The 89126-nt window shown below is 60.2% G+C and carries 81 protein-coding genes (1 of these 81 running past the window's edge); 55 read left to right on the top strand and 26 right to left on the bottom strand.

All coding sequences use genetic code 11. From position 1 onward, the window contains the following. The 9 genes from CW354_RS20085 to CW354_RS20125 all read right to left on the bottom strand — a co-directional run. Positions 1–430: the 5' portion of a DUF6927 domain-containing protein gene (locus CW354_RS20085; protein WP_104831894.1), read on the bottom strand. Its footprint begins 140 nt before the window's first position; the window shows 430 of its 570 coding nt (coding positions 1–430); its start codon is at positions 428–430; its stop codon lies beyond the left edge, outside the window. Between the two features lie 89 nt (positions 431–519). Further along, positions 520–921 carry a hypothetical protein gene (locus CW354_RS20090; RefSeq protein WP_104831895.1) on the bottom strand — a complete coding sequence of 134 codons (402 nt, stop codon included), beginning with the start codon at positions 919–921 and terminating at the stop codon, positions 520–522. Between the two features lie 32 nt (positions 922–953). Next, positions 954–1370 (bottom strand): antirestriction protein, encoded by a 417-nt coding sequence (locus CW354_RS20095; protein ID WP_104831896.1) that lies wholly within the window; start codon positions 1368–1370, stop codon positions 954–956. 221 nt (positions 1371–1591) lie between these two features. Beyond that, positions 1592–1894 carry a hypothetical protein gene (locus CW354_RS23575; protein ID WP_104831897.1) on the bottom strand — a complete coding sequence of 101 codons (303 nt, stop codon included), beginning with the start codon at positions 1892–1894 and terminating at the stop codon, positions 1592–1594. A 44-nt stretch (positions 1895–1938) separates the two neighbouring features. Then, complete coding sequence (locus tag CW354_RS20105; RefSeq protein ID WP_104831898.1) at positions 1939–2874, bottom strand: hypothetical protein; 936 nt, start codon at positions 2872–2874, stop codon at positions 1939–1941. 723 nt (positions 2875–3597) lie between these two features. Next, a complete protein-coding gene (locus tag CW354_RS20110; RefSeq protein ID WP_104831899.1) occupies positions 3598–4215 on the bottom strand; it encodes a hypothetical protein in 618 nt (205 codons plus the stop codon). A gap of 167 nt (positions 4216–4382) precedes the next feature. Further along, a complete protein-coding gene (locus tag CW354_RS20115) occupies positions 4383–4583 on the bottom strand; it encodes a hypothetical protein (protein WP_104831900.1) in 201 nt (66 codons plus the stop codon). Positions 4584–5033: 450 nt separating this feature from the next. Continuing rightward, entirely contained in the window at positions 5034–5594 is a 561-nt protein-coding gene (locus CW354_RS20120) for a hypothetical protein (protein ID WP_104831901.1), read from the bottom strand. Beyond that, positions 5591–5875 carry a hypothetical protein gene (locus CW354_RS20125; RefSeq protein ID WP_104831902.1) on the bottom strand — a complete coding sequence of 95 codons (285 nt, stop codon included), beginning with the start codon at positions 5873–5875 and terminating at the stop codon, positions 5591–5593. The genes CW354_RS20120 and CW354_RS20125 overlap by 4 nt, the downstream gene beginning before the upstream one ends. Before the next feature lie 186 nt (positions 5876–6061). Between CW354_RS20125 and CW354_RS24165 the strand changes: the two genes are divergently transcribed. The 10 genes from CW354_RS24165 to CW354_RS20180 all read left to right on the top strand — a co-directional run bounded on the left by CW354_RS24165 (position 6062) and on the right by CW354_RS20180 (position 16330). Beyond that, entirely contained in the window at positions 6062–6322 is a 261-nt protein-coding gene (locus CW354_RS24165; protein WP_207764936.1) for a helix-turn-helix domain-containing protein, read from the top strand. Positions 6323–6619: 297 nt separating this feature from the next. Next, a complete protein-coding gene (gene pilL2 / locus CW354_RS20135) occupies positions 6620–7075 on the top strand; it encodes a PFGI-1 class ICE element type IV pilus protein PilL2 (RefSeq protein WP_104831904.1) in 456 nt (151 codons plus the stop codon). Positions 7076–7106: 31 nt separating this feature from the next. After that, positions 7107–8231, top strand: a complete 1125-nt coding sequence (locus tag CW354_RS20140) for a peptidase associated/transthyretin-like domain-containing protein (protein WP_104831905.1) — start codon at positions 7107–7109, stop codon at positions 8229–8231. Further along, positions 8228–9067, top strand: coding sequence for a TIGR03759 family integrating conjugative element protein (locus CW354_RS20145; RefSeq protein ID WP_104831906.1), 840 nt, complete (start codon positions 8228–8230; stop codon positions 9065–9067). Before CW354_RS20140 ends, CW354_RS20145 begins: the two co-directional genes overlap by 4 nt. Then, the gene (locus CW354_RS20150) at positions 9057–9623 is read left to right on the top strand and encodes a transglycosylase SLT domain-containing protein (protein WP_165793861.1); all 567 of its coding nucleotides are present in this window, start codon (positions 9057–9059) and stop codon (positions 9621–9623) included. The genes CW354_RS20145 and CW354_RS20150 overlap by 11 nt, the downstream gene beginning before the upstream one ends. Beyond that, complete coding sequence (locus CW354_RS20155; protein WP_104831908.1) at positions 9620–10150, top strand: integrating conjugative element protein; 531 nt, start codon at positions 9620–9622, stop codon at positions 10148–10150. The genes CW354_RS20150 and CW354_RS20155 overlap by 4 nt, the downstream gene beginning before the upstream one ends. Before the next feature lie 20 nt (positions 10151–10170). Continuing rightward, positions 10171–12396: a type IV conjugative transfer system coupling protein TraD gene (gene traD / locus CW354_RS20160; protein ID WP_104831969.1), complete on the top strand. Its 2226-nt coding sequence runs from the start codon at positions 10171–10173 to the stop codon at positions 12394–12396. Positions 12397–12400: 4 nt separating this feature from the next. Next, positions 12401–13075: a TIGR03747 family integrating conjugative element membrane protein gene (locus CW354_RS20165; protein WP_104831909.1), complete on the top strand. Its 675-nt coding sequence runs from the start codon at positions 12401–12403 to the stop codon at positions 13073–13075. Between the two features lie 661 nt (positions 13076–13736). Next, entirely contained in the window at positions 13737–15131 is a 1395-nt protein-coding gene (chrA, locus tag CW354_RS20175; RefSeq protein ID WP_104831911.1) for a chromate efflux transporter, read from the top strand. Then, a complete protein-coding gene (locus CW354_RS20180; RefSeq protein WP_243396495.1) occupies positions 15113–16330 on the top strand; it encodes an MFS transporter in 1218 nt (405 codons plus the stop codon). The genes chrA and CW354_RS20180 overlap by 19 nt, the downstream gene beginning before the upstream one ends. A gap of 65 nt (positions 16331–16395) precedes the next feature. Here CW354_RS20180 and CW354_RS20185 read toward each other — a convergent pair whose 3' ends face one another. From CW354_RS20185 to CW354_RS20195, 3 genes are read right to left on the bottom strand one after another with little or no spacing between them, the layout of a single operon-like run. Next, positions 16396–17298, bottom strand: coding sequence for a DUF1259 domain-containing protein (locus CW354_RS20185; RefSeq protein ID WP_165793862.1), 903 nt, complete (start codon positions 17296–17298; stop codon positions 16396–16398). A gap of 30 nt (positions 17299–17328) precedes the next feature. Then, entirely contained in the window at positions 17329–18702 is a 1374-nt protein-coding gene (locus CW354_RS20190; protein WP_104831912.1) for an ATP-binding protein, read from the bottom strand. Next, on the bottom strand, positions 18699–19376 hold the full coding sequence (locus CW354_RS20195; protein ID WP_104831913.1) for a response regulator: 678 nt from the start codon (positions 19374–19376) through the stop codon (positions 18699–18701). The genes CW354_RS20190 and CW354_RS20195 overlap by 4 nt, the downstream gene beginning before the upstream one ends. Before the next feature lie 174 nt (positions 19377–19550). Between CW354_RS20195 and CW354_RS20200 the strand changes: the two genes are divergently transcribed. The 19 genes from CW354_RS20200 (at position 19551) to CW354_RS20280 (ending at position 37510) form a co-directional block, all read left to right on the top strand. Next, a complete protein-coding gene (locus CW354_RS20200) occupies positions 19551–20168 on the top strand; it encodes a hypothetical protein (protein ID WP_165793863.1) in 618 nt (205 codons plus the stop codon). Positions 20169–20229: 61 nt separating this feature from the next. Further along, on the top strand, positions 20230–21264 hold the full coding sequence (locus tag CW354_RS20205) for an extracellular solute-binding protein (protein WP_104831914.1): 1035 nt from the start codon (positions 20230–20232) through the stop codon (positions 21262–21264). Between the two features lie 79 nt (positions 21265–21343). Then, positions 21344–22933: an ABC transporter permease family protein gene (locus CW354_RS23580; protein WP_165793864.1), complete on the top strand. Its 1590-nt coding sequence runs from the start codon at positions 21344–21346 to the stop codon at positions 22931–22933. After that, complete coding sequence (locus tag CW354_RS23585; RefSeq protein WP_165793865.1) at positions 22930–23688, top strand: ABC transporter ATP-binding protein; 759 nt, start codon at positions 22930–22932, stop codon at positions 23686–23688. The genes CW354_RS23580 and CW354_RS23585 overlap by 4 nt, the downstream gene beginning before the upstream one ends. Further along, positions 23685–24434 carry a hypothetical protein gene (locus CW354_RS20215; protein WP_104831915.1) on the top strand — a complete coding sequence of 250 codons (750 nt, stop codon included), beginning with the start codon at positions 23685–23687 and terminating at the stop codon, positions 24432–24434. Before CW354_RS23585 ends, CW354_RS20215 begins: the two co-directional genes overlap by 4 nt. A gap of 532 nt (positions 24435–24966) precedes the next feature. Continuing rightward, positions 24967–25320: an integrative conjugative element protein, RAQPRD family gene (locus CW354_RS20220; RefSeq protein WP_104831916.1), complete on the top strand. Its 354-nt coding sequence runs from the start codon at positions 24967–24969 to the stop codon at positions 25318–25320. Further along, the gene (locus CW354_RS20225) at positions 25295–25618 is read left to right on the top strand and encodes a DUF3262 family protein (RefSeq protein ID WP_104831917.1); all 324 of its coding nucleotides are present in this window, start codon (positions 25295–25297) and stop codon (positions 25616–25618) included. Before CW354_RS20220 ends, CW354_RS20225 begins: the two co-directional genes overlap by 26 nt. A gap of 37 nt (positions 25619–25655) precedes the next feature. Beyond that, positions 25656–26033, top strand: coding sequence for a DUF2976 domain-containing protein (locus tag CW354_RS22825; RefSeq protein WP_108723967.1), 378 nt, complete (start codon positions 25656–25658; stop codon positions 26031–26033). 32 nt (positions 26034–26065) lie between these two features. Beyond that, positions 26066–26431, top strand: a complete 366-nt coding sequence (locus tag CW354_RS20230; RefSeq protein WP_165793866.1) for a TIGR03750 family conjugal transfer protein — start codon at positions 26066–26068, stop codon at positions 26429–26431. Continuing rightward, entirely contained in the window at positions 26428–27105 is a 678-nt protein-coding gene (locus CW354_RS20235) for a PFL_4703 family integrating conjugative element protein (protein WP_104831919.1), read from the top strand. Before CW354_RS20230 ends, CW354_RS20235 begins: the two co-directional genes overlap by 4 nt. Next, positions 27102–27920, top strand: coding sequence for a TIGR03749 family integrating conjugative element protein (locus CW354_RS20240; RefSeq protein ID WP_104831920.1), 819 nt, complete (start codon positions 27102–27104; stop codon positions 27918–27920). Before CW354_RS20235 ends, CW354_RS20240 begins: the two co-directional genes overlap by 4 nt. Then, positions 27908–29341 carry a TIGR03752 family integrating conjugative element protein gene (locus CW354_RS20245; RefSeq protein ID WP_104831921.1) on the top strand — a complete coding sequence of 478 codons (1434 nt, stop codon included), beginning with the start codon at positions 27908–27910 and terminating at the stop codon, positions 29339–29341. Before CW354_RS20240 ends, CW354_RS20245 begins: the two co-directional genes overlap by 13 nt. Next, on the top strand, positions 29301–29828 hold the full coding sequence (locus CW354_RS20250) for a TIGR03751 family conjugal transfer lipoprotein (RefSeq protein ID WP_165793867.1): 528 nt from the start codon (positions 29301–29303) through the stop codon (positions 29826–29828). The genes CW354_RS20245 and CW354_RS20250 overlap by 41 nt, the downstream gene beginning before the upstream one ends. Before the next feature lie 4 nt (positions 29829–29832). After that, a complete protein-coding gene (locus tag CW354_RS20255; RefSeq protein WP_104831922.1) occupies positions 29833–32592 on the top strand; it encodes a conjugative transfer ATPase in 2760 nt (919 codons plus the stop codon). Further along, positions 32589–33047 (top strand): TIGR03757 family integrating conjugative element protein, encoded by a 459-nt coding sequence (locus CW354_RS20260; RefSeq protein WP_104831923.1) that lies wholly within the window; start codon positions 32589–32591, stop codon positions 33045–33047. Before CW354_RS20255 ends, CW354_RS20260 begins: the two co-directional genes overlap by 4 nt. Then, positions 33040–34083: a TIGR03756 family integrating conjugative element protein gene (locus tag CW354_RS20265; RefSeq protein ID WP_165793868.1), complete on the top strand. Its 1044-nt coding sequence runs from the start codon at positions 33040–33042 to the stop codon at positions 34081–34083. Before CW354_RS20260 ends, CW354_RS20265 begins: the two co-directional genes overlap by 8 nt. An 11-nt stretch (positions 34084–34094) precedes the next feature. After that, positions 34095–35441 carry an integrating conjugative element protein gene (locus tag CW354_RS20270; protein WP_104831925.1) on the top strand — a complete coding sequence of 449 codons (1347 nt, stop codon included), beginning with the start codon at positions 34095–34097 and terminating at the stop codon, positions 35439–35441. Then, positions 35442–35876: a hypothetical protein gene (locus CW354_RS20275; RefSeq protein ID WP_104831926.1), complete on the top strand. Its 435-nt coding sequence runs from the start codon at positions 35442–35444 to the stop codon at positions 35874–35876. It begins immediately after the preceding gene. Further along, entirely contained in the window at positions 35873–37510 is a 1638-nt protein-coding gene (locus CW354_RS20280) for a conjugal transfer protein TraG N-terminal domain-containing protein (protein WP_104831927.1), read from the top strand. Before CW354_RS20275 ends, CW354_RS20280 begins: the two co-directional genes overlap by 4 nt. An 8-nt stretch (positions 37511–37518) precedes the next feature. Here the strand turns inward: CW354_RS20280 and CW354_RS20285 are convergent, their stop codons facing one another. After that, positions 37519–37749: a hypothetical protein gene (locus CW354_RS20285; RefSeq protein WP_133162398.1), complete on the bottom strand. Its 231-nt coding sequence runs from the start codon at positions 37747–37749 to the stop codon at positions 37519–37521. Positions 37750–38261: 512 nt separating this feature from the next. Here CW354_RS20285 and CW354_RS20290 point away from each other — a divergent pair. The 11 genes from CW354_RS20290 (at position 38262) to CW354_RS20335 (ending at position 51271) form a co-directional block, all read left to right on the top strand. After that, positions 38262–38849 (top strand): DUF6088 family protein, encoded by a 588-nt coding sequence (locus CW354_RS20290; protein WP_104831974.1) that lies wholly within the window; start codon positions 38262–38264, stop codon positions 38847–38849. After that, complete coding sequence (locus CW354_RS20295; protein ID WP_243396496.1) at positions 38839–39885, top strand: nucleotidyl transferase AbiEii/AbiGii toxin family protein; 1047 nt, start codon at positions 38839–38841, stop codon at positions 39883–39885. The genes CW354_RS20290 and CW354_RS20295 overlap by 11 nt, the downstream gene beginning before the upstream one ends. After that, complete coding sequence (locus tag CW354_RS20300) at positions 39882–40703, top strand: RNA polymerase sigma factor (protein ID WP_104831929.1); 822 nt, start codon at positions 39882–39884, stop codon at positions 40701–40703. Before CW354_RS20295 ends, CW354_RS20300 begins: the two co-directional genes overlap by 4 nt. Then, the gene (locus CW354_RS20305; protein ID WP_104831930.1) at positions 40693–41259 is read left to right on the top strand and encodes a hypothetical protein; all 567 of its coding nucleotides are present in this window, start codon (positions 40693–40695) and stop codon (positions 41257–41259) included. The genes CW354_RS20300 and CW354_RS20305 overlap by 11 nt, the downstream gene beginning before the upstream one ends. Further along, on the top strand, positions 41246–44623 hold the full coding sequence (locus CW354_RS20310; protein WP_104831931.1) for an ATP-dependent helicase: 3378 nt from the start codon (positions 41246–41248) through the stop codon (positions 44621–44623). Before CW354_RS20305 ends, CW354_RS20310 begins: the two co-directional genes overlap by 14 nt. An 85-nt stretch (positions 44624–44708) precedes the next feature. Continuing rightward, complete coding sequence (locus tag CW354_RS20315; RefSeq protein ID WP_207764937.1) at positions 44709–45623, top strand: multiubiquitin domain-containing protein; 915 nt, start codon at positions 44709–44711, stop codon at positions 45621–45623. After that, positions 45623–47020: a ThiF family adenylyltransferase gene (locus tag CW354_RS20320; protein WP_104831932.1), complete on the top strand. Its 1398-nt coding sequence runs from the start codon at positions 45623–45625 to the stop codon at positions 47018–47020. Before CW354_RS20315 ends, CW354_RS20320 begins: the two co-directional genes overlap by 1 nt. Before the next feature lies 1 nt (position 47021). Continuing rightward, positions 47022–47396, top strand: coding sequence for a ubiquitination-like system serine protease family protein (locus CW354_RS24170; RefSeq protein ID WP_104831933.1), 375 nt, complete (start codon positions 47022–47024; stop codon positions 47394–47396). Between the two features lie 118 nt (positions 47397–47514). Beyond that, positions 47515–48207 (top strand): metallophosphoesterase family protein, encoded by a 693-nt coding sequence (locus tag CW354_RS23750; protein WP_207764938.1) that lies wholly within the window; start codon positions 47515–47517, stop codon positions 48205–48207. 2 nt (positions 48208–48209) lie between these two features. Continuing rightward, positions 48210–48656 (top strand): hypothetical protein, encoded by a 447-nt coding sequence (locus tag CW354_RS23755; protein WP_207764939.1) that lies wholly within the window; start codon positions 48210–48212, stop codon positions 48654–48656. Next, positions 48653–51271 carry an AAA family ATPase gene (locus tag CW354_RS20335; protein ID WP_104831934.1) on the top strand — a complete coding sequence of 873 codons (2619 nt, stop codon included), beginning with the start codon at positions 48653–48655 and terminating at the stop codon, positions 51269–51271. The genes CW354_RS23755 and CW354_RS20335 overlap by 4 nt, the downstream gene beginning before the upstream one ends. Before the next feature lie 235 nt (positions 51272–51506). Here CW354_RS20335 and CW354_RS20340 read toward each other — a convergent pair whose 3' ends face one another. The 3 genes from CW354_RS20340 to mobH all read right to left on the bottom strand — a co-directional run bounded on the left by CW354_RS20340 (position 51507) and on the right by mobH (position 59709). Then, positions 51507–57017, bottom strand: coding sequence for a DUF4011 domain-containing protein (locus tag CW354_RS20340; protein ID WP_165793869.1), 5511 nt, complete (start codon positions 57015–57017; stop codon positions 51507–51509). A 546-nt stretch (positions 57018–57563) separates the two neighbouring features. Then, positions 57564–57740, bottom strand: coding sequence for a hypothetical protein (locus CW354_RS20345; protein ID WP_207764940.1), 177 nt, complete (start codon positions 57738–57740; stop codon positions 57564–57566). A gap of 133 nt (positions 57741–57873) precedes the next feature. Next, a complete protein-coding gene (gene mobH, locus CW354_RS20350; protein WP_104831936.1) occupies positions 57874–59709 on the bottom strand; it encodes a MobH family relaxase in 1836 nt (611 codons plus the stop codon). Between the two features lie 517 nt (positions 59710–60226). Here mobH and CW354_RS23590 point away from each other — a divergent pair. From CW354_RS23590 to CW354_RS20390, 8 genes are all read left to right on the top strand, one after another. Beyond that, on the top strand, positions 60227–61804 hold the full coding sequence (locus CW354_RS23590) for a hypothetical protein (RefSeq protein WP_165793871.1): 1578 nt from the start codon (positions 60227–60229) through the stop codon (positions 61802–61804). Between the two features lie 23 nt (positions 61805–61827). Then, positions 61828–62403 carry an STY4526/YPO1902 family pathogenicity island replication protein gene (locus tag CW354_RS20355; RefSeq protein ID WP_165793872.1) on the top strand — a complete coding sequence of 192 codons (576 nt, stop codon included), beginning with the start codon at positions 61828–61830 and terminating at the stop codon, positions 62401–62403. Between the two features lie 99 nt (positions 62404–62502). After that, the gene (locus CW354_RS20360; protein WP_104831937.1) at positions 62503–63330 is read left to right on the top strand and encodes a PFL_4669 family integrating conjugative element protein; all 828 of its coding nucleotides are present in this window, start codon (positions 62503–62505) and stop codon (positions 63328–63330) included. Positions 63331–64085: 755 nt separating this feature from the next. Then, positions 64086–64487 carry a single-stranded DNA-binding protein gene (locus CW354_RS20370; RefSeq protein WP_104831939.1) on the top strand — a complete coding sequence of 134 codons (402 nt, stop codon included), beginning with the start codon at positions 64086–64088 and terminating at the stop codon, positions 64485–64487. A 653-nt stretch (positions 64488–65140) separates the two neighbouring features. Continuing rightward, positions 65141–65662 (top strand): DUF3577 domain-containing protein, encoded by a 522-nt coding sequence (locus CW354_RS20375; protein WP_104831940.1) that lies wholly within the window; start codon positions 65141–65143, stop codon positions 65660–65662. 77 nt (positions 65663–65739) lie between these two features. Beyond that, positions 65740–66357, top strand: a complete 618-nt coding sequence (locus CW354_RS20380; protein WP_104831941.1) for a DUF3275 family protein — start codon at positions 65740–65742, stop codon at positions 66355–66357. A 486-nt stretch (positions 66358–66843) separates the two neighbouring features. Beyond that, entirely contained in the window at positions 66844–67323 is a 480-nt protein-coding gene (locus CW354_RS20385; RefSeq protein ID WP_104831942.1) for a hypothetical protein, read from the top strand. A gap of 172 nt (positions 67324–67495) precedes the next feature. Continuing rightward, positions 67496–69790 carry an SNF2-related protein gene (locus tag CW354_RS20390; protein ID WP_104831943.1) on the top strand — a complete coding sequence of 765 codons (2295 nt, stop codon included), beginning with the start codon at positions 67496–67498 and terminating at the stop codon, positions 69788–69790. A gap of 104 nt (positions 69791–69894) precedes the next feature. Here CW354_RS20390 and CW354_RS20395 read toward each other — a convergent pair whose 3' ends face one another. Then, the gene (locus CW354_RS20395; RefSeq protein WP_133162399.1) at positions 69895–70899 is read right to left on the bottom strand and encodes a hypothetical protein; all 1005 of its coding nucleotides are present in this window, start codon (positions 70897–70899) and stop codon (positions 69895–69897) included. 180 nt (positions 70900–71079) lie between these two features. Here CW354_RS20395 and CW354_RS20400 point away from each other — a divergent pair, with 180 nt between their 5' ends. From CW354_RS20400 to CW354_RS20415, 4 genes are read left to right on the top strand one after another with little or no spacing between them, the layout of a single operon-like run. Continuing rightward, positions 71080–71475 (top strand): helix-turn-helix domain-containing protein, encoded by a 396-nt coding sequence (locus CW354_RS20400; RefSeq protein ID WP_165793873.1) that lies wholly within the window; start codon positions 71080–71082, stop codon positions 71473–71475. An 8-nt stretch (positions 71476–71483) separates the two neighbouring features. Then, the gene (locus tag CW354_RS20405) at positions 71484–72425 is read left to right on the top strand and encodes a response regulator (RefSeq protein ID WP_165793874.1); all 942 of its coding nucleotides are present in this window, start codon (positions 71484–71486) and stop codon (positions 72423–72425) included. 24 nt (positions 72426–72449) lie between these two features. Further along, the gene (locus CW354_RS20410) at positions 72450–74534 is read left to right on the top strand and encodes a TonB-dependent receptor plug domain-containing protein (RefSeq protein WP_104831947.1); all 2085 of its coding nucleotides are present in this window, start codon (positions 72450–72452) and stop codon (positions 74532–74534) included. Positions 74535–74551: 17 nt separating this feature from the next. Continuing rightward, positions 74552–75865, top strand: a complete 1314-nt coding sequence (locus CW354_RS20415) for a cytochrome P450 (RefSeq protein ID WP_104831948.1) — start codon at positions 74552–74554, stop codon at positions 75863–75865. On the opposite strand, the gene CW354_RS20420 is transcribed toward CW354_RS20415, so the two are convergent. From CW354_RS20420 to CW354_RS20430, 3 genes are all read right to left on the bottom strand, one after another. Further along, the gene (locus CW354_RS20420; RefSeq protein ID WP_165793875.1) at positions 75862–77406 is read right to left on the bottom strand and encodes a sensor histidine kinase; all 1545 of its coding nucleotides are present in this window, start codon (positions 77404–77406) and stop codon (positions 75862–75864) included. The two genes, CW354_RS20415 and CW354_RS20420, sit on opposite strands and share 4 nt — an antisense overlap. A 73-nt stretch (positions 77407–77479) precedes the next feature. Next, on the bottom strand, positions 77480–78316 hold the full coding sequence (locus tag CW354_RS20425; RefSeq protein ID WP_133162400.1) for a type 1 periplasmic-binding domain-containing protein: 837 nt from the start codon (positions 78314–78316) through the stop codon (positions 77480–77482). A 265-nt stretch (positions 78317–78581) separates the two neighbouring features. Next, the gene (locus CW354_RS20430; protein ID WP_133162401.1) at positions 78582–79016 is read right to left on the bottom strand and encodes a hypothetical protein; all 435 of its coding nucleotides are present in this window, start codon (positions 79014–79016) and stop codon (positions 78582–78584) included. A gap of 92 nt (positions 79017–79108) precedes the next feature. Here CW354_RS20430 and CW354_RS20435 point away from each other — a divergent pair, with 92 nt between their 5' ends. Continuing rightward, positions 79109–79714, top strand: coding sequence for a TetR/AcrR family transcriptional regulator (locus tag CW354_RS20435; protein WP_104831952.1), 606 nt, complete (start codon positions 79109–79111; stop codon positions 79712–79714). A 57-nt stretch (positions 79715–79771) separates the two neighbouring features. On the opposite strand, the gene CW354_RS20440 is transcribed toward CW354_RS20435, so the two are convergent. The 6 genes from CW354_RS20440 to CW354_RS20465 form a co-directional block, all read right to left on the bottom strand. Further along, complete coding sequence (locus tag CW354_RS20440; protein ID WP_104831953.1) at positions 79772–80149, bottom strand: carboxymuconolactone decarboxylase family protein; 378 nt, start codon at positions 80147–80149, stop codon at positions 79772–79774. Positions 80150–80163: 14 nt separating this feature from the next. After that, positions 80164–81036, bottom strand: coding sequence for a fumarylacetoacetate hydrolase family protein (locus tag CW354_RS20445; RefSeq protein ID WP_165793876.1), 873 nt, complete (start codon positions 81034–81036; stop codon positions 80164–80166). A gap of 96 nt (positions 81037–81132) precedes the next feature. Continuing rightward, positions 81133–81660 (bottom strand): VOC family protein, encoded by a 528-nt coding sequence (locus CW354_RS20450; RefSeq protein WP_165793877.1) that lies wholly within the window; start codon positions 81658–81660, stop codon positions 81133–81135. Positions 81661–81704: 44 nt separating this feature from the next. Continuing rightward, positions 81705–83999, bottom strand: a complete 2295-nt coding sequence (locus CW354_RS20455; protein WP_104831956.1) for a TonB-dependent receptor — start codon at positions 83997–83999, stop codon at positions 81705–81707. A 63-nt stretch (positions 84000–84062) separates the two neighbouring features. Next, entirely contained in the window at positions 84063–84923 is an 861-nt protein-coding gene (locus tag CW354_RS20460) for an SMP-30/gluconolactonase/LRE family protein (RefSeq protein ID WP_104831957.1), read from the bottom strand. A 6-nt stretch (positions 84924–84929) separates the two neighbouring features. Beyond that, positions 84930–86105: an acyl-CoA dehydrogenase family protein gene (locus CW354_RS20465; protein WP_104831958.1), complete on the bottom strand. Its 1176-nt coding sequence runs from the start codon at positions 86103–86105 to the stop codon at positions 84930–84932. Between the two features lie 443 nt (positions 86106–86548). Here CW354_RS20465 and CW354_RS23880 point away from each other — a divergent pair, with 443 nt between their 5' ends. Both CW354_RS23880 and CW354_RS20475 read left to right on the top strand, forming a co-directional pair. Further along, on the top strand, positions 86549–86953 hold the full coding sequence (locus CW354_RS23880; RefSeq protein ID WP_243396498.1) for a flavin reductase family protein: 405 nt from the start codon (positions 86549–86551) through the stop codon (positions 86951–86953). Beyond that, positions 86907–88781, top strand: coding sequence for an arylsulfatase (locus CW354_RS20475; protein WP_133162402.1), 1875 nt, complete (start codon positions 86907–86909; stop codon positions 88779–88781). The genes CW354_RS23880 and CW354_RS20475 overlap by 47 nt, the downstream gene beginning before the upstream one ends. The last annotated feature ends 345 nt before the right edge of the window (positions 88782–89126 follow it).

Here is an 89126-nt window from a genome sequence, read left to right on the forward strand (position 1 = left end):
ATTCGATCGGCTCGGAGAAAACGAGGACGTCGCCGGGCCGCGGCCGCGGCGGTTTGTTTGCGTGATAGGCGCTGCATTGCGCCCGCCAAGCCGCCGCATTGTCATTAGGCGGCGGATCGGTGAGCAGGTTTAAAATCCCCAGCGGACAATTCTCGACGTGAGGCCCCATGGTCTCATCCATGGTTTTCCAGCCGAGAGTCATGCCGTCCGCGGCTTTGGGATTGTATTTGACGAGCGCGACCAGCGCCCGGACATGCGACTTGCCTGTCGATTTCGAAGTCGTGCGCATGGCTGCGAAATATCGAGACATGGCGACAAGCGCCGACTTGACGATTTCGTGCGTGTGCGCGTCGTCTTCGTGTGTGAGTTGGCGGTCGAGATAGGCGCGTACGCCGCCGCCCTGGTAATCGTTTGTGAACAGCCATCCCATGACGGCCTCCCTTGTTTCCGGCGAGGAGGCGCTATTCGCCCCCGAATGCGGGGCGGAATGCGCCCCCTCGGGGTTGGATGAAGTTGCTCTTAATATGAGCAGTGGCTGATGGCGTCGGGCTCGACGTCGAATTCGAGCGACGCCAATTCGTAGATGTCTTCGATCGAGACCTTGGTCGTCCGGCCCGACGAATGAATGGCGATTGAAAAGCCGACGAAATAACGCAACCTTTCAAAGCCGATTTCCTGAATGACGAGCACTTCGCCGTCTGCAAGAAGATCGGCGAGGTCTTTTGCGCGATCCTCCAGCGTCTCGCGCTCGTCGTCGTTCGTCCAACGGGACGCCAGGCCGCCCTCTTCCGCGTAAAAACAGACCTGATCATCACGCTCCGCGATGCAAATGTCATCGAATGTGCGAAGGAATTCAATCAGTGCGGCCTTGTCTTTCGAACGCACGTAGTTGCTCCGGCATAAGCCGACATAATCCGCCATAGCGGTTCTCCTATTTCGTTTGTGTTTCGCGTTCAGTCGATGAAGCGGGCGATCAACGCCGCTTCGTCGCGCTGGAAAGCGTAGTCGCGCAACTTGTCGAACAGCCCGCTCAGATGCGCGGCGGACGTTTGCGTCAGATCTTCCGACCATTGCAGACGGTTGATGGCGATGAGATTGACCCCGATGCTCGCCGCTTCGGGACTCATTCGATCGTCGAACCCGTTCATCGAATTGATGATCCGCAAACGATGATCCATTGCGACGGACATGAAGAATCCGCCATTGTCGAGACTGTAAAAGTCCCAGTAACCGCCCGCATAATCGGGGCAGAAATTGTCCATAAGCGTATAGACGCACATTTCGAATTGCGTGGCGCGCGCGCCGAAATATCGCGTCAGCGCGCCTTGCCGCGACGCGCCCGTAATGGGCGACTTCGCAATCGCTGTCATTATAGTCTCCCTGGATTTGGGACGGCGCGCTGGAAGCCCCGGGCGGGCGTCCTGAAACGCCCCGTCGGGGTTGAAGAGAAGTGAACGGACAAGGCTGGCGCCTTGCGGACCTCCTGCCCCGTTCAAGCCAGGTCCTTGTCATGGCGCCGGACGAGAGCCGGCCTCCAATCTTCAAACGGCCGCCGCAAGCTCGATAGCGCCGCCGCCTCGCACATCACGCGTTAAGAGGACGTGTCCATTGGAGATCCGCCCTCCCGCGCGTCTTTCCTGTCACGCCCGTATGTGCGGCGCCATCGCTTTATCCGACGCTCCAGGCGCAACATCTCGCAGACGACCGCGCCAAGCTCGATGGCTGCGACCAGGCTGGCCGAAGCCCGCGCCTTCAGGAGTTGACGGTATCGCCGCTCCAGAGTCGCATGCGCCGCCTCGAGGGCGGCGCAAGTTTCTTCGAAAGGCAGCGCGCCCGAACCTCGACAGGGCGCGCCGTCTTTATAATGGCGAACGATGACGCCGGATTTATTCACCTCCTTTTGACGGCTGCAGAATTGACATCGGCCTCGGGTCCAGCTCACGCCGGCGCCTTTTTTGACTCAAACGCAGTAAAGTCAGGCGTTCGGCCTTCCTTGTGGGCGAGCCCTAATTCCCAGGCGATGCGGATGAAGTTTTCATCGAGCGTCAGGCCTGGGACGCTCATGTCAACGCGAAGGGCCGCCTTCAAAAAGGTCGGCATCCAGTCATAGTCGTAAGCCCGATCCCAGGTTCCGTCCGCGGCTTCTTCCGTCACGACGAAGGAACGGTGCAGCGCTTCGGACGTCGCGCGGATGTCGTGGCGCAGCTGCATTGGGCCGACCTCTTCGAGATAGGCTAAGAGGCTGTCCGTCAGTTCGTCGTCGAACTGACGGTCGAAAAGGAGTTCGGTGAAAATCATCGCTGCTTCGGCGAAAAGATCGCGATTGGCGTTTGCCTGCGTATACGCATGCCTTTGCGTCGCGGCGAGACAGGCGTCCCGTTCCCGGTCCAGCTTCTCCCGCCGCAATCGTTCGAGGAGGATTTGATGCTCCTCGAAGAACACCGATTCTTCGAGCGTCGTGGATACCGTTACCCGCGAGAGGCGTTCCCGCACCCGTTCAGACAGCTCATTGAACGCGCCGGCATCCAGCAGCCGCGCGACTTCGGCGAGTTCTATGCTCTCCTGGGATTCGTCCCATTCGAGAATGTCGACAGCGAGTTCGCCATTTTCCACTCTCCGGATGCGCACTTTCTTGGTTCCGGGCTCGTAACCGCCGCCGCGGCTCCACTCCTTGTCGTAGGGAATGGCGTTTTCTTCGAGCAGTTGCTCCAGCCAGTCGATATTACCGTAGTTCGCCTCTTCATCGGCATAGACGACGATCGACTCGTCGCTGTTTTCCTTTACCACCGCATCGCCTTCGACTTCGTTCCAGAGATCGACGATCTCTTCGAACGCTTTCGGTATGGCGATGCTCGCATATGTTCTGTCGCCCATGATGGCCTCCTGTTAATGACATGGGCGCATGTCCCCTCCGGGGACGCATGCGCCCCGTGGGGTTGAAAGAGCTTCCGGGCGCGATCCTCGAACGGATGCGCCCGGATTTCAGTTTGAACGGCGTTGATGGTACGCCGGGTCCTCGAGCCCATGGGCTCAATCGCTGCCGGCATCGAACACCGGCAGCGCTTTTGGACAGGTCTGGCCCTTATGGGCCGGTTTGAACGAGGCCCAGAGGCCTGCAAGCCCGGTTGATTATCCGTATGGGAATATACAACGCCGAGCCTTTCGAGTGATGGGGGAATCCAGTCCCGTGCGCCGGGGTCCGCGGGCGATCGGCGTGAGTCATCGTCACGCCTGCGTTGCTTTCGCTAGCGGCAAGCCGTCCGTACCAGGAATCCGGTCCGGGCGCCGAGCTTATGGCGCGGTGGAGCGCTGGCGCATGCGCGTCGGCCACCGGGTCGCGACACCATGACCGCGTAAAGTCGCGCACACGGATCAGACACGCACAGGTCTGGACCAAGCGCGGGAGAGGCTGAGTTCACGGCGGGCCGGGACGACCTGCCGTGAACGGACTACTTCATTCGTCCGCCAACGCTTTGCATTCGCCGTCTCCCGCGAGGAAGGCCGGCAGCGTCTCCGCCGTGACGGCGGTAATCGCCGCCGCCGGCGCGCCTTTCATGAACCATGAAAACAGCGCAAAGTTTGAAAGCCCGCCGGATGTCAGGCTGCGCGCCGTTCGGCGCGTGGCGGAACAGTGAGCACGCCGGATTTCAGTTGCTCGCTGATCCAGCGCTCCAGCGCCGCATCGGCTAGATTGAGCATGACGCCGTCGACGCCGAAGCCGGGGATCGGATAGAGCCAGCCTTCTTCGCGAAAAGCGGCCATCATCGGCTCCCGCCAGTCGTCCAGCAGCGGGATCGCCGCAACATCGTTGATCAGGCGCCAGAGACGATCATCGAGATCCGTCACGGACGCATCCGCACGCCGAATGGCGATCGCCTTGCGATTGACTTTATCGACCGAGCCTACGAGCCGGTCGAACACCATCACATGCGCCATGCGATCGCCGAATAACGCCGTCGCCGGCATGCGGCCCTGCTCCTTGTCGAGCTTGGCGTCGGCCGCGAGGTTCGCGGGCAGAACCGTGCCGTCCGGTCGTTCGAACGTCAAAACGCCGCCGAGGAAGCCGTCTTCCGAGTCCGGCAGCGAGAGTTTGGCCGTCAATTCCTGGGCGCGGCTTTCCGCCGCCCAGCAGGACATGAACAACAAACGATTTTCGTCCGTCAGGAGACCGTCGACAAAAACGTCGTCGATCTGCTTCAGTCGCAGGAACTTCATTTTGTTTGCTCCATTGGTGGACGGTGCAGTGCGGAGACGCCTTTGCATCCGTCGAAATTGAAACATAGCGTCACCCTCGCGGGGGCGAGCCGTTGAGGCCAGCTCCCGGAGGATGATCGCCGGTGTCAGGGATTGCCCGTCTGAGCGGCGAGCGCATGTCGATATCGTCAGCACACGCCTCGAATGCGAAGCATGTCTGCGCGGGCGTCGTAGCCGGGGGCCCGTCGGGCCATGTCGACCAGATATTCGAGGCCCTCGATGTCGTCGTCTTCGAGGCCGGCGTTCGAAACGCAGCCCAAGAATGTATTGGGGTCTTCCGTCGCCATGGCGACGAGAATGCCCCTGGTTGTCGTGAATTCACGATCCATGACGCACTCCATTTGTATTGAAAGAGGTGCGTCTTCATCCCCGCCAGCGGGTGTTCGACACACCCTTGGCGGTTTCAAGATGAGCAGACGGCGTTGAAAACCGCGAACCTTCTACCCTGCTCGAGCCAGGTTCTTTATGCCGACCATCAGGCCGACCACAGCGATAAATCGCCTTCAACGGCGCACCATTAGCAGCCTGGATGCGTCCGGTAAAGCGCGAAGGGCCGCCGGCGCCTGCCAAGTTGAATTTCGCAGCGGGTGGAAAGCGGCCGCTCATGGCGTGACTCCGCAACTTCTTCTATGCGGACGAATTCGGCTCGCCGAACGTAGATGCAATCCGGAAAAAGATGGGTGAATCCTGTGCGCCCATACCCGTTAGCGGCGGCATGATTGCCGCCAGACGCCTCTCCAGGCGTACAATTCACTGTTCCGATAAGTCAGGATCGTCGATCAATCGCCTTCACCGTCTTCGTCGAAGTCATCATCGTCCTCATCGTCGTGACCATGGTGAAACGCCTGATCGTCCCATACGATGGCAAGCGCCTTGTCGTCAGCCTTGGGCGTCAGCGAGGCGCAGCCCGTCAGGGACAGCAGATCGCGATACGCGGCGAATGCGAGCATGTCGAAGGGATTGTCGAAGCCCCCGGCATCGAAGTCGGTGAGCCGCCACAAGACGAGCTTGAGCATAACCTCGTCGATAGAGGCGGCCCGCGTGCGCGCTCCGAGCTGGATGAGCTTCTTTTCGGCGTCATACCAAGCGCGCTCATTCTGTTCGACGACTGCAAGTTCAGGGCAGTCACGGAATTTTCTATTTCGGGATGAGGCGTCGGCTTCGATCCGGTTGCGGGCGGCGAAAAGACCGTCGAGCTGCGCGAGCATGCAGCGGTATTCGCCGACGAGCACGCCGAAGGGCGACCGGGTCGCCGGCAAAACAGGAGGATTGCCGAGGTCGAAGTCGGCGGGCGCGATCAGAGAGGCGGCGCCCTGCAGAATGGTCCGGCGGGTCGTCATGATTCGGTCTCCTTGGGACTTGGCGGCGTCCACGGGTGGATGATGTCTTTAAGGCTTTTGATCTCGTCGATCTGGCGGTGAAGGATCGTCCGCAGGCCGCTTTCTTTCGGGTCGTCCAACTCGCTCCCGGCGATCGCGTCGGACACAACGAAAAGCTCGGCCATGACGTCGTAAAGCCGGTCGGAGAGATCGGCGGTGTTGAACGCACGCCCCTCCCCCTCGGCCTTTCGCGCTGACCGGCGGCGTTTTCGCGACGAGGCGGATTTCCGGCGTGCCGCCATATTAAGGCTCCATCGCTTCCTGCGCGTTCGGCTTGCGCCGCCGCGCGAACCGGCGGAATTTCGGCAACAGAAGACCTTTCAGGCGCGCGGCCATGCCCGCTCCTTTCCTTGAATGGCGAAGTACACATATAGTCTGCAACCTTTCAGAATTAATGTCAACATAAAATCGGCAACATTGCGTAAATTATGATAACAAAAGAACAATGCCGAGCCGCCAGAGCGCTTATAGGATGGTCGCGCTCCGATCTCGCATCGGCGGCCAAAGTCTCTGAACGCACGATTACGGATTTTGAGCGGGGCGCACGGTCGCCGATTCATGCAAGCTTGGCGGCGATAGCGCAGGCACTTGAGAGCGGCGGCGTCGAATTCATCCCCGAAAACGGCGGCGGACCGGGCGTCCGACTGGCCAAGCCTCAAGAAAACGATAGTTGGAACGAAGCAGAGTGACGGGAAGATAGACGCACTCTCAATTGTCTTCTCTTTCTCGATGCGTCCTCGCCTGTGCCTGACCTTGGGATCGGCGATCGGGGCGGAAGCGGAACGACAAAGACACTGCTGAACCGCCGGCGAGGGCGATCGGAAAGTCGAACGGGCCGCGAAGGACTTTCTTCGCGCGCAGCCGAGACTTAAGCCGCGCCGCCAGCCCTTATTGTCGACAAGCTTCGGCGGACATCTCTCTGGTCATCGTGACCGTCCCCATTGGAAGCTCCACCGCGAGTTCATCGCAAACTGGAGCCGTGACCCATGAGATCTTCCGTTTACGTCGCCGCCCTCGCCGCGGCATTGTCGAGCGGCGCAGCGTCCGCAGACGAAGTTAAAGTATTCGAAGGCGGCCGCTATGTACGCGTCGTCGCCGTTCCCGCCCAGGAGCAGATCAAGCCGCTGCAGACGATTGTGTCGGTCACTTTCCCGCGGCGGGAGATCGCGACTGTTGGCGACGCAGCAAAATATCTCCTGCGCCGCACTGGTTACGCGATGCTTGCGGTCGACGCCGAAGCTTTTCCGGACCACGCCAGGGTTGCGAGCTTTCCCTTGCCGGAAATCCATCGCCGCTTCGACGGGGTGACCATCGCGTCGGCGCTGGAGGCGCTCGCCGGCGGCGCCTACCGGCCGGTGATCGATGACGCCGAACGGACGGTCGTTTTCGAACTCAAGGAAGACGTCGATCGAGACGGCATACGCCGCAAGCGCGGGATTTGAGGAATCGAACGAAGAGCAAAGGAAAACCCTCATGTCCGGCGCCGCTTCCATTTCCGATGACAAGGAGCCTCGCTCGAATGTCACGCGGCTCGCGCGCTCAGGCGACGCGCTGCGAAGCGACGAAGAAGAGCAAAATCAGACGGCGGCCGATGACACTGCCGCTACAGAGGACGAAATATCGCCGGCCGCGTTGGAGGCCGACAATGAGCGCTCGCATGCGAATGCTGCAAAACGTCGCCGCTGGATAGCAGGCGGGCTGATAATCATCGCGGCCGCAAGCATTGTCGCGCTAGCCGCATCTTACGGCCCCTGGACGGCGGATGAAGACCGGTTCGCCGAACGCATGACCGCGGAGCTTGACGATGTCAGGGAACGGATCGACGCCCTCGAAGCGAGCGATCGCGAAGCCGCGGTCGCCCGAACGGACCTCGCCGCCGGCGCGGACGCCGTTAAGCGCGCCCTGCGCGGGCTGACCGCCGATCTCGCCACGCTTGAAGCGCGCCTCGACACCGCGGAATCTCGCGACGCTGACTCTTCAGAGGCCATTGCAACGGTTCGTCAAAAACTGGCGGAAACGCAAACTTCGCTGGACGCATTCAGCGCGCGCCTTGAGAAGCTGCCAGCGCCGCAATCGGCGGCACGGACTTCTGTCATCACGCTGTCGCCGTCGGCCCCTGCGCCGGAGGGCGAAACAGATGACTCCCTGGACTTGCCGTTCACGCCGGTCGCCATCGACCTGTGGGCGGGCGCGCCGCAACTCGCGATCCGGAGCAAGGAGGGACTCGCTCACCTCGTGGCCGGCGAGACGCGTCAAGAATGGACACTTGTAAGCGCCGACCGCGACGCAGGCGCGGTCATTCTTCAGTCGGCGGACGGCGTCCCGCGCCGCTATGTGTTGGGCGAAGGCTTCGCAGACCCGCTGCGCGCACATCCGGCGGAGGCGACGCTCACGGTAAACGCAACGCCGGCCGACGCGCGCATTCGCGTTATGAACATCAAGCCGATCTACGCGCCGCAAATGCCGCTCGCGCCCGGTCTTTACGATATCGAAGTGACGGCGCCGGGCTTTAGGCCCCACCGGCAATGGATCAGGATCGGCGACGACGCGCATAACTATAAAGTGACGCTTGAGAAATCACCGGAGCGCCCGTCATGACGCTCGCTCGGGCTATGCGCTGCGCGCAGCGGTTGCGAGGCTACGAAATCCTCATCGCCGCCTTCGCGATTGTGGTGCTCGGTTCGCCTTCGGCCGATGCCCAGACCCCCGTTCCGATCGAGCGCGCCGAGACGGAGCTGTCTGCGACGAAGTCGATGCCGCTGAAAGAGGCGGCGGATCGTTGGAGGCTCACCGAGGCTGAATATCGCCGCTATCAGAATTTGATGACCGGCCCGCGCGGCCGCCTCAGTGATCCCGCCATCACGCCGATCGAAGTGCTTGGTATTGAAGCGCGATCCATGGCCGAGCGCGAAAAATACGCCGAACTCTATGTGGAGATGATGGCGCGCGAGGCCGACAAGGCGCTCGCGTTCACGCGCACGGTGCACGCTACTTGGCGGCGCACTCATGGCGATGTCAAAGTACTGAACCACGCCCGGATCAATGCCGCGCGCGAAGATTTCGGCAGCCGCTACGGCCCCTTGCCTCTAGGACTCCGGCGTCCGGGCCGTTTGATGATCTTTACGCGTCTCGACTGCGGCCCGTGTCAGGATTCAGTGTCGGATGCGCTCGCCAAAATCGATGCCGGAACATTTATCGGCGCCGATATCTATTTTGTCGAACTCGAGCAGGGGCGAGATGCAGAGATCCGCAAATGGGCGCGCGGCCTTGACCTCAGCCCCGAGAAAATCCGCAAACGCCGCATCACGCTCAATTACGACCAGGGCGAATATGAGTTCGTGAGCCGCCGCCTCGGGCGCAGTTTTGCGGGCAACACTGTTTTTATCGAGCGGCGCGGCGATGCATATGAGGCCGTGTCCCCAAATGCTCTGTAAGTTCTATGCACTTCCCCTCGCTCTGGCGGCGCTGCCCTTGCCGCCCAATGCCGCCGCTCATGCGCAGTCGGACATTCCGCTTGCTTTTCGCGAGACCGCCGCGTTTTGGGATATTCCCGATCCCGCACTGCTCTACTCTGTTGCGCTCGCCGAATCCAAAAGACAGCTGCCCGAAGGCGCGCTGCGGCCCTGGCCCTGGACATTGAACGTCGCGGGCAAGGGTTATTTCTACGAGACGGAAACGCAAGCGTGGGCCGCGCTTTATGAGTTCATTGCGGCGGGCGAACGCAATATCGACATCGGCCTGATGCAGATCAACTATCGCTGGAACGAGGATACGTTGATCGATCCTTATACGGCGCTCAATCCGGTCGCCAATCTCAATATGGGCGCAAAAATCCTCGCCGCGGAATATCGCGTCAGCGGCGATTGGGAAATTGCGGTCGGGCGTTATCACTCGCCCGGAAGCTCGCCCGCCCAACGCGCCAGGGCGGCGCGCTATCGGGATCATGTCGCCGCGCTGCGCCGCGCGCTTCAATCTGAGACGGATCCATGACGCGACAGGCGCTCCTCTGCCTCCTCATATTTGTATGCGCGCCCGCTGCGGCGGAGGACCCTCGCGTTCTCTATTCGACAGGCGAGACGACGCCGATCGCCGATCTCTTCGCGGACCCGGCCTTACGCGAAAAACTTCATGCGAGCGCGCAGCAGCCCGTCACGCATCCGAATTTGTCGTCGGACTCCCTTTATCCAATCCGATCCAAGCGGCTCACCGTCGGACGTGTCGGCGACCGGTCGCTTGCGGTCCTGGCTGAAATCAAAAAGCGCCCCGGCATGCGGCCTGTTTTCTTGATCGGCGACGATCCCACGTCGGCCGCCTGGCTCAAGGGCAATGCGGACTATTTGAAGTCGAGCGGCGCCGTCGGGCTGGTCGTCAATGTGGAAAGCCGCGCCCGCTTCGAGGCGCTAGCGCGCGTTGCGCCCGATCTTCCGCTTTTCGCCGGAGGCGGCGACGACATCGCGCGCGAGCTGGGGCTTTTTCACTATCCCGTCCTGATCACGCCTAACAGCGTACAACAGTAGTAATGCTATTAGAGGCGGCGATGAGCGACAAATACCAGGTCGAAGCGCTGTTGAGGCCGCCCGTCGAACTGTGGAGCGCGCTCATTTCATTCTGTGTCGCGGCCGTTGCGGCGATCGCGCCGGGCCTGACGCTGATGCCGCCGAAAGTCGCCTACGGCGCCAGCGCCGCGATCCTCCTCCTTGTGACCATTCCCCGTCTTCGAGAAGGCTGGCGGATCGTGACGTACCATCGTCATTTGAAACGCTTGCCGCGTTACGCCCTTCCCGCCGATCGGATCCCGGTGTCGAACCGCAAGCTGTTTCTAGGGCGGGGCTTTCAATGGGAGCAGAAACACACGCAGCGCCTGCGCGATACGTTGCGGCCCGAAGCGCAAGCTTACGTCCGTCCGGGCCCGCTCTATCGATGGGCGCGCAAAGCGGAAGTCGCCTGGGAGCACGCGCCAAGCCTCTCCCTGATCGCGGGCTTTCTCAGCCGCGACGCCTGGTGGAACCCTTTAAGGCCGCTGCCGCCCGTCGGCGGCAATCCCGCAATCCATGCGATCGAGCCCCGCGAGCAGAGCGCTTTCATGGATTTGCGCGAACGCGTCGGCCACACGCTCGTTCTCGGCACGACGCGCGTCGGCAAGACTCGCCTCGCCGAGACGCTGATCACCCAGGACATCCGCCGCGGCGACGTCGTCATTACTTTCGACCCCAAGGGCGACGCCGATCTCTTGAAACGCATGTACGCGGAAGCGGTCGCGGCGGGCCGCGAAGAACGATTCTACCTCTTCCATCTCGGCTTTCCGGCGCAATCGGCACGCTACAACGCCATCGGCTCCTTCTCGCGGATCACCGAAGTGGCGACGCGGATCGCCGGCCAGCTTCCCAATGAAGGCAACGCTGCGGCCTTCCGGGAGTTCGCCTGGCGGTTCACCAATATCATCGCGCGCGCCCTCGTCGCCCTCGGCCGGCGCCCCGACTACAAGCAGATCCGTCAGTATATCAACAACATCGAAGGTCTCTTCATCGAATACGCCAATGTCTATTTGAGGGAGCATGGCGAGGCCGGCTGGTCACAAGCGATCGAGACCATTCGCAACAATATCGACGAACGCCATCTGCCCTTCGCCATGAAAGGTCGCAACCACGAAGCGATCGCGCTCTTTAAATATACAGCCAAAAAGAACGACTACGATCCCGTTCTCGACGGCCTCAAATCGGCCTGGCAATACGACCGGACCTATTTCGACAAAATCGTTTCCTCGCTCGGCCCCTTGATGGAGAAGCTGACCAGCGGTCAGGTCGCCGAGCTCCTCTCGCCCGATTATTGCAATCTCAATGACGATCGTCCGATCCTCGACTGGCGTCAGGTGATCCGCGAAAAGGGCATCGTTTATGTCGGCCTCGACGCGCTCTCGGACTTCACCGTGTCGAGCGCCGTCGGCAATTCCATGTTCGCCGACCTCGTCAGCGTCGCCGGCGAGATTTACAAGCACGGAATCGAGGACGGGTTGGCGACGAGCGATAGCGCAGCGGTCAAAGTTAAACAGCCCATCAACATCCATGCCGACGAATTCAACGAACTGATCGGCGATGAATTCATTCCCCTCGTCAACAAGGCGGGCGGCGCCGGCGTGCAGGTGACCGCTTACACCCAAACCTGGTCCGATATCGAGGCGCGGGTTAGGAGTCGCGCCAAGGCGGGACAGATCACGGGAAATTTCAACACGCTCATCATGCTGCGCGTCAAGGAGCAGGCGACGGCCGAGCTCTTGACCAACCAGCTAAGCGAGGTGGAGATTCAGCAAATGATGTCCGTCTCGGGCGTCAACGATTCGAGCGCGCCGGATTCGAGCTCGCATTTTACGAGCCGCAATGAAGACCGCGTCACCACCATGCGCGTTCCCATGGTGACGCCGTCGCAACTGATCCAGCTGCCCAAGGGGCAAGCCTTCGCCCTGCTCGAAGGCGGCACGCTGTGGAAACTGCGCTTGCCGCTGCCTGTCGAGCCGAGAAACGAGTCTCTGCCTGATGGCGTCGAAGGCATCGCCGAGGCCATGCGCGAGCGTTATGTCACCAATGATCTCTGGTTCCGCACCGAGGAGCCCTGGTGGCGCCGGGCCGCGAGCATAGCGAACGCCGGCGGCGCGCCCGTCAACATCACAGAAGAAGACGCAGCTCTAGACGTAGCGGTTGACGAGATCGCTACGCCGTCCCCGCCGGTTGGTTTTTTAGAGGCGGCAAACGCCGCTTCGGAGGATTGAGCCAATGGCGACGGCGCCAACCAGGACGCAAACGGAACAACGCGGCCTTGTCAGCTTCATCATAGGTTCGGTGCTCGAAATCGTCGCCTGGTTGATGATCTCGCTGGTTTTCTCCGTCATCCTCGAATGGATCGGCATGGCGTTTTGGTGGAAAGAAGAAGGGGCTGAGCACAGTCTCAATCTCTTGCGCGCCGAAATCTCCAATCTCGCCCATGGGGCCAAGGCCGTGCTCACGGGCCGCCCTCCGTCCGACATCGCGGCCGACGCAGTCGATTGGACCTATGAACGGGTTTGGGAGCGCACTGGCGCGATCGAATGGTTTTCAAGGTTTGGCGGCGTCATCCGCGAATACGCCTTCGCCTTGGTCAACATCACTCAGGTGTTCGTCGTCCGCCTCACCATTCTCTCGCTCGCCATGCCGGTTTTCCTCCTCGCCGGCGTCGTCGGCCTGGCGGATGGTCTCGTCGAGCGCGACATCCGCCGATGGGGCGGCGGAAGGGAAAGCGGCTATGTGTTCCATATCGCTGCGCGGTTCATCAAACCAGCGATCATCTGGACCTGGGTCCTCTATTTGTCGTCGCCGGTGAGGATCAATCCGGCCCTGGTGATATTGCCCTTCGCGGTTCTCTTCGGGCTCGCGCTCAGGGTCTCCTCGGCCAGCTTCAAGAAATATCTCTGACAAGGCATGTACGATATTCGCGTTTATCCCAAACTGTAGTCGATTTAGGGCGAATGTCCGCTGACGGGTACGATGCCGACAGAAGCAGATTTGTGAGTTTCACAGCAGGCGCCCTCTTCGCGTAATTCACCTGCGCTGGCGTATAGTCGTGCGCCACGCTCCAGCCTGGGCGGATGACGAGCGGTGATCGGACCCGATCGATGGAAGGCGGTGCGTATGACACGTCGTTGCCTGTGTTGAAGGCGTCCTGAACTTCCGTTACGAACTCCGGCGCGCAAATGTCCGACGCGGGCGCGGACGAACGAATGAAAAGTCAGGCGTTCGCTGACCCCTCGCGCGTTTCGCGTTCATATTGCGGCGCCTTTCTTTAGGTGATATCAATCCTTTCGCGGGCCTGCAGCGGGCGCCCGCTGCAGGCGAGGTTTCGCCCAAGTCCCGCTTCGTGACGGCGTGATGGTCATCGCGCCGGGCAGCGGAGCGTCGGCATGAAGCGCCTTCCCATATCGAAGCTTAATCTCCCGGCGCCGGATCCGGCGTTGAAAGGCGCTGGGCAAGACCCAGCGCGGCCGCTCAATGCCCGGCCGGCAAACGCGTGCAGTGATGAGCGGCGCGCGGCGGCGCGCCGCATCGGAAGAGAACAAGTCGGGCGGGGATCGAAAAAATGACCGGTTCAACGCAAAAGGCGACCGCGCCGAACACGCATGGGCGATCCGTGTCATTCGGAGAGGCGTTCCGCGTCTGGCTGCGTGTCGCGGCGCTCTCCTTCGGCGGACCGGCGGGGCAGATTGCAGTGATGCATCGCATCCTTGTCGACGAGAAGAAGTGGATCAGCGAAAGCCGGTTCCTGCACGCCCTCAACTATTGCATGCTGCTGCCCGGGCCCGAGGCGCAGCAGCTCGCGACCTATATCGGCTGGTTGCTGCACCGGACGGCCGGCGGCCTCGTCGCCGGGACATTGTTCGTGCTGCCCGGCTTCATCAGTATCCTGATCTTGAGCGTCCTCTACGCCGGGTATCAGGAGCTTGCCTTCGTTCAGGCGATCTTCTTCGGCGTCAAGGCGGCCGTGCTGGCCGTGGTTGTGGAAGCCGTGCTCAGGATCGGCAAGCGCGTCCTGAAGAACAGCTACATGTATGCGATCGCCGCGGCGGCCTTTATCGGCATTTTCTTTCTCGATGCGCCGTTTCCCCTAATCGTCATCGGCGCCGCCTTGATCGGCTTTCTCGGCGAGCGGTTCGACCCCGACAAGTTCGTCGTCATCAAGGAACGCGAGGCCAAAGGGAACAGCGAGGAGCCGGCGGTCGACTCAATGCTTGCGGACGGGCGGGCGGACCACACGCGGCCAACGCTTGGCCGCGCCGTCAGGGTCGCGGGCGTCTGGCTTTCCCTGTGGTTTGCGCCGCTGATCGTCATCGCCGCCGTCCTTGGGCCGGATGATGTCTTCACCAGGATCGGGCTGTTCTTTTCGAAGCTCGCCGTCGTCACCTTCGGCGGCGCCTACGCCGTGCTCGCCTATATGGCGCAAGAGGCCGTGCAGAACTACGGCTGGCTCGCTCCCGGCGAGATGCTCGACGGTCTGGGCATGGCGGAGACGACGCCGGGTCCCTTGATCCAGGTCGTGCAATTTGTGGCCTTCATGGGCGCCTTCCGGGAGGCCACCGGGCTCGATCCTTTCACGGCCGGCATGCTCGCGTCGGTGCTGGCGACATGGGTGACCTTCACACCGTGCTTCCTGTGGATCTTTCTTGGGGCGCCCTATGTCGAGCAGCTCAGAGGAAATCAATCCTTGAGCGCGGCGCTTTCGGCGATCACGGCGGCGGTCGTCGGCGTGGTTCTCAACCTTGCAGTCTGGTTCTCCCTGCATGTGGTGTTCGCGGAGGTCGCAGTCTTCCGGGCTTACGGTCTCAGGCTGCAGATTCCGGCGATCGAAACCATCGATATCGCGAGCCTCGTGCTCGCCGCCGGCGCATTAATTGCGATGTTGCGCTTCCATGCGGGCATGATCCCGGTGCTCGGCGTCAGCGCCGCGCTGGGGGTCGCGTGGCGCATGCTGGCGTGAAACACGTGCGGTTTCACGCAACGACATGCCTGTTCACGGCCCGTGCGCTGCGGGATTTCGGCGACGGCTTCGTTGCCGTCCTCTTGCCGGTCTACCTGCTCGCGCTCGGCCTTACGCCGCTCGAGGTCGGCGTCATCTCGACGGCATCGCTCTTGGGTTCGGCGTTTCTCACCATCGGCGTCGGCCTTCTCGGCGCGCGCTACGGCCATCGCCCGCTTCTACTTGGCGCGGCCAGCCTGATGATCGCAACCGGCGTCGCCTTTGCTGCGATCGACGCCTATGCGTTACTGCTGGTCGTGGCCTTCGCGGGCACGATCAATCCCTCGGCCGGGAGCGTCAGCGTCTTCGTGCCGCTGGAGCACGCGGCGCTCACTTCAGCCGTCAGCGATGCCGACCGCACGAAGATGTTCGCACGCTATAGCCTCGTCGGCGCCCTGGCCGCAGCGGTCGGCGCCCTCGTTGCGGGCGCACCCGACCTCCTCGCACGGATTGGAGTCGACACGCTGATCGCCATCAAGGCGATGTTCATTCTCTATGCGCTTCTCGGCCTCATCGGGGGCGTTTTTTATGCCCGGATCCCGAAGCGGCGGCCGGTCCGAAACGCGCGCTCGGCGTCTGCGCTGGGTCCGTCCCGCGGGATCGTCTTCCGGCTGGCGGCGCTCTTCAGCTTTGACGCCTTCGCTGGCGGATTCGTTGTCCAGTCGTTGCTGGCCCTCTGGCTGTTCGAGCGGTTCGACCTGTCGCTGGCGGCCGCCGGCGTTTTCTTCTTTTGCTCCGGCGTGCTGTCGGCGTTCTCGTTTCCCGTCGCCGCCTGGCTCTCGCAGCGCATCGGGCTCATCAACACGATGGTGTTTACGCATATTCCTTCCAGCATCGCCCTGATGCTGGCCGCGATCGCCCCGACGCTTCCGTTGGCGTTAGGACTCCTGCTCATCCGCGCCGCGCTCTCGCAGATGGACGTGCCGACGCGCTCCTCCTATGTGATGGCGGTCGTCACCGAGACGGAACGCGCCGCCGCCGCAAGCTTCACGGCAGTGCCGCGCAGCCTCGCGGCTGCGGCCAGCCCGGCAATGGCCGGAGCATTGTTCGCGGCTTCATATCAGGCCTTGCCTCTACTCATCTGCGGCATGCTGAAGATCGTCTACGATCTTCTTCTGCTCACGCAGTTCCGGAACATTAGGCCGCCGGAAGAGTCATGAGACGCCGCCGAAAGTATCAAAGTTCATCGCTTCCCGGGATTCAGCAAAGGCCGAGAAAGCGAGGGTCATTCCTTTTGTGCGTCGAGCGCCGCGCGAATGCCTGCGGCGAGCTCTTGCGCCGGACCGCGGCCCCAGAAGTGGAGGAAGTAGGAGGTCGGCTCCTCCCCGATCATGTGGTTGTGCAGCGCGACGATATGGACGTCATGACGGCGCAAGGCGCGCATGACGGGCTGGACCTCGTCGGCGGTCATCATGAAGTCGCCGGCGACGGCCGCCGCGGAATCATCGCCGATGAAGGCGGCCCAGGTGGTCAAACCCATCGAGCCGCCGATCCGCTGCCCGTGCATGACGCCTTCTCTGGCGAAGGTGAACTTCGCGACGCCGCCGTTCACGGACGCCGCGGCGCCGAGAATGCGCTCCAGCGCGGCGCTATCGAGATCGCCCGTTCCGACTTCGCCGGCGCCGCTGCTTCGCCGCGGCGCGGAATGCGCCGCGCGCACGGACCTGATCGCGTCCCACATCGCCTTGACGCCCTTGGCGAGCGCCTCCGCCTCGCCCTGGCCGCCGATATGCATGAAATAGACCGGCGGGTCGTCATAGATGAAATGATTGTGCAAGGCGGTGACGGAAAGACCATTGGCGAACGCCGCGTCCATGGCGGGCGTGATCTCGTCCTCGAAAACCACGGTGTCTCCCATGAGCATGGCGTGGTCGCCCACGGCTGTGAAAGCCGCCCAGGAACCGAGGCCTGCGGCCGGCGGAAACGCGGCCCCGTCGATCCGCACCGGCGCGTCATCTCTTTGCCAGCCGATGCGCACGACGCCGTCACTCGTCACCGTCGCCGACATGTCCGCGCCGCGCTCCACAGCCGCCTTGATTGACGACTCTGCGCCGAGCGCAATGCTCGTATTGGAGAGCGCAAGCGCAAGCGCGAGCGCAAACGCGATAACTGTGCAGATTGTTCTCATGATTTCTTTCTTCCTTTTACTGACGATATCTCATTGATCTAGGTCGTGCGACGAGCGCCTAAAACGCAGCGTAAACCGCGCGCCGCCGCCAGGATTATCGGCGACCTCGACGCCGCCGCCATGGGCCTTCATCGTCTCCCGGACGATGGCAAGCCCGAGTCCGGCGCCCGCGCCGCGCGCGTCGCCGCGCCAGAAGCGGTCGAAGACGCGCTCGCGATCCTCCGGCGGAACGCCGGGGCCGTGATCGGAAACGCTAACCTCGCCCCGCTCCAAAACTTCTACGCAGATTTCGGTTTGCGGCGGCGTGTGCGCGATGGCGTTTTCGATCAGATTCCTCAAGGCGTCTTCGATCGCATATCGATTGCCTTTGATGTGGACCGGACGATCAGCGCCAATGAAAGCAATCGAACGATCTTGCGCGATCGCCAGCGGCGCCATGTGCTCCACGACTTCGGTTGCGACCGCGGCGAGATCTGTCTCCGCCGAGACATCGAGGGCGACGCTGTCGAGTCGGGCGACGCGAAGCAGTTGCTCCACAAGCCGGTTCATCCGGGCGGCGTCCTGGCGGAGCTTGGCGATGTCGCCGTCGCCTTCGATCGTCTCCAGGGCGCCTGAGATGATGGCGAGCGGCGTGCGCAATTCGTGGGCCGCGTTGGCCGTGAACTGGCGCTGCAGGGCGAAGCCTTGTTCAAGGCGGTCGAGCGCCTTGTTCACGGCGGCGACCAGCGGCTCGATCTCGCCCGGCAGATCGCGCGTCGACAGGCGCTGCGAGATGGCGCCCGGCTCGATCATGGCGGCTTGCGCCGAGACTTCGCGCAATGGCTTGAGACCGCCGCGGATGGCGAGCACGCCGACAAGAAGCGTTGCGGCGACGAAGATCGGGATGGTCCAGGCCGCATCGAAGATGAACTCGCGCAACATGGCGTGCAGGAGGGCCTCTGCTTCGCTCGCCTCTGCGACCGTGACGAAGATCGGCCCGGCGGCGCTCTCCAATCGCTGGTCAAGACCATAATACTCGCGCCCCGACACGTTGAAGCGGAAGAAACGCGGCTCGTCATCGGCCGGCGGACGCCCTGCCGCCAGCGTCGCGATCTCGTCTCGGGAAGCGGCGATCACCCGGCCGCCCGCATCGCGGATCGCGAACGCCGAGACGCCGTCGGAAGAGCCATAGGCGGCGGCGAGCCGCGGGGGAAGGTCGATGACGGATGCGTTGTTGTCTTCGCGCTTGACGAGCCGCGCGAGATCATTGGCGCGCTCGATCAGGTTCCGCTCGCCGAGCGAGTCCGCGGCCTCATATGTCTGATAGACAAGAGCGCCGGTCGCAAGAAGGCTCGCCGCAAGAAACAACGCTCCCAGACGCAGGGCGAGCCGAAGCTGAAGCGAGCGCAGGCGAAGGGCTTTCATGGCTTCGGCTCGGCAAGCATGTAGCCAATCCCCCGCACGGTGTGGATTTCCGCAGCGGCGCCGTTTTCAAGAAGCTTGCGCCGCAGATGATGGACGTGGACGGGAATGGCGTTGGAGTCGACCTCTTCCTCGATCCCGTAGAGCTTTTCTTCGAGCACGCCTCTCGGCACGACCCGGCCGAGCCGGCGCATCAGATGCTCGAGAATGGCGATCTCGCGCCGCGATAGCGAAACCGGCCGGTCATCGACTTTCGCGTCGCGGCCGATGGTGTCGAGGGTGAGGTTGCCGGCCGTCAGAACCGCGCCCAACGCGCCCCCCGGCCGGCGCAGGAGCGCCTTGACGCGGGCGATGAGCTCGGCGGTCGCGAAGGGCTTGACGAGATAGTCGTCGGCTCCGCTGTCGAGACCCAATACCCGGTCCTCGACGGCGTCGCGCGCGGTCAGGATCAGGACGGGCGCATTTCCGCCGGCGGTCCGCGCCGCCGCGAGCACGTCAAGCCCGTCGCCATCCGGCAGACCGAGATCGAGGATCACGGCATCGTAGGGAATAGCCGCAAGCGCCTCGCCCGCATCGGCGGCCGTCCCGGCGGCGTCGACCGTAAATCCCGCCTTGCGCAGCGCGGCAGTGAGGATTTCGACGATCCGATCCTCGTCCTCGACGATCAAAATGCGCAAACCGGCTGCCTCGCTTCCATGTCCGCTGGGTCACCCTCGCCGGGCGTCATTATCGCAGTATTAAGCGGAGGGCGGCGGCGCATAATACTGCCTTAATGAAGCCGGACCAGCCTCATCGAGCGGGCGCTCAGTGTCAAAGCGGATCAGCGTTCAACAGGCATGAAGGAGCAGCCAATGAAAACCCTATTCATAGCGGCGGCAATGGCGACGGTGTCAACGGCGGCCCTCGCCGGCAATGAAAACTTCGATGCGGCGGCGCCCGGCGCGCTTGCCGAGGATTGGACATGCGGCGTGACAGGAAAGGGCGCGCCGATCTGGAAGGTCGAAACGAACGAGACGGCGCCGACGCCGCCCAATGTTCTAAAACAATCCGGGCGCGGGGATTTTCCGTGGTGTGCGTATACGCCCGCATCGATCGCCGACGGATATGTGGAGGTCAGATTCCGACCGCTTGAGGGGAAAAAAGATCAGGCCGGCGGACTGATGTGGCGCTGGAAGGACGGCGACAATTATTACGTCGCGCGCGCCAACGCGCTTGAAAATAACGTTTCGCTGTACCACACGACGAAAGGCAGGCGCCGGACGATCAAATATGTCGACGCGCCGGTGGCGTTGAACGAATGGCATGTGCTGCGCGTGGAATTCGCCGGGCAGAAAATCAATGTGTTCCTCGATGGCGTTCAATATATTGATCTCGAAGATGATCATATTTCCGGCGCGGGCGCCGTCGGCGTATGGACCAAAGCGGACAGCGTCACCGAATTCGACGACTTTGCATTCGGCGCTCAATGACATCTCGGCCTGTTGGCTGAAAAACAAGGGGGCGTGACCGTCGCCCGGAAGGAATGAGCCCATGAGCAGAGTGTTTTTGATCGCGATCGCAGCGCTCGCCCTCGTTCTCGCCCTCGCTGTGTGGCGGCCCTGGAGCGGGCGCGACGCCGGAGAAGTCGTTGTCTATACCTCGGTCGACGATGTGTTCGCCCGGCCGATCGCAGAGGCGTTTCAGAAGGAAACCGGCGTTGCCGTCCGCCTTGTCCCCGATACTGAGGAAGCAAAGAGCACGGGCCTGCTCAACCGGCTGATCGCGGAAAAGAATCGTCCGCAAGCGGATGTGTTCTGGAGCGGCGATCCGGTTCGCGCGGAGATCCTGAAGAAACAGGGCGTCGCGACGCCGTACAAGTCGCCGCAAGCCGATGGGCTGCCTGCTGCGTTTTCCGACCCGCAAGGCTACTGGACGGGGTTCTCCGCCCGGGCGCGAGTGCTCATTTATAACAAAGACAGGGTCGCCGCCGGCGACGCGCCCCGCTCCGTCATGGATCTGGTCAACCCTCGATTTCAAGGGCGCGCCTGTCTCGCCAATCCGCTTTTTGGCACGACGTCCATGCATGCGGCGGCGCTCTTTGCGGTGCTGGGCGAGGAAGGCGCGAAGCGCTTCTTCAACGAATTCCTGGCGAATGGCGGACAGCTCGCCTCCTCGAATGGCGACGTGCGGCGGCTTGTCGCCGAAGGCCGTTGCGCCATCGGTGTCACGGATACCGATGACGCCAATGTCGCGCTTATGGAAGGAAAGCCCATCGAGATCGTCTATCCCGATGCGGACGGCATGGGGACGCTTGTCATCCCCAACGCAGCCGTCCTGATTGCGGGCGGCCCCAATCCGGAAAACGGCGAGCGCTTTATCGACTATCTGCTGCGGCCCGCGACCGAAGAGGCCCTTGCGACAAGCGCCGCCGCGCAATTTCCATTACGCGCCGGCGTCGCCGTCCCGGAGGAAATGATTACCCTCGATCAAATGCGCCCGATGGAAGTCGATTATACGGCGCTCGCCGGCCGGCTTGAGGAGCTCAACCGCGGTTTCCTCAAGGACTTCGCCGACCGCGCCCGGTGAAACGGGAGCGCGATGCAAAAAAGCGGGAACCGGCTTTTTGCGAGAATCGCGCGACACACAAGAATCCGGAAGGACCGGCATGAACGCTGACGCGCCGCCGATACGTTCCCTGCAATCCGGACCTGTTTCGCCGCTTGTTCTGGAAGCGCCGGGCGCATGGCGCGGACTCGTGATCGCCGGGATCTTCCTCCTCGCCATTACGCCGGCCTTGCCGCTTCTCGCAGAGGCGCTGACGTCGAGCGGCCAAGCCGTCATGAGCGGCGTCTTCGCCGCCGCCGTCCAGGGCGGGCTCGTGATCGGCGTCCTTGCAGCTTCCGTTGCGCTCGTCCTTGGCGTTCCGACGGGCGTTGCGCTGACGCTTTACGACTTTCCGGGCCGCCGCGCGCTCATGGTCGTTCTTGCGCTTCCGCTCCTCCTGCCGCCTTTTCTCATCGCGCTTGGATGGTCGATGCTCGCGGGCGGCGGGCTCGACGGCCCGGCCGGTCCCATCGTCGTCTTCGCCTCGTGGATTTTGCCGCTCGTGGCTTTTGCGACCTACGCCGGGGGCGCGGGATTGTCGGCGACGGCGGTCGAGGCGGCGCGGCTTGCGGGCGGCGAGCGGGGCGCGATCGTGCTTACGGCCCGCCACGCTTTCGTTCCGGCCATGGCGGCGGCGGGTCTCGGCGCCGCGCTCTCGATCGCCGACCCCGGCCCCGGACAGGTGTTCCGTGTGCAAACAGCGGCTTCAGAAATCCTGGCGAGCTTCGCCGCCCTCGGCGACTTCGGCCTCGCCGCGCGGCAAAGCGTCACCGTCGCGGCCATCATCCTGGCTGCGGCGGGCCCGCTTGCATTTCTTGTCGCGCCGCGCATCGCAGAGGCGCTGATGGCGCGCGAGACGCGGCGCGTGCGGCGCGCGCGCATGCGCGGTCCGCGGGCTGCGGCCGGTGCGGCGGCCGCAGTCATGATCATGGCGGCCTTGCTGACGCCGATGATCGGTCTCGTTTCGCCGTTGGCCTACTCTCTTGTCGAGGGGGGCGATTTGCGCTGGCTTTCGCGCGCCTTTTCGGAGCTCCTGCGGACAGGAGGCGATACGCTTGTCTACGCGGCGGGCGCGGGATTTATCGCCGTTCTTCTTGGATTCGCTTTGGCCGTTGCGGTCGGGCGCGATGCGGGACGTCGGCGCTTCGCGATCGCGGCCTGTCTCTTTCTTCTGTGCCTGCCGCCGGCGCTTGCCGCGCTCGGCATGATCCAGCTGGCGACGGCGGCGCCGGCCTGGGCCGATCCGGTCCTGCGAAGCCGGTTCGCTTTATGCCTGACGTTGGGCCTCCGGCTGTTTCCGGTCGCCGCCCTTTTCGGCCTGAGAGCGCAAGCGACATCCTCGCCGTCATGGACGCACGCCGCCGCCGTGCATGGCGTGCCTCTGGCGTTGTTTTTGAAACGTGTGACGGCGCCGCATCTGGCCCCGGCCGCCGCCGCGGCGTTCCTGCTCGCCGGTCTTCTCGCCATCGCCGATATCGGGACGGCGCTGCTGCTCCATCCGCCCGGCGCGGCCTCGTTTCCGCTTGCCATCTTCACGGTGATGGCGAACGCGCCCGAGGCGTTCGTCGCCGCGCTCGCGCTGGTCTATGTCGCGATCGCCGCCATGCTCCTGTTCGCCTTGTGGCGCCTCGTCGGATGGAAGCGCGCATGACCGGGAACAGCGGCTTCGAATTGCACAATGTCTCGAAGCGCTACGGACGGCAGGTTGTTCTGAGCGATATTTCCTGCACGCTGCCAGCGGGCCGTCATACGGCTCTTCTCGGTCCTTCCGGGTGCGGAAAATCGACGCTCCTGCGCCTTCTCGCCGGCCTTGAGCCGCCGGACTCCGGCGAGGTTGTTCAGGGCGGCAAGCTCGCCTCGACGCCCGAGGGGATGCTGATCGCTCCGCACAAGCGCGGCGTCGGCATGGTATTCCAGGACCTGGCGCTCTGGCCCAATCTCTCGGTCCTCGACAATGTGCGCCTGGGGCGCTCCGTGAGCGACGCCCGAGCGCGCGAGGCGCTTGCGCACTGCGGTATCGAGCCATTGGCGAAGCGCCGGCCGGGGGAATTGTCCGGCGGCGAACAGCAGCGCGCGGCGCTCGCGCGCGCCATCGCCGCGCATCCGGCGTTTCTGTTTCTGGACGAGCCGTTTGCCGGACTCGACTGGGAGACAAAATCGGCGCTGCTCGAAATGATTTCAGCGCTCGCGCGCGAGACGGGGCCGACCATCCTGCTCGTGAGCCACGACCCCGCGGAAGTGCTGGCGCTTGCCCGCTACCTGATCGTTCTCGAAACGGGAAACATCGCCGAAGAGGGCTCAATTCACGACGCTATCAATCAACCGAAGACCAGCGCCGCGCGGCATCTGCGGACCTATACGCTCGGCCTCGGGCGGGCGAACCCTCAGGAGGCGGATCAACCATGACGGCGCGTCTTTTATGCATCGCCGCGTTCATCGCCGTCCTGCTGGCGCCCAAAGAGGCCGACGCCTACCGGCCCTTCGAGTCGACCGACGCCGACGTCGTCAAGCGAGGCGAGCTTGAAATCGAGCTTGGTCCGCTGACGGTCGAGCGCGACGACGGGAGGACAGCCTATATCGCGCCCAGTCTCGTGGCGAACTATGGCCTGACGGACACGCTGGAACTCGTCGGCGAGTTCGAGCTGGAGCGGCCGCCGGACGAATCCTGGCGGGTCGCCGATCCCGGCGTCTTTCTAAAGGCGTTGCTCAAGGAGGGCGCGCTTCAGAACCGATCAGGCCTTTCCATCGCGGCGGAAGTCGGAGCGCTCTTGCCGGAGAGCGGCGCCTCCGATCCCCCCGACCAGATCGGGGGCGGGGGGAACGATCTCGGCGGCGAAGCCGTTCTCATCGCGAGCGGCGCGCTTGCATCATTCACCTATCACATCAATGTCGGCGGCGGCGTCGATCGCGCCGGAAATGCTTTCTGGACATGGGGCGTCATCGGGGAGCTTTCCGTCTCCGATAAGCTGACATTGGCGGGCGAGGTCGCGGCAGAAGACGCGGCCGGCGCGGCGCCCGATCGATCTGTCCTTTTCGGCGCGCGCTTTCAGCCCAAGCAATCGTCGATCGTCTTCGATCTGGGCGTTCGTCGCGGTCTCTCAAGCGCTTCACCCGAGTGGGCGGCGACGGCCGGCCTCACCTTCGGATTCTGATGCCATCATGTTTTTCCCTTGCGCGGAAGCCTAACATTATGACTTGGCCGCTTCACCTCGCGCCGAAAACGTCTCTTCAAGCATGGAAAGCCGACGATAAATTGAGCTTCGGCGATCGACCGTTCCTGCCCCAAGGCGGAACAAGGCCCCATCTCACCTTTTCGCTACCCCGTCGTATTCGCTACCAATCAGTACATTATGCGTAGCGACCCCGTTGCCGTTGGCCAAAAATTCGTCTCCGGCAGCTCGCCCGTGAGGTCGAGCAGCTCGCGATATTCCTCCCAGGTGAGTGACGCCCAAAATCGTCCGCACATTGGGCGACAATAGAGCGGCGTCCGCCAAATCGCCAGGTCGCATGGAAACACTGGAATTCGGGTCCTCTCGCCCAATCTCGATCTGAACACGTCCGACTTAAACAAGCGGACTCAATCGTTTCTCGACAAGCGGCGTCTGACATTTCGATTCCCAAATCTCCCCGCCCGCCGCAGCCTTCGCGCGTAACCGAACGAAAGTCCTTGCGAAGGAGAACGGCATGATGAGAGGCATAAGAGCTGTCATAGCATCGGGGCTCGTCCTGGCCGCCGCGCCTTTGCGGGCGGAAGAGATGCCCACGCCTGACAGCGCCGCCGCCCAACGCTCCGCGGAAGCCGAACGCGAAGCGCTCGCGCGCGCTCTCCAGGAATTCCAGGCGATCGAGCGCTTGATCGCCGACGCCGAAGCACGCCGCCTCTCAGGCGCCCGCATCTACTTTGATTACGACGCGCTTCGCGCGGAGCTGACGCAAGTCAAACTCGGCATTCGTCAATATCTCGACGAACGCCGCCCGCAACCGCGAACCTTCGAACCGCTGGAGGCTTCCTATGTGGTCGTCGATCCGGCGCAATAGCATAGCCGCGGGTCTAGTCTTCGGACTCGTCGCGCTCGCGATCGCCGAGCCGGCAATCGCGCAGATGTCGGCGGCGTCTGAAGCCGAGTTCCAGACAGGCTCGGGTCAGGCGGCGGGGACGATGAAAACCGTCATCGCGCAGTTTGTCGGCGTCATGACGGCGTTCGTCATCGTCTGGATCTTGTTTGGCGCATTCCAGGGATGGGCGAAAGCGCGCCTTGAGTCCCGCGAACTCTTATGGGTCGGGCTCCGGATTTCCCTGGTGGCGCTGTTTGTGGGGTTTTTCATTCGGCCGTGAACGGCGGCCCGCATCTTTAAAAGGAGAGAAGGAAGCCATGTCGAAATTGATAAAACGCAGCGCTCAAATCCTTGAACGCGCCGTCCTGGCGGCCGGAATCGCCGCGACGATCATCATCGCCCCGGCGGCGGCGCAATTGCCGGCCCCGCCGACGCCGTCCGACGGCGCCGCCGACGGCAATATTCTGCAGCTGACCAACAACTCGGCGAAAGATCTCACGGACGTCGCCGCCGTCGTCTTCCTGACGCTGATTTCGTTCGGCTTTATCGCCGCCGTCGTCATGAAGTTCATTCAATGGCGTCAGAACCGCGCCGAACTCGGCGAAGTCGCCATGGTCGGCGGCGTCGGCGCCATCGTCGTCGGCATAGCCGCCGTCATCCTCAACAACGCCACCGGCTACATCACCGCCCTCTAAGACGAAGCAACAAAGGTTTGAGTTCGCCCGTCATGTCTTCCCCCCGAGACGATCTGGACCATGTCCTCGCGATCCGCGTAAACGATCCGCCCACCGTTTTTCGCGGATGCACGGCGGGCGAACTCATCTTCATCGCCGTCCTCTCCCTCGCCATGCTCCTGCCGCTTTGCACATTTGTCGCGTCATTTGTCGGCGGCTGGATGCTGGGTCTCGGCGCCGCCTTTCTCCTGATGCTGGGGTCGGTCTTTGTCTCAGCCACCATCCTCCAGCGGATCAAGCGCAACCGTCCGCCCGGCTACTATCAACAATTGATCCCTATCGCCTTGCACCGGCGCGGGATTGTCAAATCCCGCTTCCGGCTGCCGAAGGGCAAGCTCGCACTGGGGCGAACAAGATGACCCGGAAACGCTTCACCGACGCCGTCGCTTCGAAAGACTCCCACATCCTCACCTTGCGAATCGCCTTGAGCGGTTGCGTCGCCCTCATGTTTCTACTGTGGATGGGCTGGCGGTCGGCGCCCAGGCAGTTGACGGTTCACATCCCGCCGGACATGCGCCAGACCTCGGTTCAGAACGCCGGCGCCGTACCGACCGCCAATGTCTACACATTCGCGTCTTACATTTTTCAGCAGCTGCAATACTGGCGGGAAGACGGCGATAGCGACTATCCGAAAAACATCTATCGGCTTCAGGCCTTCCTGACGCCCGACTATCAAGCCTATCTGACGGCGGATTTCGATCGCCGGCACGGCAAGGGCGAAACCCGCGGCCGCAGGCGCTCGATCGCCGAGCTGCCCGGCGCGAGTTTCACGCCGGACCGCGTCCATGTCGAAAGCGACGGGTCCTGGATCGTCTGGTTCGATTCCGAAATCCGCGAATACGCCGAAGGCATGCATGTGAAGACGGCCTATGTGCGCTGGCCGCTGCGCATCGTTCGCTATGACGTCAATCGCGAGCTCAATCCCTGGGGCCTCGCTCTTGACGGTTATCCGGAAGGGTATTTCCCGGAAAAGCTCGATCTCACACTCGCTGAAACGGCGTCGCAGAGCGCATCGAACGGAGGCGGTCAATGATCCGTATGGCGCTACTGGCGGCTCTCGCGGCGGCCGCGCTCATCGCTTGCGTTTTTCCGGCCTCGGCTGAGGCTCCGGCTGGCGCGGAGACGATCGCGTGGGACAAGACGCCCATCACGCTCTCTCTGCCGGTCGGGAAAGAGCGCATGATCAGCTTTCCCGGCGCCGTGCAGCCCGGCCTTCCGCGCAAGCTCGCCAGCACGTTGCGGGTCCAGACCGTCGCCGACACGCTTTATATCACGGCGGCCGAAGGGTTTGAGACGACGCGCATGCCGGTGCGCGAAATCGGAACGGGACGCATCTATCTCCTGGATCTCAAAGGCGAGACGTCCGCCCCGACGACGCCTGTGCGAATCGCCGTCGCCGGCGAAGCGGCGCCGGGGACGACTGTCACGCTCCGGACGACGGCGCCCGCGAGCACCGGGCCGGCGCCGGATTACGGTTTGATGCCCCTCACCCGCTTCGCGGCACAGCAGGTCTACGCGCCTGAGCGATTGATCGCGCCGCTCGCGGGCGTGACGCGCACGCCGGTGACGCGAACCGTCGCGCCGCAGATATTCGAGGGGGCGTATGTCGAGGTGACGCCGCTTGCGTCCTGGCGCGCCCGGAACGGCCTTTATGTAACGGCGCTCAAACTCAAGAACCGCTTGAACGAGCGCTTTGACGTCGATCCGAGGCGGCTGAGGGGCGAGTGGCTGGCGACGACGCTGCATCATCGCACGCTCGGACCCCGCGGCGCCGATAGCGACACCACGACCGCGTATGTGGTTTCCGAAGAGCGGTTCGAGGAGGCCGCCGCACCATGGCTCGACTGAGCGCCAACAAGATCGTTCCGGTCCTCGGCGTCGGAGCCGTGCTGTTCCTCGGATTTATCGGCATTCGCATGTCCGGTCCTGAAAAGCCGGCGGTCGTCAAATCGGGCGAGATGCTGACGGAGGTCCCGGCCCCGTCTGCGTCGCCCGACGGCGACACGCCCGCCGACACGATCCGTACGCTGAAGGCGCAGGTCGAAAAGACCAACAATAAATACAAGTCCGTCGAGGCCGATCTCGACGACATGCGCGCCGAGAACGAGATGCTGAAACGGAAAGCCCGCGAAATCCGGACCGATCTCGCCGCGGAGTTCGACCGCAAGCTCGCCGAACAAAAGACCGCCGCCGCGCGCGACGGCGCCGCCGATATGAGCCGTTTGCAGGCTCATGTGATGCGCCTTGAAAGCCTCATCGAAGGCATGAAGACCACCATTCCGATCGGCGGCTCGGAAGGGAACGATGCGACAATGGCGGACGCGCGCGGCCTGCCGGCCGGTTTCGGCCTCGACGGCGTCACGGGCGGCGACTATCTATGGCTCGACCCGATGGACGCGCGAAAAGGCGACGACGGCGGCCTTCTGCCCGCGAGCTTCGACAAAATCGCCAGGACGACGGCCCCGGGCAACGCCTCGCCCGATGCGCCGCTTCCGGCCGAGCCGTATTTCACGATCAACAATCTGGCGACGCTGGCCGGAAGCACGGCGTTCACGGCGATTATCGGCCGGGTGCCGATCGACGGACAGATCAGCGATCCCGTGCCCTTCCGCGTCCTCGTCGGCAAGGAAAATCTCTCGGCCAGCGGGTTGCATGTTCCATCGGAAATCATCGCCATGGTGTTCGAAGGCGACGCGGTCGGCGACTGGACCCTCGGTTGCGCCACGGGCCGCCTCCATACGGCGACCTTCATCTTTGAGGACGGCACGATCCGCACCGTCTCGACCCGGACGAATGCGGGCGGCGTCGGCTTCGGCGATAAGCCCGGCGGCGCAAGCAGCCGGTCCGGGGAGCGTCTCGGCTATATCGCCGACCGCTACGGCGTCCCGTGCATTTCCGGCAAGCGCGTCTCCAACGCCCGCAGTTATCTCGCCGGTCAAATCGCGCTGTCGGCGGCGGGCGCGGCGGCCGACGCCGCGGCGGCGGCGGAAACGTCGCAAATCATCGGCGCGGGAACAGGCACAGTCGTCGACATTATCGACGGCGATGTCGGCCGCTATGTCGCCGGGCGCTCCATCGCCGGCGGCTTTTCCGCGGCAGAAGATTACCTCGCGCAACGGCTCAACGACTCGTTCGATGTCGTTTTCATCGAGCCGGGCCGGGAAGTGGCGATCCTGATCGAGAAGGAAATCGCCATCGATTACGACCCCAATGGAAGGAAGCTCGATTATGCCCAAGCCCAGAACGGCGCGGCGCGCCGCCTTGATTAGCGCCGCTGCGCTTCTTGCCGGCTGCGCGACCAATAAGGACAAGGTTTTCGACACCGCGAACGCGCCCTCCATGGTGGAGATCTATGAAAACCATCTGGCGCGCGCCGGCAGGCCTTACTCGACATCGACGAAAGATGCGGACCGCCGGGATGTCAAACCCGGTCACATGACGACAATCGAAACAGCCGCGCGCAACTCCCATGATTATGACCGCCTCGTCGCCTGGTCCCGGACGCAAGCGTCGGAGACGCTCAATCTCTTTCCGACGCTCCCCAATCCCATTCTTGTGATGTATGTCCATCCGCACCTCGCCGGCGAGGAAGGCCTGCCTGTCCCCGGCTACGCGACGGCGTTCACGCTTTATGAAAAGACACATTTCGCCTTGCCGGGCGAGACGCGTTTTGTCGAACCTGCGCCTGCGGCCACGCCGAGCCTCGCGCCAGGCGACGATCGGCTGATCAACGCCGAATTCGCGCCGGGAGAGTGAGACGATGGCGGCGCGAACGGAACGCTGGGGCGCCAGCCTCTTCCTTGATTTCTTAAAGCCTGGAACCTCGTCCGGCGCCGGCGCGGCGAAAGAGCGCTGGCGATCACCTCCACGGCCCGAGCCCCAGGATAATTTCACTGACGAATTGCCCTGGCGGGAATATTGTCCTGAGACGGAGAGTTTTCTGCTCGAAGACGGAAGGTCCGTCGGCGCGATCTGGGAAGTGGAGCCGATCAGCACCGAAGGCCGCTCGGACGCTTCCAAAGCGGAACTCTGCAACGATCTTGCCGGCATTGTTGCGGATACGATTCCCGAAATCGACCCCATGCCCTGGGTGATGCAGATCTATGTGTCGGACGAACCCGACCTTGCCTTTATGGCCGAGCGCTTCAGGTCTTATCAGAACGGCGCCGCCGGAGGGTCCGCCTATTCCCGACATTACGCCGAGCGCATGGCGGCGCATCTTAAAAATGTCTCGCGCGAGGGCGGGTATTTCGAAGACAAGGAAGTGACCGACGCGCCCTGGCGCGGAAAACAGCGGCGCGTCAGACTCGTTCTCTATCGTCGGCTCGGCCGCCAGCAGCCGATCGGCGGTCTGACGCCCGATGAAGAACTCGCCGAGACCGCCGCGAGCCTCGAACAGGCGTTCAAGACGGCGGGCGTTTCCTGGCGCCGCTATGGCGGCGCCGATTTCTACGCGTGGATGGTGAAATGGTTCAATCCGAAGCCTGCGCTGACGGGCGGCGATGCGGCCGCGCTTCTTGCGCTCGCGCCCTATCCCGGCGACGACGATCTCCCTTACGGCCGCGACTTCGCCGACATGCTGCTCTTCGCAGAGCCCGTCGCCGATGGGAAGCACGGCGTTCTTTATTTCGATGGCGCGCCCACATCCATCGTAACCACCCTGGGATTTAAGAAGGCGCCGAAACCCGGTCATTTCACCTGCGAGCAGAAGAAGAACAATCGCGCCTTCGCCTTGTTCGACAAGCTTCCCGAGAGAACGATCCTCGTTATGACCATCATTTTCCAGCCTCGCGACGCGACGGAAAACCATATCGCCGATGTCGAAGACAACGCCCTCGGCGGCGAAATGGGCGTGGGTCTCGTCAAGGAAGAAGCCCAGCTCGTCAAACTGAAAATGGCGAAAGGCGACGATCTCTACCCGCTTGAAATCGCCGCCTATATTCGCGGGAACGATCTCGCGGGGCTTCGACGGGCGCAGCGGGAAGTTTCATCGCTCTTTCACCAGACGGGCCTCCACGCGATCGACAATCGCCACGAGCTCCTCTTGCTCGACCGCTGGTTCGACAATTTGCCCATGGCCTATCGGGCCGATCGCCTGAAGTCCCACCGGCGCAGCCGCCTTCATTACGCCTCCCACATCGCGCGCATGCTGCCCCTATTCGGCCGCTCGCGCGGAACCGGCAATCCGGGGCTCCTCTTCTTCAACCGCGGCGGCGAGCCGCTGACCATCGACCCATTGCAGAAATCCGACCGCGCAAAGAACGCGCATCTCCTCCTGCTCGGCCCCACGGGCGCCGGCAAGTCCGCGACGCTCGTCGCGATGCTGATGTCGATCGTTGCGGCCCACAAGCCGCGGCTCTTCATCATCGAGCGGGGACGGAGCTTCAATCTCCTCGGCGATTATTTCGCGCGGGAAGGATTGTCCGTGAATGCCCTCGATCTTCGCCCCGGCTGCAACGTCTCCCTGCCGCCTTTTGCCGACACCTGGCGGTTGCTCGACAAAAGGTACGAACGCGAATTCGTCGCACAGACGGAAGACTCGCTCGACGCCTCCGACAATGAAGACGAAGGCGAGGATCACCGCGACGTTCTCGGGGAACTCGAAATCATCGCCCGGCTGATGATCACCGGCGGGGAAGACAAGGAGGACGCCCGGATCACAAGGTCGGATCGGCTGGTCATCCGCGAAGCGATCCTCAAGGCGGCGAAAACGGCCCGTGCGCGAGGGCGTGCGACCGTGCGCCCCGGCCATATCGTCGACGTGATGAACGAAATGGCGGCGGCGCCCGTCCACAGCGGCGGAAGGCGCGAGCGGATCAAGGAAATGGCCGACGCCATGGCGCTCTTCACCGACCCGCGCTCCATCGGCGGCGAGCTTTTCAATCGCGGGGGCCAAGCCTTTCCGGAATGCGACGTCACCCTGGTCGATCTCGGCGCGCTCGCCAATGACGGGAACGAAGGCGAGCTCGCCGTCGCCTATATTTCGCTCATCAATCGGATCTCCGCCCTCGTGGAGCGGGACGAATATGACGAACGGCCGACCATCGTCGTCACCGACGAAGGGCATATGATCACCACCAATCCCTTGCTGGCGCGCTATGTGGTGAAGATCACCAAGATGTGGCGCAAGCTCGGCGCCTGGTTCTGGCTCGCGACGCAAAATCTCGCCGACTTTCCGGACGCGTCGGAAAAAATGCTCAACATGGCGGAGTTCTGGATCCTCCTGACCATGCCGAAAGACGAGATCGAGCAGGTCGCGCGCTTCAAAGACCTCGACGCGGAAACCAAGGCGCTGCTCTTGAGCGCCCGGAAAGAGGATCGAAAATACACCGAAGGCGTCATTCTGTCGGACCGGCTGCAAAGCCTTATCCGCATCGTGCCGCCGTCGATCGCGCTGGCGCTCGCGCAAACCGAAAAGCATGAAAAGGCGCGCCGCGCCCATTTGATGGAAGAGCACGGCCTCGCAACGGAGCTCGAAGCCGCCGAACGCATCGCAGCCGAGCTGGACGCCCAGCGATGATCGGGATGCGTTTTCTTCTCGCCCTTCTTCTCGCAATTGGTGCGCTTGCCATCGCAAGCCCCGCGCATGCCGGCGCCGACATCGAAATATTCACGACAGCCGATTACGAAATCGTCCTGCCCTCGCCCTGGGCCCCCTATACCCAAGCCGGCTATCGCGTTGTTGTGTTCAAGCTCGACGATTTCGACCGCATCGCCGAGGAACTAAGCGCCGGACTGCCGGCGGACCCGGCGCGCGCCAAGGCTGAAGCAAGAGCACGGTTCGCCGCCAATGGCGACGCCTTGCGCCGGCGCGCTCGGCGCGTCTCCGTCGGACTTGAGCGGGCCTTTTCGCTCAAGCTGACGCATGTCCCGGCCATCGTCTTCAACGCTGGCGAGGCCGTTGTCTATGGCGAAACCGATGTTGCGCGGGCGATCGCTGCCTTTGAACGCGCCAAGGAGACCGGCCGTGAATAAGCGCGTTTGCATTTTGTTGTACGTTGCGGCGATTCTGGCCGCATCGCCTTTCGCTCAGCCGGCAGCGGCCAGGGACTCGATCACGACGCCGGAGATCGTCGCCGCCTCGTCGAATTTCGGCTGCATGGAATGGCGGATCTCTGGAGCGTGCTTCTGGCTCGATTGCGGCATTACGGCCTGTTCCGTCGAAGTTTCGATCAAGGTCAGCCATAGAAGCCCATCCCTTGTTGTCAGCGCTTACGACACGGCAGGCGAAAGTCCGTGGGTCGAGACACGCGCCTTGTACGCCGCCGCGCAGCTCACCGCTCATAAGACGCAATATGCGGCGCAGGGCGTCAATATGAACCGCGAGATGCCCGGCGGCAAATTCGTCAACAACACGAATCCGAACCGCGAGGACACGCATTTCAAATCGGCCGACGTCATCGGGGGGCCGGGCAATATCGCGACCATCGCGAGCGGTTTCGGATTGCCGCTCTTTTGTCCGATGACGGATATCGCCCCGCTCGCGCCCTATTTCCTGTCAGGCATTGATGCGATCGCCTGGACCACGGGGACGACGGAGCTCATCTACGCCGCGAGTTGGGTTCCGGGCTTAAGAGAAATCGGCGACCGCTCGCTCACGAACCCGCTCGGCAACACATGGGGGCCGCTCTTTCCGCGCTTCGGATTCCTGCGCAATCCGGACGACGTCAAATCCGGCGCCGTCATTGCGCAGCGCGCCGCCGACATCGTCTACAAATCCGGGCAGCCGCACATTTATATCCGTGTCGGCAATCTGCCTGGCCGGCCCGACGGCGGGATGCGCGTCTGGGAGCCTGGCGAACTGCGCGAGAATGATCCCGACAATTCGGTCTGGCAAATGCTTGTGCCGCTGACGGAAGACGAATGCGAAGCGTTCGGCGTCGACGACCGGCTCAAAGCGAACGCCTGGTCCGACGGAAAGTTCGACAAGGCCGATTACACATTCAATTTGTGGCGGCCTTATTCCTGTTGCGAGGATGAGGGGATCTTCATCACCAGCATCGACTTTTAGGAAACGACGCCATGCGCATACCCTTACGCCTATTGATCACCGTCGCCGCCACGCTGCCACTCGCCGCAAACGACGCGCTTGCGCAGCAGCCCGTATCGGGCTCCGGCGAATGGTATTACGCTATCGGCGGCGCCGAACCGGTAAGCGCGGCGCCCAATGCGACGGTTTTCACGGCGGAGATCACCGGCTCTGACGGCTTGCGACTGCCCAACGCCTGCACCTCGCTCGACCCGGTGGTGTCGGTGTCGAATATCCTCGACGACATCAAGGACGGCGTCGACCAGTTCGAATCCGCCATGGTGCTCTCGGCGAACAACGCCATCGCCGCGCTGCCGTCGATCGTCCTGCAGCGCGCCCTGCCGGGCGTCTACGATCATTTCCAGAACGCCCTCATTCGGGCTGAGGCCCAGGTCGATATCGCGGTGAAATCCTGCCGGGAGATGGTCGACGACGCCGCAACCGGTCAGGATCCTTTTCGCGACTGGGTGAAAGTCTCCCGCCGCAACACCATGCGCGCCGAGATCTTAACGCCGGGCAACGATCCTGTCAGCGCGGCGGAAAACGTCGATCTCGCCAATGGCGACGACGGCGTGCCCTGGCTGGGCGGCGCGAACGCCGGAGGCGCCGACCAGCCGCCCATTCGCGTCGTCCACGACACGGTGAGAGCCGGCTACAACATCACCGTGGGCGAGCCGCCCGAGCAGACGGGGCCCCCGGCCGTCGCCGGAACGCCGCGAATTGTCGAGCTGTGGCCCGATCCGATCGCGGCGGCGGACTGGGGCCAGCAGGTGCTCGGCGATGAAATCATCACGACCTGCCAGGGTTGCGTCCCCGGAACTGTGCCCGGAACCGGCCTCATGCCCCGCTATGAAGCCGAGAAAGTCGCGCTGCGTCCGTTAATCGTCGACCTTGTTACGGGCGCGAGCGATCCGACGCCGGCGAACCGCCGCGCGGCGTCGGCGTCCAATATTGAAGTGACGACGCAGCTCATCGGCGCGATCCGGAACATCAGCGACGATCAGGAGCGCGATCTCGCGGTCGGCCGCCTCGTCAGCGACATCGCGACGGCGCGGACCGTGGAGAAAGCGCTCGCGATCCGGCGCGCGATCATCACCGGCCAGAAAGTCCCGGAAATCTCAGGCGTCCGCGAAGCGCTTGACGCCCAGGCGGACCTTGTCGACATCATCGAAAGAGAGATCGACAATTTTCTTTATGAAGACCAGATTCGCGAACGCCTTGTATCGCGAACCGCGCAAATCGTGCTCGAGCGCGAAGAGAGCCGGCGTCAATTGGCCCGTGACCAGTCGGTCACGGATCCGTCCGATCCCAATCCTTTGATAAACGGGAAGGTCGAATAGGTGACCGGCAGGCGGTGCATCGGACGCGGAGGCTTCGCCGCGCTCAGCATCGGCGCCGTCCTTTGCACCGTCGCGGTCATTGGCGCCGTCCTGCACAGCCTCGCGGGCGCCCATGGGCTCGCCCACGTTCAATCCTGGACGGAAACTTTTGACGGCGTAATGCGCTTTGTGCGTCCGATGCTTCTGATCTTGGGCGTAAGCTTCTGGCGGCAGGGCGCGAGGCTTGCCATGCGGCTTAATCTTATCAGCGAATCGTTTGCCGCGCGCGCGACGCGCTATTGGCTGCACTGCGCGCTTTGGATCGCCGTTATCGAGATCGCCATCGGCCAGGGGCTGGTGTTGTTCGGCGTCTTGCTCGGCGTCCCCCTCTTCGTCGCTTCGCGCCGGCGGCTGATCCCGTTGATCCGAGAAGATGCGCAGGGAGAGGACGGATGATCACATTCGATTCCCCCTTGTCTCTATTCACGACGTTGTTCGGCTGGCAATTCTACAATGTCATCTGGGACGTGCTGGTGGGTACGGGAATCGCTTTCCTTCCCTTTCTTGGGCTCCTTATAACCACGGTCATCGACACGCGAACGGAAGGCGATCTCACCGATAGCCAGTCCAAAGTAGCGCTTGCGCGGTTGGAAACGCAGCTTCTGGTCATGCTGATCGTCATCGGTTTCGCCGGCACTCCGATGGATCTCACATCCTTTCAGCATGACAACATCCAGGCGCGTCCTTACGCGAAGACGATTTCCGATCCGGCGCCGGCGACCGTGACGCCGGCGGCGTCAGACTCAACATATGATGCAGTGTTCGGCTGTCCCGCCGGAGACGCCTCTTGCACCGGCACGGACATTCCCCTTCCCGCGTGGTGGTATGGCGTCGTCGCCTTCAGCGAAGGCTTCAACCGCGCCGTCATCGCCGGCCTGCCGAGCCTCGAAGGCCTTAGAGATGTCATCGCAACGTCCAAGCTCGCCAATATCGCCGACCCGGCGGTGCAGGCCGAGACGAATATGTTCTACTCGCAATGTTTTACGCCGGCCCGGTCGAAGCTTCAGGAATTACGGCCCGCCGCCTTCGATCCGCGCGAACTCTGGCTCGGCTCCGCAACGTTCCTCACGCAGAACCGGTTCTATCGGCGCGACCTGCGCGCCCGGGTGGCTATAGAAGGATTTCCATACGACGCGAGCCGCGATTTCGAGTGGGAGACGGCGCCGGCGGACGGCTGGGGCAAACCCACCTGCCGGCAATGGTGGCTCGGCGAGGGAGCGGCCGCCGGGGCGCAGGGCCTCCGCGCCAAGCTCATCGATGAGGTGAACGCCACCGCCGCCGGCCTGATTCCGGCGATCGCCGCGGCGTTTCCGGGATGGGCGACGCCCGGCGCCGTTGATAATTTCGCGGTGCGCAAACTGATTGAAAACAACCCGCCCTCCTTTTCGAACGAGGACCTGCTGTTGTCGCGGAACAACTATGCCGGCGTCGGCGGGACCATGCGCACAGCGGCACGGGAACTGGGGCTGGGCTCGGGACGCCAGGACGTCCTCACCAAGCTTGAAACGATGTTGCTCGCAGCGCCAATGCTTCAGGCGCTGATCAAGCTCGGCATATTCGGGCTGCTGCCGTTTCTTCTCGTCGCCAGCCGCTACAGCCTGTCGACGCTCATTGTCGGCGCCGTCGCGATCTTCACCGTCTCGTCCTGGTCGAGCTGGTGGTATATGGCGAGCTGGGTCGATGAGAACCTGATGAAGTCATTCTGGCCCGATGTGAATTATCTCGATACGTTGTTCTCGACCCATTACAATACGAACACCGGCGGTTTGATATCGCCGGTTGGCGGGACGACGAAGTTCAACCTGCTGAACCTCGTAACAGCCAGCACGTATATTTTCTTTCCCCTGATCTTTTCGACGTTGATGGGGCTCGCCGGCTATCAAGCTGCCCGCGCCGCGTCGACATTGCAGGTGGCCGCTTCAGCTCCTGCCGTCAACACGGCGGCGACTGGCGCATTCAATGCAGGCAGGAAAGTCAGCGGCAAAGTTGCTACTGTCGGCCGGGCCAGTGCAGCGAAAATAGGAAAATAGCGCCGACATTAGCCGCGCAGATCATCTATAGATTTCTCGTCGATTACATCAACATCATAGATGCCACCAGCCGTCGGCAGATCAATCGCCTCTCCCGTCTGGTAGTTGAAGAAGCGTTCGTCAACATGTTCAGTTAGCTCCTCCACCTCTGCATCACTGCGCAGGAGGTCCTCTATGAGAGTGAAAAAGAATTTGAACATTCCGGCGACTTTCACAATTCGTGGCTCGGTTCTGGTCAATTGCGCTTTCGTTGAAATAGCCCGATAAGCCCTGATTCCGAAATCGATCCGAAAACCTCCATCTCACAAAATTAACATTGCGCTCAAAGAGGGCGACAAAAGGGCGAAACGGGAAAAAGTGAAACGGCCCAATGGCTAAGGGACTGTGAATGGTAATGGGCTTATTTGAAAGGGCCCCAAACAAGATTGGGGAAAGGATATCGGGATAAAGAATATGCGTGGCCGTCCTGCAATAACCTCCAGCGTCACCACCGAATGAACTAGTTTGACGCGGTCCGGATGCGTTAAACCGCGATTGAACGGCTACCCAATGCTCGCTAGCCCTTGATATCGAGCAGGCCATGCATAGCGTCGCCATTAAAGTGGCCCACCCTCGCTTTGATATCATCACATTTAAAATAACCCCATTATTTTCAACGACTTAATTTCCGCCACCGATCTCTTTCAGCCGTAATATAGCCGTTGCAAACTGTCAGAAACTAGGCTATATTTTCTGACATATGGAGACAGAGATGACCACTGCGGAATCAATTCTGCGATATACGGAGCCCCTGCCCGAAGGCGCGCCGATCGCCGCGAAGGAGCTGTTGCACCTTGGCGAACGCGCGAGCATCGACCAGGCGCTCTCCCGGCTTGTGAAACGCGGCGCGCTCATCCGCGCGGGCCGCGGCGTCTATACGCGTCCCGTCTCCTCACGTTTCGGCAAGCGGGCACCCACGCCGGAGAAGTTCATCAAGCAGCTTTCCGCACGCACCGGTGAGACCGTCGCGCCGAACGGCGCGGCGGCGGCGAACATGCTCGGACTGACCACCCAGAATCCCTCCGCCCTAGTTTACCTGACATCCGGCCGAACGCGATCTCTGTCGCTCGGCGGGCAAAAGGTCGAACTGCGCCATGCGGCGCCTTGGATGCTGCTACGGCCTTTGGCGAAATCGGGACATGCTGTCCGCGCCCTTGCCTGGATGGGAAAGGAACGTGCAGCCGAAACCACAATGCGCCTCGGCGGCGCTTTGAATGCGACTGAAAAACAGGAATTGCTCTCCATGCGGACACGCATGCCTGAATGGATGGCGAAAGAGTTGAGCAGCCTTGCCGCCTGACGAACAGCATCCTCCCTTCCTCTCCCTGCCCGAGCCGGACAAAGCCGAGGCGCTTGCGATCGCGGCTGATCAAACGGGGCGACCCATGCATCTGCTCGAAAAAGACGCATGGGTCGTCTGGACGCTGAAGACGCTCTTCGAAGCTCCGTTTGGAGATAAGTTGGTGTTCAAAGGCGGTACGTCGCTCTCCAAAGCGTATAAAATCATCAATCGCTTCTCGGAAGACATCGACCTTACTTACAATGTCACCGCTCTCATCCCTGAACTCGCAAGCAATGCTGACGGCTTGCCGAAAAATCGATCGCAGGCAAACAAATGGACCAAGGAGATCCGACAACGGTTGCCGGAATGGGTATCTGAAACAACGCTGCCAACCATAGGAAAAGCGCTGCAGGAAGATGGCCTTACCGCAGAGCCGTCAGTAGACGGCGACGCGCTCATTATAAGCTATCCGCCAGCGAGCGCTGGCAGCGGATATGTAAAGCCAGTTGTCCTTGCCGAATTCGGCGCCCGCTCCACGGGCGAACCCTCAAAGGAAATCGGCATTGATTGCGACGCGGCCCCTGCGCTCCCAATGCTTGCCTTTCCATCAACTACCGTTCGCGCCATGACCCCCGAGCGGACGTTCTGGGAAAAGGCGACCGCAGTTCATGTCTATTGCGCCGGCGGCCGTAATCGAGGACGCCCCGCTTTCGCGCGCCATTGGCATGACCTCGGCCGTCTCCACAACGCCGGAACGGCTCAAAGCGCCATTGCAGACAAATCGCTTGCCGCCGCTGTTGCTCAGCACAAGACGCTCTTTTTCCGGGAGCCGGGGCCGGACGGAGGCGCTATCGACTATAACCTCGCAGTCAACGGAGCGCTTAACCTCATCCCGGACGGAGACCGCCTGAATGAACTTCAAAAAGACTATGAGGCAATGGTCGCGGATGGCCTTCTACTGAACGACGCCTCGACCTTTGAGGAGTTGTTGAGCATCATCAAAGAAGTCGAAACAATCGCCAATTCAGCGCATAAAAAAACATCAGCGACATGACCGATTTCGAGCCGCCCGATATTCCCCCACTACGCAAAGTGAAAAATGACGGCAGTCCCTATGTCAGGCAGCCGCAGATCGAGTCACGACTCCCTGAGTTGCTTTCGCTACCTCTGGAAGCGTTTTCAGATCGAGCCCTCATCAAAAACCGGCGCGACCCTGATTACATCCCGTCAGAAATCCTGATGCATCGGCTGAGAAGATGCCGTCGGCATAATTCGAATGCTGAATTCGACGCCATATTTTCAATTGTTTCTGAACGCATCAAACGCGCCTGCCCCAAGGCCGAAACCCGCATCGAGGACAAGCCCGCGGAAATCTCCCACCTCGCGGCCATCCTGGAACAGACCCTCGACAGATTTACCGAACTCGTCCTGCTAGACCGTCAGGATTATGAGGAACGTCTGGACATTTTCGAAGCCGTGTTCGACCGAGCCGTCGTCACCCTCCGACACAGCGCCATTCGAAAAGTCATGACACGTCAAAAGCCCCTCGCCCCTCTTGAATATGACGAGAGCGGCGATGTTCCTGCTGAGGTCGAGGAGAGTCTGGATTTTCTCGGACCCCAATCCCTGTCCCCGGAAGAGGAACTCACTTACCGGTTTCAAGTTCGGGCCGCGATTGACTCTCTCCCGGAGGAAGAAAGGAGAGTTATCGAGATGCAGGAAGCGGGAATTCAGGACGAAAGCAAAGATGAAGATACCCCCTCGATCTCGCGTATCATCGGGCGCACGCCCAAAACAGTACGCGCCATCCGTAGCCGGGCCATCAAAAAACTGAGAGAAAAGCTTGGAATAGAGGTTCACCATGACGTCTGAATATGATCCAGAAGACGTCCTTTCCGACTTCGCAATGGAACAGCCGCTCAATCACGCGGTTCTGCGTGATTATATCTGCCGTTATCCAGAATTAGCGCTCGAACTGACAGATCTCTTCCACGAACTGACTCTGTGCGACCTGGAAGTTCAAATCGACGCCGCAACGCTGGAAACCAAATCTGTCAAAGAAGTGACGGCGAAAGGTTTCGCTGCTTTGGACGCAGCCTTCTCCGGCGAGGGTTTAAGAGCATTCGCGAAGTCTATCGGTTTGCCGCGCGATTTTTTGTGCGGGTTCAGAGACGCCAAGGTTCGGGTTGAAACCGTCCCTCTCCCCATCCTGTTGGGCCTTGCTCGTAAGCTCGGCGTTGGTGTCCATATTTTCCTGACCTATCTTCAGTCACGGCCGCAGAATCAAACAGCGCTCGCTTTCAAAGCAGACAGCAAACCAACCCCTCAGGCCGCTCTGGATTTCGAGACCTTCGTCGGAAACCTGGGACTGACAGAAGCGGAGTCGGCCGCGTTAAAGCGGCTGGGCGAACGAGATGGATCCGCTTGAAGTCGCCCGCCAGCGAGCCGCCGCGTTACACAAAGCGCTCGTTGATGGTGGCGCGAGCCCGAATGATCCCTATGCCTTTGTTCTTCGCGAAGCCGAGCGACGTGATATCGAAGTCCGATCCTATCCTCCAGGAGACCAGATGCTGGAGGGAGGGCGCGCCCTCCTCGATCCCGAAGCCCGTTCGATACGCCATGAGCAAACAGGCGATAGATTTCTCGACGCCTTCTTCGTAGCTCACGAAATCGGCCACGATGAATTTGGCGGCCGTGTCGATCTCTCGGCGACGTCCGAAATGGACCTTGCGCGCTCGGCTGATCCCGCCGCGACGGGCGCCGACCGGGTAGTCGATTACAGCCAAAAGGCCCGCCAGGAAGTCCAGATGGACCTATTCGCGAGGGAGTTTCTGCTGCCCCGCCCGGTCGCCAGACAGTGGCATGTCGAACACGGAATGTCAGCCGCCAAGATCGCTGAAAAGCTCGGCGCTCCTTACGATATGGTCGCCGTGCAACTCTTCGACGCACTCCTCCTGCCAGACGTGCAGCTTGAGCAAGTAAAACCAGCCTCGCCAAAGCCGCTCAATGTAAAGCAATCAGATGCAGCATCCCACGACGGACCCGCCCTTTTGCTAAGGGCCGGTCCCGGCACCGGTAAAACCCAGACCCTGATCGGTCGCCTCTCCTCCTTGAAGGACAAATCGATCGATCCCGCCTCTATCCTTGTGCTGACCTTTTCCAACAAGGCTGCCGAGGAGATGACAAACCGGGCAATGCAGGTTTGGCCAGATGCGGCGGGCTCGCTTTGGATCGGTACGTTCCACGCCTTCGGGCTCGACCTTATCCGGCGGTTTCATGATCGTCTTGATTTGCCTCAGGATCCGAGGCTCCTCGATGCCGCCGAAGCGATTTCCCTTCTGGAAAATGAGTTTGCACGTCTCGATCTCAAGCATTTCCGCGATCTCTGGGATCCGACCGATAAGCTGCGCGATATCCTTTCCGCAATTTCACGCGCAAAGGATGAGGTTGCCGACGCTGATCTTTATGCGGCGCTTGCGCAAACCATGCGTGACACCGCCACGAACGATGACGATCGTATCCGAGCGGAAAAATGTCTGGAGATTGCGACCATCTACCAGACCTACGAAATCCTGAAGGCACAACACGGGGCGGTTGATTTCGGCGATCTCGTCGCCCGACCCGCCTCACTTCTCGAAAACGACTCTTCTGTGCGGAATCAGCTCCGAACGAGATATAAACATATCCTCGTCGACGAGTATCAGGACGTCAATCGCGCAAGCGTCCGCCTCCTGACCGCACTCAAGCCAAGCGGCGAAGGGCTCTGGGTCGTCGGTGACAGCAAGCAGTCAATCTACCGATTCCGCGGCGCATCCTCATACAATATGTCGCGTTTCGGTAATGAGGATTTCCCAGGCGGCGTGGTCAAGGATCTGCTGACCAATTATCGTTCGCGCCAGGAGATCTGCGATGCTTTCGCCGGCTTCGCCTCCCAAGAAATGATCGCAGCGGAGCCTGGTTTCTCCGTAGATGCGCACCGCGGCGCTTCCGGTCTCAAGCCGCTGCTCGTCACGGTCGGTACAAAAGACGACGAACTGGAAGAGATCGCAGCACGCATTAAAGCGCTTGAGGCAGCTGGCGTTCCGTATAAAGATCAGGCGGTTCTCTGCAAGGCGAATGATCGCCTTTCCGAAGTTGCCGGAGGGCTTGAAGGTCGCGGCGTGCCTGTCCTTTTTCTCGGCCCGCTCTTTGACCGACCAGAAGTCAAGATCGCTCTTTCTCTACTTTCGTTGTTGGTCGATCCGCGCGCCATGGGCCTCGCCGCTACCTCTCGGCTCCCCGAATTCTCAATCCCACTCAACGACATCGCAGAGTGTGCCAGCGTCCTGGCGACGGCATCGGGACTCGCACCGCTCGAATGGAAGACTCGCCTCGCCGAGTCGAGCGTGCTTTCCAGGTCCGGAAAAGTCGGCTTTGACGGATTGGTGGAGGCGTTACGGGATTTGTCGCCCGAAACAACGCCCTGGCGCGCCTTCGCCTCCATCTATCTCGATCATTCCCGTCTCGCTGCCAAGGCCCATCATGACATCGCCGCCGGAAACCCGCTTCCGGCAATCGCCTTATGGCAGTTCCAGAATTTCCTTAGATCAGCGCGTTACGAACGGCGCGGATTTCCGATTACGGATCTCCTGAACCACATCCGCCGCCTCGTGGTGCTGGCAGATGAACGTGAACTTCGTGACCTTCCCGCCGCCGCTCAATCATTGAATGCCGTTCGCCTGCTGACTATCCACAAGAGCAAGGGGCTGGAGTTCAAAGCGTTGCACTTGCCGTCATTGACGAAAGGCTCGCTTCCTCAACACGCAGGACAGATGCGCGGACTTCCGCCGCCAGACGGCATGATCGAAAGTGCGCCGCATCGGGGTGAAGACGCCCTCAAATCCGGGCATGACGAAGAACAGGAATGTTTGTTCTTTGTCGCGCTGTCCCGTGCCGAAGATCGCCTCATTCTTTACGCCCCGTCCTTGCAAAAGGGAGGACGGCGTCAAAACCGTTCGCCCTTCATTGATCGCATTGCCGATCTCCTGGTGTCCGAAAAACCCTTATCCGGCAACGGCGCCGACACGTCGCCGGAGCGAAGGGTCGAGGTCTCCTTTGACAGCCCTCTCACGATCTCTCCGGCGCAGCTTGCCCTCTTCGAGAAATGTCCTCGGAGATTCTTTTACACCCATGTCCTGCGGCTCGGCGGGCGGCGCACAGAAACCCCTTACATGAAAATGCACGCTTCGGTTCAGTCGGCCATCGATGCATTGCTTCGCGGGGATGACGACGATTTCGAGCGTCACTGGGCGGAACGGGGACCGGCGGACGATCCGAACGCCGCCGCCTATAAAGCGGCGGCGGAAAGGCTCCTTGGCTATTTGAAACGGCTGCGTGACGGCGATGAGCCGCTTCCGCTGGAAGAACTGAGCTTTGACATTGGCGACGCAAAGATCGTCGTGAGGCCCCATGATCGCGTCCGCGCCAGAGATGGCCGCATCATACTGCGCCGCATCTGGACCGGCCGCCAGACTTCCGGCGCGATGGAAGATCTCGACGCCACGGCTTTCCAGCTGGCTGGCGGCACCTCAGCCAATATTCAGTTCGTCTTTCTGACGGACGAGATCGCCGAGCCGGTGCACCTCACAGGCACCAAGCTAAATAATCGTCGGGATCGGATCGAAACGGTTGTCGCCGCTATCCAAGTGGGATCATTTCCCGCCGCACCGAGCCGCTCCTGCCCTCGCTGCCCTCACTTCTTTATCTGCTCCGACCCGCCTGCCGGTCGGCTTCTTAAAAAAAACCTCTTCTGACTTACCGGTTCGCGCCACCGGGCGCGATTGACCTTCTGCAAGCGGGCGCGAGGTCGCGCTCGCCCCAATAGAAGGACTTTGTTTAGTGACTGATTTTCCTGACGAAAACGATGTCGACGACCTCGCCGAGGCCGTCCGCGACAATCGCCCCCTGCGTGCTGGGGCTCGCTTCCGCGTGCTCATGGCAGATGAGACGCTCGACTTCAAGCCCGTCATCTTTGACGACCCGAAGCCGCTCGGCCGCCAATTCGTTGAAGCGGTCGGCGGGGCGCCCGTTCACGAATATGTCGCGATCGCCATTCTGCCCGATGGCGATTTCGAGGATATCCGACTCGATGAGCAGTATGATCTACGCGGCCGCGGTGCCGAGCGCGTGCTCGTCGTCCGGACCGACCGGAAATTTCTCTTCAAGATCGACGACGCTGATCTTGAATGGCCGCGCCGTTTCATCAGCGGTTTCGTTGCGAAAAAACTCGCCCGACTCGCGCCCAACTACGCGCTCTGGCTCGACGTTCCGGGCGGCCACGACCAAAAGATCCAGGATTGCGATCTCATCGATCTCGGCAAGCCGGGCGTTGAGCGCTTTATCTCGATTATCGACGAAACGACCGAAGGACGGGAGCTGATCCCGTCCGCGGACCGCAGCTTCCTCGAGAGTCACGACGTCGCCTTCGAGGTGCTCAACGAGGGCGGGAAGATCGCCGTGATTCTCGAGGACTTTCCGCTTCCGGACGGCAAGTTCGATCACGCGACCGCCGACATTTTGATCATCTTGCCGCCGGGCTATCCGGACGTGGCGCCCGATATGTTCTACACCTCGCCGCGCCTCAAACTCGCCAGCATCGGACGTGAACCGCGGGCCGCCAACGCCGCTTACGATTTCGGCGGCCGTACATGGCAGCGCTGGTCTCGCCACTGCAACGCCTGGCGGCCCGGCATTGACGGGCTGCAGACCATGGTCGCCCGCGTACGTCGCGCCCTTGAAGAAGCGCGCGCCTGATGACTGAGCTCGACCTCATTCTGCAGGCGCCGCACGAGGCCGATATTCGGTCCTTGCTGTCGATGGGAGCCGGCGTCGAAACCGCCGGCTACCTCCTTTTTGGCCTCGCCGACATCGCCGCGGACCCCTGGAGCGGGCGTCCGCGGCGGCGTTTCGTCTCGCACGCGTTTCGCTCCATTCCCGCAGCGCACGCGGTATCGGCCTCAGCCGTCCATGTCACCTGGTCGACGGACGGCTTCATGCGGCTACTAGGCGACGCCGTAAATGAGGGGCTCATTCCCGCCATCGTGCACACCCACCCCGGAGGTCCCGCCGCATTTTCCGGCCAGGACGACCGTAATGAAGCGGAGCTTGCGCGAACGGCCTCGCTGAAAGGCGCTCCGGGGTTAATCAGCCTCCTAATTAATGGCGAGGGCTTGATCGCCGCACGGTATTGGGCCGGGCGAGATCGGCACGAACCAATCTCCCGCATTCTACATGCCGGTTCGCGGATTACGATTACAGAGACGGCGGGCCCTGGCGTCTCGCCGGACTTCCTCGATCGTCAAATCCGTCTTTTCGGGGATAGGGCCAATGCGACGATCGCAAATCTTCGGTGCGGCGTAGCCGGCGGCGGCGGGACGGGCAGCGCAGTGCTTCCGCTGCTAATGCGTCATGGCGTGCGCAACGCCATATTGTTCGAAAAGGATGCTGCGGACCATTCCAATCTCAATCGTCTCCACGGCGCCCGCCGCACTGACGCCGATGTGGGGGCGCCGAAAGCCGAGATCCATCAACGCACTGTCCGTGAAGCCGATCTAGGCATGAATCTCGTCACACTGAACGCTTTCGCAGGCGATCCGGAAAGTTGGGATGCATTGAAGGCCTGCGACGTGATCTTTTCTTGTACGGACGATCACGCCGGCCGTCTCTTTCTCAACCGGTTCAGTCGTTTCTACGGCATCCCCGTTATCGATGTGGGTCTCGCGATGCAGCGGCGCACTGACGGCGGTTTCGACCTTTTTGCGCGGGTCTCGACGCTTGTGGCGGGACATGCCTGCCTCGTCTGCGGAAACAATGTCAATCCCCGCCGCGCCCGAGAAGAAACCCTGATGCGACGCGATCCGGACGCCTACGAGGCGTTGAAAAAGGAAGCCTATGTGCTGGGCGAAGGCGAGCCTGCGCCTGCCGTCGCCGCTTTCACGACGGAAGCAGGCTGTCTAGCGATTGGCGAACTCCTTGCCGCGGTGACCGGGTTTCATGGCGACTCCGGCATGCGCCCCGTCCGTATCCGGCGGTTTCACGCCTGCGACGACCGGTTTCCAGCGATCGCAAAGAGTCCAGAGTGCCCGGCTTGCGAAGCGACCTCCACGCTGGGCCGCGGCGACTGCGATCCCTTTTTGGACATGGTGACGTGATATGAAGAGCTTGTTCATCAATATCGTCCGCCGCCTTGGGTTCCTGAAGGCGGATTTTATCGCCGAGACGAGGCCGCGCCTTCCCAGACAGGACGGATCCGTCTCGCCGGATTTCGTGCTCGCCAAGGACGGCGGGATCAAAAAATGGGCGTCCTTGCGCTGTCCTGGCGGCTGCGGACGACGGATCGATCTCTCACTCAACCCTCATCAGCGGCCTCGCTGGTCCGTCACCCTTGATTGGTGGCGACGCCCGACCGTCAGCCCATCGGTTCACCAGCGAAACGCCTGCGGGTGCCATTTCTGGATAAAAAGGGGCCAGGTGAACTGGTGCAAGAACGGACGGCCGCAAATGCACTTGAATGCCGCGAAGAAATAACTTGCGGGAATAAGGCTTTGGGTGGTGTTTTGAAGAAGTTATTGTCGCCTTTACAGCGGCGATTTCTGATCCGCTATTTCCTCAGATCGCGCATTGTCTGCGCCCTGAGAAGGAGAGTTTGGAGATTCCGATGGCCTTTCGCCTGATTCATGCGTCTGACCTACACCTCGGTAGGCGGTTTGCAAATATTCCGCAGCCGCCGGACGGAAATATCCGTGGTCGGCTCATGGAGGCGCGGCATGCGTCGATTTCCCGAATTGCAAAGGTTGCTCATGACAGAAATGCAAAGCATATCCTCCTCGCAGGGGATACGTTCGACACCGCAACGCCCTCAGATTCGGTGGTGCGGCAGGCCCTTACCGCCATGGGTGAGAATGCGGACATTCACTGGTGGCTCCTGCCCGGCAATCACGACAATCTGAAGGATGCAGAGCCTCTCTGGGAAACGATCACACGCGACGCGCCCGCGAATGTACACGCGCTGGCCGACGCGTCGGCCGTCGAACTGGCGCCTAAGATATTTCTTTTCCCCTGCCCGGTCGCTTTTCGTTCCTCTGGACGCGATCTGACAGCGAACTTAATGGATATACCGGCGACAAAGGGCGCCTTGCGGATCGGTCTCGCGCATGGTGGCGTCGTCGATTTACCGACAGCGGTGCTCACATTCCGCCCGACAGAGACCGTAGCGCCCGGCTCGATTATCTTGCGCTTGGCGACTGGCACGGACGTCTCCAAATCAGCGATCGCACACATTATAGCGGCAGCCCCGAACAGGATCGGTTCAAGCATGGACGGCGCGGTGTCTGCCTGAGCGTGACATTAGAAGGTCCTGGCGCGCCGCCTACGGTCGAAGAGGTCGAGACGGGCGCGTTTCTGTGGATCAACACCGAATTACCGCTTCTTCCGAACACGGATTGTGCACGAGCGCTGGAGGCGGTGTTACCAGATGAAGGCCGCCGCGACATTCTGATCCGCGTCCGAGCGACAGGCTGGGCCAGTCTGCAACAGCAAGCGGATTTGCGCCAGGCGGCTGCTCGTCTCGGGCCGGACTTTGCGCACTTCGACTTTGATACGAATATGCTCGGCACAACCTACGACGACGCCGACCTCGATGACATCGACAAGGCAGGCGCGCTCCGGCTTGCTGCAAATCGCCTAAAAGAAGGCACCGAGTCGGAAACGCTATCCGCAGAGGAACGCGCTGTGTCGGCTGGCGCTCTCGCCCGCTTGTATGCATATGTGAAGGAGGCGGCGGAATGAGAATTCGATCTATTTCTCTCAACAACGTCCGGCGCTTCACCAGTCCTGTCCGCCTGGAGGGATTGAGCAACGGGCTCAACGTCCTCTGTAAACCGAATGAGTTCGGCAAGTCCACTCTGTTCGATGCGCTACAGGCGGTCTTCTTCAAGGCCCACAGTTCGAGCGACAAGGACATCAAGGCACTCCGTCCGCATGCGGGCGGCGCGCCGGAAGTCACCGTCGAAATCGAAACTGACGATGGCCGCTTCACGATCGCCAAAAGATGGATGTCGAAACCTTCCGCCACCATCGAGAAGGACGGCAGGCTAATTGCGCAGGCCGATGAAGCCGAGTCCTGGATCTCGCAGCTGCTTGGCGGCGGGGATGGCGGACCCTCGGGCCTTCTCTGGGTTCGCCAGGGACTGACCGCCTTGACGGAGGGGTCAAAGAAGGAACAGAAAGCAGCGCTGGAAGCTAGGCGCGATCTTCTTTCCTCTGTGACCGGAGAAGTCGAAGCCATGACAGGCGGTCGCCGGATGGACATGGCGCTGGCGCGATGTCGCGAGGAACTCCTCAACTTCGCAACGCCGAAAGGACGACCGAAGGCAGGCGGACCGTGGAAAGCTGCCGAGGAACTCGTCGAAGCTCTTCTCGCCGAGCACAAGAATCTAGCCACCACTGCGACAAACCTTCGCCATGACCTGAAGGAGCGCAAACGCAAGCGCCGCGAGTTGACGGAATTGGAAGATCCGGAAGCTGCCGCCTCGCGCAAAGAGCGCCTGAAGGACGCGACCGCCGAACTCCAGGCCGCAGAGCGCCATGCAGAGGCGGTTGAATCTGAATCCCGGAAAGTCGACGCAGCGCGTCTCATCGTAACAAACCTTAAAACGCGCCTCACGACCCTGAGGGACTCCACAAAGGAGCGAACCGATGCCGAGGAAGCTGTCGCGAACGCCTCCAAGGAGGCTACGGCGGCAAGTCTCAATCTTGAGTCGGCTGAAGCGACACGTGCGAAGGCCCAACTGCAACTCAAAGAATCGCAGATCGCCTATAAGAACGCACTAGATGCGCTTCGTGCATCGCAACGCCGGCAAGCAGCGCTGGATGGCGCTGAGAGACGGAAAGAACTTATTGAGCGAATTAAGAATGCACAGACAGCGCGTAATAACATGGAATCCGCCGCTGCGGAGGCGAAGCGCGGACCCGATTCCAAATCGCTGCGTCAGCTGGAAGATCTGGCTTCAGACTTGACCACTGCACGCGCCATCCGTGACGGCGAGGCGGCGCAATTGATCATGGCTTATGACGAGGGCTCCGAAGGCAAGATCAAACGCAATGGCGAGGAATTGCCGGGGGACCGTCCGTTGGCGATCCCCAATGGCGCGGATCTCGCTATTGAAGGCATCGGTGTCCTGACAGTCAGCGCTGGTACGGGCGGTCAGGACGACGGGTCTGTAGATAAGGCCGAAAAAGCGCTTTTCGCTGCGCTCGAACGACATGGCTGCACCACGATTGAAGAAGCCCGTAACGCCGCAGAGGCCAGAGATGCGGCGGAACACCGTCGTATGGAAGCGAAAGCGTCACTCGATTCGCTTGCCCCTGACGGCATTGAGGACCTACGTGCCAAGCTTGCCGCGATCCCCGAACTGAAAGAGGTTGAGGAGGATGTCCCTCCGCTGGCGGATGCTGAGCAGCTCTTGGCGCAGGCCGATGACACGCGACTCAAAGCCGAAACCAGTCGGACCGCCGCAACAGACCACCTCTCAGACGCCCGTTCGACCTCTTCGCGCATAGATGCTGAATTGAAGGCCGCGCAAGAACGTCTCTCAAGAGCGACTGCTTCTTTGGGCCGACTCGGCGACACTGACGAAACAGCCCTCAACGATGAGCTGCGTCGCGCCACGACAGCGCTTGAAGCTGCCGAAGCGCTGCATTCGGAGAAGGTCCGGTCCTCCCCGGATCTTGCAGCCGCCGAAGCGAAGCTCAAACGAGCCCAATCGGTCGAGGAAACAGCCCGCGCTGAAATCGTCCGGCTCAAACCTGAACTAGCGACGCTCGACGAGCGTATCGCCCGAAGTGCCGGCGACGCCGTTGAAGAACGGCTTGCCGAGACCGATCAGAAGCTTGAAGTCGCGCAGGCCACGCTTGCTAGGATCGAACAGGAGGTTGCCGTCCTTCTGAGATTGGAAACAGTGCTTGAAGAAGCCCGCAGCGACGCGCGAGAACGCTATTTCGAACCAGTCGCCATCGAATTGAAGCCGCTCTTGCAACTTCTCTGGCCCGACGCGGAGCTCTCCTGGGGCGACAAGACGTTGTTGCCGACGGCCCTGATCCGTAATGGACAGGAAGAGCCGATTGAGATTCTCTCAGGCGGCACGAAGGAGCAGGTCGCCCTCCTAGTCCGTCTTGCTTTCGCCCGAATGCTCGCAAAGCATGGACATAATGCTCCCGTGATTCTCGATGACGCCCTGGTCTTCACTGACGATGACCGGATTGAACTAATGTTCGACGCGCTGCACCGGCAAGCCGACGACCTACAGATTCTCGTCTTATCCTGCAGGCAGCGCGCATTCCGAAACCTCGGCGGCAATTCCGTGCGCGTGACAACCCGAAGCCTATCGAGCAACACGGCGTGAAGGCACATTTTGCATCCCTGCTGAGGTGAATCGATGAAGTTAACCAGTTCAAGATCAAATTCGGCGGACCATCCTCATGCCATCGAGTTCGACTCGCTCACGCAGCATCCAACCAGAAGTTTTTAATTACCGGTTCGATACGCCAATCCCGCATCCAATTCGCCCGAGGAAAAAGCGGTAAGGCAGGATTTACGCGAACTCGGCAATCTTCCAAATCGCGAAGAACCGTGGCCTTTTACTTCATGATCGTTCGATTTTCAGCCTTAACGACATTTTCAATGAGGGCTTTACGTACATAGCTCCCGACCAGCACTTCGATTTCTTCGCCCTGTTCCGCGCCAAGCAGCGCCGTGGCAAGCGGCTCATGCGCGGATATTATTCCGTTATCAGGATCGTTCAACTTGTCGTTTATGATTACCTGCAGGGTGGATTGTGAGCCAGTAAGGTAACGAACCCGGACCTGATCGCCGATTTCAATGAAGGGAGATGGGTTGGAGGTCTGCAGCGCTTCAGCAGAGTCTTCTGCCTGCCGTTCTTTCGGGTCACCCGGCGTTTGCGCATCCAGTTCGATTTGCGATTTAGCCAGCCTTTCAGAAGGCGCGGCCGCCAAGTCGCTTTGGACATCTTCCAGGACGTGCTCAGGGGGTGCTGGTGGCGTAAAGCGTTCTCGCTGAGACGACAATTCGGCGAGCCTTGCTTCGATGGATTCACGCAACCGCTGCGCCTCGCGAATGGGATCGTTAAACCAGTCTGTCGACCAGATGCGATGGAATTTCCAGCCGCGGCGTTCCAGCACTTCCTGCCGCAAGCGATCGCGATCCCGCGCCGAACGGCAAGAATGATAGCTTGCCCCGTCACATTCTACGGCCAGGATATATCCGTATGGCCAATCCGGATGTTTCACGCCAATATCTATGTAATAGCCGGCTGCGCCGACTTGAGGCACTGGCTCGCAGCCCATCGACTTGAGCTGTTGAATCACATAATCCTCAAAATCGGAATCCGTGCTCGCATGTGATTGGTCGGTCGCTTCGAGAACGCCGCTCGCGGAATATTCCAGCCAGCGCTTGAGCATGTATGTGCCGGGATTGAAATTCTCGTCGGCGCGGATATCAGACGGCCTCATCGAAGAGAATGTCACGATTTGCAGCTTGGCGCGGGAAAAAAGAACATTGAGCCTGCGCCGCCCCGCTTTTCCATTGATCGGGCCGAAGCGCTGCATAACGGGTCCACCCGGCTGCTCCGGACCGTATACGGTGCCTATGAAGATGACATCCCGCTCGTCGCCTTGAACATTTTCAAGGTTCTTAATGAAAAACGACTCAAGCCCGTCATTGCGTACCGCCCAATCCTCTACGTATGCATTCGCAGCGCGATCCTTATCGAGGGCATAGTTCATTTCATCGATCAACAGGTCACGCTGTTTTTGATTGAGCGTAACAATCCCTAAAGATCTATCCGGAAAGGTTTGCATAAAGCGAATGGCCGCTTCGACGATGGCTTGTGCTTCATCGAGATTAACTCCTGATCTATAACGTCCTTCCACCGGTACGAGCGATACGCCCATATCGGCGCGCTGTTCGGATGCGGACGGGAAAATCACCAGATCGTTGTGATAGACCAGCTCATTTGAAAACCGAATAAGCCCGGAATGTTGCGAGCGGTAATGCCACCGTAGGCGCCGTGCCGGGCGAAAGCGGGAATTCGCGATTTCAAGAATCGATTCCTCGTCAACCAGAGCATCTTCGTCTTCATCTTCGCCGTCATTCAGCATCTTCTGAAAGAAGTTGGACGGCGGAAGCTGGTTAGTATCACCGACAATCATGGCTTGGGAGCAACGCGCAAGAGCGCCGATAGCATCTTCCGGCCGCATCTGCGACGCTTCATCTATGATGCAGAGGTCAAAGGAAACCTCGCCCGCAGGAAGATACTGCGCGACAGCCAACGGCGACATCATCCAACACGGCTTAAGCTCTTGAAGCGAACGCCGTGCGCGTTGCGTCAGGTCACGCACAGCAATGAATCTTTGTTTCTTGCTCGTTTCGTTCTCAAGCAAAGCCATTTCTGTCCAGCGTGATTTTGGCCCCGATCCAATGCCTGACGGAGGATTGGCGCTGCCCGCGACCATAGACCGGAGTTGTTGTTGGGCTAAACGTATTATTTGCGAATCGAGGCCGGCAAGTTTCGCTCGAAGCGCATCGAGCTGCGTACCAGGAAAACGGTCAAGCACAGCCCCGTGCGTCGACATGAGCTGGAGCGCCATAGCGCGAATAACAGAAGCTTCGATGATTTCGCCAAAGCCTCTTAGCGCCTGTTCTTGGCCCAATAGCGCTGTCGTCGCCCAGCCGAAGCCTAGCTCATCGACGCGGCGGCGAGCGCGGGCGTATTTCGCATGTGCCTGAAGGCCGGATTCATCACTGCACGCGGCATCAAGAAAAACAGCAACTTCACCGTGATCTCTGCCTTCCGTGATTTGCGATTGTGGAATATGCGAGCGATCACAAAGCGCTTCAAGGGCTTCACGGGCGAACGCATCGCGTTCTTGCACGCTTTGAAGCGCTTTCAAGCAGGGTATAATCGAACCCGCCTCAACTTGCGTCAGGATTTCATCGGCATAGGCATCATTTGATGTAGCGATTTGAGCGATCGTCAAATTCCGCGCTAGCTCTTCGATATCGGTTACGGCTCCGTGGAATTTGTCTTCAAGAGTGCCTGCAATCACTGTATCGCTATCAAGTTCATGTTTACGTTTAACATTCGCCTCAATTTGCTTGGCAAGTTCCAGCAGAGCGTCAATGCGCATTTTTGCAGGCGCTATGAAGCAATTGCACAGCTCTTTTAATTCCTGGTGCGCCGCTTCGAGCGCCTGGGTTTGCGATGCAAGTTCGGCACGTTTACGGGAAAGATCAGAGATTTTTCCGTCCCACTGCGTTTTTGGAAGCTCGGGAACGGCAAGGAGCGCATCTAAATCGCCTTCCTTTAAAAAGTTGCGCAGATTGCGGTTGCCATTGCCTTTCAGGCGTTGGTCTACTTTCTCGTAGTAATGGCCAAGCCTTTCAAACGCATCAAAATCCGTCTCTATACCTTTGAAATGCATGCCGAAGCAGGCTTTGGCTTGCTCATCTGCCAGAAACTTCGCTTCCGAAGCTTTCCAATCCGCCAGAGCCTGAAGCTGCCGAACGCCTTCGTCCTTCTTCACGCGGCCGGCGCGAGACAGAGTGCGCATTATGCGTTTTGCATTTCGGCAGGAGCTTGAGAGGAACGAGAAGACACTTGAATCACGTAAGGCGGCAGCGTGTCCGGCCAGCTCCGTCGAAGTCAAATCAGGTGGGATGATCAGACGTTCTTCGAGATTCGTCTTTTCATCACGCAACTTCCTTCCTGTTTGTGCCGCCTGCTTGACGATGAGAGCAGCTGCCGGATTAGCATTCGCCGAAGTACGCAAAGCGAGAGATTCTGGTGAAGAATTGGCGATGAGGTCATGCGCTACGCGGATCGCATCGATGTTCAGGCTCTCCGATCCCGCAATGTCTTCAGGTAAATCCGATAGAGATGATTCAACCTGTTCCAGCGACGCAAGTTCGTGTCGGTCTGACTCAATACGGCGAAGCAGCGCTTCCAGGTCGAGCGAACTTATGTCGTTCTGCGTGCAAAGCGCATATATTCTGCGCACGCGTTCCGCGAGCATATCATCAGACGGCGCGGTGAGGAATTTCTTCAGTTTCCCGAAGATTGTCTGATAGCGAGCGCAAGCCTCGTGGAATCTTACAATTTCATCAAGTACGCCACTTTTCGCCATGCGCACAATAAATGCCGCATCACAATCTCCAATCTTTGATTTAATCTCCTTAAGCGCGCCTTCGATAGCAGCGACACCGCTTTGCTGCAGCTTAGGATCAATATTAAAGTCCTGAAGCGCTTCCCGTTCACGCGCCGCCGCCTCACAAGCATCCTTGGCGCCCTTGGCGAGCGCCAGGATTTGCTCCAGCGTGAATCGGTCTGCGCTATCAATATCGAGGCCGCGCCAATATTCTGCTGCTTGGGATGCCTCGTTGCTCGCCGCATCCAACCGATCCCCAGCATGACGAAGCGTTTCAAGACGAATTTTGTCAAAGGATTCCGGATCGCTGATAGGCGGATTTAGAAATACGTCAGGCCGGTCTCTTAACATATCATTGGACCACATGGCTCTGCCGAGCACGTCGTAGACTTTGAGGCCAGTAGCGCCGTAAGGCGATGAAATAACATCAATATATGTCGTCAGCTCAGACCGGACCTTTTTGAATTGTGCAAGCTTTGATTCGTAGTCTGGCGCCGCACGCGGCGCGCCCATTTCCATTCGTTCCTTGACGGAAGATATCACCTGTTCGCGCGTCGAGCGTTCTGCCTGCAACGGCAGAACAAACTCGCCAAGGCCGACCGATTCCAGGCGGGATTTTACAACTTCCAGCGCGGCCATTTTCTCTGCAACAAACAATATTTTTTTGCCGCCTGCTATAGCGCTCGCAATCGTATTGACGATCGTCTGAGATTTGCCAGTGCCGGGCGGGCCCTCGACGGCAAGATTGCGGCCATCGGCTATGTCCGCGATGACGCTGAGCTGCGAAGAATCGGCGTCCATAACCAGGCAGGAAATCTTCGCCTCGACTTCAGGGGCGTCAACATCATACTCATCCGCGAAAGGCGAATCTTCTGAAGAATCCGCGCCACCGAGAAGCTGCTTCACCAATTCCTGATTGTGAAATGAGGTCTTCGACGTATCGAGGTCGTGATACATAGCCATGCGCGCCGAGGGAAAAACGCCAAAGGTGGCCTGCCTGCGCACTTTCCATTTCAAATTGCGTGGCTTTAGCGCTGCGACTTCCGCCAGATAGTCTTCAATGGACCCTTCTGAGAATTTTGGCAGATCGATCCCGAAATCATTGCGGAGCATTTCGGCAAGCACAAGATTCGATTCTCCGGCGTCTCCCAGCCCCTTTACCCAGAACTCGGGTCCTTCCGGCGTTTTATTCTTTGTAATGCCGACCGGCATGAGGACGAGCGGCGCAAAGGCGCTGCTGCGCGATCTGTCATCCTGCCATTCCAGAAAGCCGAATGCCGCATGCAAAACATTGATTCCGGTTTCTTGCAACCACGTCCGGCACTTTGTCGTAATGCCGGTCATTTTCCTCTCAAGATCATCCGCCAGCAAGAGCGTTTGTATGTCTTCGTCCCGGTGCCGTCCGTCTTGATGTTCCTCGCTCGGATCGGGCAAGTCATAGGACGGAGAAATCCCGTGCAGCTTAGCGTGCTGTGCGAGTGAAATGTCGGCGCCTGTTTGACGCGGTGGCAAATCTAAGCGTTCGCGCACACGGTCTTTTAGCTCCCGCTCAAGACGCCGCATTTCGTCCTGAGCTTCGTCACCGCCATTTTGAATTGTCTTGGTCGCTTCCAGGTATATTTCGTCAGTGCGGCGAGCTCCCGCCAGCGCTACACGAAAATCCGGCCGCAGCTCATCTTTGGGATCAAGTTCGAGAGAAGGAAGCGGAACAAACCGCATGCTTTGCTGATTGCTGAGTTCGAATGCGAGCACATCGGGCAACTCATCAACAACGCGAACGTAGGAATTGGACCGCGGCGTAAGTTTTGTGGAAATCAGCGGATTTCTGCGGGTGAGATCAAGCAGCCGCGGGCGCAGCGCTTCGATGCGTGTCCGGACCCACGCCTCAAGTTCATGTTCGTCTGTTGCGGCAGCATCGGCGGTCACGGATTTCCTCCCCTGTCGAGCACACGAAACTGGCAGCACTGGCCGGAGCTACTGGGCGCGAATTAAACGCTGTGGAAACGCTACAAATGCGGTTACGCTAATCGCAGTTTGAGTTAAAATCGCTTAAAATCAATAATTTGTTAATTGTTCAGCGTGCGCTTAATTTTTTAGAGGAATGACTACAGATATTCAACAATCATTCTGTGAAGAAGAATAGTCACAAACACGCTCATAGTGGTAGGAGTCTGACGGATAGCACCGTCGATCAGGCGATGGAATCCAGCGTTCTGCCGATTTGCACGGACTCATCCGTTCGATTTCTACCGCCAGCTAATTCAGTCTGAAGCTAAGAATAAGACGCCGACTGGCCAACGTGAGCTTAAGGATTCCGGGCATGTCCCAAGCGGACGACACCCCAGAACAGCCATGGACCAGCGGCCGTGTGCTCGGTCAGAAGTTATTGTCCTGCTTTATCGACGAACGCTGCTATTCTCGGTAAGCCGGAGTCAGAGCGCACTCGCTCTATTGCCCAGAGCGGACCCGCAGCTAAGTCCGCATCGAGCGTTCAACGACGCAGTCAAACAGCCCCTCCTCATAAGGATGAGCGATCTTCAAAAGCTGGTCGCGCCGGAAGGTGATGGAACCGCCGCCGTAATCAGGCCGCGGCTTGGCGTGCCCAATGAGCTGGCAACGCAGTTCGTAGTCGGTCCCTGCTTCGAGCATACGTTTTTCGAAAGCATGGCGGAAAGAATATATCCGATGTACAGGAGTAGGCATACGGTAAGCGTGTCCACTAGGCGCGGCGTTATGTACGCTTCGATTTTCTATAGCGTTCCAGCAACATTTCGCTGACGGACTAAAACTCGCTCATTCGCATCAAGCGATTATTCAATTTCGGCAGTTTCACGTCCAGGAAGGTTTCCGGATCCTCCAACACAAGGCCGCGGAGCTTGGACGCGCTGTTTTTTCCTTCGACCCGGTAAAGGAAGATGTTCTGTCCGTTCGCGGTTCGAATGTGGCGCCCGGCGCGGATCATTTTCTTTTGAACCGTGGTCCAGGGGCCGTCCTCTCCCGCATAAGCCTTGAATATGAGCGGGCTCACGAGGAATAGCCCTTCCGCGACCACATGCAGCTGCGCCTTCGAATTATTGACCGTCAGGTCTCCCTCCCGAATGCCGCGGGCGAGCCAGTCGAAAAACGCTTCCGGCTCTCCGTCGAGACGAATGTCGCCCTTGCGAATGCGGCCGCCATGATCGACGGAGCGTGCAATCTCACGCCCGTCGTCAATATCCGGATGGTGACTCTCCTCCTTTGTATGAGCGCCCGAGTTGTCTTCGCCCGCCTGCGGGGGCGCATCCTGGCGCGTAGACTTTGGCTCAACGGCTTCATCTGACGGCTGCGCGGGGTCGGGGTCGTCCGGGGACAATTGCGCGTTCGCTGGCTGCGCAGCGGCCGACTCGGAAGATCGCGGTTCCGTCGCTGCGGCCTCGACACTCTTCGGCTCGACCTCGCCCTCATACGGTTCGGGCCCCCGCGCCGGCGCAGGCCATAGGGCGCGGACCGGAAATTTCAGAAACGATAGCTCCTGATCGAAATTCCCATCCGGAGAGCGAACCCGCGCCCGCCAGATCGCGCGCCCGTCCGAATTCGGAATAATCACGCCTTGACCTTGCATGTCGTCCATGAACGTGTCGTTGCGCGGCGCGATGTTAGCGGCGCCCGTTTCGCGCAGCTTGGCGCGGATCCGGTCCATCCCGCGTTTCGAAACCAGCCACAAAGAATCATCGCTGATGAACCCGCCGGCCCCGGGACGGTTAATGGGAATCTCGCCAGTGTCGATTAGATCCCGGATGGTTTCGCGAACGACAACGGCGAGACTCTTACGGCGAGCGCCTGGCATCTGGACAGCATCGCCGCCAAGCGCGGACGCGGCGGACTGCTGGTCGGCGAGACCGATAATTTCGGAAAGCGCGCGCCCGGCAGTTGCATGATGCGACAGCGCACCGATCAAGACCGGCATCACTTGCGCGTCTTGGCCCACCCAGGCGATCGCCTCTTGCGGCAACAGTTGCGCTGCCAGAAAGGCCGCGACCGTCTCGTGGTCCTGATAAACTCGCGAGGTCCGAAACCGCATGAAATAATAACCCCCCGGCGTCATCGGCCCCGCCCAGGGATTCCATATTCCGATCTTGGACCCGTCTGCCGCGTACAGCTCGATCTCCTGATCCGTCGCCGGCTTGCCGGCGTCGTGCAGAAGGGCTGAAACAAACGCTGCATAGGTCCACCGATCCGCAGCCCGCGTCGCGACTTCGGGCGGCGCGCCCACGGGGAGCATGTATTGACGGCGTATCAACAGCGCGCGCCTTGCGACATCGAGTGAATGGTCGAGAAGGCCGCCCTGATGCGCATGATGATGCGCTTCCGACGCGGGGAGCTCTTGGGCGAACGCCGCCCAGCGCATAAGCGTGGCGCGATAGACGGTCTCAAAATGCCGATCCGTCGCGGAGACGAGCGCCTTGATCTGACGGATCGCAGCGGCGCGTTTCGGCGCGCTGAGAAGCACGTCGGGCGAACGGACCGGCAGCGCATACTCAACCGGCGCGGGACCGTGCGCGCCAGGCGAAGACGACGCCCTTTCAAATAGCCGAAACCAACCTGGTCCCAGTCGCAGAGCTTTAGCGCGAGCCAGCATCGGCGCAGTCTACCCGCGTCGCCGGCGCATGCAGAGCGCAAATTCTACCGAGCCTTTAAAGACATGCGCTGGCGGCGCTGTGTGGATTGGGTTCGCTAATGATAGCGGAAACACCAGCACCACGCGCGTGCTCAGCTCATCGCGCACTTTGCCGACGCGATCCGTTGCTGGGTGCTTCGGGGCGCACGACGCCTTCGTCTCAGGGCAAGGCGTTTCAAGCGACGCTCGCTTCGGCGTGCGTCATGAGTCGCCGAAACAAAACCGCAAACCGATGAAATTTTGAGCGGAGTAGGTGAAACAAGCTCGGCAACCGATGAAAATTTATGTCGGGTCGATGAAAACCAGCATTGGTTAACAAAGCGAATCCGCTATGCAATCATCTCAATCATTTATCCGTGTACGTTGTCGATCAGCGCTAAATCATGTTTGGTTTGAACAGACATAGAAATTGCCCAATTATTTGCATTGAAATCGCGTTTTCAACCTCGCGCGCGGTCGCAACCAGGAATGAACTCCGATGAACGCCGCGCTCGACTCTCCGTCGAACCGAGAAGCCGGCGATTATCGCAGGTTGGATATCGATCAGATCGAGCCCTATGACCGAAACCCCCGTCAGTTACCGAATCCAAAGACTCATGATCTCGAAGCATCGTTGCGAGCGTCCGGCGGCCTCGAGCGTGTTCTGGCGGTGACGCGCCGGCCCGGCGCCGGCGCTTACATGGTCCTCGAAGGCGGCAACACGACGCTTATCCTTTTGAAGAAGCTGCTTTCTGAAACGAACGATGAGCGCTTCCGCCATGTGACGGCCGACATTCGGCCCTGGCCCGGCGATCTCGACGTCATGGCGCGCCATTATCGCGAGAACAACACCCGCGGCGATCTCTCATTCGGCGAGCGCAGTCTCGAAATGCTCGCGCTCTACCGGCAATACTGCGAAGAAGCCGCGCCGACCGATAGCAGGCCGACCGTCGCAAAATTCTGCAGTTACCTCGCTAAGCGTTTCGGCATCCCCTGCGCGCCGTCCAATTTCTCGCTTTACAAGTTCACGGCGGAGCCGCTCGCCGAGGCGATGCCGTTTCTGGTGCGCCGAACCCGTTTCACCAAGGCCCAGGCGGTCGCGATCCGGGGACGCTACAACAAAATCAAGGCGGTATGGTGCGACAAGGACGCAGGGACGAAGGACGAATTCGACGAAGCGTTCTTCGGACTGCTCGCGCGCCAGGATAAAGCGCTTGAAAAGACCTTCGCGCGGGAAATTGCGGACGATCCCTCAAGCCTGCCGGATATCGCCTACAACGACGACGAGTTGATTTCCGGACTACAGAACGAGTTCGCGCGCTCGGAAGCGATCGACTGCAGCTATGCTCAAGCCGGCGTCTGGATCAGCGCCGCCCTGCACGGCGGCCCCAAAATCATTCCGCGGGATGCGCTTGAGGCGGACGGCGACGAACTTCCCCAGGCCGACATCAGCACTTCGCCGCAGACGCGGGCGACGCTACCCGACGTTCACACGTTTTCCAAGGATCAAACGTCTGAAACGAAAGATCCGCCGGGGAACGGCCATGACGCCATCGAGATTGCCCTGGCGCATTCCGTGCGGTCGGATTCGTTAGCGCCCCACCCCCTGAGTCCGCCGAAAGAGGGCGACGATCTGCCTGCTCTGCGCCGCAATGCCTACGGCTACGCCTCGCGGATCGCCATACGCAACGGGCTTCAGGATCTCGTGGTCGCCCTGCCGGACTCAGGGTTCGGCTACCTTCTCATCGAAGTCCATGACGATCTTATGCAGGCTGCCCGGACCGTCTCACCGAGCATTGTCGCCTGGTGGGCGCTCGCAGCGGGATGCGCATTGTCGATGACGCCCGAAGCCGTGCGGGATCGTGTGATGCCGGAGGACTCCTTCCTTCGCACCACGCTCGACCAGGGAAATATCGAGTTACTGGCCCAGGGATACCCTTTCCAGTCTTTCGACCAGTCAGGGCGGTTTTGGGACGCGCTGAAAGCAAAGGACTGGTCCGACTTCCTCGCGATTCAAAAGCTCTTCAAGGCAATGACCGTCGCCGTCCGCGGCCTTCACAATCTATGGAGCCTTTAACCCGTCAGCACCAGGAGCAACCGATGACCGCTATCCCTTCCGCCAGAGCCAAGGACAGCCATCTCGTCCAGGCCGCGATTCTCTACATCGTGAAAGCGTGCGCCGATCGCGACACGCAGGCCATCCGGCAGATCGGGATAACGGAAGATCAGATCGCAAGACTTACGAAATTGACGGCTCAGGACCTCCTCGCCAATGCCGATCTCGCCGGCGCGCCGGTCGCCGTGCAAATAGACGCCCCCGCCTTCGACGCCTGGCTGTCGGCCGTTGAAAACGCCAGGAAGACGGAGGAGCTCGTTATGCGCTGCGTTTCAGCGGAAGCCCCGTACAATATGATGGCGTATTTCTTTCACATCAGCACGCGCCAATATAAAAAGCTCTGCGATTTCGCCGGCAAGAAATGCCAGATGGGCCGCACCCCGCGCGCCAGGCCGGATGAGAACGTGGCGATCTATAATCACATTGCCGAGCACGAGGGCGACATCACGGCCGAGACCATTCTCGACATCGCCGAGCGCTGCCGCGCCGACGTCCGGGTGGTCTGGAAGGAGATGGAGCCGGTGCTGGCCTATGGCATCGACGCCTATCACGTCGCCTGACCGGCCCGAAATCGTTCGCATCCCGTCGCCGATCCCGCTCGCGCGGATGCGCGCCCGGCAGCCATAGTCTGCTCTTGACTATGTACATGGAGGCGATGTGTGACCGGCCCTAAACCAGAGAGCGCGGCGAACGCCAACAAGCCGGCCGGCGATGAACCCGGCGCCCTCGCCGGCGTCACCAGGATCACGCTGCATACGCGCCAGGCCCAGCGACTGTTCAAGGGCCGGCGCAAAGGCGAGTTCTACAAGAACGGCGAACCCAAGCCGCCGATCCCCGGCGTTTACGGTTTCGGCAACCTCGCCAAACAGCTGCAGACCGGCTCCATGGCGGGCGATCCTTATGCGGATTGGCATTTTGTGCGGATCGATACGGAGTTTGCGGAAATCGAAACGGACTATGACGCGCTCGAACGCAAGCTCGATGATCTCCTCGGCAACGCTACGGGCTTCGACGTCGCGCTGCATCTTTCGAAAAAGCCGGCGACCGAAGAAGTTTCGTTCTTTTCTCCCTACAGCTTCAAAGCCTGCCATATCGTGCTGCAGGCCGATCGCTTGATGACCAAGCTTCTTGGCGCCAACCACTATGCGCTCGTCAAACGCAGTTATACGGAGAAGACCCAGAACGAGATTTTCGCGCGCGTCCGGCGCCTGTTCGCGATCCCCGCAAAATACCGTTTCACGGGAACCACGCGCGCCGACTTCCTGCCGCAGCCGAATGCGCGGGCCCAGCGCGCCATCGAGGCGCATGGCGCGGTGCCCGAAGCGATCCTGTTGCGGTCCGTCGAACCGGCCTATGGCAACTGGCGCAGCGCCGACGGCGCATCTGAAAAGACAGAGGATGATCAGGGCGACGCCCAGGAAGACGCCGCCGACGCGAATGACCCTTCATCGGACGACGGCGCCGCCAGCATCGCCGCTGCGGAATAAGCCCCCAAAAGTTATCCCGGGATAAGTTTTTGCCGTCCCCACGGCGCAGCCTCCCCGGGCAAGTTATCCCGGGATAAGTTCTCGCCGACCAACAGCGCAGTCCGCCTGAAAAGTTATCCCGGGATAACTTCTCGAAGATGTGGCGCAATCGTCCGGCGGCCGAGACGGCGTCCGCGCCGCAGCCTGAACCGGCCGTGTGATGGCGCATTCTTCCTTTAAGGGTAAGGGGGCGGAGAAGGGGCCAAAGGATCGGCTTGGGTTCAGGCTCAGGATTTGTCCCAGCCGGATCATCTCCTCGGACTTTGGCAATCCCATTCCTCGATTACAGGCGCAACGTCGCGCCGGACATGTTATCCCGGGATAAGTTTTCGCCGGCGCCATGGCGCAGCCTCCGCGACCAAAAAGTTATCCCGGGATAACTTTTGCAAAAGCGGCCTCGGGCCTCGTTCGCCGCGCCGCGCTTGCGCAAAGGATAGCGAGGGAAAGGATCCGGAAGATGGCGCAGTTCCTGATTCAGTGTTTGTGTTTCGACATGGCTGCCGGCGATCCATCCGATCACTTCGACAAAATAGTCCGTCCCCCCACCTGCGCCGGCGTTGTCGCAACCTATTTGCTGGCTGGCGCTCGACGCCTCGCGCCAACGTCTTTGGCTTGCCGAACTCGGCGCCAGCGCGTCGGCGATGTCGCTGGCGCTGCACAGTCGTCTCTCCTAGCCTCACTGTCTGTGACCCAATCGTTTCAGTCAGGAGGATGACATGTCCGTGAAATTCGCCGCCGTCGGCAGGGTCGGCACCAACCCTGAGCAACTCACCATCGGAACCGGCGAGGACGCCAGCCCCCTTGTCCGTTTCCGCGTTTATTTCGATGGCTCCGTCAAATCCGAAGACGGATATGAAGACAAATACGGGTTCTGGCGCGATATCGAAATCTGGCGCGAAGGCCTCGGCAAACGCGTCGCCCAGCACATTCGCAAAGGCATGCTGATCGCCGTTCAAGGGACGGAAATCTGCAAAAAGCGCGAAAAAGACGGCGAAGAATATGAAAACTACGCCATTCGCGCCGATGCCGTCAGCCTGGAGCTCGTGGGCGTTAAATCCATCGAGATGGCGCCGAAAGCCTCGGACGCCGAGGACGACAGTGCGCGCGACGCCGCCTGATCCGGGGACAAGCCGCCGTTTTTTGGAGCCTTCATGGATTCCAGAACCGGCCCAACCTCATCGGCGCGATCGTTCGAACATCGCGCCGCTCCGCTTCAGGAGACGGGATATGTTCGGATTATTGCGGCGGGCGTTCACTGTCACGCCCGAAAGACGCGCCGAACGCCGCGAGGAGCGACACGCCGCGCTGCAGGAGCATCGCGAAGCCCAGGCGGCCGAGCGCCGGGAAGCCGAGTTCTGCGCATACTGCCGCGGCTCGCGCACGTGTCATTTCTGCGGAGGCGTACGGAACAATTCACCGCATGAACTTGGAGCCGATTGCCGCCATTGTCGTGACGGCCGCTGCGCTTATTGCAGTTAAATACAGCACAGAGATTATCATTCATTGTCTTGCATGAGTCGCCGCCATAGAAAAACAAATCTCCTTTAAATGAAGCTTGACGATGCGCGTGATGTCGTCGATATTTATCTTCGTGTTTGGAGCCTCGCGGCCCGGCGCCATCGACGCAGTCGATGTTTTAAAGACCTGGTGCGAACGGTGAAACAGGTCCGCGGCTCTTCAGCCGTCCGTTCATTTTGACCCAGCGGGTGCGTCGCGCCCGCAAGGGACACGCACCCCCTCTTTTCCAACCATAGAAAAGGACACGTGTCCCATGACTTTGACGAAGTTCAAATCGAACAATCAGGCATCCGCAAACTCCCCATCATCCGATAACGACGAGCGGGGATATTTCGACCTGTATATCCGAGGCATCGGATATCTGAATCGCCTGCGCACGGTTGAACCCAAGCGCGCGCGCAAGGGCGACGCCTACCTCGCGGTGCAGATCGCCGCCATGGAAGGCGACAAGAACAATCCGGACTATCGGTATTTCGACGCCATCGTGGTCGGCGAGACGGCGAAACAGCTGGCTAAAGAGCTGGAGGCCGGAATCAACGACAAGGACGTGAAAGTTCTTGTCGGCTTTACCTGCGGCGGCGTGCGGCCCGAAATCTATCAGCCGAAAAAGGGCGCCGCCGCCGGCGAAAACCGCGTTTCCCTGAAAACGCGGTTGCTCAGGCTCTCCTGGGTGAAAGTCAAAGAGTCCGATAGCGGCGATTATGAAACCGTCTATCAGGCGGAGACGACTGCGGAAGAAGAGACAAGCGCGGACGAAAATCGCGACGCGGCCTAAATTCTCTCTTCCTGTTTGAACCCTATCGCGCCCTGGACTTTTCAAAGTTCAGGGCGCTTTTCATTGGAGAGCATCTTATGACGACACGCAACACAGTGCTCGTAGAGGGCACGCTTTTTGTGAAGTCCATCCATGGGCAGTTCGGCCGGTTCAACGTGGGCAAGCTCGTCTGCCCGTTCGGCGAATTCTGCATCAAGGACAAAATCATCGATCAGTATGAGGAAGGCGCCTATGAGGGCGCCTTCGAGCTTGGCAACGTCTTCCAGGCCGAACGGCGCGTCGCCGGCGGCGGTTACATCATTGAACTGCGCGCCCGTCTCGACGCAATGACGCTGTTCGATGAGGCTTCGCTCCCGGATGACGCGCCTGTGGGCGTCTCAGAGACAGACCCCATCGAAGAAGACGAAGACGTTTCCGGCGCAGAAGCCATCGGCGACGACAAGCCGAAAAGCCTTCTGAAGCGGAAAGTCGCCAGCCAGCCGGCGGAGAAGCCCGCTGCGGGCGAAACGGATGCGCGAGACGCATCGGGTTTGAGCCGCGCCGACCTCTTCGGACCGTTATGGCCGCTTGGCGAGACCGTCAAGCTGGACGCGACCGTTGATCGCGCCGTATTCCGGCGCCAGCGGGACGTCCTCAAGCAACTCGGCTATCGATTCCAGTCGAAAGATCAAATCTGGCGATTGATTGCCGAATGATCGCGACGCAGCAAGGTTCGCGGGGGCGACCCCGCGGCCTTCGACAAGAACCCGGGAACGCCATTGCCGGATCCTTTTCGAAGGCGGGACGACATGGACCCGGCCTTCTCAACCGCAAAGGCTTGCCCGCCGGCCTTATCGGCGCGGCCCCTTAGTTGGATTCACCCCAGCACCCGTGTACTCGGTCTTCGATCCCCTGAGATATGACCGTGAGGATGGATGTCGCGAGACTCGCGAGGGATTTGCGACGCGTTCTCCTGGGGCGCACTCCACCGGCCTGCTCCGCCTGCTGACGTTTGAGGCGGCGCGGATTCTTTCAAGCGCTCGGGGTTTTCCCGCTTCAACCCAACCGGCTCGCCGTCCGGGCGAGCCTTCTCCAGCGGCGTCGCTCACTTTCATTTAACGCCGCTGCAGAAGGCGTCGCGAGGGGGCTCTTCGCCCGCGCGCCTTGTTTCCGCGCATAACCCCAAGAAGGAGCTGTGACCCATGACTATCATCTATATATGGCCCGACCGTCGAACAGTGACGGAAGCCGCCTTGCCCGATGCGCCGAATATGCGGCGCAATTTCCTGCGCGTTCTTCTCCACGCGCGGCGAGTCATGCCGTTCTGCAAATTGGAGAACGGCGACGTCGTCGTCATTGACGAGAAGGCGCACGCAATCGCCGAGCACTATGTCCTGCTGCCTGGCGTCTCTTTGCCGGTTCCCGGCCGTATGGCCGTCATCGGACAGAATGAACGCGGCCTGCCGCTATCCTGCGTCACGCCCTTGGACGCGATCGCAGGCCGCGTCTCCTATCTCGATCGCGCCGCCTATTATATGGCGCTGATGCGCGGCGATTATCGCACGGTCGCACCGCCGCTCTCTGTACGGAGGGTCTGTGAGGTCATCCCGTTTCCTGCGCGCGATCGCTCTACGGCTGAGCCGGCGAAAAGCGACAGGACCAAAAGATTGGCGGCGAAGTAGCTTCGCTTGTCATCGCCGGCGCCGCCGGCGGCCAAAGGACCTGGCTCGAACGGGGCGGGAGGTCCGCAAGGCGCGAAGCCTTGTCCGTTCATGTCCAACCCGGATGGGATTTCGCGAAAACCCCCGGACGGGACAGTCGCATCTCCCATTCGCCAACCAAGGAGATGCAGCAATGTTCGACGAACTCGATCCGTCGGTAGAGACGGAGGCCGCCTATCCGTTGGCGGCGTTTCTTGACGATTTCGGCGACAGCCTCCTCGAGGCCGTCTCAGACCAGCACCCGCCGATTTATGAAGCCCCCTGCCCCAGGCGCGCGAACGTTTTGGAAAACCTTGCGCGTTCACCCTACCCGGAGCAGGCCGATTGCGTTCAGGCGCTGCTCGCGCTTTTGCAGGATCAGGGCGAAAAGGCCGCAATCCTCAACGCCGACATGGGAACCGGAAAGACGATCATGGGGATATCCGCCGCGGCGGCGCTCCATGAAGAGGGCGTTAGGCGCACGCTTGTCCTGAGCCCGCCGCACCTCGTCTACAAATGGCGCCGCGAAATCCTGATGACCGTCCCGAACGCTGAAGTGTGGGTGCTCAACGGCCCCGACACGCTGGTGAAGCTTTTCAAATTGCAGGAAACGATCCGTTCCGGCGTAAGGCCTGCGGTTCCGGCCTTCTACATTCTCGGCCGCGTCCGCATGCGGATGGGCTTTCATTGGCGCCACGCCGTCGCGCCCGTCCGCCGGCATTTGAAAGTCGCGATTCCGCAAGAAAACGCGAAACCCAAAACCAAATGGGTCACGCAAACCTACGCCGGCTGCTCGGGGTGCGGCACGATCGTCCGGGAGCAAATGCCCGACGGCGAACGCGTTCCTGTGAAGTTCGACGACTATAACGCGGCTTCGCGACGGTTTTGCGTGCATTGCGGCGACCCCTTGTGGACGCTGCAGCACCGCGACAAAGAGGCCGCCGATCCGCGCGCCAGCGTGGTCGCGGCGTTGAAGAAGCTGCCGACAATCGGCGAGAAGACTGCCGATAAGCTCGTGAGCATATTCGGGCACGAACAGCTCGCGGCGCTCCTCGCCGACAATGTCTATGAGTTCATCAACCTGATGGACGACGACGGCGAGCTTGTGTTCTCGGACCGCCAGGCGGCGCGTCTTGAACGCGCCTTCGGGCGGATGGAGTTCTCCTTCGGCCAGGGCTCTTATCAACCGAGCGAGTTCATCAAGCGCTTCCTGCCCAAAGGCACCTTCGGGCTGTGTCTCGTGGACGAAGGCCACGAATACAAGGCCGAAGGCTCGGCCCAGGCCGAGGCCATGACGGTGCTCGCGCTCATATCGACCAAGGTCATTCTGCTCACCGGCACGCTTATGGGCGGTTATGCGGACGACCTTTTCTACCTTCTGTTCCGGCTGCTCCCGCAACGGATGATCGAGGACGGCTTCACGTACAACGCCCGCAACACGCTCGGAACGGCGGCGACGCAGTTCATGCGCGAGCATGGCATCCTGAAAGAGGTCATCCGCGAACATGAGAGCGCGTCGTTCAAGACCTCGCGGGCCAAAAGCCGCTCTTCTACCGTCAAGCGGGCGCCCGGATTCGGCCCCAAGGGCGTCACCCGTTTCGTTCTGCCCTTTACGGTCTTCCTGAAGCTCACCGATATCGGCGGCGACATTTTGCCGCCCTATCGCGAGCACTATGTCGAAGTGCCGATGGCGGCGCACCAGGAGGCGTCCTACCGACGTCTCGCCGACAGCCTGACGACGGAGCTTCGCGCCGCGCTCGCACGCGGCGACAACACGCTCTTAGGGCTTGTCCTGAGCGTCCTGTTGCGGCGCCCCGATACGGGGTTTCGGGCGGAGGAGGTCATCCATCCCCGCTCGCGCATGCGGATCGACTTCGCGGCGCCGGATTTTTCCGCGGACGAACTCTCGCCCAAGGAAGAAAAGCTGGTGCAGCTCTGCAAACAGGAAAAGGCGAAAGGCCGGCGGTCTCTTGTCTACACAATCTACACCGGCAAGCACGATCTCGGACCCCGGCTGAAACGCATCCTGCAGGACGCTGGGCTGAAAGTCGCGGTGCTGCGGTCGTCCGTGCCGACCGAGGAGCGTGAAGACTGGATCGCCGACCAGGTAGAGCGCGGGATCGACGTCCTCATCGCCAATCCCGAGCTCGTCAAGACAGGGCTTGATTTGCTGGAATTCCCGACACTCGTCTTTATGCAGACGGGATATTCTGTCTTCACGCTCATGCAAGCCTCGCGCCGGTCCTGGCGGATCGGCCAGAAAGAGCCGGTGGATGTTTATTTCCTCGGCTATGCGAATACGGCGCAGACGGAATGCCTCAGCCTCATGGCCGAGAAAATCTCCGTCGCGCAGTCGACGAGCGGCTCGATGCCGGAGACGGGCCTTGACGTCCTGAACCAGTCGACCGATTCCGTTGAAATCGCGCTCGCCAAGAAACTGGCGGCGTAGCAAAAGCCCCCTGGCCTTTGGTCAGGGGGCTTTTGTATTTCATCGATCTCAAACGTAATGCTGACCGCAGTTTGAATGGAGGGCGCAATAAGCGTTTCGGCGCACTATAAGTCGATCCTGTCCTCAATTCCCTTGACGGCGCGGAATTCGCGAACGAACGGTTCCGGATCGATCGCCGTCAGGACGCCTTTGGTATAGGCGCGCGCCGGCATTTTCTTTGCGTTTCGCCATTTATCAAATCCGCGCAGCGCCCGTGAGAAAAGTTCGGCCTGGTAAGCGGCGCCGCGGCCGGGCTCTTTAAGTTCGGTGATCAGGGCCAAGTGGAGCACGCTTTCCGCCGGGTCCATCATGCCGTCGACCTTGTTTCCACGTTTGGCCGCAATGCGCTCGATAAATTCTTTCGCGTCAGGATCGACTGCGAGCGCAATGATCGCCATGGCGAGTATACCCGAATAGAATGTCCGAGACGAACAGCCGAGCTTGTCCAGAAAAACGAGTTCTCCTTTGATGAGGCCGACCGCTTCGCGAAGATTGATCGGCGCGGCCGTAGGATGATTATCGTCTTCGAAGACCGAGCCGCGAAAGGCGAGATAGATAGCACTGCCGATTGCGCCGCGCGCAAGACGATGGCTCGTCATTTTCATGTCGAACGCATCATAAGCGCCTTTAACGGCGTCGGCGCTTCTTTCAACCCGTTGTGACGCCTGATAGGCTGCGGCGATCGTTTCGGCTTGCGCCAGACTCATCAATTGATGGACGGTGACATAAAGCTCGTCGGGCGCCTTCGACAACCCTTCCCGCCAGGCGCGGGCGCGTTTTGCGCCATCCAGAATATATGCCTCGCCGCCAACAATCCCTACAGCTGCAAACGCCGTTTGCCGGCGGAGTTTTCCGCGCCGGGTCGCCATATCGGACCAAAACGCGCGATCCGCCTTCTTTAACTTCCCCTGCGCCGCGTTCAGGAATGAACAGGCAAGGAACACTTTCGGCGACACAGTGACAATGTCGCCGTCATCTGCATGGATGAGCGGCGCGAGATCGCTCGCGTCGACACGGGGATGTGTTGCTATTGCGACCGTTCTGGCGTGACCGCGCGTCATATGCCTCATTCGAATCGCCGGTCGGGCGGCGATCGTTGAGGTCAGTTTGCCACATCTTCACTTTGAGTCAAGTTTTGCGTTTACGAACGCATAATATCGTGGCATGCTCTCATCGCTGATCGAAATTGGGGAACCTCCGGTTTGAGCGATTTTCACAATTTCCTCGAGCTTTGGCGGGAGCTTTTCCGCGTGGAGCGCAAGGTTGCGGCCAGCGAAATGGGCGTGTCACCGGCGCAATATGGGCGCATCGAGTCCGGCCAAACGCCGCTCTCCGCCGAGCGCCTTCGGGCTCTGGGCCGCGTGTCAAATTCGTCCCTCAATACGCTGTTGCTGGCGTTCATGTTGATGGACGACAATGTCGAGCGCATTGAAAGCGACGATCCTGGCGATCAACTCATTTTGTGGCTGCATCAACGCCTCGCGGCGGAAGCGCGCCGGAACGAAACTCACAGCACAGCGCGCCACTTTCTTGGCTATCCCCAATCGCTCAAGAACATCATCAGTGAACTTAATCTTCCTGACGGCGAGTATTCAGCTGATGAGCCGGCTACCGCTCCGCACCGTCGCGCCGCGGCTTCCTTATGAGTCGCGGCATGAAGGATCAATCGAAGGATCTGGTCGCAGACGTTCTGATCGCGGTCGACGAAGCACCGATGGCCGCAGCGATCGCCGAGCAATTGCGCTCGCGTCCGGGCGTTCGCATGATCAGCGCAGCGTCGGACGACGATTTACTCCATCGCCTTGAATCGGAGCGATACGACGCGCTCCTGATATCCGAACAGTTTCATGGTCTTATCTATCAGGGGCTTATCAGCCTCATCCGCTCGGGCGACTTATGCGCGCCGAATCTGCCCATTGTTCTTGTTGCAGACCTCGCAATCGACGGCCTCGAGGAGGTCGCGCAGCGATATTTCGTCAAGGGATTAAAACGGTCCGATCTCGGCGCAGCGCCGCAGGCGATTGAAGCCGCGATCAACGACCGCCCGCGGCCGCTCCTGCTTCTCATCGATGACAATGATCAATATTTGTCGCTGCTCGCGGAGCATCTTGAGCAGTCGTTCCGTGTCGTGACCACAAGCAGCCCCGAAACGGCAGGCTCGATTTTCACCTCCGAGAAACCGGACATCGTCGTATCTGACTACAGCATGCCTTTTCGCGACGGCGAGGGCGTCGCCCGCGAATTGAGGGCGATTAACCCCGAGACGCCGATCGTGATTCTCACGGCCCACGATACGCCGCGCAATCATATTGCACTGACAAAGGCGGGCATCACGCGGTTCCTGTCGAAGAACATGCCGCTTTCGACACTCGAGCGCGAACTGCGCGACCTCGTCCTCGAATACGCGATCGCCCGTGCTTCGAAAGCCGCCGCCAACGAAGCGAGCGCGACAGGACGGCTCGTGCGCGCGATTAACGCCGCGCGCCGTGATCTCGGCGTCGGCCGCGCGGCGTTCGCGGCGGAGCGGTTGAAAGGCGCGCTCGTCCGCAATGCTGCGCCGCCGACAGACGACGATCTGACCATCGATGATGAATGACCATGCTTTGGAGGGAGAAGTCGAATGCGATTAGTTATGTGCAGCGTCGTTATGAGTTGTTTTGCACTTATGGCGGGCGCTGAGGCGCAGGAAGGCCGTGCTCCATCCAGCGACCTCGACGCGTTTTTCGGTCCGAAGACGGAACTCGCCACCGGATACGATCGGCCGGAACGCCTCGCGCCCGGCGTCGTCGAGACGATTACCCGCGACGAGATCGAGGCGCTCGGGGCGATCAGCTTCGATGAAATCATGCAGCGCGCGGCCGGGGTCGTCGTGCAAAAGAACCGCGTCAATGATCCGGTCTTTACCTTCCGGGGCGTCTACAACGAACTGAACCCGCAAGTCCTCATCATGATTGATGGGTCGCCGATCTCCGATCCCGTCGCCGGCGGCCGCCCGATCGCCTGGAACATGTTGACCCCGGCGATCGAGCGGGTGGAAATCATTCGCGGGCCGGGCTCCTCGGTTTTCGGCGCGGATGCCTATACCGGGGTCGTCAATATCATCACCAAAGGCGCCGTGCGCGAACAGTTGTCGGAACTCGGAGTTTTCGGCGGCAATTTCGGCACGATAGGTGGCTATGCGCTCAAGACTTTCGACGTCGGTGGCGCACGCGCCGCCCTGACCTTGCAGGGACGACGAACAGGGGGCGATCCCGATCAGATTGGCCTTGCTGACGCACAAAGCCTCGCGGATACGATCTTTGGAACGACGGCGTCCGGCGCGCCCGGGCGATTGCGCACCGACCGCTCTGAAATCGCCGCCCGCCTCAATTTAAAGCCGAACGATTCGCTGACCATTTTCGCTTCCTATGACGGTTTTTTCAATACGGGCTCGGCCTACGCCAGCACGTTTCACGTCGACGACTTCCATGAATTCAACAACCATCTCGTTTCCGGAGGATTCGGATTTCGCACGCGCGCCGGCGAAACGCGGCTCGACGTCAATGGTCGCGTCCTGTGGAATAATCTTTCGGCGAGAACTCTGGTCGCGCCCGCCGGTGCGCTGTCCCCTGCAACCTTTGCGCTCATCCCGTTCGATCTGCGCAACCAGTTCGATTACGAGTCGATCGATGCGCGGCTCGAGGCCGCCGCGGTTCGCGATGTCGGCGCGCACACGATCCGCTTCGGCGCCGGCGGCGTCCATCAGCGCGGCTACGATATCCTCGACCGGCGCAACTTCGTTATCTCGCCTTCAGGCCTTATACCCGCGGCATCGCCCGACATTGTCGACGTTCTGTCGCTCGGCCAGCTTCCCAACAGTTCCGGCTCCAAACGAACCATCGGGTTTGTTTCGGTCCAGGACGAATGGCGGCTGTCGCCCGAGCTGACGCTGACGGCGGGTTTGCGTTTCGATCACTACTCTGTGTTTGGCGGCACGCTCAATCCGCGCGCCTCCCTCGTCTGGGCCCCGTCGCTGGCGACGACCGTAAAGCTTCTCTACGGCGCGGCGTTCCGGGCGCCCACATTCCTCGAGTATCGCACCAATCCCGGCGCGCTCATCGCCGGCAATCCGGATCTCGAGCCCGAGACCATCGACACCTATGAGGTCGAGATCTCGCATCGCTTCGCCGACGAATTCTCAGCATCGGTGAGCGGGTTTTATTTCAAGTCCGAGGATGCGATCGCGGTCATCAATACGCCGACCGTGCCGACCTTCGACAACACTACCGGTTTCGAAGGGAAAGGCGTCGAGGCGACTTTCAGCATTTCGCCTCTTGCAAGCCTCAGTCTCAAAGGCCACTACGCTTACCAGCGCGTGACGATGCGCGATACGGGTATGCGCTACGCCGATGCGCCGGCCCATTCCGCTTTCGCCGACCTTGAGTTCAAGCCTTCCGAGGGGTTCCGGGCGAATCTGATCGCATCCTATGTGGGCGAGCGCGCCAGAGCGTTCGGCGACCCGCGCCCGCCGCTTGACGACTACATCCGGACCGACTTGCGTTTAGCCTGGCGTCCGCCGCAGCTTCAGGGACTGGAGGCGAACCTCGCCATCAAGAATATCTTCGACGTAGAATACGCTGATCCGACGACGTCTTATCTTCTAGCGCCCGGCGATTTTCCGAGAGAAGGACGTTCCATCATCGGCAGCCTGTCGAAGTCATTTTAGGATCGAAGGACATACGCATGCGCTGGCCGCTGCTGGGAGACATTCCGGAACTTTTCGCGGACGTCACCGGGACATTCGCGCGCCTTTTCGCGCGCTACGGACCCCGGGCGCCGTTTTTTATGGGTCCACAAAAAGGCCTTCTTCTTTCGGACGCGGAAGACGCAAAAACCTTGCTGATGGCGCCGGAAACGAAGGTCCGCAAATCCCGCTATACGAAAATGATGGGAATTGTCTTCGGTGAAAGCGTCCTCATCGCCGAAGGCGAGGTCTGGGCCCGGCAGCGCGCCTATCTCAACGCTCTCCTGGCTCCGAAGTCGATCGTCCGTCACATCCCGGTCATCGCCGATGAAACAAGGGGCCTGTGCGCGCGCATCGGCGCCGCGCCGGCGGATCATTGTTTCGAGGCCGGCAAGGAAGCGCGCCTCCTCATCCAGCGGATCATGGGCCGCATCCTCTTCGGCGATCTCTTTCCCCGCGACCGGCTCGACGCGCTGATGGCCGATCTGCAGACGGTCAACGATTGTCTCTTCGGCGCGTTCATCCGCAACAGCGTCCTGCGTGGGCCCCTGCAATCCATTCCGACGCCCGGAAGCCGGCGACTAAAAAGGGCGGTAGCGTCAATCGGCCGGTTCATCGACGAACTTCTTGATCGCGACCTCGAAGACACTGATCAAAGTCTCGCTGCCGCGATCATTCGGGCAGTCCCACAATCCGAAACTCGCCAGCAGGAAATCAAGGACCAGATCACGGTCCTATTCTACGCGGGTCAGGATACGACCGCCCGCGCGCTCGCCTGGACTATATACTTTTTGTGCGAAAACCCCGCCTTGACCGAACGCATACGCACCGAGGCGCGCCTCGCGGGATTATTCGATCGCGACGACGTCGATCTTAAAGCATTGAAAACGACATTGAATGTTGTGCGCGAGTCCCTTCGCCTTCGTCCCGTCGCCTACGCGATCGATCGCGAGTTCGCGGCTGACGATGTGCTGGAGGGGCTTGATGCGCCAACCGGAACGATCGCGCCGATCGCGGTCAGCAATGTCCATCGCAACCCGGCTTACTGGAGCGCGCCTGACACATTCGATCCCGACCGGTTCAAGTCCGAAAACGCCGGCGGCCGCCACCCCTGCGCTTTCATCCCGTTTGGACACGGAAGACGGAAATGCGTCGGCGCGTCGCTCGCCGAGCTTGAACTGACGCTGATCGTCGCCGAGCTTTGCGCGCACTTCGACATGAAACGCGCCGATGACGCGCCGATCCGCGCCAAGGCGGCGGTGACCCTGGCGCCGGATCCGGACATCCGCGTCAAATTTTCGCGCGCCGCCTAGCGAGCATCGCGGTCGATATCGTCAATTCCCGATGCGCTTTCAGAAGCTTCCTCAACGGAGGCGAATTCAATCGGCAGGCGAATGGATATTTTTGAGCCCGCCCCGCTTCGGCTTTCCACGTCGATCTTGCCGCTCAGCTTGTCCACGTAGCCCTTGACGATCGAAAGCCCGAGACCCAATCCGTCCGAAACGCGCCTTGACGACATGTCCGCCTGATAAAGCGGCTCGAAAATGAGCGCCTTTTTATCCTCGGGAATCCCTATCCCCGTATCAGCGCAGATAATGTCGAGCATATCGCCGTCACTATGTGCGCTTAATTTTATGGCGCCGTTGCTTGTGAACTTGCACGCATTCGAGACAAGGTTCGACAAGATCGTTTCCAGCATGCGAAAATCCGTGACGATCGATTCTTCGACCTCGCAACGAACGTTAAATTTGTTGCCGCGGCGGCTCGCCTCCTCCGAATAGAGGCTCTGAAGGCGCTCCATTACGTCTTCGATCTTCCCTTCGCTCGGCCGAACATCGATCCTTCCCTCCTCGATGCGCATGGCGATATTCACTTGCTCGACGATCTCTTCGATGCGTCTGATGGGCGCGCGCATCTGCTGCAGCCGCTTCGACAATGTTTCCCTGGTCCGTCCGGGCTCGAGAAAGCGCAATTCGGCGAGCGCCCGGTCAAGCTCGCCGATCAGGATCCGAAGCGGCGTTAAGAGTTCGTGCGTGTTGACCGCCATCAGGTCCGTTCGCCATTCCTTCACGCGTTCGGCGAAAGCGCGCGCGGCTTCCGCCTCTTCCCGCGCCTCACGCTCTTCCCTCGTCTTGTCGGCGACCATTTGTTGCAGTTGATCCGCCGTTTGCGCGGCCCGGCCGATCAGGTGATTGATGGCTTCCGCGATATTTTCGACCTCCGGGGGCCCTGAAAACTCCAGCTTCTCGCGATAGCCGCGATCGGCTGTCTGCCGTGTTCGATCGGCAAGCTGGAGCATGGGTCCGTATAATCGGTCGCTGAGCCAGTTCGTCGCCCAGTATATGTGCGCCAATAGCACGATCGCCGCGACCACGACGATCAACGCGGTCTGGCGGAACAGCGAAGATATGAGATCCTTGCTGCCGACCACCCCCAAATATCCGAGCAGCTCCCGAGGGGCCGCGCATTCGTCGATTCCGTCTCCCAATACGCCGCATGCGCTGTCGTCGACAGCGAAGACGGGTTCGAAGAAGATCCAGTAATCCGCATACTCCTCAACAAAAGGCGCCGCCGACGATTGAGGAGAGCGCGGGATTTCCTCGATCCTCTCGCGCCAGTCTTCAGTCGATATGGCGAGAATTTCGAAATCCGTCGTGGCGAGAAACGCGGTCTCGATGCTGGGGCTTCCGCGCGCCGCTTCCAGAAAATCGCGCCGGTTCGATTCAAGGCTCCCAATGAAAACAAAGGCGGCGTTTCTGGCGTATCCGGCCGTCGCTGCGGCGAGATTTTCCTTAAGCACCGTCGCGCCGCGGTCGGCGATGATGTACAGGACAGCGCTCGCGAACACCGCCACGAAAAGGCACTGCAGGGCAAAGCTGACGAAAAGGGCCTTCGTCCGGAACGATAAACGCGATATCGACAAGCGCTTAATCATCGGCGACGAGCGCTCCCATCCTGTCCCGGACGGCCTGGCTGACATCGACGCCCACGCGGCGGGCGACGCGGACATTCATGACGAAGGAAATCCTGGACGTCGTTTCAAATCGCCGCTTGCCGGTCGCCAGGATTTTGTCGAGCAGTCTTGAGATTTGTGCGCCGTGCGCGTGAAAATCCGGCTCGCCGCCAAGAAAGGCGCCTTCATTCACCCACGCCCTGCGGTTCGTGAAAACGGGAAACCGCCCGTTATACGCCTGTTGAAAGAGATGCCCCGCCGTGTCGCCGGTAAGGAGTCCCGATCCGCCCAGCACCCATATGATGTCAGTCGCCGGATTGCCGTAGCGCAATACTCCGCTGAAGTGATCGGTTGCCTCGCTGAGGCTGCCGGCGGCCGCCGGGAGCACGGAATACGCGCGCATCGCGCTCGCCCGGCGCAGACGCTCGATGATCCAGTCGTCGCGGCCGTCAACGTAAAGCGCATGGATGCGATTATGACGCGGAAGCAGCGCGGCCAGTTCCGGCAGCACGTCTTCCGGATCAAAATCGAGGGACACCCCGCCATCGGCGATCTCATCGACCGGCGATATATATTGAAGCCCCGTCACCGCAGGCTTTCGGATCCGAACGCCTTTGACGATGTCTTTCGCTTCCGTCCCCAGGAGGATCCAGCCGGAAACGGGGCCATCGAACCATCCCTCGATCTCGGCCGCCGTAATGCCAGGCCGCAATCGCTTGAGATCGAATTCCCAAGAGGGCGCCGCCGCGGCAAGACCTGAAAGGGTGGCGTCGAGGATCGGCGCAAAGCGGTCCGAATGCGCGTAAATCACGCCGATGCGACGCCGCGCCGACGGAGCGGACTGCCCAGGAGCCGGGCTCGCTGCGAAGGCCATCGCCGCGGCGCCAAGCAGCGATCGGCGGCTGATCAGGCCGCTCCTCGTCCCTTTACCCTCAATCCCGCGCCGCTTCGCCATTCGCCGCCCCGGGCGCAATAGCCCGGCTTCCCAGTTTTGCGTTTAGCATCGCACAAATTGGCGGGGAATTCACGAGGGACCCTGCTTCAAAATCCGCAGAATGCCAGCCGCTTGCGGCAGCCTAAAGCCCCTGACTGGTGTAATCTAGCAATCGCCGATCTCCGTCCTTTATGCGCCGCCGCGTGAAGAAAGCCAGGCGGTCGAGGAGTATAAGGCCTTCGAGCGAACTATGGCCGGAAATTGTGATGAGGCCGATTAGGCGGCGCGGTTTGCTGGTCCTTTGTGACGAACGCGCCGGCGTTTGATTCTCAAAAGCCCGGTCGGCTGTGCCGTGTTCGAGATTGCAGGATTTTGCGGGTTTTGGGTTCGAAAGCTTGCTTATCGCGAGCCCTTTTTGGCGATTATTTCGACGTGAGGGAGCGATGGGCTGGGACCGAAGGAACCAGTCGACGACAACGCGGAAGGCCTGTTTCGCCATCACCTTGAGAACATCATCAATCACGTGCAGATTGTACACTGTCGTTCGATCATGAATAAAAACAAAATCAGAGTTCACTTCCGTCTTCGCTTCGCTCGCGAACGATTTTAGGGTTGAAGAGTGCTCAAGCCGTCAACGGATCAAAAAGAATAGTAGCGAAAGGTCAGCTGATGAACACCAAAATCTCCCCGCGCGCGGCACGAATGCGGGAGCGCATATTGGCTGCCGCTTTGACCGAATTCGCCGCGAAAGGATATGAGGGCGCAACCATCCGCAGCATCGCCGCCGCAAGCGGAGCCAAACACCCGATCATCGACTATCATTTTGGCAATAAGGAAGGACTCTGGAATGCGGTCGCAGAACGCTGCGTTGGCGAGCTCGCAAAGCGAATTGAAGGTATTTCGAAAACGGTCGAGAGCCGCACGATTCTCAAGGAAATCGTCAAAACCTTCTTCGAATATGATATGGAGAACAAGGCGTTCCACCGCTTCATGATCCAGGCAAGCGCGCGCATGGGGCCGCAAGGCCGAAGAGCCATCAAGAAGCATGTCGTCCCCATCATCGAACTACAGTCGAAGTGCATCAAAGACTGTCAAATCCGCGGGCAGCTTCCGAAAGGCGATCCTGTCTTGTTTTCTTATATGCTGATCGGCGTATCGGCTGTTCTTTCGAGCTTGGCTTCAGAAATTGAATTTGTTACAAAAAGAAAAGTCGATTCGCCGAAGACCAGACAGGAATACTGGCGGATAGTCGAGGGCGTTTTCTTCGACGATTGAGGGCTGTCAGTAACAATCCGGGAAAGAGACTTAGCCAAAGCCTGAGGGGCGGTCCTGTCAGACGCCAGCTTTCTCGATGACGTCGCGTGCAACTTTTTGTCCTTCGAGCGCAGCGGGAATGCCGCAATATCCCGCCACGTGGATGAAAACCTCCTTGATTTCCTCTTTGGTCAGTCCGTTGCGCAGGGCAACGCGTACGTGAAGCTCCAGTTCGGGCAGCCGGCCCATGCAGGTCAACATTCCGAGATTGAGCAGACTGCGCTGTTTGCGTGTAAGGCCGTCGCGCCCCCAAATACGCCCCCATCCGCATTCAGTGATATATTCCTGAAAATCCCTGTCGAAATCGCTAGCCTCATCGAGCGCCTTGCGGACGTAGTCCTCGCCCAGCAATTCTTCCCGGATTTTTCGTCCCTTATTGAAGATGTGGTTGTCCATGCGTTCGCCTCCAATCAGCGATGCGCCGAGATGCCGCCGGGCGGCGTGCCTTCCTTGATCATTCGCCGGATGCGGGCAGGCATTTCGTCGTCGATCCGTTTCGGCCAGCGGCGTTCTAACGGATCACTCACGTTTACGACGAGCCGGCCAATCTTTTCGATTTCGACAGTCACAGTCTCGCCATCCTGTATCGGACCGATGCCTTGGTGATTGGTTCCCGTGAAGACGAGGTCGCCCGGAAGCAACGGCGTCACTGAACTGATAAAGGCGATGCATTCCCGGATTCCATGTCCCATATCGCTGGTTGAGAAATCGTGCCGGGGCTGACCGTCGACCCACAACCGAACACGCAGATTCTGCGGGTCGTCGATTTCGTCGGCTGTGACGATCCAGGGGCCGATCGGCGCAAATGTATCGTGAGACTTATTGAAGAGTGACTGCTGCAAAACTGGAAACCGCCCCGACACATCAATGCCGACCGTGTAACCGAACACATAGTCGAGCGCATCGGCCGGGGCGACATTCCTGCATTTGCGCCCGATGACCAAGACAAGTTCGGGCTCATGATGGAACACCCGGGCATCCGCGGGAGGCAGCGCGACCGTGCCGCCGGGGCCAAGGATCGCTTGAGGCGACTTAAAAAACGACCATATCGGCAAGGGCGGTCCGTCAGTCCCTTCAAGGTAATTGGCGCCCATCGCGACGATCTTGCCGGGTTTAGGAACCGGTGCGAGAAGGCGCGCCTCCGACAAGGGCCTGCCCTCTCCGTTTTGCTCAAGTTCCCTCAAAGGCGCGGAGAGCGCATCGAAGTCTTCGATGACGGCTTCAATGAGTTCTTGGCTTGTCCTTTCTGCATCGGGCGCCACCGCCGCCGACGCGTCGATCACGACATCGTCGCGAATAATCCCAAGTCCTTGAGCTTCTATAAGCGCTAGTTTCATACCACCTTCTTCTGTATCGCCTTGATCCTACCTTGCGCCCTGTCAGGCGCGCGCCATACGCTGGCGCATTTCAGCTTCGCGCTTTTCCGCCGGCATATAACCGGGCGTTTCTTTCACCCTTTTCGCTGTAATCGCTATGATTTCATCGTCAGATTTATCGAGGTCGAGGTCAAAGCGGCAAGGCTGTGGCACATGCCATGGTGATTTCGCATAGACCTCAATCACGTTCTCTTCCGGGTCCTTGAAATATATTGACCACGCATTGCCATGATCCATTCTGTCGAGTGTTTCTATTCCTTCCGAGTCGAGACGGTGAAGAATCTCTTTCAGTCCGCTGAGCGACCTGACCCGGAACGAAATCTGGTTGATGGCGCCAGGACGCGCGGCTTCTGGTCTCCCGCTCGCCAGAACGAGTTGATGATGCACTTCCGGATCGGAACTCATGAAAACAATCTCGGCATTGATGCGCGACATCATTCCCCGATCTGTTACCCGCAAACCCATGATCCGCGAATAAAAATCCACCATCGTTTTCAGGTCATAGACATTGAGTCCGAGATGCTCGAGCATTGGCTTTTCTTTTCCTGACTCAATCATACGTCGTTCTCCAATCGTTAGAAGCTGACCCGCACGTCGCCGCCGAATATAGGCACGCCGTCATTTTGAAGGCATTTGATCGAGCCGGTATTTGATCTCAATTCCTGAACGTTATCGCAATAAGTCTTGCCGGTTAAATTCTTGCCCCAAAGACCGAAGTCCAAATTTCCGATAACGTAAGAAAGTCTCGCATTCAGGATCGTCCGTTGCTCCTCTTCGAACTCAGGCTTATTTTCAATGTCGTAGGTTTGATCGCCAACATAGGCCACATCGAATTGCGCGGCGAATAGCGAGGACTCCGACAATATCCATTCTTTTCTTACGAGTGCGTTGGCCGTCCAATGCGGTGAATTAGGCAGCATATTCCCCTCGCTGATAGTCGGCAGATTGGTCGCATCTTTCACTTCCGTGTCGAGCCAGCCGACGGCGCCCTGAAACATCAAGCCGTCCACAGGTTCGTATTGCAGTTCCAGTTCGGCGCCCCAGCTCGCGGCTTTAGGAATATTCAGCAGAAGCGGCAAAATTTGACCGTTTTCCAGAAGCACGCTGAATATCTGCATATCCTTCCAGTCATTATAAAATACAGAAGCGTTGGCGAGAAGACGCCCGTTGAGAGATCTGGTTTTCACGCCGCCTTCGTAGGTGAGCAATGTTTCTTCATCGACCGCGCGCGCAGCCTCGCCGATGATCGCCTGCAACGCTGCGGCGCTGAAGCCGCCGGACTTGAAACCTCTCGAAACGTTCGCAAAAAGCATCGCGTCGTCGGAAACGTCATAGGATAACGCGACGCGACCGCCCCACTCTTCCCAGTCCCCCTCAAGCGGCGTGCTGGCAATCAGAGCGATAGGATCAAACCTGACAGCAGCTTCGTCCAGAAACGTTCCGAATGGATACTGCGCGCCCCGGCCGATCAGCGTGTCGTTGAACCCGCTTTTCTCCTCCCATGAGTAGCGGCCGCCAACCGTTAACGTAAGCTTGTCCGTCATGTCCCAGTCCGACTGACCATAGATGGAGACTGCAGTATCATCCTGGTCGATGATCGTGGTCGGCACCAATGTGAAAGCCGCCGCTGGCGATCCCGGCAAAGCCCCGCCGACCGGAGGCGGCGATCCCGTCGTCCTCGCCGCAGTCACCCATTTTGCGTCTTCCGCGAAATAGAGCCCGCCTATGATCCAGCGAAACGCCGCGTCATCCGGAGACATCAATCTGAGTTCCTGGCTCCACTGTTTCGCATCAACAGATTGGTGCAACTCAAAAAATGCATGCGGACCGCCGTCGACATCGTTGCTGCGGCGCAGCTCGTTATCTTCATAGGCTGTAATGGAAGTAAGCGTGGCGAACCCAAAATCCCAACTGATGTTTGCAAAACCGCCCCATGAATCGATGTCATTGCGTGCGTCCGGCATGTTAGCGAACACTTCGAGCGCGTCATCATTATCGACAAAGCCTCCGGCGTCGGCGCATGGCTGGCCGAGTCCCCATTCTTCGGGGGGCAGCGCGCATGGCATGGTCGGGTCGGCCGGATCTCGCGTGCCGATCGTTTTTACGGCGTGATTGCTGCCGCGATTTGCGCCGTAATGCCCGTTCAACAACACCTCAAACCTATCGGTCGGCCGCCAAAGAAATTGCGCGCGTGCGGCGTATCGTTCTTTGTTGAAGCCTTCCACGCCGAGAAATTTGTTCTCCTGGATTTCGTCCCTCAAATTAAGCATGCCGGCGACCCTCACCGCCATTTCATCGGATATCGGCAGGTTAACAGCCCCTTCCATGTCGAGTTGAGCGTAGCGGCCGCCAGTAAACCGCCCAAAACCGGAAACACCATCTCCGATGATCGGCTTTTTGGAAATGTAGTTTATCGCGCCGCCGGTGGTATTGCGCCCGAACAAAGTGTTCTGAGGCCCACGCAGCACCTCAACCCTCTCAAGATCGAAAAGAGGAAACGCCCACGATACCGGTGAATTTAGGGTCACTTCGTCCGCATAAACCCCGATGGCCGTATTCGAATTCACGTGAAAATTGGAGTCGCCGACTCCGCGAATATAAAAATTGAACTGCGAGTCTCCCGCGGCGATATTGGTCGAAGCGTTTGGAATAAGGCCTAAGATTTCGGTCGAAGACGTTAAACCTCGGCGAGACATTTCCTCGTTCGTGAATGCTTGCATTGATATTGGTACGGACTGTATGTCTTCCGCCCGCTTCTGAGCGGTGACAATGATAACGTCGTCCGCCTCCCTCGCAGCAGCGCCGGCGGTCGATTGCGCGACTGCACAAACAGCCACGCCGGCCAATAGCGAAATTGTTGTTCTCATCATTCCCTCCCTACGTTTTATTTTCCTTATCGCCTCAATAAAGCCTTCCGAGCGAAGGCTCGCAAATCAAGGCGGTCCTGCTCCTGGAATTTCGACTTGCGCCACATCGATGCGCGCCCGCGACCGTCCGCTCAAAATCTCTGCCGGCGTCGCGAGCGTCGCCATCATGAAAAGCCTCTTTCTGCCCGCACCGCCCAACGCACAAGCTGCCGCGAACGACGCGTCGCTATCGATCTTATGAGTAACTTCGCCACCTTCCAGGACGCGCACGAATTCGCCGGTTTCAGACGACGACACCCAAACGGCGCCTTGTTCGTCCAGACAAATGCCGTCCGGCGTCCTTTCGCCAAGATCGGCGAACACGCGTCGGCCCGATAAAGAGCCATCCGATTCTATGTCAAATGCTGTCAGTCGATGAGCGAACGTCTCGGCGACAATCAACGTTTCTCCGCCGGGAGTTATGATCATGCCGTTGGGGAAAATCAGATCGTCCGCGACGGTTCTTAGTTGCTCCCGATGCACATAAACGAGGTTGGTCGGCTGCGGATCGAGCGCTTCAAAAAGATTGCACCCCGTGTTCCCCACATAGGCGCCCCCTTTCGCGTCAACCACCATGTCGTTCAGACTCTTGTTCGGGCAAAGCGCCGACAAATCCGCATAGGTCTTGGCGCGCACGCCGTCGAAGACCTTCAACTCGCAGGCCTTCATCGAAACGAAGACCAGCCGCCCGTCCGGCAGCCACCCAAGCCCGGACGGCGTCTCAGTCTCAAGAACCGTTTCCACGCGTCCCGCCTCGTCAACGCGAACGATCCGTCCGCCAAACATATCCGACGCCCAAAGAAATCCGTCGCGCCATCTTGGCGCCTCTCCGAAAACGAGGGAGTCAACGATCGTATGACAGGAGATGGTTTTCAGAATTTCCCTCAATGGCTGTTACTCAAGAACGCCGAAAATGTTCCATTTTGCTTTATCGCCGACGCGGCCTTCGAGGACTTGTCCGCATGCCTGAACGATCTGGTCGGAAAGCAAAACGTGCTGAGTGCCGGCGTGAATGTCCCGGAAACAGCGTTGCAACCTGCTCTTGCGCAGGCTGGCGCCGCCAGCGTTGATATGCGCGAAGACAGCATTTTCCGAAATCACATCGTGAATATGGCGCATGGCGAGGCGAATGAGCGCAATTTGTTCATTCGTAGCCGGACGCCCTTTGAGCAGAGTTTCGCTTAAATCGTCCCATGCTTCGTAGCAGAACGCTCGCGCCGATCGATACTTCGCTTCGGCATGCGCGTATTTTTCCTTAAAGCTCGCCGAATCGCCGATGACGCCGAATGGATTGGCTTTTGTGCGCGCGATTTCCGCAAGTTCGTCCAGCGTACGACGGCCGACTCCGATCGCCCAGGCTGTATGACCGAAAGATGTGAAGCCGACGAGACCTAGCGAATACTGATTGCCTCCGCGGAGCGGTTCCGTGGCCGCGTATTCATAGCACATATCGTCCGGGACGAAGAGATTCTTCACTGAATAGTCATAGCTGCCTGTTCCTCGCAGCCCCAGAACATCCCAGTTGTGGCCAAGATCGATATGCTCGCGATCGAAGTGGGCCAGAATTACGATAGGCCGTCCGTCATCGTATCGTTCCGGTTGTCCATCACGCATCACGGTGCAGCCGGAGTGAATAATTTCAGCATGATAGATTCCGCTGCCGTAGCTCCAATTTCCTTCTATTATGAAGCCGCCGTCCGTACGCTGCGCAAGGCCGCGCGGCACGCCCTGTCCAGCAACTATTCGTTTTGGGCCGTCGCCGTAAATCTGTTCCGCACCAGCATCCGGAATAAAGGCGCCGACCGAGCTGCTGGCGACACCAGCGACCATTGTGCACCAGCCGGCCGATCCGTCTGCATAAGCGATGTCTTCAATGATGCGAATCGCGTCGGAAAAGGAAACTTGTTCGCCGCCGAGCTCTTTTGGCAAAAGCATCGTATACAAACCAGCGGCCTGCAACGCCTCTACCGTCTTATCTGTCAGATGCGTCAGGCGCTCGGCTTCATCGGCCTCTGCCTCAATCAAGGGTCGCAACCCTTCTGCCGCGACTTTTAGTTCTGCGTATCCCATGCGCGCTCCCGCAGTTGCAATCGACCAATTCTTCCGTATATTAAACCTACCATTTGGTCAGCCTGACCGTTTGGTAGACTCAAGTCAAGCGGTGTCGTGCAGGAATTTAATGGTGCGGCGCGAAGAATATGGAGGCGTGGATGTTCATATGGGAAACAGTCGATGGCGCGTGCGATTGCGCCGGTTTGAGCGTCGGCGGCGCCGCGCCTGCCGCAAGCCCACTCGATTTTGCGCCGCACAACCGGTCAGCGTACACGCGTCGTACGCCTCAAATACCCTGCGACGGACGAACGAAAGGGCGCCAACAGCCCGCCGTGGGCGAGGCTTGCGAGCGACCGCCAGCGGTGAGCCCAGCCCCGGAAGAAACGTTAAAGTCGGCATTGCGCTATTTCGCGAAAAGCGTGACGGTGATTTCCTGTGCGCATTCGGGAAAGCGTTACGCAATGACCGCCACCGCCGTTACAGAGGTTTGCCTCGAACCGCCGACGATGCTGATCTGCGTGAACAGATCGGCGTCTCTCTTGGCGCCGCTGACCGCGGCGCGTTATTTTGCAATCAATATTCTTGACAGATCGCAAAAGCGTATTGCAGAAGATTGTGGAGGACGGAAAACTGGCGCAGCGCGCTTCGACGATTTCGACTGGGCCGCAGACACGTTGCAGACGCCCTATCTACGGAACGCGCAAGCAACGATATTTTGCAGTATTGCGAGAACGCTGACATTTGGGACGCATACGGTCATTGTGGCATCGGTCGAGTCTGCGCGCTCAACAGAAGGCGCGAAAACGCCGTTGATATATCTTGATCGACGCTATGTCGAGACGGGTTTGGACCCGGTCCTCGCTTGAGCACGCATTGAAAAACCATCGTCACATACAACACATGTTCCAGATTGCATCGCGCACAGCGCAGACTGCGCAAGCGGGAACGCTCCGCGTGATTAAGCCGTTCGGATTGATTTTGGCGTTCGCCAGCTTCCTGACAGGTTGTGAGCGGGAGTCATCGGACCGATCCGAGCCAGAACGCCCAAACATTTTGATTATCCTCGCAGACGATCTCGGTTATTCAGACCTCGAACCTTTCGGCGGGGAGATAAAGACCCCGAACATCTCCGCATTGGCGCGGGACGGAATCCTCTTCACCGACTTCTACGCTTCTCCCTCCTGCTCGCCGACTCGCGCCATGCTGCTGTCCGGCGTCGACAATCATGTCGCCGGTCTCGGCAATATGGCCGAGATGATAGCGCTTGACGGGGACCCGCGACGCGGGTCGCCAGGATATGAAGGCTTTCTAAATCAGAATGTGGCGAGCATATCGGAAATCCTGCGCGCCAATGGTTATCACACTTATATGGCGGGCAAATGGCATCTCGGCTTTGACGCTGAGCACGGTCCTAAAGCGCGCGGGTTTGAACGCTCATATGCGCTGCTACGCGGCGGCGCGGGTCATCTCGGCAACCAGTCTCTTAATGATCCGCGCAAGGCGACAGCCTATCTCGAAGACGGGACTCGTGCGACGCTGCCTGCGAATTTTTATTCAACCCGTTTCTACACAGAGAAACTGATCGAATATATTGATGCAAATGTCGGGGACGATAAGCCGTTTTTTGCTTATCTTGCTTACACGGCGCCGCACTGGCCGCTTCAGGCACCAAAATCGTCGATCGCCCGATTCGCAGGTAAATACGACGCCGGTTATGACGTCATTCGTGCGCAGCGCGTGAAAAGAATGCGCAGACTCGGTTTGATAGATCTCATGCACGACGCATCGGCGAGACCGGGGTCGCTTGCGTCATGGGAATCGCTTTCTGCGGATGAGAAAACGCGCCAGGCGCAGTTTATGGAGGTCTATGCGGCGATGATTGCAGACATCGACCGCTATGTGGGCGATATAATCAGCCACCTTAAAAAGATCGGCGAGTACGACAATACGGTGATCATCTTTCTTTCGGACAACGGACCCGAGGCGGGGATGTTCGAAACCTATTGGCCAGAACTCTTTTCATCGATCGCGGGGTGTTGCGACCAGAGCTATGACACCATTGGATCGGCGAAGTCTTATGTTTGGAACACGCCCGGTTGGGCGTGGGTGAGCGCGACGCCATTTTCGGGAGCCAAAGGGCAAACCCGGGAAGGCGGCGTGCGAGTTCCGGCGATTATCCACTATTCGAGAAGCGCGGCCGAGGGGTTTTACGCGCGCCGCCCAGTTTCAGTCCTGGACATCGCACCGACTGTTCTCGAACTCGCCAAAATCGCCCGTCCAACGCCGGAATTCGATGGCCGAAAGGTAGCTGCGTTATCCGGGCAATCCTTCGCCCATCTCCTGGCGGAATCTGATGTTGCCGTAAAAAGCAATAACACCGGCCGCTGCATCGGTTGGGAGCTCATGGGGTGGCGCGCGCTGCGCTGCGGCTACTGGAAATTACTCTGGGATCCGTATGACGGAGCAGATGGATGGCGATTATTCAACCTTAAAGCCGATCCTAATGAAGCATTCGATCTTTCCGAGGTTCGACCGCAGGAACTCGCGAACATGCTCGATGGCTGGGAGACTTATGCTGCGCAGAACAATGTTGTATTGTGGAAAGAGGCGCCGTCGGGCACGCAACTTCCCGACGACGCGCAAGCCTGGGATGAAAGCGCGCCCCCAAGAGCGCGAAGACAAAAACCGCGTTAAAGCTCTGGCGGCACGCCAAGAGCCGCTATGGAAAAGATAATTCCTTGACGGCGGAGCTCTCGCCCGGGCGATCTTAACGCGTCAGCAGGCGCTGACGACGCCCTCTGTCACGGATCCCTCGGTAAGCCTACGCCGAGGGCCGCCTTGATCCTTTGATACCGGGGCCGATAATCGGGTCCATATTCGGGTTCGGGATTTCTCATTGCACATGCCATCGAGCGAAGCCGAGCCGCGGGCGTTGAGCGCGGCGGAGAAGTTGAAGATCGTCGACGAGGCGCGCCTGCCGGGGGCGACCATGTCGGCGGTTGCGCGGCGGCACGGGATCCGCGGCGAAGAGCTGCACGC

This window comes from Hyphococcus luteus, from assembly GCF_002943565.1.
GTDB classification, from domain to species: Bacteria; Pseudomonadota; Alphaproteobacteria; order Caulobacterales; family Parvularculaceae; genus Hyphococcus; species Hyphococcus luteus.

Coding starts and splice junctions, on each gene's coding strand:
- CW354_RS20145 (WP_104831906.1), top strand. CDS start 8,228: ATGACGCTCGCTCGGGCTATGCGCTGCGCGCAGCGGTTGCGAGGCTAC.
- CW354_RS20410 (WP_104831947.1), top strand. CDS start 72,450: ATGCGATTAGTTATGTGCAGCGTCGTTATGAGTTGTTTTGCACTTATG.
- CW354_RS20115 (WP_104831900.1), bottom strand. CDS start 4,583: ATGGATCGTGAATTCACGACAACCAGGGGCATTCTCGTCGCCATGGCG.
- CW354_RS20320 (WP_104831932.1), top strand. CDS start 45,623: ATGACTGAGCTCGACCTCATTCTGCAGGCGCCGCACGAGGCCGATATT.
- CW354_RS20230 (WP_165793866.1), top strand. CDS start 26,066: ATGTCTTCCCCCCGAGACGATCTGGACCATGTCCTCGCGATCCGCGTA.
- CW354_RS20215 (WP_104831915.1), top strand. CDS start 23,685: ATGACGGCGCGTCTTTTATGCATCGCCGCGTTCATCGCCGTCCTGCTG.
- CW354_RS20220 (WP_104831916.1), top strand. CDS start 24,967: ATGATGAGAGGCATAAGAGCTGTCATAGCATCGGGGCTCGTCCTGGCC.
- CW354_RS20245 (WP_104831921.1), top strand. CDS start 27,908: ATGGCTCGACTGAGCGCCAACAAGATCGTTCCGGTCCTCGGCGTCGGA.
- CW354_RS20450 (WP_165793877.1), bottom strand. CDS start 81,660: ATGCTCGAGCATCTCGGACTCAATGTCTATGACCTGAAAACGATGGTG.
- CW354_RS20405 (WP_165793874.1), top strand. CDS start 71,484: ATGAAGGATCAATCGAAGGATCTGGTCGCAGACGTTCTGATCGCGGTC.
- CW354_RS23585 (WP_165793865.1), top strand. CDS start 22,930: ATGACCGGGAACAGCGGCTTCGAATTGCACAATGTCTCGAAGCGCTAC.
- chrA (WP_104831911.1), top strand. CDS start 13,737: ATGACCGGTTCAACGCAAAAGGCGACCGCGCCGAACACGCATGGGCGA.
- CW354_RS20120 (WP_104831901.1), bottom strand. CDS start 5,594: ATGACGACCCGCCGGACCATTCTGCAGGGCGCCGCCTCTCTGATCGCG.
- CW354_RS20415 (WP_104831948.1), top strand. CDS start 74,552: ATGCGCTGGCCGCTGCTGGGAGACATTCCGGAACTTTTCGCGGACGTC.
- CW354_RS20090 (WP_104831895.1), bottom strand. CDS start 921: ATGGCGGATTATGTCGGCTTATGCCGGAGCAACTACGTGCGTTCGAAA.
- CW354_RS20435 (WP_104831952.1), top strand. CDS start 79,109: ATGAACACCAAAATCTCCCCGCGCGCGGCACGAATGCGGGAGCGCATA.
- CW354_RS20310 (WP_104831931.1), top strand. CDS start 41,246: ATGGATCCGCTTGAAGTCGCCCGCCAGCGAGCCGCCGCGTTACACAAA.
- CW354_RS20105 (WP_104831898.1), bottom strand. CDS start 2,874: ATGGGCGACAGAACATATGCGAGCATCGCCATACCGAAAGCGTTCGAA.
- CW354_RS20440 (WP_104831953.1), bottom strand. CDS start 80,149: ATGGACAACCACATCTTCAATAAGGGACGAAAAATCCGGGAAGAATTG.
- traD (WP_104831969.1), top strand. CDS start 10,171: ATGAGCGACAAATACCAGGTCGAAGCGCTGTTGAGGCCGCCCGTCGAA.
- CW354_RS20125 (WP_104831902.1), bottom strand. CDS start 5,875: ATGGCGGCACGCCGGAAATCCGCCTCGTCGCGAAAACGCCGCCGGTCA.
- CW354_RS20335 (WP_104831934.1), top strand. CDS start 48,653: ATGAGAATTCGATCTATTTCTCTCAACAACGTCCGGCGCTTCACCAGT.
- CW354_RS20300 (WP_104831929.1), top strand. CDS start 39,882: ATGACCGATTTCGAGCCGCCCGATATTCCCCCACTACGCAAAGTGAAA.
- CW354_RS20200 (WP_165793863.1), top strand. CDS start 19,551: ATGAAAACCCTATTCATAGCGGCGGCAATGGCGACGGTGTCAACGGCG.
- CW354_RS20305 (WP_104831930.1), top strand. CDS start 40,693: ATGACGTCTGAATATGATCCAGAAGACGTCCTTTCCGACTTCGCAATG.
- CW354_RS20240 (WP_104831920.1), top strand. CDS start 27,102: ATGATCCGTATGGCGCTACTGGCGGCTCTCGCGGCGGCCGCGCTCATC.
- CW354_RS20260 (WP_104831923.1), top strand. CDS start 32,589: ATGATCGGGATGCGTTTTCTTCTCGCCCTTCTTCTCGCAATTGGTGCG.
- CW354_RS23580 (WP_165793864.1), top strand. CDS start 21,344: ATGAACGCTGACGCGCCGCCGATACGTTCCCTGCAATCCGGACCTGTT.
- CW354_RS20385 (WP_104831942.1), top strand. CDS start 66,844: ATGACTATCATCTATATATGGCCCGACCGTCGAACAGTGACGGAAGCC.
- CW354_RS20375 (WP_104831940.1), top strand. CDS start 65,141: ATGACTTTGACGAAGTTCAAATCGAACAATCAGGCATCCGCAAACTCC.
- CW354_RS20165 (WP_104831909.1), top strand. CDS start 12,401: ATGGCGACGGCGCCAACCAGGACGCAAACGGAACAACGCGGCCTTGTC.
- CW354_RS20395 (WP_133162399.1), bottom strand. CDS start 70,899: ATGAGGCATATGACGCGCGGTCACGCCAGAACGGTCGCAATAGCAACA.
- CW354_RS20250 (WP_165793867.1), top strand. CDS start 29,301: ATGCCCAAGCCCAGAACGGCGCGGCGCGCCGCCTTGATTAGCGCCGCT.
- CW354_RS20455 (WP_104831956.1), bottom strand. CDS start 83,999: ATGATGAGAACAACAATTTCGCTATTGGCCGGCGTGGCTGTTTGTGCA.
- CW354_RS20140 (WP_104831905.1), top strand. CDS start 7,107: ATGTCCGGCGCCGCTTCCATTTCCGATGACAAGGAGCCTCGCTCGAAT.
- CW354_RS20380 (WP_104831941.1), top strand. CDS start 65,740: ATGACGACACGCAACACAGTGCTCGTAGAGGGCACGCTTTTTGTGAAG.
- CW354_RS23590 (WP_165793871.1), top strand. CDS start 60,227: ATGAACGCCGCGCTCGACTCTCCGTCGAACCGAGAAGCCGGCGATTAT.
- CW354_RS20150 (WP_165793861.1), top strand. CDS start 9,057: ATGCTCTGTAAGTTCTATGCACTTCCCCTCGCTCTGGCGGCGCTGCCC.
- mobH (WP_104831936.1), bottom strand. CDS start 59,709: ATGCTGGCTCGCGCTAAAGCTCTGCGACTGGGACCAGGTTGGTTTCGG.
- CW354_RS20185 (WP_165793862.1), bottom strand. CDS start 17,298: ATGAGAACAATCTGCACAGTTATCGCGTTTGCGCTCGCGCTTGCGCTT.
- CW354_RS20235 (WP_104831919.1), top strand. CDS start 26,428: ATGACCCGGAAACGCTTCACCGACGCCGTCGCTTCGAAAGACTCCCAC.
- CW354_RS20280 (WP_104831927.1), top strand. CDS start 35,873: ATGATCACATTCGATTCCCCCTTGTCTCTATTCACGACGTTGTTCGGC.
- CW354_RS20205 (WP_104831914.1), top strand. CDS start 20,230: ATGAGCAGAGTGTTTTTGATCGCGATCGCAGCGCTCGCCCTCGTTCTC.
- CW354_RS24165 (WP_207764936.1), top strand. CDS start 6,062: ATGATAACAAAAGAACAATGCCGAGCCGCCAGAGCGCTTATAGGATGG.
- CW354_RS20355 (WP_165793872.1), top strand. CDS start 61,828: ATGACCGCTATCCCTTCCGCCAGAGCCAAGGACAGCCATCTCGTCCAG.
- CW354_RS20390 (WP_104831943.1), top strand. CDS start 67,496: ATGTTCGACGAACTCGATCCGTCGGTAGAGACGGAGGCCGCCTATCCG.
- CW354_RS22825 (WP_108723967.1), top strand. CDS start 25,656: ATGTCGAAATTGATAAAACGCAGCGCTCAAATCCTTGAACGCGCCGTC.
- CW354_RS24170 (WP_104831933.1), top strand. CDS start 47,022: ATGAAGAGCTTGTTCATCAATATCGTCCGCCGCCTTGGGTTCCTGAAG.
- CW354_RS20110 (WP_104831899.1), bottom strand. CDS start 4,215: ATGAAGTTCCTGCGACTGAAGCAGATCGACGACGTTTTTGTCGACGGT.
- CW354_RS20465 (WP_104831958.1), bottom strand. CDS start 86,105: ATGGGATACGCAGAACTAAAAGTCGCGGCAGAAGGGTTGCGACCCTTG.
- pilL2 (WP_104831904.1), top strand. CDS start 6,620: ATGAGATCTTCCGTTTACGTCGCCGCCCTCGCCGCGGCATTGTCGAGC.
- CW354_RS20370 (WP_104831939.1), top strand. CDS start 64,086: ATGTCCGTGAAATTCGCCGCCGTCGGCAGGGTCGGCACCAACCCTGAG.
- CW354_RS20155 (WP_104831908.1), top strand. CDS start 9,620: ATGACGCGACAGGCGCTCCTCTGCCTCCTCATATTTGTATGCGCGCCC.
- CW354_RS20345 (WP_207764940.1), bottom strand. CDS start 57,740: ATGCTCGAAGCAGGGACCGACTACGAACTGCGTTGCCAGCTCATTGGG.
- CW354_RS20255 (WP_104831922.1), top strand. CDS start 29,833: ATGGCGGCGCGAACGGAACGCTGGGGCGCCAGCCTCTTCCTTGATTTC.
- CW354_RS20190 (WP_104831912.1), bottom strand. CDS start 18,702: ATGAAAGCCCTTCGCCTGCGCTCGCTTCAGCTTCGGCTCGCCCTGCGT.
- CW354_RS20095 (WP_104831896.1), bottom strand. CDS start 1,370: ATGACAGCGATTGCGAAGTCGCCCATTACGGGCGCGTCGCGGCAAGGC.
- CW354_RS20270 (WP_104831925.1), top strand. CDS start 34,095: ATGCGCATACCCTTACGCCTATTGATCACCGTCGCCGCCACGCTGCCA.
- CW354_RS20290 (WP_104831974.1), top strand. CDS start 38,262: ATGACCACTGCGGAATCAATTCTGCGATATACGGAGCCCCTGCCCGAA.
- CW354_RS23880 (WP_243396498.1), top strand. CDS start 86,549: ATGACCGCCACCGCCGTTACAGAGGTTTGCCTCGAACCGCCGACGATG.
- CW354_RS20225 (WP_104831917.1), top strand. CDS start 25,295: ATGTGGTCGTCGATCCGGCGCAATAGCATAGCCGCGGGTCTAGTCTTC.